This window comes from Roseobacter sp. HKCCD6576-2, from assembly GCF_013179285.1.
Lineage (GTDB): Bacteria > Pseudomonadota > Alphaproteobacteria > Rhodobacterales > Rhodobacteraceae > Rhodophyticola > Rhodophyticola oceani.
This window is the reverse complement of sequence record NZ_WVNW01000001.1, coordinates 568,155-679,059: the sequence shown is the minus strand read 5'-3', so window position 1 is coordinate 679,059 and position 110,905 is coordinate 568,155. Positions and strand designations below refer to the sequence as shown.

Genomic DNA, 110,905 nt, shown 5'->3' with positions numbered 1-110,905 from the left:
GGCGAGGTAAGCCCCGGCCAGGCCCTGACCCTGCGCGGCCTGGGCCGAGAGTTCGGTGTCTCGATGACACCGGCGCGCGAAGCAGTCCGGCGACTGGTCAGTGAAGGCGCGCTGTTTCTCTCCGCTTCGGGCCGGGTTTCGACGCCGGAACTCTCAAATGAGAGAATTGAGGAACTCGCGGCGATTCGCGCCCTCCTGGAGCCAGAACTGTCCGCTCGCGCCTTGCCGCGCGCCCATATGGCGCTCATCGAACGGATGGAGGTGATCAACAGCACGATCGCCTCATCCATCACGAAGCGGGACGCCGTGGGCTATATCCGCAGCAACCTGGAGTTTCACCGCACCTTGTACCTGCGCGCCCAAGCCCCCGCGATGCTGGCCCTGGCAGAAACGGTTTGGTTGCAATTGGGGCCAACGATGCGCGCCCTCTATGGACGCTTGGGGAAAACCGATGCGCCAAGTCACCACAAACTGATCTTGGCGGCCCTACAGGCAGGCGATGAGCCGGGATTGCGGCTCGCCGTGCGCGCGGATGTGACTCAAGGCTTACGTCTTTTGACTGCGTAAGCCATGCCGAACAACGAAGGGGTGTCGGAATGAGGCTATCTAATGCTCTCTGGGAGTTGACCTCTTTATGCCAAACGACCTTCGGAGGTCAGTATCTGGAGTTGACGCGTCTCATCTGAAGTGCAGACATATTTTGGCCAGATTGGCGCACTAAATCCCTAAATTCAGTAACTGACGCAAGAACAACAATCAGTACTGAGGCAAAAAGATGCAGCTTTTACAAGAGATTATTGCAACGATCCTGGACCGCATGGTCGAAGTCCTTCTGTTTCCATTCGATCCTGAAAACAGAATTTACGTGCTTTATATCGTCTCATCTGTAGCGTTCGCCTGGTTTGTCTATCGCGCGATCAAATCTCGTGGCGCCGACAACACTGCCCAAGATTTACAGGATGCCAGTGGGTCCTTTCTGCAATTTCTCTTTCCCCGGCGCGTGTGGCAGAACCCCTCTGCTTGGTTGGATTTGCGCTATATGATGTTCCACAAGGTGGTGTCGTATTTCTTGCTCTTCGGTGTCGGGACCTGGGCTTTGGCCGCCGGGTTTCGGTTCGGCTCTGGCGGTGTTCCATTCGCCGACCTGATCCACTACGCAAATGCCGGTGCCGCAGCAGGGCTCCTGACCTCGGCGCTCTACATGTTTGCCGTATTGCTCGTCGTCGACTTCATCGGTTGGGCCGTCCACTACATCCAGCACAAAGTGCCATTGCTTTGGCAGTTCCATAAAGTCCATCACAGTGCTGAGGTGATGCATCCAATCTCAAACTTCCGCGAACATCCAATCGACAACTTCGGATATGGTCTAATAATTGGGTTGGGTTATGGATTTGTCCACGGCGTCGCATTGCGATTTCTTGGATACGTGCCCAATATGCCCAGCCTGTTGGGCCTCCCGGTTCTGATGTTCCTCTTCAATTTCACGGCATATAACCTGAGGCATTCCCACGTCTGGCTACGCTGGCCAGGAGTCTGGTCGATGGTGTTCCCGTCGCCTGCTCATCACCATGTGCACCACAGCTGTCATCCAGATCATATCGACAAGAACTTCGCCTTCATGTTCCCGGTTTGGGATGTGATTTTCAGAACCTATCATATGCCAGAAGACAATCGAGATGTCGTGTTTGGGATTGACGAAGATGCAAAAGATCTTTCGTCTTGCCTTCGCCTGTATTGGGTACCTTTTCGCGACGCCTATCGGCTGTTTCGAAGACCAACCCGCCCGAAGACAGAGGCAGATTTGCCCGAGTTCCATCAAGTTAAAAAGCCAGAGCTTCCGGCCGAATAGTCTTTCGGCCACGTTTATCATCGAATCTGGGCAAGATGGGCGGCGGGAACCCAGCCCGCCTCTCTGGTCAGTTTCTGGCACCAAATCCAGCCGACCCGCTCAGACAACCCGGTTACTGCCTCTCCTTCAGACACCGTCAATTCCGCTGTATCGAAATCTGCGGCTACGCGAACTCCATCAAGAATCTCAATCGGCACCCAACCGCCCAAACCGCTCTTGTTGACCACCCATTGCCAGCCCGGATACGCGTCGTCCTGTCGGCCAAGTGCAATGACTTCGCCCGGTGTCACTTTCAGCGCCGGGTCATAAGTTGCGCGCCACGCTTTGATGACGCGCAACTGGATGTCAGGCATGGATCGCGCCGTCACCGCAGGCCAGAGCCGCTTCGCGCACCGCCTCCGAATAGGTCGGATGCGCATGACATGTCATCGCTAGGTCCTGAGCTGATGCGCCAAACTCCATTGCGACGCAGATCTCGTGGATCAAATCGCCGGCCATCGGGCCGATGATATGCGCGCCCAAGATCCGGTCGGTATCTTTGTCGGCAAGGATCTTTACGAACCCGTCCCCGGCAAAATTCGCCTTCGCGCGGCCATTGCCCATGAAGCTAAACTTGCCGACCTTATAGGCGCGCCCGGCCGCCTTCAGCGTCTCTTCGGTCTCCCCCACATTCGACACTTCGGGGTGGGTATAGATCACGCCCGGGATAACACTGTAATTCACATGGCCATGCTTGCCCGCAACAACTTCGGCCACGGCCATGCCTTCATCTTCAGCCTTATGTGCTAACATCGGGCCATCAATGGCATCGCCAATCGCGTAAATGCCTTTGATATTCGTTGCCCAATGGGCATCGGTTTTGATCTGCCCACGCTCGCTCATCTCAACGCCAAGCGCCTCTAGACCCAGACCATCGGTATAGGGCTTACGGCCCGTGGCAACGAGCACGACATCGGCGTCGACCACATGCTCGCTTTCGTCTTTGCGGAGTTGATAAGTGACCTTTGCCTTGGTTTTGGTCGCCTCCACCTTCTGAACGGCGGCGCCCATGGTAAAGGTCATCCCTTGTTTCTTCAGGATTCTCTGGAAGGTCTTGGACACCTCCGCATCCATGCCGGGGGTGATATGGTCGAGGAACTCGATCACCGACACCTCGGAACCAAGCCGAGCATAGACCGATCCCAATTCCAGCCCGATAACACCAGCTCCAATAACCACCATCTTCTTCGGCACCTTGCCGAGGCTCAGCGCGCCCTCGGAGGTGACGACAACTTTTTCGTCGACGGGCACATTCGGCAACGCGCTTGGCTCGGACCCGGAGGCAATGATGATGTGCTTGGCCTCGTGAACCTCATCCCCGACTTTGACCTTGCCTGCTTCGGGGATCGAGCCCCACCCTTTCAGCCAGTCGATCTTGTTCTTTTTGAACAGAAATTCGATGCCCTTGGTGTTCTGACCAATTACGTCATCCTTATAGGCCTGCATCTGTTTCCAATCGACGGACGGCGCTTTGCCCTTCAGGCCCATCTTGGCGAAGTTATGTTCCGCCTCGTGCAACTGGTGGCTCGCATGGAGCAGCGCCTTTGACGGGATACAGCCGATATTCAGGCAGGTGCCGCCCAAGGTCTCGCGCCCTTCGACACAGGCCGTCTTCAGCCCCAATTGCGCGCAACGGATGGCGCAGACATAGCCGCCGGGGCCGGAGCCGATTACGATGACGTCATAGCTGGACATGGGGTCTCCTCGTCGAAATGGGGCACGGTCGAACCGGGATATCTCCCGTGTATATCCGAAATATCCGCGCGATGTCTGTTTTGGCTCATGCCATGCCTCCCAACAGGGCGGCGAGCGTCATGGCAATGGTGGCCCCGAAGCCGACGAACCAGATTGCGCTGCGCCAGGGCGACCAGCCGAACGCATAGGCCGGGATATAAAGCACGCGGGCGCCGAGATAGGCCCAGGCGCAAGCGGCGGTGAAAGTTGAGTTGCTGTCTGAGAACTCCACCACGACCACGGCGATGGTGAAGAGGATCAACCCCTCGAAATGATTGTTCAGTGCCCGGTAGAGCCGCGCGGCGCGGGTCGAGAGCTGATCTTCCAGAGACCCGCCCAACCGCTCCCGGTCGCGCGGGCTTACGGTCTTGCCCGCGCCCAGCTCCCGGTTTGCCGGAATCGCCATCAGGCAGAATTGAACCGCTTGCAGGAGGAGCGCCAGGGCAAGGGCTGTGAGTTCGGGGGTCATCTCTTTGCAGCAATCTTCGGCAATACGCCGTGCGGATCATGTTTTTTTGTTTGGACGAATTCACACTCGTCTTGGCTGCACTGCAATCGCCAAGTTTCGACTCCGAAGTCCTTAAGACCAAGCCGAGGTTCGGGTCTTGCCTCAACCAGCATGAGACGCCCTACACGACATCTCGGGCAGATTTCACCGTTTTTCGCCTCATCAAGCTCACCCTCCAGATTTTGTATCCGAGCTTCCATCTCCAGTTGCTCGGTCCTCGCGCCAGCCAATACGACCTGGGCATCAGCGAGCGCTGTCGTTAGTTCCGCTAGTTTAAGCTTGAATGCTGCTTCATCGACGGATTTGTCGATGTCACGAAGATCCTTCGCGAGGTCGAATGCTAGCTTTGCCGCGGTCAGACCGGCAACCAGATCCATAGTAACCTCACAAATCCATCAACAACCGCCGTGGATCTTCCAGCGCCTCTTTCACGCGCACCAGGAAGGTCACGGCACCTTTGCCGTCGACGATCCGATGGTCGTAGGATAGCGCCAGATACATCATCGGGCGGATCACCACCTCACCATTGATCGCCATCGGGCGGTCCTGGATCTTGTGCATCCCTAGAATGCCCGATTGCGGCGGGTTCAGGATCGGCGAGGACATCAGCGAGCCATAAACGCCGCCATTGGAGAGCGTGAAGGTGCCGCCCTGCATCTCCGCCATGGACAGTTTGCCGTCGCGAGCGCGACGCCCCTTCTCGGCAATCGCCTTCTCGATATCGGCGAAGGACATACTGTCCGCATCGCGGATCACCGGCACGACGAGCCCCGTAGGCGTCCCGGCGGCGACGCCCATATGCACGAAGTTCTTATAGACGATATCGGTGCCGTCGATCTCCGCATTCACCTCGGGCACCTCTTTCAGCGCGTGGCAGCAAGCCTTGGTGAAGAAGGACATGAAGCCCAGGCGAACCCCGTGTTTCTTCTCAAACTCATCCTTGTACTGACTGCGCAGCGCCATGACCTCGGTCATGTCCACCTCGTTATAGGTGGTCAGCATCGCGGCCGTATTCTGGCTGTCTTTCAGACGTTTAGCGATGGTTTGGCGCAGACGAGTCATCTTGACCCGCTCCTCACGCGCGGCATCGTCGGCGGGGACCGGGGCACGCGGGGCGGGCGCGGTCGCCGCAGGCGCCGGGGCTGCCGCCGCGCTCACGGCTTTCAGAACATCTTCCTTCATGATGCGCCCATCGCGACCCGACCCTTGGACTTGATCGGCGCTGACGCCGGTCTCGGCCATCATCTTCTTGGCCGAAGGCGCGTCTTCCACATCTTTGCCACTGCTGGCCACAGGGGCCGCTGCTGGCGCGGCGGCGGGTGCAGCGACCACCGCGCCGGCACCACCAATCACCGCCAGTTTTGCGCTTGCATCCACCGTGCTGCCTTCGGCTGCCAGGATCTCCGTCAAAGTCCCGGAGGCCGGGGCGGGCACCTCGACTGAAACCTTGTCAGTCTCCAATTCGCAGAGCATCTCATCCTGCGCCACGCTGTCGCCAACCGCCTTGAACCAAGTCGAAACGGTCGCTTCGGTCACACTTTCCCCAAGCGTCGGCACCATCACATCAACGCTCTCGCCCCCCTTGGCCGCCGGCGCTTCAGCAGCGGCCGCTTTCGGGGCAGGTGCAGGGGCGGCCCCTTCTCCTTCACTGAGCGTTGCAAGCAAAGCGTCGACGCCAACCGTCTCCCCTTCCGCCGCGACGATCTCGGCCAGTGTTCCTGCGGCGGGCGATGGCACTTCCACCGTCACCTTATCGGTTTCCAACTCGCAGAGCATTTCATCGACGGCCACAGCTTCGCCCGGCTTCTTGAACCAGGTGGCCACCGTCGCCTCGGTCACGCTTTCGCCCAGGGTTGGGACACGCACTTCTACGGACATCGCTTATTTCCCTTCGATGGTCAGCGCTTCGTTCACGAGCGCGGCTTGTTGTGCTTTGTGCTGGCTGGCCAACCCTGTCGCGGGCGAGGCCGATGCGTTCCGACCCACATAGCTGGGCCGGGTGTGTTTGGCTTTCAGACGAGTCAGAACCCATTCCAAATTGGGCTCGACAAAACTCCACCCGCCTTGATTTTTCGGCTCTTCTTGGCACCAACACATCTCGGCGCCTTTGAAGCGTTCCAGCTCTTTCATCAAGGCCAGAGCCGGGAATGGATAGAACTGCTCCAGTCGCAGAAGATAGACATCATTGATGCCGCGCGCGTCCCGTTCTTCGAGCAGATCATAATAGACCTTGCCCGAACACATCACGACGCGTTTGATCTTGTCATCAGCCACCAGCTTGGTGTCGGAATTGCCCTTTTGCGCATCATCCCAGAGCACACGGTGGAAACTCGACCCGGTGGTGAAATCCGCCGTCTCGCTGATCGCCATCTTGTGGCGCAGCAGCGATTTCGGCGTCATCAGAACAAGCGGTTTGCGGAAGCTCCGGTGCAATTGGCGGCGCAAGATGTGGAAGTAGTTCGCCGGCGTCGTGCAATTGGCGACGATCCAGTTGTCTTCCGCGCACATTTGCAGGAAGCGTTCCAAGCGCGCAGAACTGTGTTCCGGCCCCTGCCCTTCGAACCCATGCGGCAGAAGCATGACCAGCCCGGACATCCGCAGCCATTTGCGCTCCCCCGAGGAGATGAACTGGTCAAACATGATCTGGGCGCCATTGGCGAAATCGCCAAACTGCGCCTCCCACATGACCAGCGCGTTGGGTTCGGCGAGGCTGTAGCCATACTCGAAGCCCAGAACCGCGTATTCCGAGAGCATCGAGTCGATGACCTCATAACGGGACTGTCCTTCGCGAACGTGGTTGAGCGGATAATAGCGCTCCTCCGTCTCCTGATCGATCAGCCCTGAATGGCGTTGGCTAAACGTGCCGCGGGTCGAATCTTGCCCCGAGAGCCGAACCGGATAGCCCTCCGTCAGCAAAGACCCGAACGCCAATGCCTCGGCCGTCGCCCAATCAAAACCTTTACCGGATTTGAACATCTCGGTCTTGGTGTCCAACAGACGTCCAACGGTTTTATGCAGCTTGAAGCCCTCGGGTGCACGGGTCAGGGCCGCACCGACTTGATCAAAGGTCTCGGGACTGATCGCCGTCTCGCCCCGCTGGTATTCCTCACCCTGGCGATCCAGATGCGACCAGCGCCCGTCGAGCCAATCCGCCTTGTTGGGCTTGTAATCTTTCCCGGCCTCGAACTCTTCGTTCAGATATGCCTGGAAGGCCGCTTTCATATCCTCGACTTCGCCCTCGGGGATCAACCCGTCCTTGACCAGACGTTCCGTATAGAGGCTCAGCGTGGTCTTCTGCTTCTTGATCTTCTTATACATGATCGGGTTGGTGAACATGGGCTCATCGCCCTCGTTATGGCCAAACCGGCGGTAGCAGAAGATGTCAATCACCACGTCTTTGCTGAATTTCTGGCGGAACTCGGTCGCCACTTTCGCAGCATGGACCACAGCTTCCGGATCATCGCCATTCACATGGAAGATCGGTGCCTCGACCATCAATGCGATATCGGTCGGATAGGGGCTGGAGCGCGAGAAATGCGGCGCGGTGGTGAAGCCGATCTGGTTGTTGACAACGATATGCATGGTGCCGCCGGTCTTGTGCCCGCGCAGACCGCTCAGACCGAAACCTTCGGCGACGACGCCCTGACCGGCAAATGCCGCATCCCCATGCAACAGGATCGGCAGAACGCTGGTACGGTCGGTGTCGTTGTTTTGATCCTGCTTGGCTCGGGCTTTGCCGAGCACAACCGGGTTCACCGCCTCCAAATGCGACGGGTTCGCCGTTAGCGACAAATGCACGGAGTTGCCGTCGAACTCGCGGTCTGAGGAGGCGCCCAGATGGTATTTCACATCGCCGGAGCCATCCACATCTTCGGGCTTGAACGACCCGCCCTGGAACTCGTTAAAGATCGCCCGATACGGCTTGGCCATCACATTGGCGAGCACCGAAAGACGACCCCGATGCGGCATGCCAATGATGATGTCCCGGACGCCTAACGCGCCACCGCGCTTGATGATCTGCTCCATCGCGGGGATCAGGCTTTCGCCGCCATCCAAGCCAAAGCGTTTGGTGCCCATGTATTTGACATGGAGGAATTTTTCGAAGCCTTCTGCCTCGACCATCTTGTTCAGGATCGCCTTCCGGCCCTCGCGGGTGAAGGCGATCTCTTTACCATAGCCTTCGATCCGCTCTTTCAGCCAAGCGGCTTCTTCGGGGTTTGAGATATGCATGTATTGCAGCGCAAAAGTGCCGCAATAAGTGCGCTTCACGATATCGATAATCTGCCGGATCGAGGCCATTTGCAGGCCCAGGACATTGTCGATGAAAATCGGCCGGTCCATATCGGCCTCGGCGAAGCCATAGGATTTCGGGTCCAGCTCCGGATGCGGCGTCTGATCGCGCATGCCCAGCGGGTCGAGATCGGCCACCAGATGACCCCGGATCCGATAGGCCCGGATCAACATCAGCGCCCGGATCGAGTCGAGCACGGCGCGCTGCACCATGTCATCGCTGATCTCGACGCCTTTTTCCTGCGCTTTCGCTTTGATCTTATCGCCCGCGCCTTTGGCCTCTTCGACGGCCACCGGCCACTCACCAGTCAGCGCGGAGGTCATCTCATCTGCCGGCTGCGGCGGCCAGTCGGCCCGCGCCCAAGAGGGGCCATGCGCCTCGGCTTTTACGTCTAGCTCGGCATCGCCCAGCGCCCGGAAAAACTCCTGCCACGCAGCATCGACCGCATTGGGATCATTGGCATATTGCGCATAAAGCTGTTCGAGATACTCGGCATTATGCCCCTGCATGAAGCTGGAGGCGTGGAACTGATCGTTGGGGGATTGGTCGGTCATGGGTCAAGTCCTCCCGGAAGTGAATTTGCAGCAGCCTTTGGGGGCATCATTGCGTCCCTCTACGGTCAAGCGAGATCGTCATGGTCGTGCCGTAGGTGAGCATGACAGGGAAACGACTCAAGGCCTCGGCGTCCAATGAATAGGCCGTGAGCTGCGCCGCAGGCGGGCGGCCTTGCACCTGAAGCCGCGCACCAATGCGCCGCACCGGCAAGCGCGTGTCGATCGTTGCCGCGGCATCGCTCAGGTCTTGCGGCGGTCCGACATAGAGACAGGTGTGCAGGCCCGTCCGCGTCGGCTCGACAACCACGGCATGGGTATCGGACAGAAACAACTGTACTTCGTCATACCCTCGACCTTCGCGCAAACGCGCGGCAACGTTGTTGGCGCGCTCCTGACCCTCGGCCCAACTCTCCGGCTGAAGAGGGTCGAGTCCGGAGATCAAAAGCGCGTGGGCCAGCACGTCGTCCGCGGTCTCTTGGCTCTCTGAGCGGCTCCACCCAGCAGTCTCAAAGGCAAGCCCGCGCGCCTCAAGCGTCAGCGTGTTATCGAGGCACAGTTCTAGGGATGCGACGAACCCCGCCTCGGCGCGCGAGGGAGCCGCAAGCGCCACCACCGCGAAGATCGCGACGGCGGCGGAAAGCAGCATCTGATCTGTGACAGATGTCACAGCCGGGCTGCATCCCTTTGCACATGTCGCAATCTTCAACGTCATCTCCCTAAGGCCAAGAGCAGTAACTCAGCCAATCGCCTTCAGCACTGCCTCGCCCAGCCCCGCCGGGCTTTCGGCAACCACGATGCCCGCACTTTGCATCGCTTCGATCTTGTCCTCGGCGCCACCTTTGCCGCCGGCAACAATTGCGCCCGCATGGCCCATCCGGCGGCCCGGAGGTGCCGTGCGGCCCGCGATGAAGCCAGCAGTCGGTTTCCAACGGCCTTTCTTCTTCTCATCAGCGAGGAACTGTGCGGCCTCTTCCTCGGCCGATCCGCCGATTTCGCCGATCATGATGATGCTTTCGGTCTCATCATCAGCCAGGAACCATTCCAGCACGTCGATATGTTCGGTGCCCTTGATCGGGTCACCGCCGATGCCGACGCAGGTCGACTGACCCAGACCCACATCGGTGGTCTGCTTCACGGCCTCATAGGTCAGAGTGCCGGAGCGCGACACAACGCCGACCGACCCGCGCTTGTGGATATGGCCGGGCATAATGCCGATTTTGCAGGCGTCGGGTGTGATGATGCCTGGGCAGTTCGGGCCGATCAGGATCGAAGACGACCCTTCGAGCGCGCGCTTCACCTTCATCATGTCGAGCACCGGGATGCCCTCGGTGATGCAGCAGATCAGCTCCATCTCCGCATCAATGGCTTCCAGGATCGAGTCAGCAGCGAAGGGCGGCGGCACATAGATCACCGAGGCGTTCGCCTCGGTCACAGCTTTCGCCTCATGCACCGAGTTGAAGACTGGCAGGTCCAGATGGGTCATGCCGCCTTTGCCAGGGGTGACGCCACCGACCATCTTGGTGCCATAGGCGATGGCCTGTTCGGAGTGGAATGTGCCCTGCGAGCCGGTAAAGCCCTGACAGATCACTTTGGTGTTTTCGTCTACGAGTACGGCCATTCTTCCCTCATGTCTTTTGCGCTGAAGCGCCGGGTTCGTTTTTGGAGTTCTCATGTCGCGCAACGGCGTCCGCGACCTGTTCGCGGGTCCAAAGACCCATTGAGCGCTGCCCACCCTGCCCTGCAACAAGCTGTGTTCTTCCGTCTTCGTCACGGACAACAGTCTCGTGCACGACCTCGATCGGGGGGGCGAAGTTGAACGGCGGCAAGGTGGGGTCAAACTTGCGGAACCGCCCATTGTTGCGCAGCGGCTTGTTCTCCGCGATGTGGTGAAAAGTTGTCAGCAGCAATGGCGTGCCTGACGCGAGAAAGCCTTTGAAAAACTCCCATCTAAGCCAAAATTTCAGATGAAACAGGCAGTCGCGGCACATCATCATATCGACCTTCGGGAGAGGGTCAGATGTGACATCGGCCACGTCAAACTGTACGCCCTTGCGGGTATGCGCGGCCCGGTTCGCTTCGATCAGAGAGGTCGCGATATCGAATCCGATATAGTCGATACCGGTCAGATCCACATGCGACATCCAATGCCAATCGCCGCAAGGTGCATCAAGAAAGCTCTTGACGTCATGCCGCTCAAAGAGACCTGGCAAAGCTGCCCGGATTTCAGCCGTACTATCGAGCGAGGAGCCAGCGCCCGACCGGGGCGATGCACCTCCATTCGACCAGTCCATCTCCTCGAAAACTGCTTTGAGGCTCTCCCGCATCGGCCTAGAATCCTTCGCCCAGCGCGGCCACAGTAGTCATCGGTGTGTCTTCACCGATTTTTACCTTGGTCTGATGGACCAATTCGAACACCTGCGGGTCCAGATAGATCATGCCATCTTCGCAGGGAATGGCCCCACCAATCATCTTGGAGCCATAAGCGATGGCCTGTTCGGAATGGAACGTGCCCTGCAAGCCGGTGAGTCCATTAGAGATGACTTTAGTGTTTTCGTCTACGAGGACGGCCATGTTTGGAGTCTCCTAGATTTGCCCATGGGTTCGCATCACCAATAAGAGTTCGTCCACAGATAGCTGGCTTTCAGCAAAGTTGAGGTCCGTGATGCGCCCAAGACGACGACCAGGATTCTGCGAAGACTGTGCAACTGCGACAAGATATGTGCGATTGTTGCGCGTATAGATTCCGGTCATTTCGGCCAAACTGAACCGAGTTGCATTATGCCTGATGTAGTCGTTGTCAGAGAGCGGGGCGGCATACTGAAATCCTGCTTCTTCAAGATAAGCTTGTATCGTCGTACTCGTCGGCGCGGCCCAGAGACCGTGGAGCCAGACGGAACATGATCTCAGGAAAGGAAAAGGGCCTGTTCCAGGCCTATCTGGTTGGCCGCCCGTCCGAACCCGGAGTTCGCCCGCTGGAAGTGAACCCTCTCTAACGAAAAGCGGGCGACCGAATGCAACTCCATTCCGTTCGAAGGCCGCTCGAACAGCGGTCTGAGAGAAGTTGCCCGAAATACAACCTTCTAGAAAACCGCTAACGGCCCGGTTTACATCAGGTGCGGCGCGGCTAGTAGCAGAGTCAGTTTGTGTTTCAACACAGGCCGACAGCAGCAGAGATGACACAAGAGAAATAGCTAATAGGCGCATCAGAGTTCTTACCCCTTCACCGCCGCCACGATCTTTTCAGCGCCGTCTTTCAAGTCATCGGCCGCGATCACGTTGAGGCCGGACGATTTGATGATCTCCTTGCCCTTTTCCACATTCGTGCCTTCAAGACGGACAACAAGTGGAACCTCAAGCCCGACTTCCTTCACCGCCGCGATGACGCCTTCCGCGATGATATCGCAGCGCATGATGCCGCCGAAGATGTTGACCAGAATGCCCTTCACCTGCGGATCGCTGGTAATGATCTTGAAGGCCTCGGTGACTTTCTCCTTCGTTGCACCACCGCCAACATCGAGGAAGTTGGCCGGCTCGGAGCCGTAGAGTTTGATGATATCCATCGTTGCCATGGCCAGACCCGCGCCGTTCACCATGCAGCCGATCTCGCCGTCGAGGGCGATATAGTTCAGGTCATATTTCGACGCGGCCAGTTCCTTCGGGTCTTCTTCCGTCTCGTCACGGAGCGCCGCGATATCGGCATGGCGGTAGACAGCGTTGCCGTCGAAGCCGACTTTGGCATCGAGCACTTTCAGATCGCCGCCATCGGTCACGATCAGCGGGTTGATCTCCAGCATCTCCATGTCCTTCTCAGTGAAGGCTTGGTAAAGCAGGCCCATCAGGCGCACGCATTGCTTGACCTGCTGACCTTCGAGGCCGAGCGCAAAGGCGACGCGGCGACCGTGGAAGCCTTGATACCCAGTGGCGGGGTCAACGCTGAAGGACAGGATCTTCTCGGGCGTGGCGGCAGCAACCTCTTCGATGTCCATGCCGCCCTCGGTGGAACAGACGAATGAGATCCGCGAGGTCTGCCGGTCAACGAGGAGGGCCAGATACATCTCGGTCTCGATGCCGGAGCCATCTTCGATATAGATCCGGTTGACCTGCTTGCCTGCGGGACCAGTCTGATGGGTCACCAGGGTGCGGCCCAGCATCTTTTTGGCTTCTTCGGCGGCTTCTTCGACCGATTTGGCCAGGCGCACGCCACCCTTCTCACCGGCGTCAGCCTCTTTGAAAGAGCCTTTGCCGCGACCACCGGCGTGAATCTGCGCCTTCACGACCCAAAGCGGGCCATCCATTTCACCCGCTGCCGTCTTGGCATCTTCCGCTTTCAAAACCACGCGGCCATCACTGACCGGGGCGCCGTAGTCGCGAAGCAATGCCTTCGCCTGGTATTCATGAATGTTCATGAAACTGTCCCATCATTGGTGTTGTCCCCACCGACTAAGCACAGGTTTCGCCAGCAATAAAACGTCATTCTGACGCACACGCGCGGAATTGAACAAAAAAGCGACATTTGTGATCACAGCTAGAAAAAGTGTGATCACAAAATGGCAAGACGGCAAGAATAAACGGTTTTTGACACCGAATCGTCCGCCCGAGCCTCACAGGGCGAAATCGCGCGCCTTATAAGGGCAGTCGTCTTTCAGATGAGACCGCACCCAACACCGCCGACAGAACTGCGAGAAAGCGAAGACCAATATGGGTGATCCGCTGCGTCGGAACGTGGTCGTGGCAGAAACGCAAAAGGCCGGAGCTTGGCCCCGGCCTCTTTTAGATTTTGTGCGAATGGGCTTAGGCCAGGCTCTCGTCGATGCCCTTGCAAGCTTCGACCAAGCCTTTGACGGCATTGACCGAGTTATCAAACATCGCCTGCTCATCCTTGGTCATCTTGATGTCGACAACCCGCTCGATGCCGCCAGCGCCGATCACCGTGGGCACGCCCACATACATGCCTTTCAGACCAAGCGCGCCGTCCACATATGCCGCGCAGGGCAAGACGCGTTTCTGGTCTTTCAGATAGGCCTCCGCCATCTCGATGGCGCTCGTCGCAGGGGCATAAAATGCGGACCCGGTCTTCAGCAGGCCAACGATTTCCGCGCCGCCGTCGCGCGTCCGCTGCACAATCGCGTCGAGCTTTTCTTGCGTGGTCCAGCCCATCGCGACCAGATCCGGCAGAGGAATGCCTGCAACGGTCGAATAACGGGTCAGCGGCACCATTGTGTCGCCGTGACCACCCAAAACGAAGGCGGTGACGTCTTTCATCGACACGTCGAATTCTTCGGCCAGGAAATGGCGGAAGCGCGCGCTGTCAAGCACACCGGCCATACCGCAAACTTTCTCGTGCGGCAGGCCCGAGAATTCACGCAGCGCCCACACCATCGCGTCAAGCGGGTTGGTGATGCAGATCACGAACGCGTCGGGGGCATTCGCGGCAATGCCTTCGCCGACGGATTTCATAACTTTCAGGTTGATACCCAGAAGGTCGTCGCGGCTCATCCCCGGTTTCCGCGGCACACCGGCGGTCACGATGCAGACATCAGCACCCGCAATATCGGCGTAGTCATTGGTGCCTTTCATCTTGGCGTCGAATTTCTCCGACGGGCCGGATTCGGCAATATCCAGCGCCTTGCCTTGTGGAATGCCCTCGGCGATGTCGAACAGGATGACGTCACCCAGTTCTTTCAACGCTGCAAGATGGGCAAGCGTGCCCCCGATTTGTCCCGCGCCGATAAGCGCAATCTTGGGTCTGGCCATGTGAGTGATCTCCACGTCCCTTGTTGATGTTGGCGCGAGGGGTAGCCCCACACCCCGCCCGGCGCAAGCCTAGGCACGCGCGGCGGAAAGCCCCATAGAAGCATTGGGCGGTGCTAACAGCATAAAAAAAGCGGGAAATCTCGGAAACGGAAGGGCGAGATCACAGGGTCGTGGCACCGCGCCGAGCGTCGAAAGCCTGACACATATACGACAGGGTCGCTCCAAGAATCCTCCGAAGGAGGCGCACGATTCTTTATCTCTCTGCGATCTGCGAGCGCCGCAAAGCTGCGGCAAAACCAATTAAAGCGGTTCGCCGGGTGCGGGTTGGATCAGCGTCTCATAAGATGCGCCGGAGGCCATCAGACATGTCAGACCATCGGCGCTGGTGACTGTGATCGTCCAGGTGCCGGTCTCATCCGAGGCATAGACCTCGACAATCCGGTTGCCGGGGCCCATTCCGATGGACCGCGCCGTCTCGCCATAGCGGCTGGACAGCGTGTTGATGATGGCATCGCGCTGGCCACAAATTGCTTGCCCGTTTGATTGCGCGATCGCCGGTGGAGTTAATGGAGCCAGGGCCAGCACAGCCCCGACAAGTGCCAGTTTAGAGGTCATCGTCCTGCCTTTCATCTGTGAGGAGCCAGAATGAAACGGCAGTCCGCAAAAGGTTGAGCGCAAGACCGCCAGGCTCCCCCTCTGCTGTAGGTTCGTATGCCCGGTTTGTCCGGGACGCATGGATGCCTGTATGGCCAAAGATGACAAAAAATTCGTTAATTCTCAAGAAAACTGTCGTGAAACCGCTACAAAAGCGTGGGTGCCGGGCATCGGCGCAACATTTTTGTGCGACATAAAATTTCGCTACGCTGCGGCATATCGGAACTTGCGTTCGCAGCGTGAGCGTGGTCCATCGCCGGTATCACGACCCAAAAGGACCTCGCTCATGGATCATCGCGCGCACCCTTACCGTTCGGTTCTCTACATCCCCGGTTCCAAAGATCGGGCTCTAGAGAAGGCCAAGACCTTGCCGGTTGATGCGATCATCTTCGATCTCGAAGATGCCGTGGCGATGGACGAGAAAGCCAGCGCCCGGACGCTCTTGGCGGACACCCTAAGCGACGGTGGCTATGGACCGCGGGCGCAAATCGTGCGGATCAATGGGTTCGATACGGCGTGGGGCGCAGAGGATCTGGATGTCATCGCAGCCGCGAAACCGCAGGCGATCTTGCTGCCCAAAGTGAATAGCGCGGCGGATATTGGCGCGCTGGCCGACAGGCTCGACGCCCGACCGGAGACGGCTGACACAACCATTTGGGCGATGATGGAAACGCCGCTTGGGATTATGAACGCGCTCGAGATCGCCGCCGCGCCGCGGATGGCTGGTTTCGTGATGGGCACCAATGATCTGGCGAAGGATTTGGGGACGCGCAGCCGCGCCGATCGCGAACCGCTTTTGACCTCGCTCCAGCTTTGCCTGCTCGCCGCGCGCGCCCACGGGTTGGTCTGCGTCGATGGCGTTTATAACGCGTTCAAGGATGACGATGGGTTGCAACGCGAATGCGACCAGGGTCGCGATATGGGTTTTGACGGCAAAACGCTGATCCACCCGGCGCAGGTGGCCATCGCAAATGCAGCGTTCGCCCCGTCAGAGGCCGAAATCGATCTAGCGCGTCGACAGATCGCGGCTTTCGATGACGCCACCGCCGCCGGTCAGGGGGTGGCTGTGGTGGACGGTCGCATCGTCGAGAACTTGCATGTGGAAACAGCACGCGCCACCTTGGCCAAGGCGGCCGCCATTTCCAAGCTGGAGTCTCTATAAATGGGTTACCTACTTCTGATCCTCGGCCTGGCGCTTTTCGCCGGGTCACATTGGTTCAAGCGCCTCGCACCGGCGCGCCGCGCCGCGATGGGAGACCCTGGCAAGGGCCTTGTCACGCTCGGTATTGTCGCGGGCATTGTCCTGATGGTGATCGGCTATCGCAGTGCGGGCTTCGTGAATGTCTGGTTCCCGCCCGCATTCTTGATCCATCTCGCAAATCTGTTGATCCTGATCGGCTTCTGGTTCTTCGCCTTGAGCATGATACAGGGGCGGCTGTCTGCCAGGGTGCGCCATAAACAGCTGACGGCGATGAAGTCCTGGGCCATCGGGCATTTGCTGGTGAATGGCGATCTGGCGTCGATCCTGCTGTTTGGTGGCCTCCTGGGCTGGGCCGTCGGCAGCGTGATTATGATCAACAAAGCTGAGCCGACATGGGAGCGGCCCGCGAATGCGTCGCTCAAGAATGACGGGATCGCATTTGTCGCGGGCTTGGTCGCCTATCTGATTGTCGCCTTCGTCCACACATGGCTCGGCTATTACCCGTTCCCGACCTGATGCAGATTTATCGGTTCCTCAGCGAAGACGACACCTCGGCCTTCTGCCACAAGGTCAGCGAAGCGCTCAGCAGGGGCTGGGTCCTCTATGGCCCACCGACCTATGCGTTTGACAGCGCCCGCGGCGTGATGCGCTGCGGGCAGGCCGTGACCAAAGAGATTGAGGAGCCCTATTCCCCAGAAATGAAGCTTGGAGCGCAATAGATGGCCAAAACCAATGCGGGCAATTTCTTTGAGGATTATACACTTGGCCAAGTGCTCGAGCACGCCACACCGCGCACGGTCGCCGGCGGCGAGCGGGCGCTTTACACAGCGCTCTATCCGGCGCGGCACGCGCTCTATTCCTCAGATAAATTTGCCCAGGCGTCGGGTCTGCATGCCAGCCCGCTGGATGATCTGATTGCGTTTCACACAGTCTTTGGCAAAACGGTTCCGGATATCTCGCTCAATGCGGTGGCCAATCTTGGCTATGCGGAGGGGCGGTTTCATGTCCCGGTTTGGCCGGGAGACACACTGCGCAGCCGGTCAGAAGTCATTGGGTTGAAACAAAACTCCAATGGCAAATCCGGCGTGGTCTATGTCCGTACTGAGGGGCTGAACCAGCATGGAACGGTCGTGCTGGATTACGTCCGTTGGGTGATGGTGCGCAAAGGGAAGCTGGATGCGCCTGCGCCAGAAACGACGATCCCGGAGCTGGCGACTGTCGTCGACCCCGAAACGCTTTTTGTGCCCGAAGGGCTGGATTTCTCGCATTACGACTTCGGCCAGGCCGGGGAGCCGCATCGGTGGGGCGACTATGAGATCGGCGAGGTGATTGACCATGTGGATGGTGTGACCCTCGAAGAGGCGGAACACATGATGGCGACCCGTCTCTGGCAGAACACTGCCAAGGTGCATTTCGACGCCACCTTCCGCCCCGATGGCCAACGCCTGATCTATGGCGGCCATATCATCAGCCTTGCCCGCGCGCTCAGCTTCAATGGTCTGGCCAATGCGCAGATGATTGCCGGGATCAATTCCGGCGCCCATGCCAACCCCGCCTTTGCGGGCGATACGGTAAAGGCTTGGAGCGAAGTGCTGGACAAAGCGAAAACGGTTGCGCCGGGCGTCGGCGCCCTTCGTCTACGCTTGGTCGCGACCAAGGGTAGCCCTGCCGGCGCTCTGCGCGGGGACGATGGCCGGTATCTACCGGAGGTTCTGTTGGATCTCGACTATTGGGCGTTGATGCCGCTGTGACACGCGGCCTCCTTAATGGAGCACGTAGCCGCTCGCCTGTTGCCGTGCGGAATCGAGCGCCGAGATATGCGTCACGCTGCTTTCATCAACAATGTATTCTCGCATCGGAAGCGCCTTGTCGAAATCACCTGAAAGCAGGTTGATCGGAATCGGCAGATAGGTTTGCTCTCGCGCCAAACCCTTGAGTTCGCAGAACGCATAGATGTGCTGCAACATCACTTTCGGGGTGAACCGCAACCGGCTCCGGTCCCATCCGATCAGGTTACGGTGATATCCCTCCGCTTCGGACCGGTTGCAAATCACCTTGGCGATTTCGAAAATGCGGGGGTCGGCATAGGTTTTGTTTTCGAGCGGCACGATCACATATTCCCATGCCTCCAGTCGGATCAAGGCGGCGGCGGCCGTTGCCATGTCGCAGTCCGGCTGCTGCACGATCCAAAGTGCGGAGTCGAGCCCTAGGCCAGTTGTCAGGTCCAATCCGACAACCAACTCGTGCCAAAGATTGGGATCGGGGCACTCTACCATCCACGCCATCAATTGCACATGGTCATGATCCAGTGCGAAGGTCAGTTTCTCGCCCATCGTGTCGTCCTTAAAAATCTCACAATACGATCCACCGATGGCGGGTACGCAGGCAATGAGGCCGTTCTATGGCAAACCCATGGTAATAACGCTTCATTCACCTTTTGAAATTTGTGATCACACTTTACAATTCAGTGATCACAATTGGCTTCTCTGCGGCGTTAGGACCCAGAATTCGGCGTTTTTTCAACGTGGCAGGACGTGACAGTCCGCAAAAACTCGCTATTCATAGTCACCAGGATTAAAGAGACCAAGCTCAACCTGAAAGGGTGACCGCCATGGCAGATGTGAACCGGGGCAATCGGCCCCTGTCCCCTCACCTGACGATTTACAGGCCACAATTGAACTCCATGACGTCGATCATGGTGCGGATCAGCGGCAACGCCTTGTTGTTGGGCGCCGTCTTGATCGTCTGGTGGCTTTTAGCAGCCGCAACCGGCCCGGCATACTTCGCGACGGTCGATGGGCTCATCACGTCGCTTCTGGGCGATCTGGTGATGACCGCGTCGGTCTTGGCGCTTTGGTATCACGCGCTTGGCGGTCTGCGCCATCTGATCTGGGATGCGGGCTATGGGCTTGAGGTCGAGACCGCTGATCGAATGGGTTGGGGCATGATCATCGGCTCGGTGGCCCTCACCTTCCTCACCATAATTGCGATCTAAGGGGCGAGAAACATGGCATTTCTAACCGACCGCAAACGCGTGGAGGGGCTAGGATCGGCGAAAACCGGCACCGAACATCATTGGTCGATGACCATCAGCTCGGTCGCGCTTCTGATCCTGACGCCGATGTTCCTTTTCGCCGTTGGCCCGCTTCTGGGCGAACCTCATGCCGACGCCGTCGCGGGTCTCTCACGCCCCTACCCGGCGCTGGTGACAGCACTCATGCTGATCGTGGGCTTCCATCATTTCCGCATGGGCGTACAGACGCTGATTGAAGATTACGTTCGCGGCATGACCCGCAAAATCGCGATCATCGCGATGACCATCATCAGCTATGGCCTGGCCGCAACCGGGCTTGTCGCGCTTGCACAAATCGCGCTCTGAGCAGATAGGAGCATTTTCCAACATGACGGCTTCGTACGACATCACTCACCATACCTATGACGTTGTTGTTATCGGCGCGGGCGGCGCGGGCCTGCGCGCAACGCTCGGGATGGCCGAACAAGGGCTGAAAACGGCCTGTATATCCAAAGTGTTCCCGACTCGCTCACACACGGTCGCCGCCCAAGGCGGCATCGCGGCCAGTTTGAGCAACATGGGCCCCGATCATTGGCAATGGCATATGTATGACACGGTCAAAGGCTCCGATTGGCTGGGTGACACCGACGCGATGGAATACCTGGCCCGTGAGGCGCCCAAGGCTGTTTACGAACTCGAACATTATGGCGTGCCGTTTTCCCGCACCGAGGAGGGCAAGATTTATCAGCGTCCCTTCGGCGGCCACACCACGGAATTTGGCGAAGGCCCGCCCGTGCAGCGCACCTGCGCCGCGGCGGACCGGACCGGTCATGCCATTCTGCACACGCTTTACGGCCAGTCGCTGAAGCATAACGCAGAATTCTATATCGAGTATTTCGCCACCGACCTTCTGATGTCGGAGGATGGTTCCTGCCAAGGCGTCGTGGCCTGGAAACTCGACGATGGCACGATGCATGTGTTCAACGCCAAGACCACCGTTTTAGCGACCGGCGGCTATGGCCGCGCCTATTTCTCGGCCACCTCGGCCCATACCTGCACCGGCGATGGCGGCGGGATGGTCGCACGCCAAGGGCTCCCGCTGCAGGATATGGAATTCGTGCAGTTCCACCCCACGGGCATCTATGGCTCGGGCTGTCTGATCACCGAAGGGGCGCGCGGCGAAGGTGGTTATCTGACCAATTCCGAAGGTGAGAGGTTCATGGAGCGCTATGCGCCGACCTATAAAGACCTTGCCTCCCGCGATGTGGTCTCGCGCTGCATGACGATGGAAATCCGTGAAGGTCGCGGCGTCGGGGCGGATGGGGATCACATTCACCTGCACCTGAACCACCTGCCACCGGAAACCCTGGCAGAACGCCTGCCAGGCATCTCCGAATCCGCCCGCATCTTTGCCGGCGTCGATCTGACGAAAGAGCCGATCCCGGTTCTGCCCACCGTACATTACAATATGGGCGGGATTCCGACGAATTATTGGGGCGAAGTATTGAACCCAACCGCGAAGGACCCTGATGCGATTGTGCCGGGCCTGATGGCTGTCGGCGAAGCGGGGTGTGCCTCGGTTCATGGGGCAAACCGGTTGGGCTCGAACAGCCTGATCGACCTGGTGGTCTTTGGCCGGGCGGCGGCGATCAAGGCGGGCGAAGTGGTGGACGCGAACGCGCCAAACCCGACACTGAACCAAGCATCGCTTGATCAGGCCTTGGCCCGGTTCGACGACATCCGCCATGCAGATGGCGACACCTCCACGGCTGAGCTTCGTCTTGAGATGCAGAAGAACATGCAGGCCGATGCCGCCGTCTTCCGCACCGACAAGACGCTGGCCGAAGGCGTGAAGAAGATGGAAGGCGTTGCCGCGAAAATGGATGATCTCAAGGTCACCGATCGCAGCTTGATCTGGAACTCCGATCTGATGGAAACGCTAGAGCTGACCAACCTGATGCCGAATGCGCTTGCCACGATTGTGGGCGCGGAGGCGCGGAAAGAAAGTCGCGGGGCCCATGCCCATGAGGACTATCCAGATCGGGATGACAAAGAGTGGCGCAAGCATAGCCTCGCCGTGGTTGATGGCACCAAAACCACGCTCAGCTATCGCCCGGTGCATCTGGACCCGCTGACCGAGTCCAAAGATGGCGGCATCGACCTGAAGAAGATCGCCCCCAAGGCGCGGGTTTATTGATCCGCGCTGCACTCATATCTTTGAGCCTCGTGGCGCTCGCCTCTTGCAATGTGGCGCAAGAGGCAGCGGATGTGATTGCGCGTGATCAAGCCCGTGGCGTGGTAAATGGCATCGTTGCGGAGCGGTTCCCAGGCATCAATGCGGCGCCCGTCACCGATTGCGTCATCGACAATGCCAGCGCGCAGGAGATTTTGAGCGTCGCACAAGCCGCAGTACTGGGCGTCAACGACCAGACCGTCAATACCGTCACATCCATCCTACAGCGCCCCGATACGATCCGTTGCATCGCACAAAACGCACTGATCTCGCTCGAGGATTTCGCATGAGAATGCTGGCGCTTCCCCTCGTGGCAAGCCTTGCGGCGTGCGGCCCGACCTCGCCAGAGCGCGCCTATGAGATTTGCGCCGACCGGGCGCGGGCCGCCGCCGGACCAACGGGGAGCATTGGAATTGGCGTGGGCAGCGATGGGCCAAGCACGAGCCTCGAGATCGGGATCAGCACCGATTATCTCAGAGGCCGCGACCCGGCCGATGTGTATGACAGCTGCTTTCGTCAACTGACCGGCGCGGGGCCAACCCGACCGTTGCTCTTGTGAGACGACATGATGACTGAGACACCACGCCTGATCGCCGTTGGAACGCATCACAAAACCGGGACGGTTTGGATGCGACGCGTGTTCAACATCGGCTCTGACACGTTGGAGATTCCGCGCATCCGGGTTCAAGGCACGCGCAACGAAGACCAGATACCGGACAAAGGGCGCGCGGTGATCGTGAACTGGGACTCCGCCTTTTCAGATGGGCTGCTGGACCGGACCGATCTGCGGGGGTTGCATATGATCCGCGACCCGCGCGACGTCTTGATCTCGGGGATGCGTTATCACCAGATCGCGCCGGAAGCTGGCGAAAAGGCGCTGCATGTTCCGCGCAAAGAGTTTGGCGGCGACACCTATCAACAACATCTGAATGGCCTGCCGGCCCTGCATGATAAGATGCTGTTCGAAATGGAGAATATGCATCTCAGGACGCTTAATCAGATGACGGCTTGGCGCTATGACCGACCAAATATCCGGGAGGTGCGCTACGAGACCCTGATGCAGGATCACGACATGGCGATGTTCGCCGATATCCTGGATTTCCTGGGCTTCGAGGGTCGCGACAAGGACACAATCCTTGAGATCTATTGGGCCAACAGCCTGTTTGGCGGGATGAAAGAAAAATCCGACCGGCCACGCCGAGTCGCGCTGCACATCCAGTCGGGCGAAGCCGCGCAGTGGGTCACCAAACTGCCGCGTTCGGTCGCTGAGATTTATGCCGACCGCCATGGCCAAGCCTTGATTGATCTTGGCTATGAAACCGACACATCTTGGGTCAACCGCTGCCCTGACAGCGTCGAGCTGACCCCAACGACATCCTGAGATCGAGGACCGGAGACAGACATGGTTGAACTGACGCTTCCCAAAAACTCCCGCATCCGCACCGGCAAGACCTGGCCAAAACCCGAAGGCGCCACAAATGTACGCAAGTTCAGCATCTATCGCTGGAACCCTGATGACGGCAAAAATCCCCAGGTCGATACCTATTTCGTCGATATGGATACCTGCGGGCCGATGGTTCTGGACGCACTGATCAAGATCAAGAACGAGATCGATCCGACGCTGACCTTCCGTCGCTCCTGCCGCGAGGGGATTTGCGGCTCCTGCGCGATGAATATCGATGGGATCAACACGTTGGCCTGTATCTACGGCATGGATGAGATCAAGGGTGACGTGAAAATCTATCCCCTCCCCCACATGCCGGTGGTGAAGGATCTGATCCCCGATCTGACGCATTTCTACGCGCAACATGCGGCCGTCATGCCCTGGTTGGAAACCAAGACCCAAAACCCGGAGCATGAGTGGCGCCAATCCATCGACGACCGAAAAAAGCTCGATGGGTTGTATGAATGTGTGATGTGCGCCTGCTGCTCGACGTCTTGCCCGTCTTATTGGTGGAATGGTGACCGCTATCTCGGCCCTGCCGCACTGCTCCACGCCTATCGCTGGATCATCGACAGCCGCGATGAGGCGACGGGTGAGCGTTTGGACGATCTCGAAGACCCGTTCAAACTCTATCGCTGCCACACCATCATGAACTGCACCAAGACCTGCCCCAAAGGCCTGAACCCCGCCAAGGCCATCGCATCGATCAAGAAGATGATGGTCGAGCGGCAACTCTGACATGCCGGAAAAAGAGCTTCCGGTCGCCTTTACGTCACCGGAGGAGTTCCACGAGGTGATGCGCTATCTCTCTGCGCGGATGGGGTACATCAACCGCGTGGCGGGCGATGAGAAGGTGTTTCTGGTTGAGATCAGCCGGATCCTGACCAGACTTGGCCGCCTTTTCGAGGACGGCTGTAAGGATCAGGAACTCCTTGCGCAATTCGGGAGCGGGTGGGCCATGGGCACAGCGACCGAGGAAGAGCGGCGTATGATCTTGGCGGACGCTTTGCTGCCGAAGGGCCCTCCCAAAGATTGAAGGTTCCACATTGTGCGATGCGTAAGCTGGCCATTGGGCGCGGCGGCGCCCCTTTGTTGTGAAGACGTTTGTTCAGGACTCACGGCGGCTCTGTCGATGAAGCAGGGTGTGGGCCGGGAGCCGATGGCGTGGTCTGTACGCAAAGGAGGATGGGCCGGCGTGAACAAAGAGCGGTTCCGCTCCGCCTCCGGTCGATAGGGAAAATCGGCCACGCATGTTATCCTCTCCGTCATGAGCGGAGGGGACATGATGGCATCTGATCTCAATCTTCTTGTTGGCACCACCAAGGGCGCCTTCATCCTTACGGGGGATACGGCGCGGCAGGTCTGGCATATCTCCGGCCCGCATTGTGACGGTTGGCCGATCAATCATGTGAATGGCGATCCCGCGAACGGTCTGATCTGGGCCGGAGGCGGCAATGACTTCCTTGGCGCGGGCATCTGGCGCTCCGGCGATGGCGGGGGCACTTGGACGCTCTCCAAACTCTCCAAAGGGGAAATCGATGATTGGGCTGCGAATGACCCGGAAACCGCGCGGTTCTTGAACTGGGAACCCGTGGAAACCGGGTTCGATGGCGAGGTTTCGGCAATCTGGTCCGTCGCGAAGGTCCATGACACGCTCTATGCAGGCGGTAAGCCCGGCATGCTATTTGCGAGCACCGATGACGGCGCAACTTGGGAGAAGGTGACCACCCTGTCGGACCACCCGGACAAGGATCAGTGGAACCCCGGCGCAGCCGGGCTTGTGCTTCACACCATCGTCTCGGACCCTGATCAGCCGGGCAAACTCTGGGCCGGCATCTCAGCTGCGGGCGTTTTCGCCACCGAAGATGGCGGACAGAGTTGGGAGCGGCGCAACCGCCTATCAAATGCCGAGTCCTGTTCCGGGCACGATCATCCCGCCGCGCCCCATAATGGGCAGACGGGGCTCTGTGTGCATAACATCGTGCGCGCGCAGGGCGATGTGCTCTACCAGCAAAACCACCATGGCGTCTTCCGCAGCCCCGATGGCGGACGGAATTGGCACGATATCACCGCAGGCCTGCCCTCGACCTTCGGCTTCCCCATCGCCCTGCATCCGACGGATCCGTACACGATCTGGGTCCTACCTCTGAACGGCGATAACGAAGGGCGCTACCCGCCACAGGCCCGTGCAGCCGTTTGGAAATCCAGCGATGGCGGCGAAAGTTGGCAGGCCAAACGCCACGGCCTGCCTCGCGAGAACTGCTTCTTCACCGTGCTGCGCCAAGCCATGGCCACCGACCGCCAAAGCCCCGCAGGGGTGTATTTCGGCACAAACACCGGCTCGATCTTTGCCAGCCGCGATGAAGGCGAGACTTGGGACGAAATAGCCAGCCATCTGCCCACCGTCCTTTCTGTCGAGGTTTTGGAGCGTGCCGCGGAGTGACCCGCCGATGTCGCGCTGGTGAGCCTTGCACCACACACATAGCGCGCCTGCGGAAAGATGAGATGTGCCCTGCCCGGCCAGCGCATAGTCTCTCTGTCAAAGGGAGGCCATTTGACTGCAAAGAGGCCAAGATGCCAAACACCGTGACATTTCGCAAACCGACGCCCGCCATTGATCCAGACGTCGCCCTGCAGATTTTGGAAGAGGCTTGGGCCTATTACACGCCCAACCCGACAGAGGTCGACGAGACCCCGGAATACCCGGAGCTGACCGAGGCGGCCTAACGTTAGGTCCGGTTCGACAAGAACCAAATCTCAATGCTAGCCTCCTCCGCTCAAGGAGGGAGCTGGCATGGGACAGGCAGACATCATCGTCATCGGCGGCGGGCTGTCCGGCCTTGTTGCCGCGCTTCATGCCGCTGAGCGTGGGCGCAGGGTGCTGCTCTTAGATCAAGAAGGCCCACAATCGCTTGGTGGGCAAGCTTGGTGGTCGCTTGGCGGGTTGTTCATGATCGACACGCCGGAACAGCGGCGCCTGGGTTTGAAAGACAGCCGAGACCTCGCCGCCACGGATTGGTTTGGCGCGGCTCAATTTGACCGACCGGAAGATGCGAACCCACGGAAATGGGCCGACGCCTATTTAGATTTCGCGGCAGGCCCGATGCGCAGCTATCTCCACGGGCTCGGCATGCGGTGGTTTCCCGTGGTGGGGTGGGCCGAACGCGGCGGTGCATTGGCAGACGGTCACGGCAATGCAATCCCCCGGTTTCACGTGACATGGGGCACGGGCACCGGCGTCGTGAAACCTTATGCCGACAGGGTCACCCAACATCCCAATATCACTTTGAAATATCGGCACCGCGTCCGGGGGCTAACCGTCGATGGCGGCGTATTGACCGGCGTGCACGGCGATATTCTGGCCGATGACAGCGCCATCCGTGGCGGCGCGACCAATCGAGAGGTCACCGGCGATTTCACCTATGACGCCGAGGCGGTGATTGTCACCACTGGCGGGATTGGCGGCAACCACGACCTGGTGCGAGAATACTGGCCGCGCGATCGGTTGGGCAGCCCGCCGATCAAGATGGTGGCGGGCGTGCCGGATTATGTCGACGGCCAGATGCAGTTGGCGACCGAGGCCGCTGGTGCGGCTGTGATCAACAAAGACCGCATGTGGCACTACTGCGAAGGGCTAACCAATTGGGATCCGATCTGGCCCAATCACGGTATCCGCATTCTGCCCGGCCCGTCATCAATGTGGTTCGATGCACTTGGCGACCGGATGGAGGCGCCCTGTTTCCCCGGCTTCGACACCCTCTCGACGCTCAAACGCATCCTGGCCACGGGGCAAGAGCATTCTTGGTTCATCCTCACCCAGAAAATCATCGAAAAGGAGTTCGCCCTTTCAGGCTCCGAGCAAAACCCCGATCTCACCTCCGGCAAGTGGCGTTCGGTGATCAAGGAACGGTTGGGCAAAGGCGCGACGCGGGCGGTTGAAGCGTTCAAGACACATGGTGAAGACTTCGTGGTGGCGGATGATCTGCCGACGCTTGTTGAGGGGATGAACAAGATCACCCCGCAAATGCCCGTCGATCTCGCCCATATTCGGACTCAGATTGAGGCGCGCGATGCCCAACTTACGAACAAAGTCTCCAAAGATGCGCAGATCACCGCGATCCGGGGCGCGCGGGCGTATCTGGGGGATAGATTGATCCGCACCGCAAAACCCCATGCGATCTTGGATCCGGCAAACGGCCCCTTGATCGCTGTCCGGCTGAACATCCTAACCCGGAAATCCCTTGGCGGGCTTCACACCAATCTCAACGGACAGGTGCTTCGCCCCGATGGGAGTGTCTTTGACGGTCTCTTCGCGGCTGGCGAAGTCGCGGGTTTCGGTGGTGGTGGCTTTCACGGCTACAATGCCCTGGAAGGGACATTCCTGGGCGGCTGTATTTTTTCAGGTAAGATCGCGGGTGAAGCTGTTTAGCTTCACCGCAGGTCTTTTATGAAAACGCGGCTTCCAACGCGATTTCGACCATATCCGAGAAGCTCGACTGCCGATCTTCCGAGGGCAATGCCTCACCCGTCACCAGATGATCCGAAATCGTCAGGACTGCCAATGCCCGCCGCCCATATCGCGCAGCAAGAGTATAGAGCTCCGCCGCTTCCATTTCGACGGCAAGGATACCGTGCCGGGTCATTTGTTCGTTGAGGTCAGGGCGCTCGTCATAAAATACATCGGACGAATAAATTCCGCCGACATGGGTGTCACAGCCCTTGGACGCCGCCGCCACATGAGCCGCCTGCAACAAACTCCAATCGGCGCAAGGCGCATAATTGAGTTCTTTGAAAAACCCCCGCGATGGGGTCGAGAGCGTTGACGATGTCATCGCCAGAACCACATCGCGGAGCTTAATCTGCGGCTGCATCGCGCCAGCAGAGCCAATCCGAATGAGCGTTTGCGCACCATAGTCCCGGATTAGCTCATTGGCATAAATCGAAAGGCTGGGCATGCCCATGCCCGAACCATGAATTGTGACAGGATGACCGCGCCAAGTGCCGGTAAAACCCAACATGCCCCGGACCTCATTGACACACACAAGATCGTCCAGAAACCGCTCAGCAGCCCATTTCGCGCGCAACGGGTCTCCAGGCATAAGAACAGTTTCGGCAATATCGCCGGGCTTCGCACCAATATGCACAGTCATCGCTTTGCCTCAGATCGCCATATCGTCAAGCGACTTGCCAGCGGCAAGCGCGTCTTTGATCCATCCAGGTTGCCGGCCGCGACCCGTCCAAGTCTGACTTGCATCTGCCGGGTTGGCGTATTTCGGCAAAGATTTGGGCCCTGATCCACTTTTTCCGCCAAGAACTTCCTCTAAAGAAAACCCGTGCTCAAGCGCTGCCTTTTGGGCTGCGGCGAGAGCCTCTTTTTTCTTCCTCTTATCGACATCTTTAAGAGCAGCGTCCACATCCCGCCGCAACTCCAAAAGCTCATCACGCGACATTTCGTTTAAGTTTTTTGCCATTTTAATGGTCCCTATTGTTGACTCGGGTTTGCTATGCCGCCTTTTGACGCCATGCAATAGGACCTATTTATGGACATGTCTTTTTAGGCAGGTTTACACTTATGAAGTTTTGGGTATCGACGCATCATTCTGCGGCGATGGGCTGCGCGTCGACAAGGTGAACAATGTCCATCATGATGCGATTTAGCTCGAAATCCTTGGGTGTATAGACTTTCGCAACCCCATAGCTCAGCAGAATCTCCACATCTTCATCGGGGATGATTCCCCCAACCATCACGGGAACGTGAGACATGCCTTCTGAATGCAGTCTTTCCATAACTTCTTTTATTAGCGGCACATGGCTGCCCGAAAGAATCGATAATCCAATAACATGGGCATCCTCTATTTTTGCGGCTGCAACGATTTCTTCTGGTGTTAGCCGTATGCCTTCATAGGAGATATCCATTCCGCAATCCCGCGCGCGGAACGCGATTTGTTCAGCGCCATTGGAATGGCCATCGAGCCCCGGCTTGCCAACCAAGAATTTCAGACGCCGCCCAAGTCTGTCGCTGACCATATCTACGGCGTCGCGAATATCGTCCAGCCCTTCGGTTTTATTCGATGGGCTCCGGGCAACGCCGGTCGGACCCCGGTATTCGCCAAACACGGCCCGCATTACGCCGGCCCATTCGCCCGTGGTCACGCCCGCTTTGGCGGCGGCAATTGAGGGCGGCATGACATTTGCACCGCTCTTGGCAGCATCGCGAAGCGCTGCGAGCGCTTCGGCGACGGCATTGGCGTCTCGTTCCGCCCGCCAGGCCTCCAATCTCGAAATCTGTTCGGCCTCTACAGCGGGATCGACGACCATGATGCCCCCATCGGCTTCGGTCAAAGGCGATGGCTCGGTGGCGGTGTATTTGTTCACACCGACAACCACAGTTTCGCCTTGCTCAATCCCGTGAACACGGTCGGCATTTGACTCAACCAGGCGGCCCTTCATGTAGTCGATCGCGGCAATTGCACCGCCCATCGACTCCAGATTAGCCAATTCTGCCCGCGCGCCGTTTTTCAGCGTCTCCACTTTGCCGGCCACAGCGGGGTTCCCATCAAACAGATCTCCATGTTCCAGAAGATCGGTCTCAAACGCCATGATCTGCTGCATCCGCATCGACCATTGCTGATCCCACGGCCGCGGCAAACCAAGCGCCTCATTCCAAGCCGGCAATTGCACCGCACGCGCGCGGGCGTTTTTGCTGAGTGTCACGGCAAGCATTTCGATCAAAATGCGATAGACATTGTTTTCCGGCTGCTGCTCGGTCAGCCCAAGGGAATTGACCTGCACGCCATAGCGGAACCGGCGGTATTTCGGGTCTTCAACGCCGTAACGCTCCTTACAGATCTCATCCCACAGCTCCACAAAGGCCCGCATTTTGCACATCTCGGTGACAAATCGGATACCCGCATTCACAAAAAACGAAATCCGCCCGACCAAAGCGGGAAAGTCCGCCGGATCGACTCGGGGCCGCAACGCATCCAGAACCGCCGTCGCGGTTGCCAAGGCAAAGGCCAATTCCTGCTCCGGCGTCGCGCCGGCCTCTTGCAGATGATAGGAACACACATTCATCGGATTCCATTTCGGCACGTTGGAATAGCAATACTCCGCGACATCCGCGATCATTTTCAGCGACGGTTTCGGCGGACAGATATAGGTGCCGCGCGATAGATACTCTTTGATCAGATCATTCTGCACAGTGCCTTGAAGCTTCGAAACATCCGCCCCCTGCTCTTCGGCCACCGCGATATAGAGCGCGAGAAGCCACGGCGCGGTCGCGTTGATCGTCATCGAGGTGTTCATTTGCTCTAACGGGATCTGATCAAACAGTGCCCGCATATCGCCCAGATGAGACACCGGAACACCGACCTTGCCGACCTCGCCGCGCGCCAATTCATGATCGCTGTCATACCCGGTCTGCGTCGGCAGATCGAAGGCAACGGACAGGCCGGTCTGCCCCTTTGCGAGGTTCCCGCGATAGAGTGCATTGGAGGCTTTGGCCGTCGAATGACCAGCATAGGTGCGGATGAGCCAAGGGCGGTCTTTGTCTGCGGTCACGGGCGGCGCTCCTCAAATCAGGTTTCGGCAACTTTATTCCACTCGGAGGGGTATATTGGGAATAATATGTCGATGTCAATTCGCTGCGTCGCGGCATTTCGATCCTTCTGACCTGGATGCGGCTCTCCTTTGTCTCCGACCGCGCCATCGCAAACGATTGTGTGCGCCTCGGTTTCCTGCCAGGGTCGCCTGCGATGACGACCACGGTGGAACTGCCGCTTTGGGCTTTGCTCTTGATCCTCGCTTTTGCGGCGGTCGCGGCGTTGAATAATGTACTGGTGCCCTCGGTGCGCTGGTATTTGCGGCGACGGCTCGAGCGCGCCGTTGGCCGCTTGAACGAGCGGCTCGCCCGACCGATTCAACCGTTCAAACTTGCGCGCCGGAACGATACCGTCCTGCGCCTTGTGTATGACCCCGAGGTGGCGCAGGCGATCGTTGATCATGCGCGCAGCACCGGCATCCGCGAAGACGTCGCCGCGCAAACCGCCGAGCGCTATGCCCGAGAGATCGTGCCGGGGTTCTCGGCGCTGACCTATTTCGGTTTCGCGATCCGGGCGGCCAAGTTTCTCAGCAAATCGCTCTATCGCGTGCGCCTCGCGCAAGCTAATGACGCCGCGCTTGAGGCGATCGACCCGGATGCCACGGTGATCTTCGTGATGAATCACCGATCAAATATGGACTATGTCTTGGTCACCTGGCTCGCCGCCGAACGCTCGGCCTTGGCCTATGCGGTTGGTGAATGGGCACGTGTCTGGCCACTCCGCCAATTGGTGCGGGCTATGGGCGGATATTTCATCCGGCGGCGGCATAACAACCCGCTCTATCGCAAGGTGCTGGCGCGCTATGTTCAGATGGCGACAGAGGCTGGCGTCACACAAGCTGTCTTCCCCGAAGGGGGGTTGAGCCAGACCGGCGCGCTTGGCACCCCGAAGCTCGGCTTGATCTCTTACATTCTCGATGGGTTTCGGCCAGGCAAATCCCGCGATGTCGTCTTTGTGCCCGTTGCATTGAACTACGACCGGGTCATGGAAGATCGCAACCTGATCGAGGCGCATGAGAAGGGCACAAGGCGGTTCCGCTTCAGCCTTTGGCCGATCTATCGCTATCTGCGGCGGCAAATCTGGCTGAGACTAACGCGGCGCTTCCACCGTTATGGGTATGCCGCCGTCAGCTTTGGGGCCCCTTTGAGCCTGACCGAGTTTTTGAAAGAGCCTGCCGACGACGTCCCGGCACTCCTCGGTGCCGAGTTGATGCAGCGGATCGGAGCGGTCATGCCGGTCGTGCCCGTGCCCCTCGTGTCCTATGCTCTGCGCGCCGGTGTGCGGGATCGCGCGGAACTGCGTGCCAGAGTTGGTGACCTGGTTGAGGGCGCACGCCGCCGAGGTGCGGAAGTCCACATCCCCCGTGATGATCTCGATTACACAACCGAAGCTGGCCTGCGGGCATTGATCGAGCGGCGGATGCTCTCTGAAACACCGGACGGGTTTGTTCTGAGTGAAGACGGGGAGGCCATTGTTGCCTTCTATGCGCGCTCCGTGGAACATCTTCTGGGCGATCAACCCAACCGCTAAAGCAACCTCAGGTTGATAATCTCGACCCTTGCGACATATTATTTCTCAAAACATCGATTTCATGTTTGCATTGTTGCGTGACCATCTTTATGTCTCGCTGCACCAGCACGGAATCGTTCCGCGCCGCAGCAATTCTAGATGAGGCAGTAGGAGGCCCAATGGCTTTGGATATCAGTCCCGCACCCGCCGTTTACGACGCGCCGAAAAAGGACCTCTATGAGATGGGCGAAATGCCCCCTATGGGCCATGTCCCGGCGCAGATGTATGCCTGGGCGATCCGTCGTGAGCGCCACGGCGATCCTGACACCGCGATGCAAGTCGAAGTGGTGGACACGCCCGCGCTCGACAGCCACGAAGTGCTGGTTCTCGTGATGGCCGCCGGTGTGAACTATAACGGCGTTTGGGCCGCGCTTGGCCAACCGATCAGCCCGTTTGACGGCCATGAGCAGCCCTATCACATCGCCGGTTCCGATGCGGCGGGCATCGTTTGGGCCGTGGGCGACAAAGTCAAACGCTGGAAAGTCGGCGACGAGGTTGTGGTCCATTGCAACCAAGACGATGGCGATGACGAGGAATGCAACGGTGGCGATCCGATGTATTCGCCAAGCCAGCGGATCTGGGGTTATGAGACGCCGGATGGGTCGTTCAGCCAGTTCACTCGGGTGCAGGCGCAGCAATTGATGCCGCGCCCCAAGCATCTGACTTGGGAAGAATCCGCCTGCTACACCCTGACGCTGGCCACTGCTTACCGGATGCTGTTTGGTCATGAGCCGCATGACCTGAAGCCAGGTCAAAACGTGCTGGTCTGGGGCGCATCAGGTGGTTTGGGCTCTTATGCGATCCAGTTGATCAACACGGCGGGCGCCAATGCGATTGCAGTGATCTCCGATGAAGATAAGCGTGATTTTGTGCTGGGCCTCGGCGCCAAGGGCGTCATCAACCGCAAGGATTTCAAATGCTGGGGTCAACTGCCAACGGTGAACACGCCGGAATATAAGGAATGGTTCGCGGAGGCGCGGAAGTTCGGCAAGGCGATCTGGGACATCACCGGCAAGGGTGTGAATGTCGATATGGTCTTCGAGCATCCGGGCGAGGCGACCTTCCCGGTCTCTACACTGGTCTGCAAAAAGGGCGGTATGGTCGTGATCTGCGCCGGGACCACCGGGTTCAACTGCACCTTTGACGTGCGTTACATGTGGATGCACCAGAAGCGCCTGCAGGGCTCGCATTTCGCGCATCTGAAACAGGCCTCTGCCGCAAATAACTTGATGCTAGAGCGACGGCTTGACCCCTGCATGTCTGAGGTTTTCCCCTGGGCGGAACTGCCCGAGGCGCATATGAAAATGCTGCGTAATGAGCATAAGCCGGGGAACATGTCCGTCTTGGTTCAGGCACCCCGCACGGGCCTAAGAACCTTGGAAGATGTGCTTGAGGCCGGGCCCTCCGCCATCTGACAAACAACAAACGTACACTCTATCAACGCGCGGTCGGATCCCCGACCGCGCGTTTACTTTGTTGCGGGTCATCAATGACTTGGCAGCAGGGCCAAGCCTGCTAGGGTCGTGCGGCGCAAACGTCTGGAGACCGCGATGCCCGATACTGACTCCCCCGAATTTGGGACCACCCCCTGGGATCTTTGTATCATTGGCGCGGGGATTGCCGGACTGAATGCGCTTTTTGTGGCGTGTGAACATCTGCCGTCAACGGCCCGGGTTCTTTTGGTGGATCGGAATGACCGCTGCGGCGGGATGTGGACCAAGACCTACCCGTATGCGCATCTCCACCAACCGCATCCGATGTTCACCGTCGGCGACATCCCCTGGAATTGGACGAAGCCAGCGCATTACCTAGCAACCGGCGCAGAAGTTGCCGCCCATCTCTCGGCCTGTCTCGATCAGATGCGCAGCAAGCTTCATTTAACCGAGGCTTACGGCCAAACCTGTAATGGGATTTGCGAGGGTGTCGAGGAGGGCGAGAGTTTTGCCCAAGTTCAACTGCGCGCCGTTGACGGCGGCAGCCAACAAACCGTCCGCGCCAAACGTCTGATTGATGCCCGTGGTCTCGACATTCCGAAGATCAAGCCGCTTGCCCTATCCTCAGACCAAGTGACCTCTACGACGCCTCATGCCCTCGACATTGCCGGCACGGCCCCAGTTTATGTCATCGGTGGTGGCAAGACCGGCATGGATACGGCCCATGCGCTGGTTAAAAACGCGCCCAGCCGTTCCGTGACGATGCTCACTGGCGAAGGCACGATCTTTGCCAATCGCGATTTCACCTTGCCAACGGGGATGGCACGCTATTGGCGCGGCAAGCTGGTCGTGCCCACCTTTCGCGAACTGGCCATGCGATTTGACGGCACAAATCATGACGCGGTTTTCGCGCATTACCGCGACACCTATACGATCAGCCCAAGCGGAACGGGGGAACAATTCCTCTTCGGCATTCTGTCAGAGGCCGAAAGCCAGACGATCGCCAATGGGGTGGACGGGTTCATCGGCGATTACTTGACCGATGTGCGCGACACCGACACGGGGCCGGAGATGATCTTGCGCTCCGGCGCGCGTCACGCGGTGCCCGCCGGTTCCGTCTTCGTCAATTGCACCGGGCATCTGCTGCGCCAAGAGCGCCCTTACACGCCATACCTGTCGCCAGGCGGAGCGATCCTGACCATCACCTCACGCTCTGCGGCGTATTTCCTCAGCAGTGTGGCGGGGTATTTCTTGCCGCATCTGTTCCTGACGGACAAACTCCGCGACGCGGGCCTCTATGAGATCGATTTTGACGCGCTCCGTCAGATCGATCGCAAATTAATGCATATCGTCGGCGTGACGCACACATTCTTAAACACGATCATCATCATGGACGCCCTGCCATTCCGGGTGCTCGACCGTTGCGGCTTGGACCTAGACCGATGGTTCCCGCTGCATCGAAGGCTGGCGGCTCTGATCGACGTAAAACTCAATCGCCGCCGCTACCTTGATCACACCCGCCGCGCCCTCGACCGGGTCCGGGAAGAGCATGGCATTGCCTGCGGACCCCTTCCGGCGGCCTAACTGGCTGCGGCGCGGATCGCCCGGATATTGTCTCCATACACATGCGGCGTATCGACTGAACCGCCTTTAAATACGGCGGAGCCCGCAACAAGCACATCTGCCCCGGCCTTCGCGACGAGCGGGGCCGTGGTCGGATCAATGCCGCCATCCACCTCGATATGGATCGGGCGATCGCCCACCAGAGCGCGGGTTTGAGCCACTTTTTCCACCATCGAATGGGTGAACTTCTGCCCGCCGAAGCCCGGATTGATTGTCATCACCAGGATCAGGTCAATGGCATCAAGGATATGCTCAATATGGCTAAGCGGCGTCGTCATGTTCAGCGCCACGCCGGCCTTCGCGCCATGATCGCGGATCGTCTGAAGCGTGCGATGCAAATGGGGGCCAGCTTCGGCATGAACGGTGATCATATCCGACCCCGCCTTGGCAAAGGCCGCAATATACGGGTCTGCCGGGGCGATCATCAGATGCACATCCATGAAGGTCGTCACATGAGGACGGATCGCCGCCACCACATTCGGTCCGATTGTCAGGTTGGGCACGAAATGCCCATCCATCGGATCGACATGAATCCAATCCGCTCCTTCGGCCTCAACCGCCCGGATTTCGGCACCAAGATTGGCGAAATCCGCGCTGAGAATGGAGGGCGCGATTTTAATCGAACGGTCGAAAGGCATGGGCGGAAGATCCTTATCTCTGGCAGCGCCTCCTGTTACCCCGCGCACCCGGGGCTGTCACGCCCCCTTGCGGAGGTCCGGTCCGCGCGCCAGGGTGCGCCGACCCGCGGAAAGGACAGATCATGACACCTGCCATCTGGCTCGCCCTCATCGCCGTTGCCATCGGAGGGGCGGCAATTGCCGTGCAGGCCCCGATCAACAGCCGCTTGGCCACACATGTCGCCGACCCAGTCGTCGCGGCGGCGATCTCGTTCGGCGTTGGGTTCGTAGCGCTCAGCGTCGTGGCGGTGATGCGTGGCGCGGTGCCAAACGCGGTCGCAGGCATGGGTGACGTGCCTTGGTGGGCATGGACCGGTGGGGCGCTTGGGGCCATCTATGTCTGGGCGTCGATCTGGTCCGTCTCGACCCTGGGGGTGGTGACCTTGGTGGCCGCGCTGATCTTCGGCCAGCTCACCGCCGCCCTGGCGCTGGATGCACTCGGGGCGTTTGGCATGACAGTACGGGAGATCAGTTGGACCCGGATCGCGGCGGTGGGGTTCGTCGGCGTCGGATTGGTTCTGTCGCGCCTCTAAACTCAAAATTTGACCAAATGGTCAAGCTTGCCTTGGCAGGGCGGACATGAGACGCTAAACCGGCTTGTCCCATTTTGATTGGCTGTTCCTCCGTGACCCACGCTCCAGACCCAACCGCAACATCGCTTTCCGAGACACAGCTGCCGCAGGTGCATGAACCGCGCAATGACGGCATGGCGCTTGACCTAGATTGGGTCGCACGGGTGCAGGCCAACACATCGGCCATTGAACGCCGGGCATCGAGCTTGCCAGGCCGCCGCACCGTGAAAAAGGCCTATCAGGCGGCTTGGCTGGCCAAAGCCATCACGTTGATCGACCTCACCACTCTCTCGGGCGATGATACGGCCGGGCGGGTGAAACGTCTTTGCGCCAAGGCCCGGCAGCCCGTCCGCGCCGACCTGCTTGAGGCGCTTGGCCTGCCGCCGATCACCACCGGCGCGGTTTGCGTCTATCACGATATGATCGAAACCGCGGTCGAGGCGCTGGACGGCAGCGGCATTCCCGTTGCGGCCGTTTCGACCGGGTTTCCCGCCGGGTTGTCGCCATTTCACCTCCGCGTGGCCGAGATTGAAGAGAGCGTCAAAGCTGGCGCTGCGGAAATCGATATCGTGATCTCGCGCCGCCATGTGCTGACCGGCGATTGGCAGGCGCTTTATGATGAAATGAAAACCTTCCGCGCGGCTTGCGGCGAGGCCCATGTGAAGGCGATCCTAGCCACGGGGGAACTCGGCACGCTCCGCAATGTCGCCCGGGCCTCGCTGGTCTGCATGATGGCAGGGGCCGATTTCATCAAAACCTCCACCGGCAAAGAAAGCGTCAATGCCACGCTGCCAGTATCGCTGACCATGATCCGCGCGATCCGCGCCTATGAGGCCGCGACCGGCATGAAGGTCGGCTACAAACCGGCTGGCGGGATTTCCAAAGCCAAAGACGCGCTGGTCTATCTCAGCTTGATGAAGGAAGAGCTGGGTGATCGCTGGCTTCAGCCCGACCTCTTCCGTTTCGGCGCATCATCGCTGCTTGGCGATATCGAGCGGCAATTGGAACACCACGTGACGGGGGATTACTCCGCCGCATATCGGCATGCGATTGGGTGATGTCTTTGCACTCCACACATATCCCGGAAGCGCTCAGATGAGAGTGTTCATTGCAGCAACTATTTGCGTGATCTCTTATTGGACGCCTAATCTAACACTGAGTGACACGGTCATGAACGCTCGCACCTTGCTGGATGCCTGCACCAGAGTGGATATCGATTGGGTAAACTTCTGTAACGGGTTTATGCAAGCTGCTCATGATCAGGCAGTTGGCTTGGGCCTTATTTGTGTGCCATCGGGGACGACCCGGTTGGAATTAGTCGAGACATTCGATGTGTTGGCAAGCCGCTTAATCGCATTGGAACCAACCCTTGGCGAAGAGGCTGGGATGGATGTAGCCATCATCGTCTTGAGCGACGCCTACCCATGCAACTGACGTTTAGTTGGAGTAAATCGACATGAGCACCCGCGAGATCTTCGACTCAATGGACTACGGGCCCGCACCCGAGGGGGATGCCGAAGCCCGTGACTGGATTGCCGACAAAGGCCCGGCCTTTGGCCATTTCATCGATGGGGCTTTCACGGAACCCGGCGAGACCTTTGCCTCGAACAATCCGGCCAACGGCGAGACCTTGGCCGAGATCAGCCAAGGCAGCGCGGCCGATGTGGATATGGCCGTGGCCGCCGCACGTCGCGCCTTCCCGAAATGGGCCAAGCTGACCAGACATCAACGGGCGCGGCATCTCTATGCGCTGGCCCGGCTCTTGCAAAAACACAGCCGCCTCTTCGCCGTGCTGGAGACGATGGATAACGGCAAACCGATCCGCGAAAGCCGGGACATCGACATCCCGCTGGCGCAGCGGCATTTCTACTATCACGCCGGGCTCGCGCAGCTTCTGGAAGATGAAATGCCCGGCCATGCCCCGCTTGGCGTCTGCGGCCAGGTGATCCCGTGGAACTTCCCGCTTCTGATGTTGTCGTGGAAAATCGCACCGGCCCTGGCGGCGGGTAACACGGTTGTCCTAAAGCCGGCCGAGTATACCTCTCTGACGGCGCTCCTTTTCGCCGATATCTGCCGCGAGGCGGGCTTGCCCAAGGGCGTGGTGAACATCGTCACCGGCGATGGCCGGACGGGCGAAGCGATCACGACACATCCCGACATCAACAAAGTGGCCTTCACCGGCTCGACCGAGGTTGGCCGCCGCATTCGGCAGGCCACGGCCGGATCTGGCAAATCCCTCACGCTCGAGCTTGGGGGCAAATCGCCCTATATCGTCTTTGACGATGCCGATATCGACAGCGCGATTGAGGGGCTGGTCGATGCGATCTGGTTCAACCAAGGTCAGGTCTGCTGCGCTGGCTCGCGGCTCCTGGTGCAGGAAGGCATTGCCGAGGATTTCCACGCGCGGCTGAAAGCGCGGATGGACAAGCTCCGCATCGGCGACCCGCTTGATAAATGCATCGATGTCGGCGCGGTGGTGGACCCGGTGCAGCACGCCACGATCACTAGGCTGGTTGACGAAAATACCGAAGGGCAGACCTATCGCGCCGCCGTGCCTTTGCCTGAGACGGGGTGTTTCTATCCGCCGACTTTGATCACGGGGCTCTCAACCGCCGCTCCGCTCATGCAGGAAGAGATTTTTGGCCCGGTTTTGGTGTCGACCACCTTCCGCACGCCAGCGGAGGCGGTGCAGATCGCCAACAACACGCGATATGGGCTGGCCGCGACGCTTTGGACCGAGAACCTGAACCTGGCGCTCGATATCGGGCCGAAACTGGCCGCCGGTGTGGTCTGGGTGAATGCCACCAACCTTTTTGACGCTGCAGCCCCCTTCGGCGGCGTGCGGGAAAGCGGATTTGGCCGTGAAGGCGGATGGGAAGGGCTTCTGGCCTATCTGAAACCCATCGTGAAGACCAAGGCGTTGACAGCGAAAGCACCGATCCCGGCACCCGATGCACCTGACGCGCCCGGTCTCGACCGGACCGCGAAGATGTATATCGGCGGCAAGCAGACCCGCCCCGATGGGGGCTATTCCGAACCGGTCTGGTCAGCCAAAGGCAAACTGCTTGGCCATATGGGCCTGGGCAATCGCAAAGACATCCGCAACGCCGTGGAAGCCGCCCAAGGCGCGGCAGGCTGGTCGAAGACCACTGGCCACCTGCGCGCGCAAATCCTGTATTATATTGGCGAGAACCTCTCGGCCCGGGCCGATGAGTTCGCAAGCCGCATCCGCGATCTGACCGGTGTGACCGCGAAACAGGCCGAGGCGGAAGTCGAAACCGCGATTGACCGGCTCTTCACCTATGCCGCTTGGGCCGACAAATTCGACGGCACGGCGAAATCGGTCCCGATCCGCGGCGTGGCGCTGGCAATGACCGAGCCGGTCGGGGTGATCGGAGCGCTGGCACCAGATGATGCGCCGCTGCTTGGTGCGATCTCGCTCATCGCGCCCGCCATCGCGATGGGCAACCGGATCGTTCTGGTGCCCAGCTATGCCGCGCCACTCGCCGCAACCGATCTTTACCAGGTGCTGGACACCTCCGATGTTCCCGCCGGTGTCGTGAACATTGTCACGGGCGACCCGGCTGAACTGACCAAACCCTTGGCCGGTCACATGAATCTCGACGCCATTTGGGCCTTCACCGCCCATGCTGGCGCGGATGTGGTCGAAACCGCCTCAGCCTCGAACCTGAAACGGACTTGGGTGCATGATGGCCAAGGCATTGATTGGATGAGCAAAGCAGGCGAGGGCAAACGTTTCCTTCAGGCCGCGACCGAGGTGAAAACGATCTGGGTACCCTATGGCGAATAGGACCGGCTAACGCCGCCGTCCTGCCATCCAATCGCGGAGTTTCGCCCACCGAACGGCTGTGCGATCGACAAGCGGGTCGATCACGCGGTCCTCGAACCGTTCCCACATGCGCCACATAAAAAAGAGTATCAATGCCAGGAACGCAAGGATGACGATGTTCAACCATGGGAACAGGGTCACATCCGACCCCGCCACAGGACGGATGCTTACGGCGTTAGGATAGGCGGTCGGGAAATGCATCCGCCAGCCGTAATGTGTGATCGCCACCCATTGCGGATCCGCTTCGGAACTCACCAGGTTGGTGGCCTCAGCCTGCAAATCCGCCGTGTCGAGCTTGAAGTAAGGCGGCCAGCCAAACCCGGTATCCTCATTGCGATAGACCATGACCCGCCCTGGGGAGACGACCTCACCGGTATCCGAGAGCCGGTCGGGAAATACGGCGTTGATGAAGCGGATATCCCGACTCCCTGTGGCGGACGCGCCGTCCTCGGCATTGGAAAAGAACCAGCGGCTGAGATTGGTGAAATCCTCCCGGACAACCTCGGTCCCGGTAATTCGCACGATGTCGCGTTGCGGTAGCGTGTAGTGGAAGAACGCCCCGACGATCAGAAGCAGAACAAGCAAAAAGATGATCCGTGGCCAGCGCATGGGCAGGACCCTTTCCTAATTCGTGACGTAGACGAAGACGCTAAGCGCAGTGATCGGCAGGACATAGACCAGGATCAATAACCAACGGCTCACCCGGCGGAGTTTTGGCCCCTCCTGCTCCCGGACCCAATCGCCACGATCACCGGGACGGCCCTCCATGACCCAATCTTCCTCCAAACGCGCGCGGATACCGGCGCGCCAGTAAAGGAAAACGCAGACATAGACCAAGGTCAGCACAACAATGAGGATGATCGCCATCCGGCCGATATTTAGCATGGGAGCTCCCTGGGTTCGCGATGTGTCATAAACCCTTATATGGGGCACGAAAAGAGCTTTGGCAGGGCTTGAAGCCGCGCGCGCTCGGGCGCAATCTGCGGATATGACGGAAATCTCACGCCTTTATGCCGAAATCACCGCCCGCCGCGACGACTTGGTCGCGTTGACGCAAGATCTGATCCGCATACCGACATTGAACCCCCCTGGGCGCAATTATCGCGAGATCTGCGACTATCTGGCGGCCCGGCTGAGTGACAAGGGTTTTGAGGTCGAAATGATCCGCGCCTTTGGTGCGCCCGCCGACAGCGAGACCTATCCACGTTGGAACCTCGTCGCCAGGCGAGAAGGCGGCGCGGCTGGCGATTGCGTCCATTTCAACTCCCATCATGATGTGGTCGAGGTTGGCCATGGCTGGACCACCGAACCGTTCGGCGGCGAAGTCAAAGACGGGCGGGTCTATGGCCGGGGCGCGTGCGATATGAAGGGCGGGCTTGCCGCCTCGATCATCGCCGCCGAGGCCTTCCTGGCGGTCCATCCCAATTTCAAAGGCGCGATTGAGATCAGCGCGACGGCAGATGAAGAATCAGGCGGCTATGGTGGTGTCGCCTATCTGGCCGAGCAGGGGTATTTCGATCCTTCGCGGGTGCAGCATGTGATCATCCCGGAACCGCTCAACAAAGACCGGATCTGCCTTGGCCATCGCGGTGTCTGGTGGGCGGAGATCGAAACGCATGGCCGGATTGCCCATGGCTCGATGCCATTTCTCGGCGATTGTGCCGTGCGCCATATGGGGGCTGTCCTGGAAGAAATGGAGCGGTATCTGTTCCCGCTTCTGGCGACGAAACACACCGCAATGCCCGTCGTCCCCGACGGGGCAAAGCAATCCACGCTCAACATCAATGCGATCCACGGCGGTGAACCGGTGCAAGATCCGGATTACACCGGCTTCCCATCAGCCTGCGTGCCAGACCGGTGCCAGATCACCATTGACCGGCGTTTTCTCATAGAAGAAGGCATTGACGAGGTGAAAGCCGAAATCATCGGCATGTTGGAGAAGATTAAGGCCGAGCGTCCGAATTTCACCTATGAACTGCGGGATCTTTTTGAGGTGCAACCATCGATGACCGATGAGGACGCACCGGTGGTCAAAACGGTCCAAGCGGCGATCGAGAAAGTCCTTTCAAAACAGGCGGAGTTTGTCGTCTCACCCGGCACCTATGATCAAAAGCATATCGACCGGATCGGGCGTTTGAAGAACTGTATCGCCTACGGGCCGGGCATTTTGGATTTGGCGCACCAGCCCGACGAATGGGTTGGCATCGACGATATGATCGACAGCGCCAAGGTCATGGCGCTGACGCTGGAAGAGCTGTTGCTGTAGGGTTGGGGTTTAGGCGTATTCCGGAAAACCCAGACGCTCAATCGCATCTCGGGCGGCGGCACGCACAGCCTCATCCGCGGATAGAAGCTGCGCGTTGAGGTCTTTCATCAAAATACTCAACGTTCGTGAACTGGCTTGCTCGGCGATAAAACTCGCGACCTGATCGGTCGACAGATTGAGAATGTCTGTAGCGCTTGGCAAGGCCATCGAGCAACTCCGCTATGGTTTGATATCGCGTTCCCCACAGCGAACTCTAATACAAGGTCTCGATTCGAGCGACTCCTAAGTAACGGTTTTGCGACAGCGCGCCGCAGTGCAGCATGACGCATCCGATCATCGCTTGCATGGCGACCCCTTCGGCTCCTACGATCATGCCAAAGTCAAAAAGGGAGACCCTCATGTTTCATCGCTTGAAGACAAGCGCCGCGATCCTTGCCGTGACCGCAAGCGGCGCGCTCGCCCAGCAAACCGACATCACAATCGGCATGCAGCTGGAGCCGCCCAATCTGGATCCGACCGGTGGTGCCGCCGCAGCGATTGACGAAGTGGTTTATGCCAATGTCTTCGAAGGGCTAACGCGCTTCGCTTCGGACGGCTCGGTGATGCCCGGCCTGGCAGAGAGTTGGGAGATTTCCGAGGATGGGCTGACCTATACCTTCATGCTTCGTGATGGTGTGATGTTCCATGACGGAACCAGCTTCACCGCCGAGGATGTCGTATTCTCGCTCGACCGCGCGCGGGCTGAAGACACGACCAATGCCCAAGCCGCGCTGTTTGCCGGTATCGACAGTGTCGCGGCGGTGGATGACACCACGGTGACCATAACGCTCTCGGCGCCGAATGGTGCATTCCTCTTCAATCTCGCCTGGGGTGACGCCGTGATGGTCGCCCCCGAAAGTGCGGAAACCAACGCGACCAATCCGGTCGGCACCGGCCCCTTTGTCTTTGCCGATTGGGTCCAAGGTGACCGGGTCGAGCTAACCCGCAATGCCGAGTATTGGGGCGAGATGCCCGCCCTGGAAGCCGCAACCTTCCGCTTCATCTCCGACCCGAATGCCGCTTTCGCCGCGCTGATGGCCGGCGATGTGGATGCCTTCCCGGTCTTCCCGGCGCCGGAGACGCTCAGCCAATTCGAGGCCGATCCACGTTTCAACGTGATCGTCGGCTCGACCGAGGGCGAAACGATCCTGTCGATGAACAACATGTCGCCGCCCTTGGATGATGTGCGTGTGCGTCAAGCGATTGCCCATGCGATCAACCGGCAAGACATCATCGATGGCGCGATGTTCGGCTATGGCACGCCGATTGGTACGCATTTCGCGCCGCACAACCCTGACTATGTCGACCTGACGGGCAATTCGGCCTACGATCCTGATGCTGCCCGTGCGCTTCTGGCCGAGGCGGGTGTCAGCGACCTCACTTTGCGTCTGGCCCTGCCGCCGCCGTCTTACGCGCGGCGCGGTGGCGAGATCATCGCAGCCCAGCTTCGCGAGGTCGGGATCGAGACCGAGATCAGCAATCTGGAATGGGCACAATGGCTAGAGCAGGTGTTCCGCGGCAAGGATTTCGACCTGACCATCGTCAGCCATACGGAACCGGCGGATATCAATATCTATGCCCGGCCAGACTATTACTTCCAGTATGACAATCCGGATTTCCAGCAATTGATGACGGATCTGACCGCCGCGACCGACCCGGCAGAACGTTCGAGCCTGAACCAACAGGCGCAGGAGATGATCGCGGGCGACTACGTCAACGGCTTCTTGTTCCAACTTGCCAAAACCGGGGTCGCCAATGCGAATATCCAAGGCCTTTGGGAAAACGCACCGACCCAAGCGAATGACCTGACCGGCGTCAGTTGGACTCAATAACGGTCGCAACTCTCTGAGGAGACCCCAGGGCGCCCGCCGCGTGTCTATTGTGGTCTGATCGATCTGGCGCGCTCGCCCTGCGCAGGGCGAGCGCTGTGACTCGATTGCAAAGGCGCGGGTGATTCATGATGCGGAACATCGGGGTTAACGTCTCCACTCAACGAAATTGCCCCCGCGGATCGCTCCGCGAGGGCATCGCCGTCATAGAAAGGGCTGCTTAAAAACCAGAGGGGTCACATTGGCGGCAAGGCGAAGAACATGGTCTCGCCCGAATGGTCGTCCACGCCGTCATTATCGGTGGACACCCACATGGTCCCGTCGTCCATGATCGCCAGACCTTCGACCTTATCGAGGACAAAGCCGCCGGTGGAGGTCAGGTAGGGCAGCAGGTCGACCACCAGCTCCGGTTCCACAACCGGCAGGTCGCCGCCCAATTCGCCCGGCACCATCTGCGCCAGTGGGATACGGGTGATCTGTTTGGTCACGGCTGCGGCTCCGATCTGATTGTCACGCTCAATGACGTAGACATAATCGCCATGGGCCACGATCTCCGAGAGGCCAACCCACCCAGTCGCTGGTTCGGTCAGTGGGTAATGCACGGCACCCCAGGCTTCGGTTTCCAAGTTGTAAGAGACCAGTTTAGTGTGGTTCTCCGGGTCATCATCCCAGGGCCGCTGAACCGCCATCCAGAGCGTGTCGCCAACCATGGTGATACCTTCGAAGCCAAAGCGACGTTCGACCGCCTGAAGCTCCGCAGGCAGCGGGACGTAGTCTTCGATCTCTCCATCTGCGCCAACATGATAAAGCGCATGCGGCACCAAACGGTCGGTGCGGCCTTCGGAGGCGATCCAGAAACCGCCTTCGCCATCAAGCGTGATGCCCTCCATGTCGAGCAGTTGCGCCGGCTGCCCGGCGCGGGTGACACGGATCGCGTCGACAATCTGGGCCGGGGTTTGCGACGGGTCGATGACAAAGATCGTCGGCTGCATGGCATAGAAGCTGTCATTGACCGCATAGATCATGCCATCCGCGTCGGCTACTTGGCCGGAAATCGCGCCCCAGCCGGTGAGGGCCTCCATGCTGGCAGAGGTTAGATGCGGATAGCTGGCCGCCGCCTCTTGATACTCAAAAAGCATCACATGGGCCCGTGCGGCACCGTCTTCCAAACCGTCCACTTCATTGGCGGAAACCAGGAGGTTGCGCGACGGGATTGTCACATAGCCTTCGGGCCCGATGCCCGAGGGCAAAAGTTGCAAAAGGGCTGGGTTCGCGGGATCGGTGACATCATAGACACCCACGACGCTCGCCCGCTCCGCCCCGACAAAGACCATCGGCGTGCCGCCGAACTCCGCAAAGGTCACTGATTCCGGTTCAACGCCTTTGTTGCCCGACCGGCGCTCAGGATAATGGCCGATCTGGATAATCGCCTCCTCAAACGAGGTGCCGCTCTCGTAAACGACCGTGCCGTCCTGGTGGAAGATCGTCCAGCCGCGGGAACCGCCATCCATATCGCCCTCGTTGGCTGTGGCGAAATGCGTGTCGTCGATCCACGTCACCGCGTCGGGTTCGCGAACACGGCCCGGCTGACTGCCGTTGTAAACGAATGCACGTTCCTCATCGACATCGATGCCTTCGAGATCGACAGCTCCGGCGGAGAAGTGGCTCTGCACCTCTCCGGCAGAGTTCAGCACAACCATATGGTTGTTTTCCTGCAAGGTGACGACCACCTCACCCTCGCCATTGATATGTACATATTCCGGCTCGGGATCTTCCGGCGCCACATCGGCCAAGCCGGTGACATCGGCCACACGGAGCGTGTCGCAATCAATCAGGCCTTCGGGGGTCAGGTCCACCATGACGACGGAGCCGCCCGGCAATTGGCCCACGCGGCCATCGCCCAGGTCTTCATCCCGTTCGTTTTCGATCGCAACCGCAAGGAAAGACGCATCCGGCGCGATCGCAACCGAATCCGGTTGCCCCGGCAGATCACAACGATCCACTTCGCTCTGATCGGCAATGTTGATCTCAACCAGATAGCCCGAGGGATTGGTGTAGCTTTCCGAGGTATTCACGCCCGCCAGCGCATAGTTGCCCGCAACCGCGACGGAGGTCGGTTCCCCTTCCAACTCCATGATCCCCGCAGGGGCTGGATTGGTCGGATCGGTGATGTCGATAAAACCAAGCGCTTCCAGCGGGCTGTCGGTATAGACCAGCGTCATCCCATCGCCGGTCACCGCGATGATTTCAGCGGAGGTTTCTTCGGCCTCGGGCGCGTTTTCGGCAATGGCAAAGGATGCAATACGGTTAAAATTCATATCCGCAAATGCGGGGCCTGCCATCAGCGCGATGGCCGAGGTCAGGGTCAAAAAACGGGGGGTCATTCAGCTCTCCCAGGTTGCAAGCGTGACGGGTTGTCCTCGCGCGAGCCGGTGACGCTGACGTAACGGAAATGTTTCAGTTTTATGAAATGGTGAACAATCACCGGCTTACGGCCATCGAGCCCAGGCATCGACACGCCTGATCGCCAACCAAACTGCCCGCCAAGGCAAATCTGTTTTTGCCAAGCCGATGGGAGCTTCCGATATGCCAACGCGATCTCTTCGCATTTCTGGCTCCCGATCCTGGAGCGAAAGAGCCGACCCGTCGGTTTTCATGCCCTCGGTGCCCATGCTAGGCAGGCGCGACACATCCGCAAGCAAAGGAACACGGAGATATGCAGCTCAAGGGAAAGACGGCGATTGTCACCGGCGGAAGTGACGGCATCGGGCGGCATATCGTGCTCAAACTCGCCGCGGAGGGGTGCCGCTTGGCGATCTTGGGCCGGAATGCCGAGCGGCTGGACCGTGTTGTCGCAGAGGCCATTGCCGCCGGGGCCAAAGAGGCTCGCGCCTATGCCTTCGACCTGACCGACAGCGCCGCACTGGACGCGACCGCCACGACGATTTTGGCGGATTTCGATGCAGTCGACATCCTGATCAACAATGCCGGGATTTGGCATAAGGCTGGTCCGCTCGACAGTATCTCACCCGATCTTCTTGTGGCCACGGTGCAGACCAACCTGACCGCGTTGATGCAATTGACCCGGCACATACTGCCGCATCTACGGGCGCGCGACGAGGCGGCCATTCTCAACATCGCGTCCAAATCCGGTGTCATCGCGCAGGCCGGTCAATCGGTCTATTCCGCCACAAAATATGGCGTGCGCGGCTTCACTGATGTGCTGAAAGAAGATGAGGCGGAAACCGGCGTGCGCGTGGCCGGGCTTTATCAAAGCGGCACCAACACGCAGATGTTTGCAAAGGCTGGCGAGGAAGTGCCAAACCAGATATTCACGGAGCCAGAGGATTTGGCGGATGTCGTCGTCTTTATGTTGTCGCGCCCGCCGAAAATCTGGCTGCATGAGGTGCGGGTAGAGCTATAGACGCAGCCCTCTCCACACTAATCCGGCTCGGAAAGCGCTCGTATCTGCCGCGTGATAGCATCGGTCAGGTCAATCACATCACCCGGCGTGAGACCCGCACGAAGTGCATCGCCCGACACCGCATCCATCGCCCCGGCTTGCACGCCGATGGTGCGTCCGGGCCCGATCATCTCGCCGATATACGTCCATGTTGTTCCCAGGGATTGGGGGATGATCGCGACACTCGCAGCCCGCTGCTGTGCTATCTGGCCCGCTTCTGGCACGATCAGCGACGCTTGATCAGCTGTCACAAGCAAAACACTGTCGCTCGCCGGTCCGCTCAGCTCGAGACCCGTATAAAACTCAATCGTTTCGATCTCCGTGAGGCAAGCTGCGCTCGCTCCGGACGCATCGATGATCGTCCGCAACGCCATGAGCCGGTTCGCTGACGCCTCATCCGTGCCCACGTTCTCAAGCAAATCCAAACGCCACGCGCAGGGCCAACCAGATTGATCCAAAGGCGGTGACCAGAGCCACATTCGCGAACAGCATAGTGCAGAGCAGATTGGCCAACATCACGACAAAAAAGAGGCCCCGCCACGCCGGAGTCGCTCTCAAATGACCGACATTCAGGATCAAGATCAGCATCGCCGCGACATAAACCGCGATCACTGAAACTGCGGCGCTCAGCGTCACCCCCGCCAGAACCGCCGCAATCCCCCACGGCAACACTCCGTTGATCAGGCCAAACCGCGCCCAAACCGGCAATCGCATCATCTCATCGTCCCCCTTCTGTTACTCCGCCGCAGAAGCGCCCCTTCTGTCAACTCTGCTCTGGCACCTCCCCTTGGGCGCGTCTAACCTCCGCATCATGCTGCGCTTTATTCTCAGCCGGTTTATCTCTCTTGGCCTCAGCTTGGCTGCGGCCAGCTTGGTGATCTTTCTGGTGATCGAAGTCATTCCCGGCGATCCCGCAGCCTTCATGTTGGGACTGAACGCGACCGAAGCCAATGTGGCAGCTTTGCGAGAAGAGTTGGGCTTGGGCGGCACATTGGCGGAGCGCTATTGGGGCTGGGTGAGCGGCATGCTGACCGGCGATTTCGGGACGTCTTATACCTATCGCGTGCCGGTTTCGGAGCTGATCTTGGATCGGCTCTGGGTATCCCTCCCGCTGGCCGGATACGCCCTGGCGCTCTCAACGCTCCTGGCCTTTCCCATCGGATTGATTGCAGCCTCCCGGCGGGGGACCGTCACGGACTATGGCATTATGGGCGGAACGCAACTCGGCATCGCGGTGCCGAATTTCTGGTTCGCGATGCTGCTCGTCTTGGTCTTTGCGGTGAACCTGCAATGGTTCTCAGCAGGCGGCTTTCCCGGCTGGCAAGATCCAATGGCCGCGATCAAAGCGCTGACCTTACCCGCAATTGCCTTGGCCTTGCCGCAAGCCTCAATCTTGGCGCGCGTCATGCGCTCGGCGTTGTTGGACACGTTGGGCCAAGACTACATCCGCACGGCCCGCGCGAAAGGCCTCTCCCGGCGGCAAGCGGTGCTGCGCCATGCGCTCCGCAATGCGCTGATCCCGGTGCTGACCATCATCGGGCTGCAATTCTCGTTTCTGCTGGCCGGGGCGATCATCATCGAGAATGTGTTCTTCCTGCCTGGGCTGGGTCGGTTGATCTTCCAAGGCATCACCCAACGCGATCTGGTCGTCGTTGAAAGTGTCACCATGCTTCTGGTCTTCGCCGTGATCCTGGTCACGTTTCTGGTCGACATCGCATATGCCGCCGTTGATCCGAGGTTGCGCCGAAAATGAGCCGTTTGCCTGCCTCCTTGATCTTTGGCGCAGCGGTGTCAGCCGTGTTTCTGCTCGCGGCCTTGGTCAGTTTCCTCTGGGTCCCGCATGACGTGACCAATCTGGTCATCGCCAACCGGCTACAACCCGCGGGCGGCGCATTTGTGTTGGGCACGGACCAATTCGGTCGGGATATCCTTTCGATGCTCATGGTCGGCGCCCGCACCTCGATCGCGGTCGCGCTGGTCGCTGTCGGCATCGGCATTGTGCTTGGCGTGCCACTTGGCCTCGCCGCCGCTGCAACGCGCGGCAGCCTCTTGGATGAGGTCATCATGCGCGGCAACGACCTGATCTTTGCCTTCCCTAGCCTTGTCATCGCGATCCTGATTACGGCGGTGTTCGGCCCCTCGGCGCTCAACGCAATCCTGGCCATCGGGATTTTCAACATCCCTGTTTTCGCCCGAGTCGCACGCGGTGGTGCACTGTCGCTCTGGACCCTCGATTACATCCTTGCGGCGCGGACTGCCGGCAAGGGCAAGCTCAGGATCAGCGCCGAACATATTCGGCCCAATATCGCCAATCTGTTGATCGTGCAGGCGACGATCCAGTTTTCGCTCGGTATCTTGGCCGAGGCCGCGCTCTCCTATGTCGGCCTGGGTGCGCAGCCGCCGACGCCATCTTGGGGGCGCATGTTGGCCGAAGCACAGACGATGATCTACACCCACCCGATGTTGGCTGTGCTCCCCGGTCTGGCGATTGTCCTGATGGTGTTGGGGTTGAATCTCATGGGGGACGGCTTGCGCGACTTGCTTGATCCGCGATTGAGAAGGGGGCGCGGATGATCGAGATTGAACGCCTCAACCTTACGATCCATGGCACGCCCATCCTGTCGGACGTGTCGCTGCAAATTGGCAAAGGCGAGATTTTCGGCCTTGTGGGCGAAAGCGGCTCCGGCAAATCGATGACCGCTTTGGGGCTGATGCAACTTTTGCCGGATGGCGCAGAACTCGCGGGACAAGCGCGCCTGGATGAAATCGACCTATTGACCCAATCCGAAGCTCAAATGTGTGCCCTGCGCGGCAATGAGTTGAGCATGATCTTTCAAGAACCGATGACCGCCCTGAACCCGGTGCAGACCATTGGCGATCAGGTGGCCGAGACGCTTCTGATCCACCAGGCCGCGAGACCGTCGGAGGCGCGACGCATTGCCCGGGATCGGCTAGACCGCGTCGGGCTCTCTCATATCGGGATGGACAGCTACCCGCATGAGCTCTCGGGCGGGCAGCGGCAGCGGGTCTGCATCGCCGCAGCGATCGCGCTTCATCCCCGGCTCCTGATTGCAGATGAGCCCACAACGGCACTGGATGTCACAACCCAGGCCCAAATCCTCGATCTCCTGAAAGAGCTGGTCGCGGAGGAGGACATGTCACTCCTGCTGATCACCCATGATCTGGCCGTCGTGGCCGATATGGCCGATCGGATCGCGGTGATGCAAACCGGTCAGATTGTGGAGCAAGGACCGACGGCCGACGTGCTGCGGGAGCAACGGCATCCCTATACGCGCGCGCTTTTCGAGGCGTCGTCGCACCAGCCAGAACGGCAGGATCAGGCCGCACCCGAGCCGCTTTTGCAGGTGCGGGATGTGGTGCGAACGTATCCAGGACGGCGCAACGGACTCATTCAGCGCGGCGCACCCGTGCGCGCCGTGGATGGCGTGAGTTTCGACCTCCATGCGGGGGAAAGCCTCGGGCTGGTGGGCGAAAGCGGCTGCGGGAAGTCAACGCTGACCCGCGCGATCCTGGGTTTGGAGCCGGTGCAAGGCGGGGCCATCACTGCCTTTGGCAAAGAGGTCGGCCCCGAGATGCCAAACGCGCTCCGCTCTGGCATTCAGGTGGTGTTTCAGGATCCCTATGGCAGCTTCAATCCGCGCTGGCGGGTGGAGCGATTGGTGGCCGAACCCTTCCATTTGATGCCGACGCCACCAAGGGGGGCCGAACGGCGGGATCGGGTCGCCGAGGCGCTCAGCGCGGTGCAGCTTTCGCCCGATGATATGACGAAATATCCACATGAGTTTTCCGGTGGGCAGCGGCAGCGGATCGCAATTGCCCGCGCCTTGATCACCCATCCCGATATCATTGTGCTGGATGAGGCGGTCTCGGCCCTCGATGTCTCGGTCCGGGCGCGGATACTCGACCTGTTGGCCGACCTTCAGGAACGGCTGAAGCTGAGCTACCTTTTCATCAGCCACGATCTGACCGTGGTCCGCGCGATCACTGATCGGGTATTGGTGATGCAAGCCGGAAAAATCGTGGAAGAGGGCGACACCGAAACCGTGTTCAGCGCGCCCCGCCACTCATACACCCAGAAGCTATTGGCCGCCGCGCCAGTGCTCGACATCGCAAAGGAGACGCCTCGTGACGCTTTGGTTTGACACCGCAAAGGTGTTTATCGGGGGCGCCTGGCGCAGCCCCGCCAATGGTGGGACGTTGCCGGTGGAAGACCCCTCAACGGGTGAAACCATCGGCCAAATCGCACGCGGTACCAAGGCCGATATCGACGCCGCGGTGGACGCCGCGCAAGCCGCGCTCGACGGCGAATGGGGCCGCATGCCTGCCTTTGAACGGGGTCGTATCCTGGCACGCCTTGGCGCTCTGGTGCAGGAAAAAACCGAGGCGCTCGCGGCAATGGAGGCGCAAGATGTCGGCAAACCACTGACCCAGGCTCGAAATGATGCCATCGCCCTGGCACGCTATATGGAATTCTACGCCGGTGCCGCCGACAAGGTGATGGGGCAGACGATCCCGTTTCAGGATGGATTCACCGTCTATAGTTTGCGCGAACCGCACGGCGTCACCGGCCATATCGTGCCGTGGAACTACCCAATGCAAATCATCGGCCGCTCGGTTGGCGCGGCGCTGGCCATGGGCAATGCCTGCGTCTTGAAGCCGGCGGAAGAAGCGTGTTTGACAGCGCTGGCTTTCGCCGATTTGGCCCATCAAGCAGGACTCCCTGCAGGTGCCCTCAATGTTGTGCCCGGTCTGGGCGCGGAAGCTGGCGCGGCACTGTCGGCACATCCCGGTGTGCAGCATATCTCCTTCACCGGGTCGGTCGGCACCGGTCGACTGATCCAGACGGCTGCGGCGGAAAACGTGGTGCCCGTCACCCTGGAGTTGGGCGGCAAATCTCCACAACTGGTCTTTGCCGACGCCGATCTGGACCGCGCCCTGCCGTTCCTGGTCAACGCGGGCATTCAGAACGCCGGGCAGACCTGTTCGGCCTCGTCGCGCATTTTGGTGGAAGAACCGCTCTATGACGAGGTTTGCGCCCGGATGGCCGCCGCCTATCAAGCGCTCACCGTAGGACCCGCCAGCGCGGATTTGCACGTCGGCCCGTTGATCTCAGAGCGTCAGAAAGAGATCGTGCAATCCTATCTCGCACGGGCAGACGCCAGCCAGATTCTGGCCCAGGGCAGTATCGCGGAAGACGCCCCCGCAAGTGGTCATTACCTCCGCCCAACCCTCCTCACCGGCCTCGCGCCGGATCATCCTCTGGCGCAGGAAGAGATCTTTGGCCCGGTTCAGGTTATCCTGCCCTTCCGAGACGAGGACCACGCTATCGAGATCGCCAATGGCACGGATTACGGTCTGGTCGCCTCGGTCTGGTCTGCGGATGGCGGTCGGCAGATGCGGCTGGCAAAGCAACTCCGCGCGGGCCAAGTTTTCTTGAACAACTATGGGGCCGCGGGCGGCGTCGAACTGCCCTTTGGCGGGGTCGGCAAATCCGGCCATGGTCGCGAGAAGGGCTTCGAGGCGCTGTATGGGTTTTCCACGTTGAAGACCGTGGCGGCGTGGCATGGGTAAGGGATGGAGATGAGTATGAGGCTTGAGGGCAAAACCGCGATCATAACGGGCGCTGGCTCCGGCTTTGGGGCAGGTATCGCGCAAGCCTTTGCCCGTGAAGGGGCCGCGGTCATGGTGGCCGATATCAATGGCAAAGCGGCGGAGAGCGTCGCCTCGCAGATCGGTGGGATCGCCAAGGTTGTGGATGTCTCCGACGGCGCATCGGTCGCTACGATGTCCAAGGCCGCGATGGACACCTGGGGGCAGATCGACATCCTGGTGAACAATGCGGGAGTGACCCATCTGCCGACCCCTTTGGAGGAGGTCAGCGAGGCGGACTTCGACCGGGTTTTGGCGGTGAACGCGAAATCGGTCTATCTGACCGCGCGCGAGATCGTGCCAGCGATGAAACAGGCCGGAAAGGGTGCGATCTTGAACATTGCCTCGACCGCTGGCGTCTCGCCCCGCCCCCGGCTCAACTGGTACAATGCATCCAAAGGCTGGATGATCACCGCGACCAAAGCCATGGCCGTGGAGCTGGCGCCCTCGGGCATTCGGGTGAACGCCTTGAACCCCGTCGCGGGGGAAACGCCGCTTCTAAAAAGCTTCATGGGCGAGGACACGCCCGAAATCCGCGCGAAGTTCCTGGCGACAATCCCGCTTGGTCGATTTTCAACGCCCGAGGATATGGGCAATGCCGCGCTCTATCTCTGCTCGGATGAAGCGAGCATGATCACCGGCGTTGCAATGGAAGTGGATGGCGGGCGCTGCATCTGAACCGCAGCAAAACCGGAGAGACCTTGATGCGACCTGGAGCCAAGAACCTGATCACGGATGTACCTGGCCTGCGCGTCGGCAACGCGCAGGATGACGGCATCAAGACCGGCACCACGGTGATGGTCGGCGAGGCTCCGTTCACCGCTGCGGTGCATGTGATGGGCGGCGCGCCTGGGACGCGGGAGACTGATCTGCTCGCACCGGACAAGACGGTGCAGGAGGTCGACGCTCTGGTGCTCTCCGGCGGCTCGGCCTTTGGGTTGGATGCAGCCTCGGGCGTGGCCGATGCGCTTCGGGCGCAAGGCCGCGGCTTCCCCGTCGGCGATCAACGGGTGCCGATTGTGCCCGGTGCGATCCTCTTCGATCTGATCAATGGCGGGAACAAAGACTGGCCCGAGAACCCATATAAGCGTCTTGGCGCGGAGGCGCTCTCTGCCGCGTCGCGCGACTTCGAACTAGGCAGTGTTGGCGCGGGCACAGGCGCTTTGATCGCAGATCTGAAAGGCGGGCTTGGCTCCGCCTCCTTGCAGCATGGCCCCTATACGGTTGGCGCTTTGGTTGCGGTCAACGCGCTTGGCCGGGTGACAGTTGGCGAGGGGCCACAGTTCTGGGCCGCGCCGTTTGAGTTTGATGCGGAGTTCGGCGAGTTCGGCCCGGCCCCGAGTTTTGATCCCGCCGCGCCCGCACCGATCAAAGGCGGTGGTCAGGCGACGACAATCGCGATTGTCGCCACCAACGCCGCCCTGACCCAAGCGCAGGCCAAACGCATGGCGGTGGCCGCCCATGACGGAATGGCCCGCGCGATCTACCCCAGCCACACGCCGATGGATGGCGATCTCGTCTTTACCGCCGCCACCGGTGCGCAACCCCTAGAAGAAGCAGAGGCCGATCTGCTTCGCTTGGGCCATGCCGCCGCGCTCTGTTTGTCGCGCGCGATCGCGCGGGGCGTCTATCACGCCCGCCCGGCGCCGGGCGATGTGATGCCGTGCTGGTCCGACAAGTTCGGCACCTGACCCGCAAAAGCAAAGGCCCCGGCGATCTGCCAGGGCCTCTGCATATCAAATTCGGTCAGTGCCGCTTAGTGCAGCTTCGCCTCGACATCCGCAATCGCGCTGTCGATCAGTTTGTTGGCCTGCGCCGCAGTGGTCTGCGCCGCGATCACCTGCGCCGCTGCGGCAATCGCCACTTCCACGGCCCGATCCCGGACATCGCGAACAGCCGACTGCTCGGCGCTGGCGATTTGCTCTTCCGCGGCTTGCAAGCGGCGCGCGATCGAGGCTTTCAAATCCTCTTTCGCCTGCTCCGCAGCCGCCGCCGCATCTTCACGCGCGGCCGCCACGATCCGCTCCGATTGCTCGGCCACTTCCCGTTGCTTACGCTCGTAAGACGCCAGAATCGTCTGCGCTTCTTCACGCAGGGCACGGGCCTCATCGATATCGGCTTTGATCTGCTCCGCGCGTTTGTCCAACAACCCGCCCAACAGAGACGGCACGTTGAAATAGAACAGGATCGCGAGGAACAGCAGGAAGCCGATCAGCACCACGAAGTCGGTGTTGAAAAGCGAGGTGAACCCATAGCCGCCATATTCGTCAGCAGCCAAGGCAGGACCGGCCAGAAGGACCGCCACGAGAGTCACAAGACGCATCATTGGGTGCCTCCTCTCATCCGTTCGGCCACCGCCGCTTCAACGGCGGATGCGTCCGCCGCACCCGAAGACAGAGCCCCGACGATCTCAACCGCCGTGTCGCGCGCCACTTCTTCAACGCTTTGCAGCGCACCGGCACGGATTTCACCGATCCGGGCTTCACTTTCGCTGGCCTTCGCGGCGATCTCGGCATCCGCATGCGCGGTCGCCTCATCCAACTCGGCCTGGATCTCGACGCGCGTCGCGGCGATGATCTCTTGCGCCTCGGCGCGGGCATCGGCAAGCGCCTTGTTATAAGCCTCTTCCGCTTCGGTGGCCTGGCGTTTCAGGTCCTCGGCGGCGGCCAAATCATTGGTAATGGTTCCCTGCCTCTCGGCCAGAACCGCGCTGATCCGGGGCAGCGCGATGCGCGACAGGACCAGGTAAATCACGACAAGCGTGACCACGAGCCAGAAGATCTGGTTCGGGAAAGTCGAAAAATCGAGCTGTGGCATGCCGGGCGCGGCGTCAGCAGCTCCGTGCGCTTCGTCGGCCATCTTATCCTCCTGGAACCGGGATTACACCGGGCCACCCGCCATTGCGGATGACCCGGGCGTAAGGAAGGTTCGGGTGGCTTAGACGGCGAACATCAGCAGCAGAGCGACGAGGAATGCGAAGATCCCGAGCGCTTCTGCGAATGCGATGCCGATGAAGAGCGTCGCGGTCTGACCAGCGGCAGCCGACGGATTGCGCAGCGCGCCCGCCAGGAAGTTACCGGCCACGTGGCCCACACCGATAGCAGCGGCGCCCGAACCGATCGCGGCCAGACCTGCACCGATGAATTGACCCATGTTTGCGATATCGCCTTCCATATTCGTTTCTCCTTACGTTGGAATTGGCTGAGATTTCTGAACCCTGACCAGACCCGCGTTAGTGATGCGGGTGAAGCGCGTCTTTCAGATAGACGCAGGTCAGAATGGTGAACACATAGGCCTGGATCGCGCTCACAAGCACCTCCAGCCCGTAGATTGCAACAACGCCGATGATCGGCGCCACGGCACCGGCGCCAAGCGCACCGGCAAACCCGGCAAACACTTTCAAAACCGCGTGGCCCGCCATGACGTTGCCGGCCAAACGAATGGAGTGGCTCACGGGGCGCACGAAGTAAGAGATCAACTCGATCACAGCGAGGATCGGGCGCAGCACCAGCGGCGCGGAGGAGACCCAGAACAGGCTGAGGAACCCAGCGCCGTTTTTGATGAAGCCCAGCAGCGTCACGGTGATGAAGACGGCGGCGGCCATTACGGCAGTCACCGCGATATGCGATGTCGAGGTAAAGCTGCCGGGGATCAGGCCCAGGAAGTTGGCGCAGAGGATGAAGAGGAACAGCGTGAAGATATACGGGAAATACGGCAGCGCGTCCTTGCCCGCCACGTCTTCCACCATCTTGCGGACGAAACCATAGGCCAGCTCGGCGATCGACTGCGCCCGGCTTGGGATCACAGCACGCCCGCGGGTGCCGACCACCATCAGCAGGACAACCGCCAAGATCGCTAGACCCATCCAGACCGTCGTGTTGCTCACCGTGTACCAATGCACGGTGTCGCCGCCAAAGAAGGGCGCGACGATGAACTGATCCATCGGGTGGATCGAAAGACCACTCTCATAGTCGTCCATCAGGCCGAGGATAAACAGAACCGCAGCTACCGCGATCAGACCATAGGCGATGATCTTACCCGACCCGCCAGAAGCTGGTTTGGTTTCTGCCGATGCGTTCGTATCCGCTGCCACGTCTTATTCCCCTTTGTCTTTCGCCTCTGCCCCGCGCTGCATTTCCTGCGCGGAGCGGATCATCGTCTTCACCCCGGCGATGAAGCCGAGAAGCGTAAACACCACCATCAACCAAGGTTGGGTGCCCAAGAGAACGTCCAACCCGTAGCCGATGCCAAATCCGATCCCGAGACCGGCCACCAACTCTATCACCATCCGCCAGGCCATCTGCGCCTGAGAATAATGTTCCTCCATATGGGGCTTCGGCTCCTGCGTGCCTTTTGCTTTGGCCAGCCGCTCCTCGAGTGCCTTGAGGCGGTCGGGATCAGGCTGGTCAGGCATCGGCAGGACACCCCTTTGAGGTTCGGGCGGAAGCTAGGCCGCGCAGGGATCAGAGTCAACGCGCGAAAGACGCTCTCACGTAGTCCATAAGATATTGATATTACTCAATATAATATCCGTGCGACAAAGGCGACCCCTCACACAGCAACCAAGACCATATTCAACCAAATGGTTGACGATTGGGCCTTGCCTGCGTTTAAGCGACGTCATGTCTGACCGTCTCGACACCACATTCGCCGCGCTGGCCGATCCAACCCGGCGGCAGATTCTATCGATGCTCTTGGAGGACGATATGGCGGTGACCGACGTGGCCGAGCCTTTTGAGATGTCGCTCGCGGCGATTTCCAAACATCTGACGATCCTGACCCGCGCGGGCCTGATCACGCAGGAGAAGCGCGGCCGGGTAAAGTGGTGCAAGCTCGATCCAGACGCGATGAAAGATGCCTCCGTCTGGATGCAAGGGTTCGGACAGTTCGAACCGGTGAACCTGGATGCGTTTGAAGCCTTTCTGGAGCGCGAATTGGGCACTGATTGAACGCAGGCGACAGGATCCGCGTCTTATGTAAGACTGATCTAAGACCTGAAAGGATGCCCATGCGCGCGCTCATTCCCGCGATCCTCGCCGCCACTTTGGCCAGCCCGGCACTTACCCAAACCTGTGAAGGCCCCGTAGGTCCGATCGAAACATGTGTGGTCGGCGCTTGGGTTGGCTCCAGCACGATCCCCGAGGCCATGGAACGGATGTTACGCTCCATGCCCAACAATGTGCGCGCCAATTTCAGTGATTTCGGGCGCCCCGTGGCGATGATCATCTACGAAGACGGGTTTTTCGAAACCTTCCCGATGGGCGCAGATGGCAATGCGGTCTTCCAGGATGAGCACGGGCATGTGACGCATATGGAGATGAATGCCCAGACCATCAGCAGCGCCGGTTACCTCTCCGCAATGGGTGGCATGCTCGACATCTGCCATCTGCCGGGCGGTGAAGGCGGTCTGACGGGGCAGATGACGGTGACATCCGAAGGCGGGAGCGCAACCGCGCCCCTTGCCCCGCCGCCTGGCCCGCAAACCTTCAATCCGGTGATCACCTATACCTGTGCGGGCGATAGCCTGCAGCAGATGGTGGCCCTGCCCGCCCCGCTTGGCACGATCATCTATGATCTAACCCGTGTGCCGCTCTCGGCCTTCCCCGAAGAGATGCGCGCTCGGGTGCGAGATTTACCGGCCGAGTGACGCTTCATCCGGCCTTCTTCAAACACGCGCGGATGAATTTCGCCGCAGATCGGTAGTGGCTGGGCCCGCTTGCCTCGGCATAGCGCCCCGTGGTCCAGCCCGACGTGGTGGGAAAAGGCCCGCCATAAAGGCTCTCATCTGTGCCCGCCTCCATGAAGGCCAGCAACCTTTCATGTTCCCGCGCCAGCCAGCCCCTGGCGTCGTCCCACGACAGATCGGCATAGCGTTCCCGCAGATCGGCGTTGTAAGGCTTGAGCTGGTTCCACTTCACACCCTCATCGGGCATATGCACCGGCCCGCCGGCCGCAGCCTGATCGATCCATTTGAAGAACAGCCCGCCCCAATGGGCGCGATGGCAAATCACATCCTTGATCGACGTGTCGTCCTCAAGCTTCCGCTCCGCCAAACCGGCGGGGATATCGGCGATCAGCTTCTCAAGCTTGGCGTAGTCTTTGACAGTGACGGCGATCAGCGCATCGCGGGTGGTTGCTGCAGGCATCGCAAAGCCCTCCTTTCAACCGCAAGTTTAATGGCAGATTGCGCGCGCCTTTCCTTGACCCACGTCAAGCGGTGGCGTCGTCTTTCAAGAGCATCAGCAAAGCCATGACTGTCAACGCGATGCCGCCCAGCACCAAAACCGGTGGCACCGGCTGCCCAAGTGCGATCTCCCACAGGATCACCCAGCTTGGCGTTAGATAGGTGTAGGCCATGACCTTCGCGGCTGGCAGGCGTAGGGTGGCGAATTGCACCAGGAAGAAAGACAGCGCGCTGGCGAACACCGCAACATAGATCAATGTGATCCAAACCAATGGGCGCAGGCCGCTCCAATCGGTCGCCACAACATCACGCCAACCCCAGATCAAGACCAGCGCCGAACAGGCCACCAAAGTGCCGAAGGTGAAGACCAAGACCGGCTCACCACGGTTCAAGAGCCGCACGGCGGGTGTATAGGCCGCGTGACACACACAGCCCCAGAAATAGATCCACTCGCCCCGCCCGATCTCAAACGCCCATAGGGCCGAGAGATCGGCGCGAAAGATCACCCAAAGTGCCCCAGCCGCGCCGATGCTGAGCGCCAGAGCGATGCGCGGCGTCGTAATTTGGCGCAACATGAGCCAGCCAAACCCGGCCGCCATCACCGGCGTCAGGGTGAAGACCGCCGCCGCCGAGATCGGCGGCGCGGTTTTCAACCCTTCAAACATGGTCACGAAATAGATTGCAAAGAGTCCGCCCAAGATCAGATACCGCCACGGCGCGACGGCGACGGTTCGAAACCCGCCGCCCCGCGCCGCGATCACGGCCCCGATCACCGCCGCAGCCAGCGCAAATCGGACCCCGTTCAGCGCTGTTGGCGCAATCTCATTTGCAATCTGTCCACCGAGCGAGAAGGATCCGGCAACCAGAGCCGAAAACGCCAGCATCGCCAAATGCCCTTGCCTTGCGGCAGAAATCGCATGCGGCACGGGCTACTCCACCGGCCAGGTTTTCACCTCTTCCTTCAAGAAGCGCAGGAAGGTCTGAACCTTGGCGGTCCGGTGCAAATCCATATGGGTCACCAGCCAGAGCTTGGCCGACCATTCCTCCAAGGGCGGCAACATATCGACTAGATCCTCCACACCATCGCGATCCCAACCGGGCAGAAACCCGATGCCGATCCCCGCCATGACGGCATCTTTCACCGCCCGCATCTCGCTGGTGCGGAAATAGATGCTCTCATCGGGTACCATCTGCGTCATCCAGCGCAGAAAAGGTGCGCGCGGCGTGTCGACGACCGAGCCGATAAACCGGTGCTGATCCAGATTGGTATCGTCGAGCATCCCGTATTTTTCGACATAGGCCTTATGCGCCATCAGCCGGATCGTCTGGGTAAAAAACGGCTGCACGATATTGTCAGGCTGGTCCGGCAGCGTGCCCGCCCGGATCGCCACATGCGCCTCGCCGTATTCCAAGCGGAACAGGCGGCTATCGGTGACCAAACGGACGCGGAGTTCGGGGTGTTCCTCCTGAAACTTGCCGATTGCCGGGATGAAAAGCGGTGAGAGCGACTCCAGCGAGGTCACGATCAACTCGCCCGTCACTTCATCGCCCCGACCCTTGATCCGCCCCGCAAGCTGCGAGAATTGATCATCGGCCCCGGCGGCGACTTGCAGCAGGTCTTGCCCGGCCTCCGTCGCGGTATAACCACGCGCGTGGCGCTGAAAGAGCTTTGCGCCCAGGCGCCCCTCCAGCGCATCGATATGGCGGATCACCGTCGCGTGGTGGACACCCAAGACTTCCGCCGCACCGCTCACCGTACCCATCCGCGCAACTTGATACGCGGTGCGAATCTCATCCCAATGGTCAAAGGACATATCTGTGCACTCCCACACATAAGAACGTATATTTGGGCATATTGTGTTCATTCTCGCAAGGGCCAAATTTCTTCCCACCACGATATCCCATTTCCGAGAGGACCCGACACCATGACCCATTCCATTCTCCGCATCGATGCATCCGCCCGCCGCGACGGCTCGGTGTCGCGCGATTTATCCGATCGAATTATCGCCCGGTTCGCAGAGGCCGATGTCACCGCACGCGATCTCGCCGAGGGCCTGCCCCTGATTGATGAGGACTGGGTTGGCGCGAACTTTACCCCCGCCGAGCAGCGGACCGACGAACAAAAGGCCAAGCTCGCCCTCTCGGACACGCTAATTGAGGAGATCAAAGCCGCCGACACGCTGATCATTGGCCTGCCAATCTACAATTTCGGTGTGCCCGCAGCTTTGAAAGCCTGGGTCGATCTGGTCGCCCGTGCTGGCGTGACCTTCCAATATACAGAACAAGGCCCGAAAGGCCTGCTTGAGGGCAAACGCGCCGTTGTGGCCGTGGCCTCCGGCGGCACCGAAGCCGGTAGCGCGATCGACTTCGCAACGGGCTATATCCGCCATGTGCTGGGTTTCATCGGCATTCATGATGTGGAATTTGTCACCGCCGACCGGCTTATGGTCGATGCCGATGCTTCTATGCAGACAGCCCTAGCACAGCTCGACGCGCTGCAAATTGCGGCCTGACGCCCCGCGAATTGCGTTTTGATCCAACGATGATAGGCTTCCCTCCATGTGGAAGCCTATTCTCGCGTCATGCCTCTGCCTGTTCCCAGGCCTTGCGCTGGCGCAGACCTGTTCTCTCGATTTTACCATCGAGGTGACCCAGGGCGTTGGCGAAATTCGCCCGGGCACGCTTTTGAACGGGTCTGCCGAATACACCACCGTCGGACAGAGCTTCCGACAAGAGGGCGGCTCGACCGCGCATTTGGCCTCGGGCGAGATGGTATTGGGCGACAGTATCTCGGGCCCGATTTGGACCTTGATCACCACCTCACGTGGCAATGCCGCCGATTTGGTCGGCGTTTATGCGCATCACGTCGAAGGGTTGAGCGTGGCGGGTGTGTCTTTCGACGGCCCGATGGCGCTGACGCTGTTTGGGCCGCCCGGATCGCGCGAGAATGTTGCCCCGCCCCAGACTCAGGAAGACTGGGACCGGATGGACCTGCGCCGGGCCTTCTCACTTCATGCCAGTGGCGCCGATATGCTGGCGGGGGATGTCACGATGCTGACGGTGCAGTGCACTTGACTCCACCTACCGCGCGCGCGTAAACGCCCACCCAACATATCCGGACGCATCAACGCTCCGGTCCTGGGTGTTTCAGGATCGCCCCCCGTCAGCGAGGTTTCGCCCACGGGGGCCTTGGTGCATTCGATCCTGTCCCTTACCTGAGAAGGGACAATCGCAGTTGAGAAGAAGGGGCCCGCGCCCATGTTTGAAAATCTCTCCGAACGCCTGTCTGGCGTCTTCGACCGCCTCACCAAACAGGGCGCTTTGTCGGAGGATGACGTCCGCACAGCGATGCGTGAGGTGCGTGTTGCGCTGCTCGAGGCCGATGTCTCGCTGCCCGTCGCCCGCGCCTTCATCAAGTCGGTTGAGAAAAAGGCAACTGGGGCGGCCGTTACGAAATCGGTTACGCCTGGTCAGCAGGTCATTAAAATCGTTCATGATGAGTTGATCGCGACCCTGACCGGTGAAGGTGACCCTGGCGCGCTGAAGATCGACAACCCACCCGCTCCGGTCTTGATGGTCGGTCTGCAGGGTTCTGGTAAAACCACCACCACCGCGAAACTCGCTAAGCGCTTGAAAGAGCGCGAGGGCAAGAAGGTGCTGATGGCCTCGCTCGACACCAACCGCCCGGCGGCGATGGAGCAGCTTGCGATCCTCGGCGGACAGATTGGTGTCGATACCCTACCCATCGTGAAAGGTGAGGACCCGGTTGCCATCGCAAAGCGCGCCAAGACGCAGGCAAGCCTTGGTGGCTATGACGTCTATATGCTCGACACGGCGGGCCGGTTGCATATCGATCAAGAGTTGATCGCGCAGGCCGCCGCTGTCCGCGATGTGGCCAACCCGCGCGAGACGCTTTTGGTTGTGGACGGCTTGACCGGCCAAGACGCAGTCAATGTCGCGCAAGAGTTTGACGAGAAGATCGGCGTCTCCGGCGTGGTTCTGACCCGGATGGACGGCGACGGGCGCGGCGGCGCGGCGCTCTCGATGCGGGCGGTCACCGGCAAACCGATCCGCTTTGTCGGCCTCGGCGAGAAGATGGACGCCATCGAGACCTTCGAACCTGAGCGGATCGCGGGCCGTATTCTTGGCATGGGCGACATCGTCGCCCTGGTCGAAAAGGCGCAGGAAACGCTCGAGGCCGAACAGGCCGAGCGGATGATGAAGCGCTTCCAAAAAGGTCAGTTCAACATGAACGACCTGCGCTCCCAACTCGACCAGATGCTAAAAATGGGCGGCATGGAAGGCATGATGTCGATGATGCCCGGCATGGCGAAGATGCAAAAGCAGCTCGACGATGCAGGCATGGATGACAAGGTGATCCGCCGTCAGATCGCCCTGATCGACTCGATGACCAAACGCGAACGGGCCAATCCAGGCCTTCTGCAAGCCTCCCGCAAAAAACGCATCGCCGCGGGTGCAGGGCAGGATGTGAGCGATCTCAACAAGCTTCTGAAGATGCACCGGCAGATGTCGGACGCGATGAAGAAACTTGGCAAGATGGGAAAAAAGGGCCTGATGCGCGGTGGCCTCGGTGCCCTTATGGGCAAAGGCGCGCCGCAAGCGCTGAAAGATATGGACCCGGCCAATATGGACCCTAAAGCACTCGAAGCCGCTGCAAAGCAGTTGGGCCAGCCCGGCGGGTTGCCCGGCCTCGGCGGCGGTGCAGCGCTACCTCCTGGTCTCAGCGGGTTCGGCAAGAAGAAGTAAGATGATGCAGTCCACCTCTCTCCAGACCGAGCGATTGCTGCTCCGCGCCCCGACGGCGGCGGATACGCAAGCCATGCTCGATTTTCTGGGGTCGAAACGGGCGGAGTTCTATGGCGGGCCGATGACGGTGTTTGCGGCTTGGCACAAGTTTGCGGCCTATGTCGGGCAATGGGCGCTGCGCGGCTATGGTCTTTATGCGATCAGGCTGAAAGACACAGGCGAGACAGTTGGTATGGCTGGCCCTTATCACCCCGAAAGCTTCGCCGAACCCGAGATGTCGTGGCTTTTGACCGATGCGCGACATGAGGGCAAAGGCTACGCCTATGAAGCCTGCCACGCCATTCTGGCCGAGCTGTTCAAACGTCAGGGGTGGACCTGCTTGGTCAGCTTCATCGACACCAAGAACGCCGCCTCTCGGGCGCTGGCGCTTCGTCTGGGCGCGACCCTCGACCCCGAGACCGAAAGCCCGTTCCCGGGCTGCGACAGCTATCGCCACGATGCCAAACGTTGGTCAGGAGCGGCTGCATGACTGTTGCGCTCTCGAACCTGCCCATGCTGGAAACCGAGCGGCTGATCCTCCGCGCGCCCCGCGCGTCGGATTTCCCTGCACTGGCACCCTTCATCATGTCTGATCGGTCCAAATATGTCGGCGGCGGCGCGGACAAGGACGAAACCCACGCGTGGCGGGTTCTCGCGATTCTGACCGGCCACTGGCCGCTGCGGGGTTTCGGCACATTTGTGTTGGAAGATCGCAAGACCGGCGCGCCGATTGGCTCGGCTGGTCCGTGGTATCCTGCAGGCTGGCCCGAAAGAGAACTGGGCTGGACCATTTGGACCGAAGAGGCTGAGGGCAAGGGTTTTGCTTATGAAGCGGTGCTGGAGCTGCGGCGTCATACGTATGAAGACCTCGGCTGGACCACCGCCGTCAGCTATATCGACCCGAAAAACACGCGCTCAATCGCACTGGCCGAACGGCTTGGTTGCACGCTCGACCCCGACGCCGCTGGTCCAGATCCAGACGAGCCGCTTCTTGTCTATCGTCATCCATCGCCGGAGGCGCTGGCATGACCATTCCCACCGTGACCACCGAACGCCTCATACTGCGCGCGCCGCAACTGTCGGATTTCGACGCCTATGCCGATTTCCGGGGTTCGGATCGGGCGGCCTTCGTCGGCGGTCCCAACACACCCGGACAAGCCTGGCAACAGCTCTGCGCGCTAATCGGCCAGTGGCAGCTCCGGGGCTATGGCCGCTGGATGATTGCGGACAAGGACACCGACGAACCTTTGGGCGTCACCGGGCTGCACCATCCCCTTGAATGGCCCGAAGCGGAAGTCGCCTGGTCACTATTCGCGGCAGGCGAAGGACGCGGCATCGCCTATGAAGCGGCGCTGGCCGTGCGCACCTATGCCTATGAGACGCTTGGCTGGTCCACAGTGATCAGCTGCGTGGACAGCAAAAATGCCCGCTCTCTGGCGCTGGCGAAACGCTTGGGCTGCACACAAGATGGGCAATTCACCCACGAGGTTTTTGGGACAATGAATGTCTGGCGCCACCCATCGCGCGAGGCCTTGGCATGACACAGACCCTTGTCACAAATCGGCTGACGCTTCGTCGCCCGGCGGCGCAAGATGCAGAGGCCACGACGGCGTTCTACATGTCCGAACGTTCGAATATGGCAGGCGGCCATGTTCCGCGCCCGGCTGCATGGCGGCATTTTGCGTCGACGCTCGGCCATTGGGAGGTTCGGGGGTACGGGTTGTGGGCTGTCACGCGGCGCGGTGAAGATGCAATCATCGGCCTTGTCGGTCCCTATTATCCTGACGGCTGGCCGGAAGCCGAGATCGGGTGGCTGATATTCGATGGGGCGGAAGGCGCGGGCTATGCGTTTGAGGCGGCTGAGGCGGCCCGCCTCCACTGCTATGACACGCTCGGCTGGACAACCGCGGTCAGCTATATCGCGCCAGGGAATACGCGCTCCATCGCCTTGGCCGAACGGCTTGGCTGCACGCTGGATGAAACAGCGATCGAACCCAAACCCGGCACCCTTGTCTATCGCCACCCTGCCCCATCGGAGATTGCCGTATGAGTGACGCCACCACCCGCGCCGCCGCGCTTCTGAAAGAGCACCGCGAGAGCATCGACCGGCTCGACGCGATCCTCGTCTACACGCTTGGCGAGCGGTTTAAACACACCCAAGCGGTTGGCAAACTGAAAGCCGATCACGACCTTCCCCCGTCCGACCCCGCGCGCGAAGCCGCGCAGATCGGGCGGCTTGAAGACCTGGCGCGCCGCGCCGACCTGGACCCGGAATTCGCTAAGAATTTCCTCAACTTCATCATCGCTGAAGTCATTCAGCACCACAAGAAACACCAAGAATAACAGGCACCTGCCTGTCCACGCCATCAAAGGAGATCAACCCATGGCTATGAAAATCCGGCTCGCACGTGGCGGTTCGAAAAAACGTCCCTTCTATCGCATTGTGGCCGCTGACAGCCGCATGCCGCGCGACGGGCGCTATATCGAGAAACTCGGCACCTATAACCCGCTCTTGCCAAAAGACAGCGAAGAACGCGTGAAAATGGATATGGAGCGTGTGCAGCATTGGCTGAACGAAGGCGCACAGCCCACCGACCGCGTCTCGCGCTTCCTCGAAGCGGCTGGCGTTCTGGAGAAAAAAGAGCGTGCCAATCTGAAAAAGGGCGAGCCGGGCAAGAAAGCTGTTGAGCGTGCTGAGGAGAAGGCCAGCAAAGCAGCCGCCGCAGCGGAAGCCCCTGCTGAAGAAGAAGCGCCGGCAGAAGAAGCTGCCGTTGAAGAAGCACCCGCTGAGGACGCAGCAACCGAAGAGGCCAGCTGATCTCAGAATCGGTGGGCTGCTTGATCGTCAGTGGCCCACCTGCACAACCTTGACCCGGGTGTTGCCCAATGTTTCGCCTGATCCGTCTTGTCGTCTTCATGATCCTCGCCTTCGTGGCGGGCATGATCTTTGAACGGACGCATCAACAAGGGCTGTGTGACCAATCTGGTGGGCAATGGATGCGCGCCGGATTCTGCGCGGAGGGGTAAAGATGAGTGATCGGATTTGCGTCGGCGCGATCACCGGCTCATTCGGGGTGAAAGGCGAGGCGCGGGTGAAATCCTTCTGCGCTGAGCCAGACGCGATGGGCGATTATGGCCCCCTTAGCACGGAGGATGGTAGCCGCAACTTTACGTTGAAGATCACCCGAGCTGTCAAAAACGGTTTTGCCGCGCGGCTCTCTGGCGTCACGACTAAGGAACAAGCCGACGCGTTGAAAGGCACGCGGCTCTATGCACCGCGCGACGCCCTGCCTGCCCTGCCGGATGATGAATTCTATCACACCGATCTGATCGGCCTCGCGGTTGTCGACACTGGCGGGCAAGATCGTGGCCGGGTGCATGCGGTGCATAATCACGGCGCTTCTGACCTGCTCGAAGTTCGTGCGAAGGAGCAGAAGAACACGGTTTTGGTGCCGTTCACCCAAGAGGTTGTGCCGACAGTGGACCTCACTGCCAAACGGATCATCATCGACCCGCCCGAGGGGCTCTTCGATGGCGGATAAACCCAAATCCCATGGGCGTCTGTCGATCTCTGCCAGCCTCACTCCGCGCGATCTAATGACCCCAACGCCGCGCCTCAAAGGCGCCTGGACTGCGAAGATCGTCACGCTCTTCCCCGAGGCCTTTCCCGGTGTCTTAGGTCAATCTCTGACTGGTAAAGCCCTACAAGAGGGGCTTTGGGCACTAGAAACCATTGATCTCCGCCCGTTTGGCGCTGGCAAGCACCGCAATGTCGATGACACGCCTGCAGGCGGTGGTGCCGGATTGGTGATGCGCCCCGATGTCCTGGGCCGCGCCCTCGATCAAGCCGCCAATGGCACGCCAGACGATGCGACACGCTGGCCGCGTGTCTACCTGTCGCCGCGCGGGAAACCCTTTACGCAGGCCGATGCAGCGCGTTTTTCGAAAGCAGAGGGCATGACGCTGCTCTGCGGCCGCTTCGAAGGGGTCGATCAACGGGTGATCGACCATTTTGCGCTGGAAGAAATCTCGATCGGGGATTTTGTGCTCACCGGCGGTGAGATCGCGGCTCAGGCGCTGGTCGATGCCACCGTGCGGCTGATCCCGAATGTGTTGGGCAATCAAGCCTCCACCGAAGAAGAAAGCTTTTCCGACGGGCTGCTCGAGCATCCGCAATACACAAAACCCGCAACTTGGCGCGGTCACGATATCCCAGAGGTGTTGATGTCCGGGCACCATCAGCGCATTGCGGAGTGGCGCCGCGCCGAGGCGGAGCGGCTGACCCAAGAGCGACGCCCTGATCTCTGGGCCCGGCGGCAACAGGATGGCGAGGGTTAGGGTTTTAAGAAGCTCTGGCCAGAGGATGCCTCAGCTCCGAATTGAGCCTTGATCGTAAGGGCGATCAGACATATACACCGCCCGTTCCGGTCGGGATTTCCGACTCACGGAACAGGTTTGTTATTGGCGATGACTTTCTTGGGCGGCTTTCTTCGGCTTCTCCCTTTGGTCAGACCCTGATGACACGTCGACGAAAGTAAAGCTGACCTGATCTCTGGCGGGCGCATCTGCGGACCCGGAAGAAGACCAAGAGCTCTGAGGCGCACACACATTCGCGGGCAAACCGTGATCATATATGGAGAGTTGCGATGGACCTGATCGCACAGATCGAGGCGGAACAAGTTGCCGCCCTCGGGGCCAAGATCCCCGATTTCAAAGCCGGTGACACCATTCGTGTCGGCTATAAAGTAACCGAGGGCACCCGCTCTCGTGTTCAGAATTACGAAGGCGTCTGCATCGCCCGCAAAAACGGCGACGGCATTGCCGGATCCTTCACCGTCCGCAAAATCAGCTTTGGCGAAGGTGTGGAACGTGTATTCCCACTTCATTCGACCAATATCGATAGCATCACCGTGGTGCGTCGCGGTCGTGTCCGTCGTGCGAAGCTGTACTATCTGCGCTCGCGTCGGGGCAAATCAGCCCGGATCGCCGAAGTCACCAACTACAAGCCCAAATCTGGCGCTGAAGCGTAAGGAGCGGCGAGATGAAAAAAGACATCCATCCCGAATATCACGTCATCGACGTCAAAATGACGAACGGCGATATCGTGCAGATGAAATCGACCTGGGGCGCCGAAGGCGACACCCTTGCGCTGGACATCGACCCGACCGTTCACCCGGCCTGGACCGGCGGCAACTCCCGCCTGATGGACACGGGCGGTCGCGTGTCGAAGTTCAAGAAGAAATACGAAGGCCTGGGGTTCTAAAACCTACGCCTTGGAGACTGAGAAACGCCATCCCGGATTGGGGTGGCGTTTTTTGTTTTGCGGGTCGAGAGCCGTTTCGCGGACGAAAAGGGGATTGGTCACGTCGGTTCCGACGTCAGCTTCCGCATCGTCTGGCAACGACTGTAAACGAATGAGCCTCTGTGTCAGTCGCATCAAGTTTGCTACTTATGTCGTCAATTTCAAAGCCGCTTGATTTCAACTCAGCCTCGAGGGTGCTTTGGGAAAAGTGCTGCAACCAATTATAAACACGCCATGTTTCTTGCTCTTCCACGATAGTGAAGAGATCTAGGGAAACAGCCGCAGGTTCGTACTTCCAGGTGCTATGAAAGACGTAGCATTCATCAGCCGTCCAGAACCGACCCATGTAGTTGCGCGCAAAGACAACTCCCTCAGAGACCGTCTCAAAAGCCTTCATTGAAGGCACATCGAAGACAAAAGCGCCTTCAGAATTGAGCGAGCGGCGCACCTTGTCCAACAAGGTCCTGCGTTGAGAGGGGGAAAGGACGCAGAAATCGCAATATATGAGTGTTATCAAATCCTGCTGTGCTGGAAGTGCGTCGGTAAGGTAATTGGCTTGTCGAAATACAACTGAACCGCAGCCTGGATTGGAGTTGAAGGTGGCATATTCGATGGAACTGGCGGAAAAATCCACGCCCTCAACTTGCGCTCCACGTTGCGCGTATCGTTCTGCGTACAAACCCGGACCGCAGCCCAAATCGCAAACTTTTTTGCCGCTCAGGCCAAATTCCTCATCAAGCCACTGCACTGCTTGATCGATACTATGCAGGGGACGCGATGCCAGCGGCGTCGTCTGGTCCAGATGCGTCTTGAGCATTTGCTGAGCCAAGTGTGGCTTCGTCCACAATGTCTCCGCCGTGTAGACGGAAAACAAACCCGGTTTTCGGTGGATTTCGGATAGTTCTTCAAACATCGGGGTCATTTCCACAATCAGGATTCGGAACCGCTTCGATATCATACCAAGCCCAGATCGTGCGTGAGGGGATGACTGATCATCGTTCTGAGACATTTAGCCTGCGCACGAACTCTCGTACACCGGCCTTGGAAGCAGCCGTTCGCATTCGCCGCAGCATTTGACGCATTAGGCTCCAGGCTGACATTTATAGAGCCACACCTCATTGCCAGCCACAGGGACACCAAATTATCACGCCAATCAAGATTGGACCGGTTTCGCGCTTAACAGCTCCGGCTCCCTCCCGTATATTGCGCCGAAATATGGCGACCCCACGAAATGAGGGCCGCTCGGCAGCGAACTCCGGGGGATCGGGCATGGCGCATATCATCGTTTTGGGCAATGAGAAGGGCGGGTCGGGCAAGTCGACCACCGCGATGCATATCGCGACCGCCCTTGCGCGGATGGGCCATACGGTCGGGGCGTTGGATTTGGATCTGCGACAGCGCAGTTTCCATCGCTATATCGAGAACCGGCAAAACACGATCGCCGCCCGCGACATGGATATCGCCTGCCCCCTTCTGATGGAACTACCGCAGATCAACCCCGAGCAACTTGGGCCCGAGGAAAACATCTATGACCGCCGTCTCTCGGCGGCAGTGGGCGAGTTGGAGGGTAATTGCGATTTCATCGTGATCGACTGCCCCGGCTCGCATACGCGGTTGAGCCAGGTGGCGCATTCGCTGGCTGACACGTTGGTTACGCCGATGAATGACAGTTTTGTCGATTTCGACCTGCTGGCGCGCGTTGATCCAGAGACCTACGACATTCGTGGCCCATCGGTCTATTCCGAGATGGTTTGGCATGCGCGGCAGCTTCGCGCGAAGGCAGGGCTGAGTCCGATTGATTGGATCGTCGTCCGCAACCGGGTTGGCGCGCAGCAGATGCATAACAAGCGCAAGGTGGGCGGCGCGCTCGACCGGCTGGCGCAGCGGATCGGGTTCCGCGTCGGCACCGGGTTTTCCGAACGGGTGATTTTTCGGGAGCTGTTCCCGACCGGTATGACGCTGCTGGATCTGCGCGAGATGGGGGTGGAACGGCTGAACATCTCGAACGTGGCCGCACGGCAAGAGGTACGCGATCTGATGTCGGGATTGAACTTGCCCGGCGTGACCATCGATTTCTAAGTCACCCCGCCTCGAGAACGGAAAACGGCCCCGCGCGTTGCGAGGCCGTTTGTTTTTGAGCAGAGAAGATCAGACAGCGATCTGACCGCCCCCGTCTTTGGTCACAACCACGACCGATGGACGCGGCGGCATACCTTCGGCGAAATCAGGCCAGCGAGTGGCCGGATCTTCGAAAGTCGAGTTCCGCTCAAAGCCGGCGAAATCGCGGGTGCCATCAGTCCCCGGATGCTGCACCGCGAGGAACAAGGTCTCCGAATTGTCGGCGAAATACGGGCCGCAAAGCTCCCCACCGACAGGGCAGCGGAAGAACAGCTTGGAATGGCCGCGCAGGTCGCCTTCGGTCTCAAGGCTGTAAAGACCATCGGATTTCCCGGTCCGGCCCCAGCCAGAACCTTGGTCGGTGGAAATCCAAAGACGACCATTATCGTCCAGCGCACAGTTATCCGGCGAGCCGAACCAGCCATTTTCCGAGGTCTCCGGATTCCATACCGCGCCGACCTCGGCGATGCTCGGGTCACCACACTGCACCAAGATGTCCCAGGTGCCGCTGGTCGCCGCGTGATCGCCGCCATCTTCGTTCATCTGCAGAATATGACCGAAGTTGCTTTCCGGGCGCGGGTTCACCGCATCCACCTGCTCGGCCGTCCGGCGCGAGTTGTTGGTCAGCATCACGAACACAGCGCCATCGCCGCGCGGCTCGATATCCTCCGGGCGATCCATTGGCGTGGCACCCAGAAGGTCAGCCGCCAGACGGGTGTCGATCATGACATCCGCTTGACTGTCGAACCCGTTCTCCGCGGTCAGCGGGCCTTCGCCATGAACAAGCGGCATCCACTCATAGGTGCCGTCGTCATTGTAGCGCGCCACGTAAAGCGTGCCTTCGGAGAAGAGCTGCATATTGGCCGCTTTGTCATCCGACACCGTGTCCGCAGTGACGAACTTATAGACATAGTCGAAGCGGTTGTCGTCGCCTGAGTAGAGCACGACACGACCGTCGCCCGCCACGGTGGACTCGGCGCCCTCGTGACGGAACCGGCCCATCGCGGTGTGTTTGACAGGGGTCGAGGTCGGGTCCGTCGGATCGACTTCGACGATCCAGCCGAAGCGGTTTGGCTCGTTCGGCTCCACATCGATATTGAAGCGGTCATGATACTGCCCCCAAGCATACCAGCGGCCCGGCGTGCCATAGCGGCGCATGGACGCGGCTTCCGCCTGAGCGGAGACGTCGGGATCGCCGTCGCCATCGACGACATCGGTCCAGAAATAGCCGTGGAAGTTCTCTTCGGCCATCAGATAGGTACCCCAGGGCGTCATGCCGCCAGCGCAGTTATTGATGGTGCCGATGACGTTCATGCCAGCGGGGTCGGCCGAAGTCTGCATACGCGCGTGACCGGCGGCAGGGCCCGAGAAGGTCATTTGGGTGTCGTCGGCCGTGATCCGGCGGTTGTATGGGCTATCGAGCACAACGCTCCACTTGCCGTCATCGCCTTTGACAATCTCAAAGATCGAACCGCCATGGGCCGCCATTTCGATGTTCACCAACTCTTCGGTCATACCCTGGAAGCCGTCCCGGTCCTGACGACCAAGGCCCGGGAACATCACCTCTTCATTGGTGTATTCGTGGTTCACGCAGAGGATACCGCGGCCCGGCTCCAGCTCGTGGAAGCCAACATAATCGTTGTTGTAGCCAAAGCGCATTTTCTGATCTTCGGCTGACTGATTCTGCGGGTCGAATTCCGGTACGTTCGCGAAGATCGGATCGCCCCAACGGATCAGGATATCGGCGTTGTAGCCATCGGCGATGTGGTGGTTCACATCGTTGCCCCAGGTCAGCTCGTCAAAGACATAGCGGCTGTCTTCGGCATTGCCCATCGCAGCGGCCTGCTTGGGCGCGATCACGGCAGTGGTGCCAAAAAGCGCCGTCGTGGCGGAGACGGCCAGCGCGCCGCGCATGATGTCGCGGCGGCCATAGCGACGGTTGATCACGTCGCCAATAGTGTTGCCGAGATTGGGGTTGGTGGGAATGTCGTCAAAGGCTTCGAAGGCTTCCGCCTTGTTGCCATGTTCATCGCTTTTGATGATCTCGTCACGCTTCATGAAGGGCCTCCCTGTGGCGCTGAAAGCATAGCTGCATGGGAAACGGCACCGGAGCAGCCCGGACCGCGTGGCCCCTTTAGATAGCGCGAATGTAACGGCTATATGGCAGCGTCGTCTGTTTCATGCGGGTCGTAAGGCGCAGCCATTTGATGGGCGCGATCCGCGCTGCGCCGATCCATCCAATGCGAATCCTGCGGCCCGACCGCTCCCGATCACGGCGCTGCGCACACGCGATCGAGCCAGTCGGTCACAATCTGGACCTCAGGTTCGATCTCTCGCCCGGCGGCGACCCGACGCGTATAGGCCCAGTCTTGATCAATCGCGACATCGGAGAGCGGAACCAACCGGCCCGACCGGATCGCGCGCCCGATGGTTGCCTTTCGACAGATGGCGATGCCAATCCCGTGTTCTGCCGCCTTCTGCAGCAAAAACGACCCCTCCAGATAGATCGTTCTGGCCATATCGCCGGGTGTCCATTCGTCGCCTACCTGTGGCAGCCAGCGGGTCCACATCCGTGAGTCCTCATCTGTCAGCAATGGACCCAAGCGCACTGCGGAGGCCGGATCTTGCCCCGATGTTGCAAGCAGCTCGGGCGCGCAGACCGGAACCGCATCGCCGGGCAATAAAACAACCTCTCCCGGCAAGAGCCGATCCTTCTGCCGAAACAGAATCTCTACATCCGGGGCCGGTGTTTTCGGGCGGTCGGTCTGGGCCAAAGAGATGTGCAAACTGATATTGGGAAAGGCGCTGCGAAACTGATCGAGATTGGGCAAGAGAATCTCTTCGGCAATCACCGGCAGCGCTGAGATCGAGACGGCACGCGCAAAGCGGAGCGGCAGGAGATCGATCTCATGCCGGATCGCGTCGAAGGAATCGTGCACCACGCGGGCCAGGCTTTCGCCTGCCTCGGTCAAGGCCACGCTCCGACCCCGGCGCACGGTGATGGGGCGGCCAATCCACGCCTCTAACTGCTTGATTTGATGGCTAACTGCGGAATGCGACACGCTGAGCCTGCGCGCCGCCCCCGACACGGATCCGGTTTCGCGAACCGCTTCTAAAGCGCGCAGCGCATTCAGGGATGGGAGGCGCCTTGTCGAGTGCATGGCCGATGGAATGTTAGAAAATCAGACGGGTTGCAACTATTTTGCGCTTTTTTCTCGCATTTTTGCCGCTCTATGGTCGGGAAGCAGGACAACGCAAGGGGCGGACATGACCGAAATGCTACGTGTGTCGATGGTTCAGATGACATCGCACAATACTCACGCCGAAAATGTGAAAAGCCTGCGCGCCGCCGCCGAACAAGCCGCAGCAGATGGCGCTGAGATGCTGGCCCTCCCTGAAGCCGCAGGCCTTATGGACAAAGACAAAGACCACGCCCGCGCGCAAATCACCGAGGAAGGCGATGACCCCTATATCGCAGCCTGCCGGGAAGAGGCCGCGCGGCATGGAATTTGGGTGCACTCCGGTTCGTCGCCGATCAAGGCACCCGATGGCCGGTATCTCAACCACACCGTTCTGATCGACCCGGCGGGCGAGATTGTAGCGCGCTACGACAAGATTCATCTGTTCGATGTGTTCCTGGATGGCCGCACCCCGACAGGTGAATCCAATCGCTATGCCCCGGGTCAAGAGGCCGTGGTTGCTCAGAGCCCCTATGGTCCGCTCGGGCTGTCGATCTGTTACGATCTGCGCTTTCCACATCTCTACCGCGATTATGCCCTGGCCGGGTCTACGGTCCTGTTCATCCCCTCGGCGTTCACCGTTCCAACTGGACGCGCCCATTGGGAGGTGTTGCTACGCGCCCGGGCGATTGAGAACGGCGCCTATGTGATCGCGGCGGCGCAAGTCGGAAATCACGCCGATGGGCGTGTTACTTGGGGCCATTCCATAATCGTCTCCCCCTGGGGCGAGGTGCTTGCCGATCTGGGCGGCGAGGCTCCGGGCCAAGTCACGTTGGACTTGCCGCTCGACGCCGTCGCAGCCGCACGACGCCAAATCCCCAACCTGCAGAATGCGCGCGATTACATCCTCCGTGATCTACGCGCAGAGGGAACAACCAAAAACTCACAGATAGACCAAAAATCATCAACGGGAGCTATGACATGACCTTTCGGAACCTGATGGCCACAACACTTCTGGCCAGCGCCGTGGCGATGCCCGCCATGGCACAAGACCGCCCCGATCTGGTGATCGCGGTTGATAATCTTTGGCCCACGATGGACCCTGTGGTCGGCATCTCGACGACCGGTGCCCGGGTGCATTCTAATGTGTTCGACACTTTGGTGCGCCGAAACCGGTGGGAAGACCCCGATGGCACCGAACTGGTGCCTTGGCTCGCCGAAAGCTGGCAACAGCTCTCGCCCTATGTTTGGGAATTCACCCTGCGCGAGGGCGTGCCATTCCATGATGGGCACATCATGGATGCAGAAGATGTCGCGTTTTCTTTGTCGGCTGAACGGCTTTGGGGCGAAGAGCCAATGGCGCCCCGCGGCACGCGCTATACGCGCGGGTTTGTCCGGGTCGAGGCCACTGGACCGCTGACCATTGAGGTCGAAACCAGCTTCCCCGATCCGAACCTGCCGTTCCGCATGGTCACACCGATCGGGTTTGTTTTACCGCACCATTATTATGAAGAAGTCGGCACCGAGGCTTTCGGGCAGATGCCGATGGGCACTGGACCCTATCGGATGACCTCCTTTGACCCGTCCGTGGCCGTCGAGGCCGTCGCGTTTGACGACTATTGGGCGGGTGAGCCGCCCGCCGCCTCGCTCCGCTTTGAGATCGTGCCGGAATTCTCGACCCGGTTCGCGGGGCTGGTCGCTGGCGAGTACGATGTCGTGGTCAGCGTGCCGGCCGATCAGGTGGAGTCCCTGGAGGGCACCGAAGGCGTGACGGTGATGGAGAAGGGGATCGAAAACTACCCGATGTTCGCCTTCAACATGCTGGAGACCGAAGCGCTGCCCGACAATCCGCTGACGGATGTGAACCTGCGTCGGGCCATTGTCGCAGGCGTGGATCGGGAGGCGATTGCGGCCGCGATCTGGGATGATGCGACCTTTGTGCCAACACCGTTTAATTTCCCGGAATATGGCGATTATTTCGATCCCGACCGGGAGCGCGCCGTGCCGTTCGACCCAGAGCAAGCCGCCGCCTATCTGGCCGAGAGCGACTATGATGGCGAAGAGCTGATCTGGCACATCACCCGCGGCTTCTATCCGAATTACGAGATCGCGGCGGAATTCATGGTGGAGCAATGGGCCGAGCTTGGCATCAATGTGCGGATCGAGTTGAAAGACAATTTCTCGCTGGCCTATGAACGCCCGTTCCACTTCCTCAACATGTCGATGAGTTCGGAATTCTCCGGCGACCCCTACCGGCCGCTTTGGATGGATTGGGGCCCACAATCGAGCCGGTTTCGGGCCTCCCATCGCACTTGGGACATGACCGAAGATTTTGTTCGTCTCGGTGAGGCCTTCGAACAGAGCCAGGATTTCGAGACCCGCTATCAGGCCTATCTTGATCTGGTCGCGGAATGGGAGCGAGTGACGCCGGGCATGTATATGTGGCGCAACGTCGTGAACTACGCGATTGACCAAGACTTGGCCTGGGATCCGGGCAATTCGGCCGTCACGATTTTCGACCATCTTTATATGACGGGCCACAATGAGTGAGCCAAACCCCGAGGAGACGGCGCCGCCTGCGCCGCTCCTCTCCATTGATGGATTGACGGTCGCCTTGCCCGCAGACGGCGATCGCCCCGAAGCCGTGCGTGAGATCCGCTTTGAGATCAATCGGGGCGAAACGCTCTGCCTGGTTGGGGAAAGCGGCTCGGGCAAATCGGTGATCGGGCAAGCCATCCTTGGCATGCTCCCCCATGCGCTGCCCGTGACCGCCGGTGGCATCCGGTTCTCGGGCCAGCTCATGCCGCCGCAGCGCGACGCCGCCTTTGGCGCAATTCGGTCGGCCCAGATCGCAATGATCTTCCAAGATGCGGGTGCCAGCTTGAACCCGGTCCGCACCATTGGCGCGCAGCTGGCGGAAATTCTCGCCGTGCATGGCGTGTCAAAACCGGCGCGCCTACCGCGCGTGCTCGACGTCTTGCGCGACGTGGCCTTACCGGACCCGGAGCGCTTCGCCCGGTCTTATCCGCATCAACTCTCCGGCGGGCAGGCGCAGCGCGCCGTGATCGCGGCGGCGCTTCTCTTGGAACCCAAGCTGTTGATCGCCGACGAACCGACCACCGCGCTTGATGTAACGACCCAGGCCGAGATCCTGGCTCTGATTGCCCGCCTGAAGGTGGAACATGATCTCTCGGTCCTATTTGTGACCCATGATTTTGGCGTCGTCGCCGAGATTGCGGATCGAGTGGCCGTGATGCAGGACGGCGTGCTGGTCGAAACAGGCGACGCGCAGGATGTTCTGCGCAACCCGCAGCATCCCTACACGCAAAAACTCATCGCTGCGGTCAACCCTACACCACGCCAGCTCGGTAGCGATGATGAAGCGCCGATCCTTGAGGCGACCGATGTGAACCTGATCTATCGCAGCGGATTTTTGGGCAATCGCAAGGCGCTTCATGCTGTTAAAGACGTCTCACTCAGCATTTCGGAGGGCCGCACCGTGGCCGTGGTTGGGGAAAGCGGTTCTGGCAAAAGCTCGCTGGCACGGTGCCTGTTGCGGCTCGAGGATATCGAGAGCGGATCGATCCGCTTCAAAGGTGCGGAGATTGCCGATGTCACCGGCGCACCGCTCCGCAAACTGCGACAATCGATCCAAGTCGTGTTGCAAGATCCGTTTTCCGCCCTAAACCCGCGCCAGACGATCCTGTCTGCAATCGCCGAAGGGCCCATCATCCATGGCATGGCGCCCGATGCGGCGCGGGCCAAGGCGATGGAGTTGATTGAACTGGTCGGCCTCTCGGCGCAAGCCGCTGGCCGCTATCCGCAGGAATTTTCGGGCGGGCAGCGGCAGCGTATTTGCATCGCCCGCGCCCTCGCCTTGGAGCCTGAGCTGTTGATCGCTGACGAGGCCGTTTCTGCCCTCGATGTTTCGATCCAGACCCAGATCTTGGATCTCTTCGCCGATATGCAACGGCGGTTTGGTTTTGCGATCCTATTCATCACGCATGACCTCGCCGTGGCCCGCGCCATTGCGGACGACATCCTGGTCATGAAATCCGGTGAAATCGTCGAACGCGGCCCTGCCGATCGTGTCTTTGGGGCGCCGGAACATCCCTATACCGCGGGCCTGTTAGAGGCCGCCCCCGGGCTCGAACTCTTTCAGCAGGGGAGCGCGGCATGACCGGCTACATCCTCTCCCGATTACTGCGCGCGGCGCTGACCATGTTGGTCACGGTAACGTTGGTTTTCCTGTTCATCCGGCTCTCCGGCGATCCGGCGGCGGCCCTGGTCCCGCCTGACGCACCGCAAGAGGTGATTGATCAATACACCCGGGCCCTCGGCCTCGATCAACCGCTCTGGCAGCAATACTTGGGCTATGTCGGCGGCATCTTGCAGGGGAATTTCGGCTTTTCGATCCATACCGGCATTGCGGTGGAAGAAACATTCCTGGATCGTCTGCCCTTCACCTTGCATCTGGGGTTAACGGCACTCTGTATGGCCATTGCCATCGGCATTCCCATCGGGGCGGTGGCCGCCATCCGGCGTGGCACGGCACTTGATCGCTTCGTTATGGGGTTCTCTGTTTTCGCCTTCGCGATGCCGAACTTCCTGTTCGGTCTGGTCATGATCCTGGTCGCCGCCCTCGCATTCAGCACATTTTTGGGCGGTGAAAATGCCAGCGTCATCTGGCCCGCGCTGACCCTTGGTCTGGCCGCGATGGGCAGTTTCGCGCGGTTTACCCGTTCTTCTGTTCTGGAAACGATCAACGCGCCTTATATGCGCGCAGCAGAGGCACGTGGCATCCCCTTTGGGATGCGGCTTGTGCGCCACGCCGCGCCCAATGCCGCGATCCCGCTGGTGACGCTGATTGGCCTCTCTCTCGGCGCTTTGGTGGCTGGCTCGGTTGTGACGGAGCAGGTTTTCGCCTGGCCTGGGGTCGGGCAGCTTCTGGTGCGGTCGGTCGCAACGCGGGACCTGGCGCAGGTGCAATTTCTGGTCCTCGTCGTCGCCTTCACCATGGTCATCGCGAACTTGATCGTCGATTTCCTCTATCTGATCATCGACCCGAGGATCCGCGCAAAATGAGCGACGCAACCGCACCAGTCGCGCCGCAGCGGACGCGCGCGCCAATCCCGTTTAGCGTGAAGCTTGCGCTCAGTTTCGTGACGCTTTTCGTCATGTTCGCCCTTTTCGGCCATCTGTTGACGCCGCACGGGTTCCGCGAAACCTCTCTGTTTCATCGACTGGAGCCGCCCGGCACCGAGGGCTACCTTCTCGGGACGGATGCGCGCGGCAGGGACCTTTTTGCGCGGCTTGTCACCGGCGCGCAAATCACGCTGGTCGTGGCGATCGTTGGCACGGTGATCGGCGCGGTTTTGGGCTCGCTTCTCGGCATTCTTGCCGCCGCCAAACGCGGCAAGACCGAAGCGGTCATCGTCGCCGCCATCGATGTGCAGGCTTCTTTGCCGATCATCATCGTGGCCCTGTTCATGCTGGCGATGTTCGACAACTCCTTCACGCTTTTTCTGCTGCTCGTCGGGTTAAACGGATGGGAGGTTTATGCCCGCCTGATGCGCGGCGCGACCTTGCAAGCCAAAGAGTCCGGCTATGTCACCGCCGTTCGCGCGCTTGGGGCGTCCCCCGCCCGGATCTATCTGCGCCATGTCTTGCCCAATATCCTGAATGTCGCGTTAGTTCAGTTCACCGTGAATCTGCCACTCACGGTGCTCTTGGAAACGGCGCTCTCGTTCTTGGGGCTTGGCGTGCAACCGCCACTCACAAGCCTAGGGCAAATCATGTCCGAAGGGCGCGACCGCTTGATGACGGCTTGGTGGCTGACCCTTTTGCCTGGCGCGATCATCTTCTGCCTCGCGCTGTCTGTTTCAATGATTGGTGACTGGTTGCGCGACCGGCTCGACCCGACTTTGCGGAGTGAACGATGAACAGCCCCCTTCCCTCGCCAGCCAAATACATGATCGGGCCCGAACCACCGGCCCTCGACCCGGCCACGGTGGAGACCCTTCAGCAATGCGAGACAACGATGCTGGGGCATATTCTTTATTGGGGAGCGCTCGACCCAGGCATTCGCGCCAATCAGGGCTTTGGCCCGCGCATTGCCGGGCGAGCCCTGACCGTCCAAATCCCGGGGCCGTGTTCGGTTATGCTGCACCATGCCATCGGTTTGGCCGCCCCTGGGGATATCCTGGTGATCGACCGGCTTGGCGACCAACGCCATGCCTGCCTCGGCGACGGTGTTGCGGCGGCGGCAATGCGGCAAGGGATTGCGGCCGCCATCATCGATGGTCCCTGCACCGACAGCGTGGAACTGGCCGAACTGGGGTTCCCTGTCTGGTGTCGCGGCGTCTCGCCAATGACAACGCGGATGGCCAATCTCGGCGGGCGGGCGCATGTGCCGGTTTCCGTTGGCGGCACGGCCGTGCTGCCGGGTGATGCAATCTTGGCCGATATCGACGGCGTCTATGTCATGCAACCAGAAGACGCCGCAGATGTGAGCCGGATCGCGCTCACCAGAGGTCAGATTGTGGCCGATCGCCGCCGCGCGCGGGGCAACGACCCACTGCCGCTTGGGCAGCTATCGGGTGCCAGTCACATGGTGGCCGCGGCCATGGGTGACGGTCCGCGCGACTAAGGTCAAAGCCGTCGCCGCGCCGACGACCCCGTTTCGTCAATCAGCAATTGACATCTAGCCCCCGGTCTCTTTACCGATTGAGGCGATGGTTCCCAGACCGTTTCGGCGGCGGGATTTAAAGGGAATGCGGTGCGACTGGTACACGCCAGCCAATGCCGCAACTGCCCCCGCAACTGTAGGCGGTGAGCCGATCCGAGGAACACCACTGGGCATAGGGTCCGGGAAGGTTCGGAACCGGCCAAGACCCGCAAGTCAGGAGACCTGCCATCGCACTTCAACTCAACCCCGGGCGGGGTGCCTGGCAAGGAGCATTGTGATGACGGACCGGCCCCGCCGAGACATTTCAGATTGCCTGCGTCAGACCCGCCCCCTGCGCGGAGGGCGCTATGGTACTCAATCATGTTTTGAACAGACTTCAAACTCACCCTGCCGACCAACTTCGAGCCGTTGAGCTTGGCCAACTCGGTTTTATGGAATGGCTCGGGTCCCTGCCCGGCGATAGCGACTTCGACCGCCAGGCACGGGCGGCCTATGCGCGCGCCTTGCCATTTCAGCGGGTATCGCCCGCGATTGGCGTGTTTTGCGCATTGCTGCTTGCAGCACGGCGCATGCCGCCGGAACCGTTGAACCTCTGCCTTCCGAGACCCCATCGCCGCGGCGGGTCGAAAGCGCGGCGGCAGGTTCAATGATGCCAAAGGATGCGTGGCCTCTGACCCACACCTGACGTCGGCCACCGCCGGCCATACTGTCGCGCGGCATGGAAACGACCGATCAGAGACCATCTGGCTTCGTCATCTGGCACGTGACCTCTGCCCAGGACGACCGCAAAGGCAGTTTCGAACGCTTCGTTAGGTTGCCAAGCTGATCTATAGGGTGAACGCCGGGTCATAAAAAAGGCCCCGCTGCTCAGCGGGGCCTTCTGTTTTCCTAAGCCGACTGGCCTTACTTGTCGTCGTCGCCTTTCAGCGCCGCGCCAAGAATGTCGCCAAGCGATGCGCCGGAGTCGGAGGAGCCATACTGCTCAACCGCTTCTTTCTCTTCGGCGATCTCACGGGCTTTGATCGACAGACCCAAACGGCGGGTCTTCGCATCCACGTTGGTCACGCGGGCATCGACCTTATCACCGATCTGGAAGCGCTCAGGGCGCTGTTCGGCGCGATCACGGGAGAGGTCGGAGCGGCGGATGAAGGATTTCATGCCCTCATATTCCACTTCGATCCCACCATCTTCGATCGCGGTCACGGCCACGGTCACAACCGAGCCGCGCTTGACGCCATCGACAACCTCGGCGAACGGGTCGCCTTCAACGGCTTTGATCGACAGGCTGATACGCTCTTTGTCGGTGTCGACTTCCGAGACAACCGCTTGAACCACATCGCCTTTACGGTAGTTGCCGATCACATCTTCGCCGCGACCTTCCCAGGTCAGATCGGAGAGGTGGACCATGCCGTCGATGTCGTTGTCGAGCCCCACGAACAGACCGAATTCGGTGATGTTCTTGACCTCGCCCTCGACCTGCGTGCCGACCGGATACTGCTCTTCGAACACTTCCCACGGGTTGCGCATGGTCTGTTTGAGGCCAAGCGAGACGCGGCGTTTGGTGGTGTCGATCTCGAGCACCATGACTTCCACTTCCTGCGAGGTGGAGACAATCTTGCCCGGATGCACGTTCTTCTTGGTCCAGGACATCTCGGAGACGTGCACGAGACCCTCAACACCTGGCTCAAGCTCAACAAACGCACCGTAATCGGTGATGTTGGTGACGCGACCGGTATGGGTCGAATCGAGCGGGTACTTGGTCTCGACCGAATCCCACGGATCGTCCTGCAGCTGCTTCATGCCGAGGCTGATACGGTGGGTCTCTTTGTTGACCTTGATGACCTGCACCTTGACGGTCTCGCCAATGGTCAGAACCTCTTTCGGGTCGTTCACACGACGCCAGGCCATGTCGGTGACGTGCAACAGGCCGTCGACACCGCCGAGATCCACAAAGGCCCCGTATTCGGTGATGTTTTTGACCACACCGTCGACCACATCGCCTTCGGCCAGCTTGCCGATAACCTCGGCGCGCTGCTCGGCGCGGGACTCTTCGAGGATCGCCCGACGCGATACCACGATATTGCCACGGCGACGGTCCATTTTCAGGATTTGGAACGGCTGTTTCAGACCCATCAGAGGGCCAGCGTCGCGCACGGGGCGGACATCGACCTGGCTGCCAGGCAAGAACGCAACTGCGCCACCCAGATCGACCGTGAAGCCGCCTTTGACCCGGCCAAAGATCGCGCCTTCGACGCGGTTCTCATCGGCATAGGCCTTCTCCAGACGATCCCAAGCGGCCTCACGACGGGCCATTTCATGGGACAGAACCGCCTCACCGCGGGCGTTTTCGACATTGCGGAGGTAGACCTCCACTTCGTCGCCAACCGCGATCTCGGGGGCTTCGCCAGGATTTGCGAATTCTTTCAGCTCGACACGGCCTTCCATTTTGTAGCCGACGTCGATGATGGCTTGGCCCGCCTCGATGGCGATAACCTTACCTTTGACAACGGAGCCCTCTTCGGGCGTGTCAATTTCGAAGCTTTCGTTCAGGAGGGCTTCGAATTCCTCCATGGTTGCTTTAGCGCACATGCGTTTTTCAGTTCCTTATCAGGGTTTTATCTGGCCGTGCGGTTGTCTCCGCCGGTCTTTGGGGTTGGTCTTTGACGGGGTGGCCGCAAAACAATCAGGGCCGGGAGAAACCCGACCCTGCTCTGCCGCGACGTTGACCGCCTGCTTGACGGAGCGCCGTATAGCGCGGCTTGGCCTTATGTGCAAGGGGCAGTGGCGCTCAGAGCGCCTCGCCACGCTCCAACAACTCTTCGATCAGATCGCTATAGATCCCACCGCTGTCGCCCTGGCCGAATATCTGCGCGCCACTTGTGTAAAGCGTGCCATAGCTTTGGGCGAGGTTTACGGTTTGCCCGATCCCAAGGATCAACTGCTCCCGGGTCAACTCGGCCAGCGGATGCACGAAGACCGACCAAAGCCGCCCCTGTGCAATCGCATAGCGGGCATCTAGCGCGGTGTCGAAATTGGCCTGCAACACCCGGGTCAGATCTTCCGGGCTTAGAGCCTCGGCCGAGGCCACCGGCACCATGACCCGCATCCGATTGGCCCCTTCGTCGAGAAACACTGTCACCGGAACATCACCGAGGGTCATCTCGGCGCGCGCGCCTACCGCCCGCGCGTCAGGGTCAAGGGCAAGCAAGATTTGCGCCACCCGTTCAGGCGTCATCGGGTCTCGCGCGTCATGCGCAAACACGGGTGATACCGTTAGAAGCAAGACAATTAGCAGGGCACGCAACATGAGGTCTCCTCTCAGATGGGTGACCTCAGCCTAGCGCGACCTGAGCCACACGCCCAATGCACGCTTTGGTGATGGCGTTTCGACACACTCAACAGATATGCGCGATCGGGCGCGCGCCTCTCTCGACGCTAAGCACTCTGACGCGCGGCCCCGACAACCGCGACGGCGCGCGCGACAGCGGCTTCAATACTGAGGTCCGATGTGTCGAGCGCCACAGCATCCGCGGCGGCGACCATCGGCGCGGTGGCGCGTTCCGCGTCTCGCGCATCGCGGGCGCGGACATCTTCCAAGACGCCTTCGAACGTCACATCTAAGCCTTTGGCAGCCAGCTCCGCAAAGCGCCGTTCGGCCCGAACCTCCGCGCTTGCGGTAACAAACAGCTTCACCTGCGCCTCCGGGCAGATCACCGTGCCTATGTCGCGCCCGTCGAGCACCGCGCCCCCCGCGCGGGTCGCAAAAGCGCGCTGGAAATCGACCAAAGCCGCCCGCACCTCGGGGATCACCGCCACCTTGCTTGCGGCCTGCGCCACCTCGGGGCCACGCAGATCATCGCCCTGCAAGTCTTCTGCGCGCAGCGACTGCGCCGCCGCGACCGGGTCTTCGCCCCGCAGCATGCGTCGCCCGACAGCGCGATAGAGCAACCCGGTATCCAGATGCGCGAACCCAAAATGCGCCGCCACAGCTTTAGAGATTGTGCCCTTCCCCGCCGCAGCCGGCCCATCGATCGCGACCGTAAAACTCATAACGTCACCTGTGTCGTCAATTCCGGATCATCCTGCGCAGCCTGCGGCAATCCATCGGCAATCTCATAATAAGCGCCCTTATCCGCGCAGAAGATATGCCCAGCGAGGCGCACGCCCGGATCGCCATCAAGCGTCCCCGCGAAGATCGACAGATGGCTGCCCGGCCCATCCCAGAAGAGGTTGCTACCGCAGATGCCGCAAAATCCCCGCCGCGCGATGTCTGAGGAGGCATACCAGGTCACATCTCCGCTCACCTCAACCGCCTCGCGCGGCGCAGATGTCGCCGCCACATGATGGCCGGAGGTCTTGCGACATTGGGCGCAATGACACGCGATCACCGGGCGCAATGCGGCGGAAACACTGTAGCGGATCGCGCCGCAAAGACAGGAACCGGTGGTCATGGGCAAATCTCCATCCCGAGCAACGGTATTGCCAGACCAAAGGGCAGACAAGGGGCAGACGACCGTCCCAGATAGGCCATTTCCTCAATCAGCGCGCTACCGGTTGCTCCGCTCGATCCGCGCGCCCAAGCCCGCCATAAGAGGTTCGAAGATCGGGAAGCTCGTGGCAATCGGGCCTGCGTCATCCACCCGGACCGGTTCCTTCGTCGCCATCCCGAGACACAGGAAGGACATCGCAATCCGGTGATCCAAGTGGCTCTCGGTGAGCCCGCCGCCCGGCACCCCGCCGGGCCCCATGCCGGTGACGCTCCACCAATCGGGCCCATCCTCAACACTGACCCCATTGGCCCGCAACCCTGTCGCCATCGCGGCAATCCGGTCGCTCTCTTTCACACGCAGTTCTTTCACACCGCGCATCATCGTCAGCCCTTCGGCGAAAGACGCCACCACCGATAAGATCGGATATTCATCGATCATGCTGGCCGCCCGCTCCGGTGGCACCTCAATGCCTTTCATGTTGGGCGAAAACCGCGCTCTGAGATCGGCGACAGGCTCGCCGCCTTCCTCGCGCATATTCTCATAGGTCAGGTCTGCCCCCATATCGCGCAGCGTCTCGAACAGGCCCGCGCGGGTGGGGTTCAGCCCAATGCCCGGCACCAACACGTCCGAGCCTTCCACAATCAACGCGGCACAGACCGGAAAGGCCGCACTCGACGGATCGCGTGGCACGGTGATGTCTTGCGGGGTCAGGTCCGGCTGCCCGGTCAACGTGATCACCCGGCCGTCTTCGGTCACCTCGGTTGTGATCTCGGCGCCGAAGCCCGCCAACATCCGTTCTGTATGATCCCGCGTCGCTTCCTGCTCAATCACCACCGTCTGCCCGGGCGCGTTCAATCCCGCCAGTAGAACCGCCGATTTCACCTGCGCCGAGGGAACCGGAACCGTGTAGCGCACCGGCAATGGCGCCTCGGCGCCAACCAATGTCATCGGCAGCCGCCCCCCCGCGCGGCCCACGGCCACGGCCCCGAACAGCGAAAGCGGATCTGTCACCCGTGCCATCGGTCGCCCGTTCAAGCTCGCATCGCCGGTAAAGGTGGCGGTGATCGGCGTGGTCGCCATCGCCCCCATGATCAACCGCACGCCCGTCCCCGAATTGCCGCAATCGATCACCTGATCCGGTTCGGCAAAGCCACCAACACCGACGCCATGAACCGTCCACTCGCCTGGCCCATGTCGCGTGACCTCCGCCCCGAAGGCGCGCATCGCGCGGCCCGTATCGACCACATCTTGGCCTTCCAGCAATCCGCTGATCCGCGTCTCGCCGACCGCCATTGCGCCTAAAATCAGCGACCGGTGCGAAATCGACTTGTCGCCCGGCACCTCCGCCACACCTTTCAACGGCGCGGCGCGGCGCGAGGTCATTGGAATTGGCTCACCATGGCCGGACATAGAACAGATCCCTCGTTTGATCGTCGCATCCGCCTGATAGACCGCACCAGCATGGCAGTCCACACCCCTTCTCTGCTTCGCAAATATCCCGGGGGAGGCGCACTCGCGCCAGGGGGCAGCGCCCCCGCAGTACTGCGCGCGTCAGCGCGCGTGGATCGGCTTGCCCAAGGGGCAAGACGACATCCCTCACAGCTTCCGAAATGTCAGATAATGTGGCACCCGCCCTTCGCGCAGCGCCTTCTGTTCATATCGGGTCGACAGCCAATCACCCCATGGCACGCGCCAATCAGATGCCCCCCCGGCCAACCATTCAAACCCGGCGCGCGGCACTTCGATCAAGGTCTGCCGCACATAATCGGGAATATCGGTCGCCACGCGCAACACAGCCCCCGGCTTCAGCACACGGGCCAAGGGCTCCAAATGCTCCGGTGTCACAAAACGCCGCCGGTGATGGCGCGCCTTCGGCCACGGATCGGGGTAGAGCAAAAAGGCCTTGCTGATCGAGGCGTCCGGCAAAACATCGAACAGGTCGCGCGCATCGCCGGGATAAACGCGGAGGTTCTCCACGCCTGCAGACCGGATCTTGCCCAAGAGCATCGCGACGCCATTGATATACGGCTCGCACCCGATGATGCCGACATCGGAATGCGTCGCCGCTTGGTGCACCAGATGCTCGCCACCGCCAAACCCGATCTCCAGCCATGTCTCTCGACCCTGAAACAGCGCCGCCAAATCCAATGGCACCCTGTCAGGGTTCACGTCCCAATCCACTGGACCCGGCGACAGCGCCGCCAAATCCTCCGCCAGATATCGCTCCTGGCTTGCCTTCAAATGCTGCCCTTTGCGGCGGCCATAGAAGTTGCGGAATGGGCGATCAGACGACATTGGAGACCTCTTGGGCAAAGACCTAGCGCACCCTGCGCCGGGCTGCCCCTCGCGCGGCGCCTTTGAAACCAGAGGTGATCATAAGCCAATTGATCGGCACCATCAAAAGCACCGGCAAAGCCAAGCTAGACCCGATGATCTGCCCCTGCTCGTTTGGCGATAGAGTTGAAAGGCCAAGGGATTTGGGGAAGCCGAACGCAAACGCGACAACCGCGAAAAGCATCGCCACACATAGAGCAATCAGAGCGAACCGCCACGCATAGCCCCAGCGCTGCGCAGATGGCAGGGCACCCCCTTCACCCGCAAAATGGTCCTTTGCGAAAGCCGCTGCCGGCCAGAGAAGCGCGCCGATGGCACCCCCCGTCACAGCACCGCGGCCAATCGCCCCCGACATCAGGCCCGGCGCATAGGCCAGAATGGCCCAAACCACTCCGCTCACCACCAAGGCCGAGCCGACGAACCGGATCGCATAGGTTCTCAGATGCCGTCCGCGCGCCATGCCGACTGTTTCCAACCGTGCCCTAGACCGCCGCTTTCAGCGCCTCGACCAGATCGGTCCGTTCCCAGCTAAACCCACCATCCGCGTCCGGCGCACGACCGAAATGACCATACGCCGCGGTCCGCTGATAGATCGGCTTGTTCAGCCCGAGATGGGTCCGAATACCCCGCGGGGTCAGGTCCATGAGCTGTTCAACCGCCGCTTCGATCTTGCTCTCATGCACCTCACCCGAGCCGTGGGTGTTGGCATAGATCGAGAGCGGCTTTGCCACACCAATGGCATAGCTCAGCTGAATCGTGCAGCGATGGGCGAGCCCGGCCGCAACGACATTTTTCGCCAGATAACGCGCGGCATAAGCCGCCGAGCGGTCCACCTTGGTCGGGTCTTTGCCGGAAAACGCGCCGCCGCCATGAGGTGCGGCACCGCCATAGGTATCCACGATGATCTTCCGCCCGGTCAGGCCCGCATCGCCATCCGGCCCACCAATGACGAATTTGCCGGTCGGGTTCACCCACCATTTCGTGGCATCCGTTACCCAAGCCTCAGGCAGTTCTTCGCGAATGTACGGCTCGACAATGGCGCGCACATCATCGCTTGTGAGGCTTTCATCGAGGTGCTGGGTCGAAAGCACGATCGAGGCCACCTCGACCGGCTTGCCGTCGACATAGCGCATGGTCAGCTGGCTTTTCGCATCGGGGCCAAGGGCAGGCTCGGCGCCGGATTTCCGCACCTCGGCCAAGCGACGCAGGATGTTGTGGGCATAGCAAATCGGCGCTGGCATCAACTCCGGCGTTTCATTGACCGCGTGGCCAAACATGATCCCCTGGTCGCCCGCGCCTTCGTCTTTGTTGCCGGAGGCGTCGACACCTTGCGCGATATGGGCGGACTGTTCATGCAGGAGGTTGGTGATCTCGACCGTCTTATGATGGAACTTGTCCTGCTCATACCCAATATCGCGGATGCAATCGCGGGCGATCTGATCAATCTGACCCATGTAGGATTGCAGCTTGTCCTGATCCGACAGGCCGACCTCACCACCGATTACCACCCGATTGGTTGTGGCAAAGGTTTCGCATGCCACGCGCGCCTCGGGTTCTTCGGCAAGTAACGCGTCGAGAACCGCGTCCGAAATCCGGTCACAGACCTTATCGGGATGGCCTTCCGAAACGGATTCAGAGGTAAACATGAAATTCTGTCTTGCCATGGGAATGCTCCATTGGTGTTTTCTCTCCACGCCAGGAAGCCGTTGTGGAGCTTTGATCGGCCCGGCTTACGCCCAAGCGCAGGCGGGTTCAATGCCTGTTGCGGCGATGGGCTAGAACCAGCCCCAAAAACGTTGCGAGAATCACGAGATAGACCGGCAAATCGCCAAATCTCGCATAGACTGTCGGCGGCAGAGGCGGTGGCAAAACAACATCCAACGCACCCGCCACGCCAAGCGGCAAATGGCTGACGACCCGGCCCCGCGCATCAATTGCGCCGGACACGCCAGTATTGGCCGCCCGGATCACCGGGATCCCTTGCTCCGCCGCCCTCAGACGGGCGAGCGCCAAGTGTTGATAGGGGCCAGAGAATTGCCCAAACCACGCATCATTCGTGATGTGGATCATCCAGTCCGGCCTGTCTACCTGACGGATATAGCTTGGGAAAATCGCCTCGTAACAGATCATTAGAAAGGCATCACCCAAATCACCCAGATCAAGGACCGTCGGCCCCACCCCGGGCCGATATCCCGTTTGGAGCGCGGCGGCGAGGCCACGAATGCCCGCCTGTGCCATCAGATCGCCCAAGGGCACATATTCCCCAAAGGGCACCAAATGATGCTTGTCATAGATCGCGGAGATGGCCCCGGTCTCATCCAAAAGGGCCAATGAATTGCGGGCTGTGACCCCCTCCAACCGTTGCGCGCCCAGGATCACCGGCACCGGACCCGCCGCATCTGAGATCACAGCGCGCCAGTCTTCGGATTGGTTCAACAAAGCGGCCAGAGAGGTTTCGGGCCAGATCACCATCGCGGGCGGACGATCTTCAATCTGCGGCAGCGCTGCTGTGAGGTTTATCGCGCGCTCGAAGAAGATGGGGATCATCTCGGGCTGCCATTTCAGGTGTTGCGCGGCATTGGGTTGAACCAGTCGGACCACCGCCGCGTCAGCCGCTGGTAGAGGCGCTGGCGGCATTGCCAAGGCGAGCCCAATCATCGCCACGTGAACAAGCGGGACCCCGAGCGCGACCCTACTGCGCTGGATCACCAAGGCGGCAAGGACAGCGGCCATGAAGGTTGTATAAAGGGTCAGACCATGGGGCCCCACAAGGCTTGCCAGCGGCAACAGCGCCGTATCAATCCAGATATGTCCCGGATGGGCCCAAGGGAATCCTGTCAGAACGCTCGCGCGGGCCAGTTCCGCAACTGTCATCAGCACCGCCCAAGCCAATGCGCGCGGCCAGCCGGGCTTGGCCAAGCGCACAGCCAGACCCGCCGCCAACGCCCAGAACAACGCCAAGCCGAATGACATCAACGCAATCGCGAAGGGCGCCATCCAACCGTGGCGGACCGGGTCCACAAAAAATGGTTCGACAATCCAGTGGAGCGATACCGTGAAGTATCCGGCCCCACCCCACATCCCGAGCCAAAACCCGCGTCGAGCCGTGCCGACCTGCATCAACAAGCCAATCAATGCCGCAAAGCCCAAAACGGAGACCAGGGGCAAATCAAAGGGCGCCTGACCAAGACCAGCGACAGTCCCGACGGCGAAACTCAAGACGAGACGTTGCCGGAAACTGCGCGCGGCCAACCAGGCGCTGGCCTTGTCAGCCAGCGGCAACCTTCGCCCCCTCCGGCAAGCGGACACGCAGCCGTTTGATCCGGCGTGGATCAGCGTCCACCACTTCAAACTCCGCCCCAGACGGGTGCGGGACAACTTCGCCCCGCGCCGGGACACGCCCGGTCAGCAGAAACACCACCCCGCCAAGCGTATCGATTTCGTCGTCATCCTCGGCATCAACCAGTTTCAAACCGGTCTCAGCCTCGAACTCCTCCAAGGGCGCACGCGCCAATGCCAAGTAGGAACCGGAGCTTTCGCGGGTCCAGGGTTGATCCTCTTCGACGTCATGTTCGTCTTCGATCTCGCCGATAACCTGTTCGATCAGGTCCTCGATCGTGACCAAGCCATCGACACCGCCATATTCATCGATCACAAGTGCCATATGGGTCCGGTCCGTCTGCATCTTCTGCAGCAAGACGCCAATCGGCATCGAGGGCGGCGCATAAAGCAGCGGGCGCAACATCGTGCGCAGCGAGAAGCCATTGCCGCCGCCATTAAACCCATAGCGCAGAGAGACATCCTTCAAATGCACCAGGCCAATCGGGGTGTCCAAGGTGCCATCATAGACCGGCAAGCGGGTCAGCCCGCTCTCCCGGAACACGGCGACCAAATCGTCCAACTCGATATCGCAGGCGACCGAGATGATCTCCACACGCGGAATGGCCACATCTTCCACGCGCAACCGGCGCAGGTTGGACATGCCTGTGCCAGGCACCGGGCCCGGCACGCCATCCTCAGCGGGCAGCGTATCGGCACCATAGGCAATGTGGATATCGGGTGTACGATCTGCACCAAAGAGCCGGGCAAACAAGCCGGGTTTTCTCTCTAGCGTCTCATCGGCCTCGGGCGCGCTCTGCGCCGCGCTAGACGACGGGTCAGGGGTTGAGCTCATGGCTCCTTTCCAAACTATGCCGGACCAACGGCGGCCCGTTTGATTAATATGGGTCAGGCAGACCCAGTCTTGCAAGGATGCGGGTCTCTAAACCTTCCATCAAAGCGGCATCGGGGTCGGATATGTGGTCAAAACCCAACAGATGGAGCGTGCCATGCACCAAAAGATGGCTGACATGATGCTCAATCGGCTTGCCCTGCGCTGCGGCTTCGGTCGCACAAACTCCATAGGCGATTGCGATATCGCCCAACTCATGTGGTGGGCCATTGGGATCTGGCATCGGCAAAGTTGGCATTTCTCCTGGAGCCGTCTCTCGCGATTCTGTCGGCCAACTCAAAACATTGGTTGGCTGAGGCTTGCCGCGAAACTCGGTGTTGAGCGTCGCAATCCGATCATCGTCGCAGCCAAGCAGGCTAATCTCAAACTGATCCGGGTCCAAACCGATCTCTGCCAGCGCGGCCGCGCAAGCGGTAGCGGCTAGGGCCTCAAGCCCAACCGCCTCCCATTCCGATGCCTCGATGAGAATGTCGATCTCCATGCGGCCATCCATCCCAAGTGAGACCAATTGTCCAGCCTGCAGCTTCGCATCAGTTAGAGTGGAACCTGCGCTCGTTACTGGCAACGCGGGTGGCGGTGTGATGGGTTATTTCGCCGGATCATCCGCGTCATAGGCTTCGATGATCTTCGCAACCATGGGATGACGCACGACATCCTTGGCGGTGAAATAGTTGAAACTGATCCCGTCGATGCGTCCCAAAATCCGTTCGGCTTCGGCCAAACCGCTTGAGACACCACGCGGCAAATCCACCTGACTGCGGTCACCGGTGATCACCATCCGGCTGCCTTGGCCGAGCCGGGTGAGGAACATCTTCATCTGCATCGCGGTTGCGTTTTGGGCCTCGTCCAGAACCACATAAGCATTCGATAGCGTGCGCCCCCGCATGAAGGCTAAGGGCGCGATCTCGATCTGCTTCTCTTCGATCAGCTTGGCCAGTTGCTTGCCCGGCAGAAAGTCGTTCAACGCGTCGTAAAGCGGCTGCATGTAAGGATCGACTTTGTCCTTCATATCGCCCGGCAAGAAACCCAGGCGCTCGCCCGCCTCAACCGCGGGGCGGCTGAGGATGATCTTGTCCACATGACCGTTGATCATCTGGTTCACGGCGACAGCAACCGCCAAATAGGTCTTGCCGGTCCCGGCGGGCCCGATCCCGAAGGCCAGTTCGTGATCATAGAGGGCCCGCACATAGGCCTGCTGTGCTTGGGTGCGCGGCTCGACGGTTTTCTTGCGCGTGCGGATCTCGATATGATCCTCGGCGCTTCCTTTGAACATCTCGATCTGATCGCCGTCGCGGGCCCCTGTGCCTTCGGCGGAATCGCCCAAGCGGACGACCGCGTCGATATCTCCAGGTTCCAGACCTTTGCCAGACTCGACCCGCTCATAAAGCTTTCGCAGCGCCTCACCCGCCTCGGCGCGCGCCTCTCCCAAAACCGCCAGCATATTGCCGCGACGCAGAATCTGAACGCTCATCAGATGTTCAATTTGTGCGAGGTTGCGGTCGAACTCGCCGCATAGCTCGATCAACAAACGATTGTCTGGAAATTCTAACAGCAGTTCCACAGGCGGGTCGGCGGGGTGCGCAGTCAGCGTGGACAAGTCCAATGGGAACTCCCAAATCACATGGCTTGCCTCCAGTGTGGCAACCTTGGCGACGCAAAGCAACATCTTGTGGCCAATAGCGGACAAAAAGGCGGGTCTTGGGCCATGCAGCATAGAAAACGGGCAGCCCCCAATGGGACCGCCCGCTCAACTTACCAAATAATCTGAGACCGGGGACTATCGCCGTGGAACGCGGTCGCGGATGCCAGGGCTCGCGCTGATTTCGCCAACAACGGAGTTGGGCGGGGCAACCGGCGTGCAAACCGGCAGACCACTGCGCGGATCGCGGCGACGGGACCAATATCCTTCCAACCCATCATCAATCATCCAGATGTGGCAACCATCGGGATCAATATAAATGCCGGCTTCAAGCTGGGTTAGCGAACCAGAGTCGCGGCCACGATCCTCTCCAATCGCAATCAGCGGCGGGCCATCGCCCCGCGGTGGACCCACACCCTCAAAGGATTCGACGCATCCAGCCAAAGCCAAAGTACAAGCGACAAGGACGGCTGGGGTCTTCATGTTTTCAAGACGGATCATAGCGGTCACCTGTAGCAAACGATTTCAACGCGACGGTTCAACTGCATATTCGCAGCCGAATTGTTTGGCGCGACCGGCTGGCGCTCGCCAAAACCGATCTCGCGCGCCACCTGCGCCCCAACGGAGCGGGCGACACTGGCCACCGAGGCGGCACGGCGCTGCGACAGGCGGATGTTGTATTCATCCGATGCGCGGCTATCGGTGTGGCCATAAATCGCGTAGGCGAAGGCCCCGGCACCGCGGAAGAAATCCTCAAGCGCGCGGCGGCCTGCATGGCTGATCCGGGAGCTATCAGTGGCGAAGAGCACATCCGAATTCATCACCGCGCAGGTGTTGAACTCCATACACACCGGCATCCCATTTTGCGGGTTCACCCGGCCTTCCATATAGCCTTCGATCCCACCATCGGCGACCCAATGGTGGCAGCCATCCGGATCAATCCAGATCGTTGGCGCCACCGTGCCCGTAATCGTCGCGCTTTGTTGCGCCTGTGCGGCGCCGGTCGGCAGAAACAGCGCAACCGCCCCCAGCGCGGCGCCATACAAAGTTGTTCGGACTATCGACCCCACAGCCGATGAGAGTTGTGTAACCACGTCAGCATCCCCCAATTCTCTGTGCTAAAAGCGCGCCTGGCAGAGCGCAGCGCAAAACACCATTTATTCGCAGGAGGATAGCAAGTTTTGTGATCTTGTGAAGCCAATTTTACTAAATATAGTTCCCCAGACGGAAACACTGCACCACCGCTTGGGGCCATTGTTCGGAAAACGTTGGCTAACCGCGCACCTCTGCCGGGCCGACGTCAATCAACGCGGCGGCGTCAAAGGAGCACGCCCGCCAAAGAGTTAGCCGCAGAGTTCGTGATTCTGACGCGCGCGATCTCTCCTCGTTGGGCCTCCGGCGCGTCGACATGGACAGCATGCAGATACTCGGATTTGCCGACCATCTGCCCCGGCAACCGTCCAGGCTTTTCAAACAAGACCGAAACCTCGCGGCCCACCATGCCATCTTGGGCGGCACGTTGCTGCTGGCCCAGAAGCGCTTGAAGCCGTTGGAGCCGCTCACTTGCCTCATCCGGGTCCACGGGCGCGCGCTCGGCGGCGGGCGTCCCGGGTCGAGATGAGTATTTGAAAGAGTAAGCTTGGCCATAACCCACCGCGGCAACCAGATCGAGCGTCGCCTGGAAATCCGCCTCGGTCTCCCCTGGAAAGCCCACGATGAAATCGCCGGAGAGCAGCAGATCAGGGCGCGCCGCACGGATGCGCTCGATCAGGCGAATATAGTGCTCGGCCGTGTGCTTCCGGTTCATCGCCTTCAAGATACGGTCTGACCCTGACTGCACCGGCAAATGCAGATACGGCATCAACTTGGCGCAATCTCCATGGGCGGCGATCAAGTCGTCTTCCATGTCATTGGGGTGCGAGGTGGTGAAGCGGATACGCTCCAACCCGTCGATTTCGGCCAAACGGCGGATCAGCCGCGCCAACCCCCATTCCGCCCCTTCGGGACCTTGCCCGTGATAGGCATTCACGTTCTGACCCAGAAGCGTGATCTCGCGGACACCGCGCTCGACCAGGTCTTGCGCCTCGCCCAACAAGCGCTTAACCGGGCGCGAAACCTCCGCCCCGCGGGTATAGGGCACGACACAGAAGGCGCAAAACTTATCGCAGCCCTCCTGCACGGTCAGAAACGCAGTTGGCCCGCGCGGCGCTTTGCGCCCCTTTGGCAGATGGGCGAATTTGTCCTCTTCCGGGAAATCCGTGTCGAGCGCCTTGCCGCCCTCGGCCAGCGTATCCACCATCGCGGGCAGCCGGTGATAGGTTTGCGGCCCGACAACCAGATCAACCATGGGCTGACGGCGCATGATCTCCTCACCTTCGGCCTGCGCCACACATCCGGCCACGCCAATCTTCAGGTCCGGATTGGCCTCGCGCAGGGGTTTGAACCGGCCCAATTCCGAATAGACCTTCTCCGCCGCCTTCTCACGGATATGGCAGGTGTTGAGCAGGATCATATCCGCATCATCCGGGCGATCGGTCTGCACATAACCCTTTGCGCCCAAAGCCTCGGCCATGCGCTCGCTATCATAGACATTCATCTGACAGCCATAGGTTTTAACAAAGAGCTTCTTGGTCTCGGACATCGGTGCGGCTCCTGCGGGGTGTTGGCCCTGGCCCATATCTCATGGGCGGGCGACCTTCAACGGGCCGAGCCATTGGAATTGCAATCTTACCCATTGCCGGGCACACTGCTTTTCAAAGACCAACCCCGCAGACAGGCATGATTTACCCGACACTTGAGGCGTTCCGCGCCGCCCCAGCTTCCGCGATGGGCAAAGGCCCTTTCGCTGTCATTGTCGCCGAGGATGCGATCGAGGTTGAGGCAAGTGTTATGCACTGCCTTCAGCTTGGCTTTGGTCGGGTGATTCTGCTGGCCCCGGATCAGATTGCACTTCCGGATCACCCGGCAGAGATTTCAGACAAGATTGATGTCATCCGCCATCGCACCCGGCAACAAGGGGCGGCGCAGGATGCGGTCAATGCCTTGATCGACAAAGTGCCGGGGCAGTGGCTGCATTACTGCTACAATGGTGAGTTTCTCTTCTTCCCGTTTTGCGAAGACCGCAGCATTGGCGAGGCTGTCGCCTTCACGATGGAGGAGCGGCGCAACTCGATCCTAACCTATGTGATCGATCTCTATGCCGACGATCTGACAGCATATCCCAACGGTGTCTCTCTCGACACCGCGCATATCGACAGCTCCGGCTACTACGCCGCGACCCGGCGCAATGCCGATGATCAGATCCTTGAGCGTCAATTGAACTTCTATGGCGGCCTGCGCTGGCGGTTCGAGGAACATGTGCCAGAACCAAAGCGCAAGATTGATCGTGTCGGCTTGTTTCAGGCCCGCCCCGGGCTGCGCTTGCGTGAAAATCACACGCTGAATGATGAAGAGATGAACACCTATGAGTGCCCGTGGCATCATTCGCTTTCAGCCACCATCTGTTCCTTTCGGGTGGCCAAGGCGCTCCGCACCAATCCCGGCTCGCGTCATGATGTGCCCGATTTCCGCTGGCACAAATCGACACGCTTCCATTGGTCATCGCAGCAGTTGATGCAATTGGGATTGATGGAACCGGGGCAATGGTTCTGACATCAAATCAGCGGGGCAGGCGATGCGCCTGATCCGCGATCCGGCCATTCTGGCCCTGATGGGGATGCAAATCACCGTCTGGGCCGGATTGTTTTACAGTTTTCCAGCCTTGGTGCTTGAATGGCAGGCCGAGTTCGGCTGGCGCAGTCCGGAGATCATGGGCGCCTTCACGCTGGCCATCGCGATCTACGCCTTGGGGGCACCGCTCTATGGGCGGCTGATTGATCGCGGCGCGGCGCCTCTTAGCCTGCCACTGGGGACGGTGATGGGGGCGGGATTGCTGCTCGGGCTGACGGGGATCGAGACGCTTTGGGCCTTTTATCTAATTTGGGCTGCGATGGGCGTTATCATGGGGCTCTCCCTCTACGAGGCGACCTTTGCGATCGTCACCCGCGCCAAGGGCCCCGCCGCACGCCAAGCGATCACAGCCATTACGCTTGTCGGCGGATTTGCCAGCACCCTGGCGTATCCGTTGAGCCATTGGCTGACCGAGATCGGCGGCTGGCGGTTGGCGCTCTACGCCTTTGCGGCGCTGAATCTGGTTCTTGCGGCGCCCCTCGCGGTATTCGCCGCGACCCGTCTGGAACGGGACGCACGCACAGCCCAACCACAAGAAACAGAAGACGTGGCGACGCCGCCTGCAAGGCTCCTCCGCCGGTCGGAATACTGGCTCGTGGCGATCGGTTTTGCGGCCTCAGCCCTCACCTTAGGCATTTTCGTGAGCCATCTCCTCCCGATCATGGCGGCGCAAGGTGTGCCAGACGATCTGGCGATCTTGGCAGCCGCCTTGATCGGCCCCTCGCAGGTGATCGGCCGGATTGCGATGATGGCGGCTGGCCCGCATATCCCCGCCATCCGCATCGCGCAGCTCGCGATGGGCGCGGTGGCGCTCGGTGCTGTGATGATGGCTGCGGCGGGGTGGGTCGCCGGGGTGGTCTTGCTCTTCGGTTTTCTGCAGGGCGCAGGTCATGGCGTCGTTGGCATCATGCGCCCGGTCGTCGCCCGCGAGGTCTTTGGTCAGCGCGATTTCGGTGCCATCTCGGGCGCGGTCGCAACGCCTTATCTACTGCTTTTCGCGCTGGCGCCGTTTTTGGGCGCGGCCCTTTTTGGATTGGCGGGATATGGCCCCGTCTTGATCCTTTGTGTCCTGGCACCACTGGCCGGCGCGGTTCTCCTAAACCGGCTCCTGCGCAACTGAAAACGCAGCCCGAACGGGCTGCGCTCAAATCATAACAAAGCTAGGGCTTAGGCCTCAACCGGCTCCGCATCAATCGCTTTGGGAGCGGTCGCGTTGATCGCGATCTGCCGCGGCTTGAGCGCCTCCGGCACTTCCCGCACCAGATCCACATGCAGCATACCGGCCTCATTCGAGGCTCCCGTCACACGCACATGGTCCGCCAGTTGGAAGCGCTTTTCAAACGCGCGCGTTGCAATACCGCGGTGCAAATAGGTCCGCTTGGTCTCATCTTTCGCCTTACGCGCTGCAACGACCAACTCGGTTTCGCGCTGTTCAACACTCAACTCTTCATCGGTAAAGCCTGCAACGGCGATCGAGATGCGATAGGCATCTTCATCGGTCTTTTCGATATTGTACGGGGGGTAGGTGCTGCTACCCACATCTTGGGTCATCACCCGGTCCAAAAGGTCGGCCATCCGGTCAAAGCCAACGGTTGCCCGGTAAAGGGGCGACAAATCATAGGTGCGCATAGGGTTATCCTCCATTTGAGCGACAACAATCAGATCGGACGGTCCAGGATCGGACCCGCCCATTGGTGAGTATCCCGGCCCCAATTGGGCACCGCGACAGCCTTCATGTGTGGAAGGATCTTCGACGTTTCAAGACCGGCTCAAGGCCGCACAAACCGCGCGCCCGAGCTTTCGCGCCCATCATTCGCGCCTGAAAGGCTGCGCACCTGCGGCAGAGAGCGGACAAATTGCGCATTCGACCGGTCGAGAAGGTCCAACAGAACCACCAACTCGCCTTGCAACTCGGCTGACAACGCTACGGGATCATTCCGCCAATCCGCCGTGGCCGAGACCACGGAGACGACATTCATCTGCCCATCGCGGTTCACCATCACGGGCGACCCGGAAGACCCCTGCACGACCGAACAAGACAGGACCAAGACGCCAGGATCATCGGCCAAGACCTCGCAATCATCTTCAAGTGACGCGAACTCCTCCCGATCCCGGCCATAGGACACAACCTGCACCACATCACCGGTTTCCACGCTGCCACGTGTGGCCATGGGGCGGATCATCTGCTCAGGTATCTCGCGGTCCAATTGCAGAAGCGCCATATCGACCCGGATACGCCCCAAATCTTCGGGGCTGCCATAGGTGTATTCGGGATGCAGGATCGTCTGCTTCACACCGCGTTGCGCCACAACACGCCCGTTGCGAAGACCCGCGTTGAACGACAAGATTGCGTCCGGGCTCCGTGTCACCGTCCCATCTGTCTCATCGAACAGACAATGCGCCGCCGTCAGAACCAGATCGGGCGCGATCAAGGTTGCTGTGCAAAACCCGGTGCCTGTGTCTAACCGGCCAATGGCCTCCCACCCGCGCAACTCATCCGCCGTTTGCAATGGGCGCAACGTGGTGTCCGGCTCAATAGTGGGCAGTTGCAGCCCTTGCGCCCAAGCGCCTGAGCCAACAATAAAACATAGACCAAATGCCTTAAAAAGACGCGCCATGACCGGCCTCCAAGCAAAACCGACCCGGCGTTTATCGGGATACTGGGGCGAAATTGAGGCCCATATATGCACCCGGCGCGCACCGTTGACCCGGGCGATGCCCGGATCAAAAGGTGTGCGCCCGAGGTGCTCAATTTCGTCAGGGGCGACCGATCAGCGCAATATCGGAACCGCGGGGCCGGACGTCCTCTCGACCGTCAAAGCCGGGGGTTTCGGCCCGCCCGTGGCCCAATCGAGCAGTTCCACGGTATGGACAATCGGAACCTCCGTACCGCCGCCGATCTGCATCATGCAGCCGATATTCCCCGCCGCGATGATGTCGGGATTTTTCGCCTCCAGCGTTTGCACCTTGCGGTCCTTGAGCTGTTTCGAAATCTCCGGCTGCATCAGATTATAGGTCCCCGCCGAGCCGCAGCACAGATGGCTGTCCGCTGGTTCCACGACATTGAACCCCGCCCGCTTCAACAGATCCTTGGGATAGGTCTTAATCTGCTGCCCATGCTGCAAGGAACACGCGGCGTGATAGGCGATGGTCAACTCTTTGTCCGCCCCTTCGGGCAGGTCGAGTTTCATCAACATTTCAGAGACATCCATAGCAATCTCGCTCACCGCCTTGGCCTGCTCCGCCAAAGCCTCGTTGCGGAAGATATGCCCGTAATCCTTGACGGTCGTGCCGCATCCGCTGGTGTTAATGACGACAGCGTCCAGCCCCTCGCCCGTCATCTCCCGGCTCCAGGCCCGAATGTTCTTCGCCGCCGTCGCATGGCTTTCTTTGGTCTTGCCCATGTGGTGGGTCAGTGCCCCGCAGCACCCCTGCCCCTCGGCAATCACCACATCGCAGCCGAGCCGCGTCAGAAGCCGGATCGTCGCGTCATTGATATCGGTATTCAGCGCCCGCTGCGCGCAGCCCGTCATCAGCGCCACCCGCATCTTCCGCTCCCCTTCCGCAGGAAACACTTGCGGGTCGTCATTGCGGCTTACCGGCGGGATCGTTTTCGGCGCCATTTCAAGCATCGCCTTCAACCGCGCATCCGGCATCAAAGACGCAAAGGGCCGCCCGATCTTTGCCCCCAAAAGCGCAAGCCGGAATCGGGTCGGATAGGGCAGAATCCGCGCCAAAATCCAACGCAACGCCCGATCCGTGAAGGGTCGTTTATAGGTTTGCTCGATATACTCACGCGCATGATCGACCAGATGCATGTAATGCACACCGGATGGGCAGGTGGTCATGCAGGCCAGGCAGCTTAGGCAGCGGTCGATATGTTTGACCGTCTTCTCATCCGCTGGCCGGTCATTCTCCAACATATCTTTTATAAGATATATCCGCCCCCTGGGGCTATCCAACTCGTCGCCCAAAACCTGATAGGTCGGGCAGGTCGCGGTGCAAAATCCGCAATGCACACAAGAACGCAGAATCTCATTTGATCGCGCCGTGGCCGGGTCCAGCAGCTGTTCGGGTGTGAAGGTTGTCTGCATTAGATCATCTGCCTATCTCTACGGCCCAGCCGTTTCGCATTGGTCGCCCCATGGCATGAGCCGCCGTTTGGCGTCGGGTGAAAGCACATCCTCGATCTGCGGCCGCTCATGACATCAACCCTTGGTTCAAGATGCCGCGCGGGTCGAACTTCTCGCGCAATCCCGCTGACAAAGCCGCAATTGGCGCTGCCTCCGGCTGGAACACGGGCAGTCGCGCCTTGGTGTCCTCTGCCGCGCGGATCAATGTCGCATGACCTGGCACATCGCCGAGCTTGGCCCGCAAATCGGTCCCCGGAGGCATCAACGCCCAGACCAAACCGCCGCCCCAATCATAGAGTACGTCCAGCGCCCCCATCCGCGAGACCAGTTCTGGCGCATCCGACGGCTTGACCGACACCCGCCAGACATCCCCGGCTTGCTCGGCCAGACCCGTCACATCGCGCACCCAGGCCCAGCCCGCATCGGTGCCAAATCCGCCACTGTCACCCGCCAAGCCCGTTTCGACGTCAGCCTCGCCGAACCGCGCCAAGATCTTCTGCAGCTCCGCCGCCCGATAGGCCACCGAGGCCTCAAAGCCTTCAATCCGGATCATCGTAACCGGCGAGCCATCAAGGCCCTTGGGCGTATGCGCCGCGCCGGACACTTCAAATGGGGACCCAAGCGCCACCGCCATCGCCGACACCGCCGCCGTGTCGTCCAACCCTTTCAAAAGCAGACAAGCGGTCGCCGCGACCCCCGGCAACACTTTGAAACTCACCTCGGTCAACACCCCAAGCGTGCCATAGCTCCCAGCCATCAGCTTGACCAAATCATAGCCGGTGACGTTCTTCATCACCCGACCGCCATTTTTCACGATCCGGCCCGTGCCATCCACGAACCGCACACCGATCAAGCTGTCACGACACGCCCCGGCCTGGATCCGTCGCGGCCCGGATATATTGGCCGCCACCATCCCGCCAACAGTCGGCGTGCCGCTGGTTCCAAGCAGGGCCCGATGATCCATCGGTTCAAAGGGCAGCCGTTGGTTTTCCGCCGCCAAGGCCGCCTCAACCTCGGCCAGCGGGGTTCCAGCTTTCACAACGATGGTCAACGCACCCGGTTCATAAAGCTCGATCCCGCTCAGACCCGCCGTCGAGAGGCCTTCTCCGATCACCGGCTTACCAATCGGCCGCGTCCCGCCGCCTTGCACGCGCAGCGGCCCGGTCGCGCCCGAAATCATCTCGGACAACTCAATTTCAATTTTCGGGGTCAGCACCGGGCCTGTCCTTCTTCTGGTGATAAATATCCGTCGGGCCTGGGGTCAGCGGCCCCCAGCGGGTCGCCGCCGTCAGGCGGCGACATCCCTACGGCTTTGGGAGGCATCAAGCGGGAAGACTTTCGCCGGATTCAACAACCAGGCTGGATCAAACACATCCTTCACTTGCATCTGAAGCTCCAGATCGTCCGGGTTGAACTGCGCATTCATCAAATCACGCTTTTCAATGCCCACGCCATGCTCGCCGGTCAAACACCCACCCACCTCAACGCAGAGCTTCAAAATCTCCGCACCGAAGGCTTCGCAGGTTTCCAAATCTCCAGGCTTATTCGCATCGAACAAGATCAGCGGATGCATATTGCCATCGCCCGCATGGAAGACATTGCCAACCTGAAGCCCGTATTCTTCGCTCATCTCACCAATGCGACGCAGAACATACGGCAGGCTGGAGACGGGGATCGTGCCGTCGAGACACATGTAATCATTGATCTGCCCAATCGCGCCAAAGGCGGATTTCCGGCCCAGCCAAATCTTGGCACTCTCTTCAGCCGACTTGCTCTCGCGCAGCTCTACCGGGTCGTATTTGCGCGCGATCTGCAGGATTACGCCAAGCTGTTCGTCGATTTCGGCGTCCGATCCCTCGACCTCGACAATCAACAACGCATTACAGTCGGGGTACCCTGCATTGGCGAATTTCTCGGTGGTTTCGATGCAAAGCCGATCCATGAATTCAATCGCAACCGGCAGAACGCCCGCCTTAATGATGTCGGCAACGCACGCGCCTGCGACCTCATTGTCATCAAACCCAATCAGCACCGGACGCGCGCCCTCGGGCTTTGGCAAGATCCGAAGCGTCGCCTCGGTGACCACACCCAATTGCCCTTCCGAGCCGCAGATCAAGCCCAAAAGGTCATACCCGCCCGCATCCATATGCGCGCCGCCAATCTCCATCACCTGACCATCCATAGTGACCATGGTGACACCCAACAGGTTATTGGTCGTCACCCCATACTTCAGGCAATGTGCCCCGCCAGAGTTCATCGCCACATTGCCCGCAATGGCGCAGGCCAACTGGCTTGACGGGTCCGGCGCATAGAAAAACCCGTCTTCTTCGACGGCGCCTGTGACGCTCAGATTGGTCCGACCGGACTGCACGCGGATGAACCGATTGTCGTAATCGGTCTCCAAAACCTCGTTCAACCGGGCAACGCCCAGGATAACACTATCAGCAGTGGGCAGGGCCCCACCGGCAAGCGAGGTGCCCGAACCACGCGGCACCACCGGGACGCCCATTTCATGGCAAATCTTCAGAATCGCCGCGACCTCTTCGGTCGATGACGGAAGGACGGCGGCCAGCGGCGGACATTTATAGGCCGTGAGCGCGTCACATTCATAGGCACGCGTCTCCGCCTCTTCATGGATCACCGCCTCCCTCGGCAAAACCGATAGAAGCCGCGCAACCAGCGCCGATTTCTTCTCCAGAACGACTGGATCCGGTGTTGGCATCTCCATGATATCGGTCCTCCCATCCGGTATTGGTAAATAAATATAACCAATTTCACCGGATGGCAACTGGAATCTCAATCGCTAAGGTTCAGAGGATGGATTTCTTCTCGGTCATAACCTCTCTCAGCTGGCTTGATGCACTGGCGGTCGGGCTCCTGCTCGCCGCATGGGGCGGGCTTGGCGCTTGGATTGAATCGGATCGGGTCCGCCATCCATCGGTCACCGTGCTGATGTCGCATTATCGGCGCGCCTGGATGGACGAGCTGGTGCAGCGAGAGATGCGGATCTTCGACGCGACGATCCTGACCAATCTGCGCCAAAGCACCGCGTTCTTTGCCTCTGGCGCAATGCTGGCACTTGGCGGGCTGCTCACCTTGATCAGCAACTCCGATCAACTCTTGGTCGTCGCCCGCGACCTGACCCTGGAAGAAGAAACCGCCCTTCTGTGGCAGATCAAACTTCTGCTCACCGTTGGCCTTCTTGCCCAATCGGTGCTGCGCTTCGTCTGGTCGAACCGGCTCTTCGGCTACTGCGCTGTCATGATGGCCGCCATCCCGAACAAGCCGGATGATCCGCATGCCGCCTCACGGGCCGCAAAAGCTGCCGTGATCAACATTCGCGCATCCTATAATTTCAACCGCGGCATGCGAGCGATCTATTTCTCGCTCGGCTCCTTGGCGTGGCTGTTTGGCCCCTTGCCGCTTCTGGCCGCGACCGCCATTATCTCCTACGGAATCTGGAGCCGGGATTTCGCCTCGACATCCCGTGAAGTTATCCTAACCGATGATGGAGAGATGCCATGAGACTGGCCTTGATTGCCGCGACCTTGCTTTTCCCTGCCCTGGCCTTGGCCGAGCCCCCCGAAATTCTGGCTGCCGAACAACGGGGGGACACGATCCATGTGACGCTGGCCCATCCGGATACAGGTTGGGATCACTACGCCGATGGGTGGCAAGTCGAACTTGAAGACGGCACCGTGCTTGGTACGCGAACCCTGTTTCACCCACATGTTGAGGAACAACCCTTCACCCGCTCACTCGGCAATGTCACGATCCCCGAGGGTGTCACGCAGGTCTTCATCCGCGCCCGCTGCAATGTCACTGGCTGGGGCGCCGAGAGGTTCGTGTTACAGGTTGAGTGACACACCGACCGGCTCATGCGGATTGGGTCGCCGCACACTCGATGTCAGATGCTCGGGACAAACCGCCGGTCGTATAGACGGCGCTGATGAAAGATGTGCCGGGATCGCACCCAAAGATGCGTCAGGTCGCGGTGCCGAACTTATCCAACATCACGCCTCAGTTGTCAGCGCCTGCACCCGACGCACCAACCACTCCATGTCCGGATCGGCCAAGTTCAGCTCCGCCAGATGGGCGGCGGTGTTGTAGAGATACTGGTCATTTGGGCCCCGCCCGCCAGTGGCGCGCGCGATGATCCTCGCCTGTGTCTCCAGACTGAGCGCCCCCATATATTGCCGGTGCTGGCGGTTGATCACATAGGTCAGCGCCTCGGCCTGCCCCGTGCAGTGGAAATCGACAACGAGGCGAGTCTCCAGATAGGCCGAGGAGATCAGCTCCCGCTCCCGCAGATAGGCGAGCACCGCCTCTTCCTGCCCCCCCACAACCCGCAGCGCCACACCGTCGCAATGCGCCCCCACGGCCGCATCAAGCGCCAAGACCAGCCCCGGGTTCTCTTCGGTTCCGCGATGGTGGATCGACGACATGCAAAAGCTGCGATGCCAGCCATCAAGCCGGGCCAGCCGCCGTTCTGCCACATCGAAGCCCGGATCCCAAAGAAGCGAGCCATATCCAAAGACCCAAAGCGCATCAGACATCGAAGATGGTCCTTTCCTGAACCCTTGCCTATATGCAGGGGGCAGACGAATTTGAAGGGGAGATCGCGCCGATGCGCGTTTGGTTTTGGGTCTTGGGCATCATCGCGGTGCTCTGGTCGGGCATTTGGTTTGCCGGGGCTTATGGGACCGAGCGGGTGATGGGCGCCTGGCTGGACGCGCGCGCGTCCGAAGGCTGGCTGGTAAATTACGAGAGCCTTGAAACCGGTGGTTATCCGATCCGGTTTCGGACGGAGCTGCGTGAAGTCGAACTCGCCGATCCTGAGACCGGATGGGCCTGGATCGCGCCCGAGTTTCAGATCACACAGCCGAGCTATCAACCGCAACGGATCGAGGCGATTTGGCCGCCTGAGCAAAGCCTGGCATCCCCCTTCGAGCGGCTGACGATCACCAATTCCGAGATGGGCGCGGTGGTGGAAGTGCGCCCGGGCGGCGACCTGGCCTTGGATGAATCTGAGATGACCCTGGCCAATGTCGCGGTCCGCAGCACCGAGGGGTGGCAGATGGCGCTTGAAGCGGCGGAGCTTCAGGTCGCGCGGCTGCCCGAAACCAACGCGACTTATGACATTCTCTTTGAGGCCAATGCGTTGACTCCGGCGGAGCCCGTACAAGCCGTGCTGAACCCTGCGGGCATTTTGCCCGAAGCGATTGAATTGGTTCGGTTTGAAGCGGTCATGGGCTTTGATCGGCCCTGGGACCTGACGGCGCTGGAACAGTCGCGGCCCGGCATCACGTCGATTGATCTCGCCGATCTGAGCGCCAATTGGGGGGAGTTGTCCCTGCGTCTCGCGGGGGAGATGGCCGTCGATGCCGACGGCTACCCAAACGGCGAGATTTCGGTCCGCGCGCAGAACTGGCGCGAGATGGTCGAGATGGGGGTGAATGCCGGCGCCATTCCGGTTGAAGCGCGTGGCGGGATCGAGCGTATTTTGGGACTGGTCGCGGGCCTCTCGGGGCGCGACACCGATATCGATGCACCTCTTAGCTTCCGGGATCAGCGGGTGTTTTTCGGCCCAATTCCCGTGGGAGACGCCCCGCGCCTGGTGCTGCGGTAGCGCGCCCTAGCGGCAATAGGGCCCCGAGCGATAGCTCGCCACGTCGAAATGGAAATGATCCTGGTGGAACCGGTCCGAATTCGGGCCGAGCACAGTGCCAAATGGCCCGCAGGCCTCGCTGTGCAAACGGCGCATAAGGTTGCGCGTGTTACCGCGCCTCCAATCGCTGAGCACGCTGAGCTCTTGGCCATTCACCAGGCCAATCGCCGCCACATCGATCGCATTGCCGCGGGCGTGTTCGCTGAGCCGTGCGCCCGGGCGGCTGTTTCGCGTGCGACAAGAGTAAGACGCCACCACGCGCAATGAGGCGATGCCGCCGCCGGTACGGCCAACCGCAGGGATCGCGCCGTCATTGAGCCATGTTTGCAAGGCCCGCGCCGCGTCGCAGTTGATTGTCGCAGGCTGGCTGAGCGTGACGCCATCGATCTCGCGCACACGCACCGGCTCGGCAATCCCGCAGCCGCTGATCCGACCGGTGATTGGCGACAAACGCTCGCCGACGATCCCGGGCCGACCGCAGAGCGCGCCGCGCCGCCCAGGCTGCGCCACACGCGACGGCGTGGTGCGGGTCGCGGCGGCCCGCACGGTTTGTTCCAACCCGTCGGGGCGGATCTCAGGTCTCAAAGATCGCACAACGGCCAGCCGTGTCGCCCCGTTGATCGCCCGCACTTCCACCACACGCCGGTTCATCCCAAACAAACCGCTGCGTTCGATGATCTGAACAGTTTCGCCGGTGGCGGCGGGCACGGGCCCGGTCGGTTGCGCGGCTGCCGTCTGGGAAGGCGACCCACCGGGGCGGAGTATTGGGCGGAGCGACCGGCGCGGTGCGTTGGCACTGGCGCGGATCACGACACGCGCGGGCGTCGCGGCGGAGGCCTGACGCACCTCTGTTGTCGGTGCAGCGGTTGTCCCGCCCGGGCGCGGTGTGGGGAAAGGCGACCGATCTGGTGCCTGGGCAAGCGCCGGCCAAGCCAGCACAACGCTCAAAGCCCAGACGGCCAGCCTCATTCCGCTGCATCCTCTTTGCGCGGGCTGGCACGCCCAAAATTCGGCGCATCGGTATCTTAACCTGCTTCGATGATCCCGCGTCGGATCGCCCGCGTGCGCGTAAAGTAATCGTGCAGATGGTCCCCATCACCAGTGCGAATCGCGCGCTGCAGCGCAAAGAGTTCTTCGGTGAAGCGGCCGAGAATCTCCAGCGTCGCATCCTTGTTCGACAGAAACACATCACGCCACATGGTAGGATCACTCGCCGCAATCCGGGTAAAATCGCGGAAACCCGCAGCGGAGTATTTGATCACCTCGCTATCGGTCACTCGGCGCAGATCATCGGCCACACCCACCATCGTGTAGGCAATCAAATGCGGTGTGTGCGAGGTGACGGCCAGCACCAGATCATGGCGATCGGCGTCCATTTCCTCGACATTCGCGCCGCAGCCTTCCCAGAGCGCGCGCAGCTTGGCGACCGCTTGCGGGTCGGCGCCCTCGAGCGGGGTCAATAGCGTGTAGCGATTGTCGAACAGCTCGGCAAAACCGGAATTCGGCCCGGAATGCTCGGTCCCGGCCAGCGGATGCCCGGGCACAAAATGCACATCCTCGGGCAGATACGGCTCGACCTGGGCGATCACATCGCGTTTGACCGACCCCACATCGGTGATCGTCGCACCCGGCGTCAGATGTGGGCCAATCTCTTCGGCCACCGCAGCCATGACCCCGACCGGCACGCAGAGGACGACGAGGTCCGCGCCTTTCACAGCCTCGGCCGCCGTCTCAGCGATCTGATCGCAAAGGCCAATCTCCGCCGCGATCCGCCGTGTTTCGGCCGAGCGGGCCGTGCCGATGATCTCGCCCGCCAACCCGCCGCGGCGCATGGCATGGGCCATCGACCCGGCGATCAGGCCCAAGCCGATCAGCGCAACTTTTTTGTATAAGATGCTCATGACACGCCTCTGAACTCCGCCATGGCATCCAACACCCGCGTGACGTCTTCGGGCCGCCCGACAGTGATCCGAAGCGCCTCGGGGAAGCCATAGCCCTTCACCAGCCGGACCAAAATCCCGCGTGACTTCAGATGCGTATCTGCCGCAACGGCTTCGGCCTCATCGGCAAGCCGCGCCATGATGAAATTCGCGTGGCTCTCATCGGACGGAATACCAAGCTGCGCCAATCCCCCCGCTAGCCGGGCGCGTTGCTCGATATTCACCTGACGGCAGTGATCGACAAAGGCTTGATCCCGCACCGCCGCTTCGGCCCCGGCCAGCGCGAGGCTCGACATATTGAACGGCCCGCGAATGCGGTTCAGCACATCGATCACATGCTGCGGAGCATAGCCCCAGCCCACACGCAGCCCACCAAGCCCATAAATCTTCGAAAAGGTCCGGGTCATCACCACATTCTCGCGGGTTTTGACCAGAGACGCGCCGCCGTCATAGCCCGGCACAAAATCCGCGTAAGCGCCGTCGAGCACCAAAAGACATTCCGCGGGCAGGCCATCTGCCAGCCGGGTCAGATCCGTATTGTTCAGCAGCGTCCCGGTCGGATTGGCGGGGTTAGCGAGATAGACAAGCCGCGTGGCCG

Annotated in this window: 120 protein-coding genes and 2 riboswitches (2 of these 122 only partly in view); of the genes, 62 read left to right on the top strand and 58 right to left on the bottom strand. The window is 60.3% G+C overall.

Going from position 1 to position 110,905, the window contains the following annotated elements:
- Both GTF44_RS03355 and GTF44_RS03350 read left to right on the top strand, forming a co-directional pair.
- Positions 1-567, top strand: the 3' portion of a protein-coding gene (locus GTF44_RS03355) for a GntR family transcriptional regulator (protein WP_171557513.1). 87 nt of this gene lie to the left of the window's left edge; the window shows 567 of its 654 coding nt (coding positions 88-654); its start codon lies beyond the left edge, outside the window; its stop codon occupies positions 565-567.
- A 208-nt stretch (positions 568-775) separates the two neighbouring features.
- Positions 776-1,849 carry a sterol desaturase family protein gene (locus GTF44_RS03350; RefSeq protein WP_171557511.1) on the top strand — a complete coding sequence of 358 codons (1,074 nt, stop codon included), beginning with the start codon at positions 776-778 and terminating at the stop codon, positions 1,847-1,849.
- A 17-nt stretch (positions 1,850-1,866) separates the two neighbouring features.
- Here GTF44_RS03350 and GTF44_RS03345 read toward each other — a convergent pair whose 3' ends face one another.
- From GTF44_RS03345 to GTF44_RS03285, 13 genes are all read right to left on the bottom strand, one after another.
- A complete protein-coding gene (locus GTF44_RS03345; protein ID WP_171557510.1) occupies positions 1,867-2,202 on the bottom strand; it encodes an SH3 domain-containing protein in 336 nt (111 codons plus the stop codon).
- On the bottom strand, positions 2,195-3,583 hold the full coding sequence (lpdA, locus tag GTF44_RS03340; RefSeq protein ID WP_171557508.1) for a dihydrolipoyl dehydrogenase: 1,389 nt from the start codon (positions 3,581-3,583) through the stop codon (positions 2,195-2,197). The genes GTF44_RS03345 and lpdA overlap by 8 nt, the downstream gene beginning before the upstream one ends.
- An 85-nt stretch (positions 3,584-3,668) precedes the next feature.
- The gene (locus GTF44_RS03335; protein WP_171557506.1) at positions 3,669-4,091 is read right to left on the bottom strand and encodes an MAPEG family protein; all 423 of its coding nucleotides are present in this window, start codon (positions 4,089-4,091) and stop codon (positions 3,669-3,671) included.
- Entirely contained in the window at positions 4,088-4,507 is a 420-nt protein-coding gene (locus GTF44_RS03330) for a hypothetical protein (protein ID WP_171557504.1), read from the bottom strand. Before GTF44_RS03330 ends, GTF44_RS03335 begins: the two co-directional genes overlap by 4 nt.
- Before the next feature lie 7 nt (positions 4,508-4,514).
- Positions 4,515-6,008, bottom strand: coding sequence for a 2-oxoglutarate dehydrogenase complex dihydrolipoyllysine-residue succinyltransferase (gene odhB, locus GTF44_RS03325; protein ID WP_171557502.1), 1,494 nt, complete (start codon positions 6,006-6,008; stop codon positions 4,515-4,517).
- Between the two features lie 3 nt (positions 6,009-6,011).
- Entirely contained in the window at positions 6,012-8,975 is a 2,964-nt protein-coding gene (locus tag GTF44_RS03320) for a 2-oxoglutarate dehydrogenase E1 component (RefSeq protein WP_171557501.1), read from the bottom strand.
- A 46-nt stretch (positions 8,976-9,021) separates the two neighbouring features.
- Positions 9,022-9,642 carry a hypothetical protein gene (locus GTF44_RS03315; RefSeq protein ID WP_171557499.1) on the bottom strand — a complete coding sequence of 207 codons (621 nt, stop codon included), beginning with the start codon at positions 9,640-9,642 and terminating at the stop codon, positions 9,022-9,024.
- A gap of 69 nt (positions 9,643-9,711) precedes the next feature.
- Positions 9,712-10,593 (bottom strand): succinate--CoA ligase subunit alpha, encoded by an 882-nt coding sequence (gene sucD, locus GTF44_RS03310; protein ID WP_145212044.1) that lies wholly within the window; start codon positions 10,591-10,593, stop codon positions 9,712-9,714.
- Positions 10,594-10,600: 7 nt separating this feature from the next.
- Positions 10,601-11,299 carry a methyltransferase domain-containing protein gene (locus GTF44_RS03305; RefSeq protein ID WP_171557497.1) on the bottom strand — a complete coding sequence of 233 codons (699 nt, stop codon included), beginning with the start codon at positions 11,297-11,299 and terminating at the stop codon, positions 10,601-10,603.
- Positions 11,300-11,303: 4 nt separating this feature from the next.
- Complete coding sequence (locus GTF44_RS03300; RefSeq protein WP_171557495.1) at positions 11,304-11,546, bottom strand: hypothetical protein; 243 nt, start codon at positions 11,544-11,546, stop codon at positions 11,304-11,306.
- 641 nt (positions 11,547-12,187) lie between these two features.
- The gene (gene sucC, locus GTF44_RS03295; protein WP_171557494.1) at positions 12,188-13,381 is read right to left on the bottom strand and encodes an ADP-forming succinate--CoA ligase subunit beta; all 1,194 of its coding nucleotides are present in this window, start codon (positions 13,379-13,381) and stop codon (positions 12,188-12,190) included.
- Positions 13,382-13,766: 385 nt separating this feature from the next.
- Positions 13,767-14,729, bottom strand: a complete 963-nt coding sequence (mdh, locus tag GTF44_RS03290; RefSeq protein WP_171557492.1) for a malate dehydrogenase — start codon at positions 14,727-14,729, stop codon at positions 13,767-13,769.
- A 300-nt stretch (positions 14,730-15,029) separates the two neighbouring features.
- Positions 15,030-15,344 (bottom strand): hypothetical protein, encoded by a 315-nt coding sequence (locus tag GTF44_RS03285; RefSeq protein WP_145212063.1) that lies wholly within the window; start codon positions 15,342-15,344, stop codon positions 15,030-15,032.
- 325 nt (positions 15,345-15,669) lie between these two features.
- Here GTF44_RS03285 and GTF44_RS03280 point away from each other — a divergent pair, with 325 nt between their 5' ends.
- The 4 genes from GTF44_RS03280 to GTF44_RS03265 are packed head-to-tail and all read left to right on the top strand — an operon-like array spanning position 15,670 to position 18,335.
- On the top strand, positions 15,670-16,545 hold the full coding sequence (locus GTF44_RS03280) for a CoA ester lyase (RefSeq protein ID WP_171557490.1): 876 nt from the start codon (positions 15,670-15,672) through the stop codon (positions 16,543-16,545).
- Positions 16,546-17,100 carry an NnrU family protein gene (locus GTF44_RS03275; RefSeq protein WP_171557489.1) on the top strand — a complete coding sequence of 185 codons (555 nt, stop codon included), beginning with the start codon at positions 16,546-16,548 and terminating at the stop codon, positions 17,098-17,100.
- Entirely contained in the window at positions 17,100-17,303 is a 204-nt protein-coding gene (locus GTF44_RS03270) for a DUF1737 domain-containing protein (protein WP_171557487.1), read from the top strand. The genes GTF44_RS03275 and GTF44_RS03270 overlap by 1 nt, the downstream gene beginning before the upstream one ends.
- Positions 17,304-18,335, top strand: coding sequence for a MaoC family dehydratase (locus GTF44_RS03265; RefSeq protein ID WP_171557485.1), 1,032 nt, complete (start codon positions 17,304-17,306; stop codon positions 18,333-18,335). It begins immediately after the preceding gene.
- Between the two features lie 12 nt (positions 18,336-18,347).
- On the opposite strand, the gene GTF44_RS03260 is transcribed toward GTF44_RS03265, so the two are convergent.
- Positions 18,348-18,917 (bottom strand): hypothetical protein, encoded by a 570-nt coding sequence (locus GTF44_RS03260; RefSeq protein WP_171557484.1) that lies wholly within the window; start codon positions 18,915-18,917, stop codon positions 18,348-18,350.
- 278 nt (positions 18,918-19,195) lie between these two features.
- On the opposite strand from GTF44_RS03260, the gene sdhC reads away from it, so the two are divergent.
- From sdhC to GTF44_RS03205, 11 genes are all read left to right on the top strand, one after another.
- On the top strand, positions 19,196-19,579 hold the full coding sequence (gene sdhC / locus GTF44_RS03255; protein WP_171557482.1) for a succinate dehydrogenase, cytochrome b556 subunit: 384 nt from the start codon (positions 19,196-19,198) through the stop codon (positions 19,577-19,579).
- A 12-nt stretch (positions 19,580-19,591) separates the two neighbouring features.
- Entirely contained in the window at positions 19,592-19,963 is a 372-nt protein-coding gene (gene sdhD / locus GTF44_RS03250) for a succinate dehydrogenase, hydrophobic membrane anchor protein (protein ID WP_171557481.1), read from the top strand.
- A 22-nt stretch (positions 19,964-19,985) separates the two neighbouring features.
- On the top strand, positions 19,986-21,794 hold the full coding sequence (gene sdhA / locus GTF44_RS03245) for a succinate dehydrogenase flavoprotein subunit (protein WP_171557479.1): 1,809 nt from the start codon (positions 19,986-19,988) through the stop codon (positions 21,792-21,794).
- Positions 21,791-22,120 (top strand): succinate dehydrogenase, encoded by a 330-nt coding sequence (locus GTF44_RS03240; RefSeq protein WP_253261141.1) that lies wholly within the window; start codon positions 21,791-21,793, stop codon positions 22,118-22,120. Before sdhA ends, GTF44_RS03240 begins: the two co-directional genes overlap by 4 nt.
- A gap of 2 nt (positions 22,121-22,122) precedes the next feature.
- The gene (locus GTF44_RS03235) at positions 22,123-22,389 is read left to right on the top strand and encodes a hypothetical protein (RefSeq protein WP_367383357.1); all 267 of its coding nucleotides are present in this window, start codon (positions 22,123-22,125) and stop codon (positions 22,387-22,389) included.
- A gap of 6 nt (positions 22,390-22,395) precedes the next feature.
- Positions 22,396-23,211: a sulfotransferase domain-containing protein gene (locus GTF44_RS03230; RefSeq protein ID WP_171559548.1), complete on the top strand. Its 816-nt coding sequence runs from the start codon at positions 22,396-22,398 to the stop codon at positions 23,209-23,211.
- Between the two features lie 21 nt (positions 23,212-23,232).
- A complete protein-coding gene (locus tag GTF44_RS03225) occupies positions 23,233-24,012 on the top strand; it encodes a succinate dehydrogenase iron-sulfur subunit (protein WP_145212104.1) in 780 nt (259 codons plus the stop codon).
- A gap of 1 nt (position 24,013) precedes the next feature.
- Positions 24,014-24,310: a hypothetical protein gene (locus GTF44_RS03220; protein WP_171557474.1), complete on the top strand. Its 297-nt coding sequence runs from the start codon at positions 24,014-24,016 to the stop codon at positions 24,308-24,310.
- Positions 24,311-24,559: 249 nt separating this feature from the next.
- Positions 24,560-25,717, top strand: coding sequence for a sialidase family protein (locus tag GTF44_RS03215; RefSeq protein ID WP_171558583.1), 1,158 nt, complete (start codon positions 24,560-24,562; stop codon positions 25,715-25,717).
- A gap of 131 nt (positions 25,718-25,848) precedes the next feature.
- A complete protein-coding gene (locus GTF44_RS03210; protein WP_171557472.1) occupies positions 25,849-26,001 on the top strand; it encodes a hypothetical protein in 153 nt (50 codons plus the stop codon).
- Positions 26,002-26,068: 67 nt separating this feature from the next.
- The gene (locus GTF44_RS03205) at positions 26,069-27,703 is read left to right on the top strand and encodes an FAD-binding dehydrogenase (protein WP_171557470.1); all 1,635 of its coding nucleotides are present in this window, start codon (positions 26,069-26,071) and stop codon (positions 27,701-27,703) included.
- A 16-nt stretch (positions 27,704-27,719) separates the two neighbouring features.
- Here the strand turns inward: GTF44_RS03205 and deoD are convergent, their stop codons facing one another.
- The 3 genes from deoD to GTF44_RS03190 all read right to left on the bottom strand — a co-directional run bounded on the left by deoD (position 27,720) and on the right by GTF44_RS03190 (position 30,834).
- Positions 27,720-28,424: a purine-nucleoside phosphorylase gene (deoD, locus tag GTF44_RS03200; RefSeq protein WP_171557469.1), complete on the bottom strand. Its 705-nt coding sequence runs from the start codon at positions 28,422-28,424 to the stop codon at positions 27,720-27,722.
- A 9-nt stretch (positions 28,425-28,433) separates the two neighbouring features.
- Positions 28,434-28,745 (bottom strand): H-NS family nucleoid-associated regulatory protein, encoded by a 312-nt coding sequence (locus tag GTF44_RS03195; RefSeq protein WP_171557467.1) that lies wholly within the window; start codon positions 28,743-28,745, stop codon positions 28,434-28,436.
- Positions 28,746-28,869: 124 nt separating this feature from the next.
- Positions 28,870-30,834, bottom strand: coding sequence for a protein meaA (locus tag GTF44_RS03190; RefSeq protein ID WP_171559545.1), 1,965 nt, complete (start codon positions 30,832-30,834; stop codon positions 28,870-28,872).
- Between the two features lie 194 nt (positions 30,835-31,028).
- Between GTF44_RS03190 and GTF44_RS03185 the strand changes: the two genes are divergently transcribed.
- The 3 genes from GTF44_RS03185 to GTF44_RS03175 all read left to right on the top strand — a co-directional run bounded on the left by GTF44_RS03185 (position 31,029) and on the right by GTF44_RS03175 (position 35,461).
- Positions 31,029-32,405 carry a 1-acyl-sn-glycerol-3-phosphate acyltransferase gene (locus GTF44_RS03185; RefSeq protein ID WP_171557465.1) on the top strand — a complete coding sequence of 459 codons (1,377 nt, stop codon included), beginning with the start codon at positions 31,029-31,031 and terminating at the stop codon, positions 32,403-32,405.
- Positions 32,406-32,563: 158 nt separating this feature from the next.
- A complete protein-coding gene (gene ccrA / locus GTF44_RS03180; protein WP_171557464.1) occupies positions 32,564-33,859 on the top strand; it encodes a crotonyl-CoA carboxylase/reductase in 1,296 nt (431 codons plus the stop codon).
- A 135-nt stretch (positions 33,860-33,994) separates the two neighbouring features.
- Entirely contained in the window at positions 33,995-35,461 is a 1,467-nt protein-coding gene (locus tag GTF44_RS03175) for an FAD-dependent oxidoreductase (protein WP_171557463.1), read from the top strand.
- On the opposite strand, the gene rpe is transcribed toward GTF44_RS03175, so the two are convergent.
- Entirely contained in the window at positions 35,458-36,138 is a 681-nt protein-coding gene (gene rpe / locus GTF44_RS03170; protein WP_171557462.1) for a ribulose-phosphate 3-epimerase, read from the bottom strand. The two genes, GTF44_RS03175 and rpe, sit on opposite strands and share 4 nt — an antisense overlap.
- 122 nt (positions 36,139-36,260) lie before the next feature.
- Between rpe and GTF44_RS03165 the strand changes: the two genes are divergently transcribed.
- From GTF44_RS03165 to GTF44_RS03150, 4 genes are all read left to right on the top strand, one after another.
- Positions 36,261-36,710 carry a DMT family transporter gene (locus tag GTF44_RS03165; RefSeq protein WP_145212133.1) on the top strand — a complete coding sequence of 150 codons (450 nt, stop codon included), beginning with the start codon at positions 36,261-36,263 and terminating at the stop codon, positions 36,708-36,710.
- A gap of 173 nt (positions 36,711-36,883) precedes the next feature.
- Positions 36,884-37,807, top strand: coding sequence for a deoxyribose-phosphate aldolase (gene deoC, locus GTF44_RS03160; RefSeq protein ID WP_171558581.1), 924 nt, complete (start codon positions 36,884-36,886; stop codon positions 37,805-37,807).
- A gap of 112 nt (positions 37,808-37,919) precedes the next feature.
- The gene (locus tag GTF44_RS03155) at positions 37,920-38,183 is read left to right on the top strand and encodes a Rap1a/Tai family immunity protein (RefSeq protein WP_171557461.1); all 264 of its coding nucleotides are present in this window, start codon (positions 37,920-37,922) and stop codon (positions 38,181-38,183) included.
- Between the two features lie 22 nt (positions 38,184-38,205).
- Complete coding sequence (locus GTF44_RS03150) at positions 38,206-40,560, top strand: aldehyde dehydrogenase family protein (protein WP_171557460.1); 2,355 nt, start codon at positions 38,206-38,208, stop codon at positions 40,558-40,560.
- A gap of 6 nt (positions 40,561-40,566) precedes the next feature.
- Here the strand turns inward: GTF44_RS03150 and GTF44_RS03145 are convergent, their stop codons facing one another.
- Both GTF44_RS03145 and GTF44_RS03140 read right to left on the bottom strand, forming a co-directional pair.
- Positions 40,567-41,208: a DUF1523 family protein gene (locus tag GTF44_RS03145; protein ID WP_171557459.1), complete on the bottom strand. Its 642-nt coding sequence runs from the start codon at positions 41,206-41,208 to the stop codon at positions 40,567-40,569.
- Positions 41,209-41,223: 15 nt separating this feature from the next.
- Positions 41,224-41,484: a hypothetical protein gene (locus tag GTF44_RS03140; protein WP_171557458.1), complete on the bottom strand. Its 261-nt coding sequence runs from the start codon at positions 41,482-41,484 to the stop codon at positions 41,224-41,226.
- Between the two features lie 103 nt (positions 41,485-41,587).
- Here GTF44_RS03140 and GTF44_RS03135 point away from each other — a divergent pair, with 103 nt between their 5' ends.
- Positions 41,588-42,865, top strand: a complete 1,278-nt coding sequence (locus GTF44_RS03135) for an acetylornithine deacetylase/succinyl-diaminopimelate desuccinylase family protein (RefSeq protein WP_171557456.1) — start codon at positions 41,588-41,590, stop codon at positions 42,863-42,865.
- A gap of 9 nt (positions 42,866-42,874) precedes the next feature.
- Here the strand turns inward: GTF44_RS03135 and GTF44_RS03130 are convergent, their stop codons facing one another.
- On the bottom strand, positions 42,875-43,072 hold the full coding sequence (locus tag GTF44_RS03130) for a hypothetical protein (protein WP_171557454.1): 198 nt from the start codon (positions 43,070-43,072) through the stop codon (positions 42,875-42,877).
- Between the two features lie 191 nt (positions 43,073-43,263).
- Between GTF44_RS03130 and GTF44_RS03125 the strand changes: the two genes are divergently transcribed.
- A complete protein-coding gene (locus GTF44_RS03125) occupies positions 43,264-44,736 on the top strand; it encodes an ABC transporter substrate-binding protein (protein ID WP_171557451.1) in 1,473 nt (490 codons plus the stop codon).
- Between the two features lie 233 nt (positions 44,737-44,969).
- Here the strand turns inward: GTF44_RS03125 and GTF44_RS03120 are convergent, their stop codons facing one another.
- A complete protein-coding gene (locus GTF44_RS03120) occupies positions 44,970-47,117 on the bottom strand; it encodes an esterase-like activity of phytase family protein (RefSeq protein WP_171557450.1) in 2,148 nt (715 codons plus the stop codon).
- A 332-nt stretch (positions 47,118-47,449) separates the two neighbouring features.
- Between GTF44_RS03120 and GTF44_RS03115 the strand changes: the two genes are divergently transcribed.
- The gene (locus tag GTF44_RS03115) at positions 47,450-48,157 is read left to right on the top strand and encodes an SDR family oxidoreductase (protein WP_171557448.1); all 708 of its coding nucleotides are present in this window, start codon (positions 47,450-47,452) and stop codon (positions 48,155-48,157) included.
- A gap of 17 nt (positions 48,158-48,174) precedes the next feature.
- Here GTF44_RS03115 and GTF44_RS03110 read toward each other — a convergent pair whose 3' ends face one another.
- Positions 48,175-48,615, bottom strand: a complete 441-nt coding sequence (locus GTF44_RS03110; protein WP_171557447.1) for an aminopeptidase P family N-terminal domain-containing protein — start codon at positions 48,613-48,615, stop codon at positions 48,175-48,177.
- The gene (locus GTF44_RS03105; RefSeq protein WP_171557445.1) at positions 48,608-48,913 is read right to left on the bottom strand and encodes a hypothetical protein; all 306 of its coding nucleotides are present in this window, start codon (positions 48,911-48,913) and stop codon (positions 48,608-48,610) included. Before GTF44_RS03105 ends, GTF44_RS03110 begins: the two co-directional genes overlap by 8 nt.
- Before the next feature lie 94 nt (positions 48,914-49,007).
- Between GTF44_RS03105 and GTF44_RS03100 the strand changes: the two genes are divergently transcribed.
- Genes GTF44_RS03100 through GTF44_RS03075 form a run of 6 tightly spaced genes read left to right on the top strand, consistent with a single transcriptional unit; the run spans position 49,008 to position 55,557 of the window.
- The gene (locus GTF44_RS03100; RefSeq protein ID WP_171557443.1) at positions 49,008-49,949 is read left to right on the top strand and encodes an ABC transporter permease; all 942 of its coding nucleotides are present in this window, start codon (positions 49,008-49,010) and stop codon (positions 49,947-49,949) included.
- Complete coding sequence (locus GTF44_RS03095) at positions 49,946-50,770, top strand: ABC transporter permease (protein ID WP_171557442.1); 825 nt, start codon at positions 49,946-49,948, stop codon at positions 50,768-50,770. The genes GTF44_RS03100 and GTF44_RS03095 overlap by 4 nt, the downstream gene beginning before the upstream one ends.
- Complete coding sequence (locus tag GTF44_RS03090) at positions 50,767-52,359, top strand: ABC transporter ATP-binding protein (protein WP_171557440.1); 1,593 nt, start codon at positions 50,767-50,769, stop codon at positions 52,357-52,359. The genes GTF44_RS03095 and GTF44_RS03090 overlap by 4 nt, the downstream gene beginning before the upstream one ends.
- Complete coding sequence (locus GTF44_RS03085; RefSeq protein WP_171557438.1) at positions 52,343-53,788, top strand: aldehyde dehydrogenase family protein; 1,446 nt, start codon at positions 52,343-52,345, stop codon at positions 53,786-53,788. Before GTF44_RS03090 ends, GTF44_RS03085 begins: the two co-directional genes overlap by 17 nt.
- A gap of 15 nt (positions 53,789-53,803) precedes the next feature.
- Positions 53,804-54,544: an SDR family oxidoreductase gene (locus GTF44_RS03080; RefSeq protein WP_171558580.1), complete on the top strand. Its 741-nt coding sequence runs from the start codon at positions 53,804-53,806 to the stop codon at positions 54,542-54,544.
- 26 nt (positions 54,545-54,570) lie between these two features.
- Positions 54,571-55,557 carry a P1 family peptidase gene (locus tag GTF44_RS03075; RefSeq protein WP_171557437.1) on the top strand — a complete coding sequence of 329 codons (987 nt, stop codon included), beginning with the start codon at positions 54,571-54,573 and terminating at the stop codon, positions 55,555-55,557.
- Between the two features lie 65 nt (positions 55,558-55,622).
- On the opposite strand, the gene GTF44_RS03070 is transcribed toward GTF44_RS03075, so the two are convergent.
- The 5 genes from GTF44_RS03070 to GTF44_RS03050 all read right to left on the bottom strand — a co-directional run bounded on the left by GTF44_RS03070 (position 55,623) and on the right by GTF44_RS03050 (position 58,280).
- Positions 55,623-56,189, bottom strand: coding sequence for a F0F1 ATP synthase subunit B (locus tag GTF44_RS03070; RefSeq protein ID WP_171558578.1), 567 nt, complete (start codon positions 56,187-56,189; stop codon positions 55,623-55,625).
- Positions 56,189-56,725: a F0F1 ATP synthase subunit B' gene (locus GTF44_RS03065; RefSeq protein WP_171557435.1), complete on the bottom strand. Its 537-nt coding sequence runs from the start codon at positions 56,723-56,725 to the stop codon at positions 56,189-56,191. The genes GTF44_RS03070 and GTF44_RS03065 overlap by 1 nt, the downstream gene beginning before the upstream one ends.
- 78 nt (positions 56,726-56,803) lie before the next feature.
- Positions 56,804-57,040: a F0F1 ATP synthase subunit C gene (locus GTF44_RS03060; RefSeq protein WP_018302205.1), complete on the bottom strand. Its 237-nt coding sequence runs from the start codon at positions 57,038-57,040 to the stop codon at positions 56,804-56,806.
- Between the two features lie 58 nt (positions 57,041-57,098).
- Entirely contained in the window at positions 57,099-57,845 is a 747-nt protein-coding gene (locus GTF44_RS03055) for a F0F1 ATP synthase subunit A (protein ID WP_145217321.1), read from the bottom strand.
- A gap of 117 nt (positions 57,846-57,962) precedes the next feature.
- Positions 57,963-58,280, bottom strand: coding sequence for an AtpZ/AtpI family protein (locus GTF44_RS03050; protein ID WP_171557433.1), 318 nt, complete (start codon positions 58,278-58,280; stop codon positions 57,963-57,965).
- Between the two features lie 208 nt (positions 58,281-58,488).
- On the opposite strand from GTF44_RS03050, the gene GTF44_RS03045 reads away from it, so the two are divergent.
- Both GTF44_RS03045 and GTF44_RS03040 read left to right on the top strand, forming a co-directional pair.
- Positions 58,489-58,815, top strand: coding sequence for a metalloregulator ArsR/SmtB family transcription factor (locus GTF44_RS03045; protein WP_171557432.1), 327 nt, complete (start codon positions 58,489-58,491; stop codon positions 58,813-58,815).
- A 59-nt stretch (positions 58,816-58,874) separates the two neighbouring features.
- On the top strand, positions 58,875-59,513 hold the full coding sequence (locus GTF44_RS03040) for a hypothetical protein (RefSeq protein WP_171557430.1): 639 nt from the start codon (positions 58,875-58,877) through the stop codon (positions 59,511-59,513).
- Between the two features lie 4 nt (positions 59,514-59,517).
- Here GTF44_RS03040 and GTF44_RS03035 read toward each other — a convergent pair whose 3' ends face one another.
- The 3 genes from GTF44_RS03035 to GTF44_RS03025 all read right to left on the bottom strand — a co-directional run bounded on the left by GTF44_RS03035 (position 59,518) and on the right by GTF44_RS03025 (position 61,864).
- On the bottom strand, positions 59,518-60,012 hold the full coding sequence (locus tag GTF44_RS03035) for a ClbS/DfsB family four-helix bundle protein (protein ID WP_171557428.1): 495 nt from the start codon (positions 60,010-60,012) through the stop codon (positions 59,518-59,520).
- 64 nt (positions 60,013-60,076) lie between these two features.
- Positions 60,077-60,934 (bottom strand): DMT family transporter, encoded by an 858-nt coding sequence (locus tag GTF44_RS03030; protein WP_171558577.1) that lies wholly within the window; start codon positions 60,932-60,934, stop codon positions 60,077-60,079.
- 45 nt (positions 60,935-60,979) lie between these two features.
- Complete coding sequence (locus GTF44_RS03025; protein ID WP_171557426.1) at positions 60,980-61,864, bottom strand: LysR family transcriptional regulator; 885 nt, start codon at positions 61,862-61,864, stop codon at positions 60,980-60,982.
- Between the two features lie 111 nt (positions 61,865-61,975).
- Here GTF44_RS03025 and GTF44_RS03020 point away from each other — a divergent pair, with 111 nt between their 5' ends.
- The 14 genes from GTF44_RS03020 (at position 61,976) to rpmE (ending at position 70,119) form a co-directional block, all read left to right on the top strand.
- On the top strand, positions 61,976-62,563 hold the full coding sequence (locus tag GTF44_RS03020) for an FMN-dependent NADH-azoreductase (protein WP_171557424.1): 588 nt from the start codon (positions 61,976-61,978) through the stop codon (positions 62,561-62,563).
- A 46-nt stretch (positions 62,564-62,609) separates the two neighbouring features.
- Positions 62,610-63,125, top strand: a complete 516-nt coding sequence (locus GTF44_RS03015; protein WP_171557419.1) for a hypothetical protein — start codon at positions 62,610-62,612, stop codon at positions 63,123-63,125.
- A gap of 183 nt (positions 63,126-63,308) precedes the next feature.
- Positions 63,309-64,817, top strand: coding sequence for a signal recognition particle protein (ffh, locus tag GTF44_RS03010; RefSeq protein WP_171557417.1), 1,509 nt, complete (start codon positions 63,309-63,311; stop codon positions 64,815-64,817).
- Position 64,818: 1 nt separating this feature from the next.
- Positions 64,819-65,346, top strand: a complete 528-nt coding sequence (locus GTF44_RS03005) for a GNAT family N-acetyltransferase (protein WP_171557415.1) — start codon at positions 64,819-64,821, stop codon at positions 65,344-65,346.
- A complete protein-coding gene (locus GTF44_RS03000) occupies positions 65,343-65,885 on the top strand; it encodes a GNAT family N-acetyltransferase (protein WP_171557413.1) in 543 nt (180 codons plus the stop codon). The genes GTF44_RS03005 and GTF44_RS03000 overlap by 4 nt, the downstream gene beginning before the upstream one ends.
- Positions 65,882-66,397, top strand: a complete 516-nt coding sequence (locus GTF44_RS02995; protein ID WP_171557412.1) for a GNAT family N-acetyltransferase — start codon at positions 65,882-65,884, stop codon at positions 66,395-66,397. Before GTF44_RS03000 ends, GTF44_RS02995 begins: the two co-directional genes overlap by 4 nt.
- The gene (locus GTF44_RS02990) at positions 66,394-66,906 is read left to right on the top strand and encodes a GNAT family N-acetyltransferase (RefSeq protein ID WP_171557410.1); all 513 of its coding nucleotides are present in this window, start codon (positions 66,394-66,396) and stop codon (positions 66,904-66,906) included. Before GTF44_RS02995 ends, GTF44_RS02990 begins: the two co-directional genes overlap by 4 nt.
- Positions 66,903-67,199 carry a chorismate mutase gene (locus GTF44_RS02985; RefSeq protein WP_145212227.1) on the top strand — a complete coding sequence of 99 codons (297 nt, stop codon included), beginning with the start codon at positions 66,903-66,905 and terminating at the stop codon, positions 67,197-67,199. Before GTF44_RS02990 ends, GTF44_RS02985 begins: the two co-directional genes overlap by 4 nt.
- A gap of 40 nt (positions 67,200-67,239) precedes the next feature.
- Positions 67,240-67,674 carry a 30S ribosomal protein S16 gene (gene rpsP / locus GTF44_RS02980; RefSeq protein WP_171557408.1) on the top strand — a complete coding sequence of 145 codons (435 nt, stop codon included), beginning with the start codon at positions 67,240-67,242 and terminating at the stop codon, positions 67,672-67,674.
- A gap of 68 nt (positions 67,675-67,742) precedes the next feature.
- A complete protein-coding gene (locus tag GTF44_RS02975; RefSeq protein WP_171557407.1) occupies positions 67,743-67,883 on the top strand; it encodes a hypothetical protein in 141 nt (46 codons plus the stop codon).
- 2 nt (positions 67,884-67,885) lie between these two features.
- Positions 67,886-68,398 (top strand): ribosome maturation factor RimM, encoded by a 513-nt coding sequence (rimM, locus tag GTF44_RS02970; RefSeq protein ID WP_171557405.1) that lies wholly within the window; start codon positions 67,886-67,888, stop codon positions 68,396-68,398.
- Positions 68,388-69,194, top strand: coding sequence for a tRNA (guanosine(37)-N1)-methyltransferase TrmD (gene trmD / locus GTF44_RS02965; protein ID WP_171557404.1), 807 nt, complete (start codon positions 68,388-68,390; stop codon positions 69,192-69,194). The genes rimM and trmD overlap by 11 nt, the downstream gene beginning before the upstream one ends.
- Before the next feature lie 308 nt (positions 69,195-69,502).
- A complete protein-coding gene (gene rplS / locus GTF44_RS02960) occupies positions 69,503-69,886 on the top strand; it encodes a 50S ribosomal protein L19 (RefSeq protein WP_171557402.1) in 384 nt (127 codons plus the stop codon).
- Positions 69,887-69,897: 11 nt separating this feature from the next.
- Positions 69,898-70,119, top strand: a complete 222-nt coding sequence (gene rpmE, locus GTF44_RS02955) for a 50S ribosomal protein L31 (RefSeq protein WP_145212243.1) — start codon at positions 69,898-69,900, stop codon at positions 70,117-70,119.
- A 115-nt stretch (positions 70,120-70,234) separates the two neighbouring features.
- Here the strand turns inward: rpmE and GTF44_RS02950 are convergent, their stop codons facing one another.
- On the bottom strand, positions 70,235-71,071 hold the full coding sequence (locus tag GTF44_RS02950) for a bifunctional 2-polyprenyl-6-hydroxyphenol methylase/3-demethylubiquinol 3-O-methyltransferase UbiG (protein ID WP_171557400.1): 837 nt from the start codon (positions 71,069-71,071) through the stop codon (positions 70,235-70,237).
- Positions 71,072-71,427: 356 nt separating this feature from the next.
- Here GTF44_RS02950 and GTF44_RS02945 point away from each other — a divergent pair, with 356 nt between their 5' ends.
- The gene (locus tag GTF44_RS02945) at positions 71,428-72,237 is read left to right on the top strand and encodes a division plane positioning ATPase MipZ (RefSeq protein WP_171557399.1); all 810 of its coding nucleotides are present in this window, start codon (positions 71,428-71,430) and stop codon (positions 72,235-72,237) included.
- 69 nt (positions 72,238-72,306) lie between these two features.
- Here the strand turns inward: GTF44_RS02945 and GTF44_RS02940 are convergent, their stop codons facing one another.
- On the bottom strand, positions 72,307-74,334 hold the full coding sequence (locus tag GTF44_RS02940; RefSeq protein WP_171557397.1) for a PhoX family phosphatase: 2,028 nt from the start codon (positions 74,332-74,334) through the stop codon (positions 72,307-72,309).
- A 212-nt stretch (positions 74,335-74,546) separates the two neighbouring features.
- Complete coding sequence (locus tag GTF44_RS02935; RefSeq protein ID WP_171557395.1) at positions 74,547-75,437, bottom strand: LysR family transcriptional regulator; 891 nt, start codon at positions 75,435-75,437, stop codon at positions 74,547-74,549.
- 106 nt (positions 75,438-75,543) lie between these two features.
- Between GTF44_RS02935 and GTF44_RS02930 the strand changes: the two genes are divergently transcribed.
- The 7 genes from GTF44_RS02930 (at position 75,544) to GTF44_RS02900 (ending at position 82,793) form a co-directional block, all read left to right on the top strand.
- Positions 75,544-76,440, top strand: coding sequence for a carbon-nitrogen hydrolase family protein (locus GTF44_RS02930; protein WP_171557393.1), 897 nt, complete (start codon positions 75,544-75,546; stop codon positions 76,438-76,440).
- Positions 76,437-78,005: an ABC transporter substrate-binding protein gene (locus GTF44_RS02925; protein ID WP_171557392.1), complete on the top strand. Its 1,569-nt coding sequence runs from the start codon at positions 76,437-76,439 to the stop codon at positions 78,003-78,005. Before GTF44_RS02930 ends, GTF44_RS02925 begins: the two co-directional genes overlap by 4 nt.
- Positions 77,998-79,635 (top strand): ABC transporter ATP-binding protein, encoded by a 1,638-nt coding sequence (locus GTF44_RS02920; RefSeq protein ID WP_171557390.1) that lies wholly within the window; start codon positions 77,998-78,000, stop codon positions 79,633-79,635. The genes GTF44_RS02925 and GTF44_RS02920 overlap by 8 nt, the downstream gene beginning before the upstream one ends.
- A complete protein-coding gene (locus GTF44_RS02915) occupies positions 79,632-80,540 on the top strand; it encodes an ABC transporter permease (RefSeq protein WP_145212263.1) in 909 nt (302 codons plus the stop codon). Before GTF44_RS02920 ends, GTF44_RS02915 begins: the two co-directional genes overlap by 4 nt.
- Complete coding sequence (locus GTF44_RS02910) at positions 80,537-81,397, top strand: ABC transporter permease (protein WP_171557388.1); 861 nt, start codon at positions 80,537-80,539, stop codon at positions 81,395-81,397. Before GTF44_RS02915 ends, GTF44_RS02910 begins: the two co-directional genes overlap by 4 nt.
- Positions 81,394-82,104, top strand: coding sequence for an RraA family protein (locus GTF44_RS02905; RefSeq protein ID WP_216364848.1), 711 nt, complete (start codon positions 81,394-81,396; stop codon positions 82,102-82,104). Before GTF44_RS02910 ends, GTF44_RS02905 begins: the two co-directional genes overlap by 4 nt.
- Before the next feature lie 69 nt (positions 82,105-82,173).
- A riboswitch (cobalamin riboswitch) is annotated at positions 82,174-82,388 on the top strand.
- A 102-nt stretch (positions 82,389-82,490) separates the two neighbouring features.
- The gene (locus GTF44_RS02900) at positions 82,491-82,793 is read left to right on the top strand and encodes a hypothetical protein (RefSeq protein WP_171557387.1); all 303 of its coding nucleotides are present in this window, start codon (positions 82,491-82,493) and stop codon (positions 82,791-82,793) included.
- A 253-nt stretch (positions 82,794-83,046) separates the two neighbouring features.
- Here GTF44_RS02900 and rpsA read toward each other — a convergent pair whose 3' ends face one another.
- From rpsA to miaB, 14 genes are all read right to left on the bottom strand, one after another.
- Positions 83,047-84,732, bottom strand: coding sequence for a 30S ribosomal protein S1 (rpsA, locus tag GTF44_RS02895; protein ID WP_145212271.1), 1,686 nt, complete (start codon positions 84,730-84,732; stop codon positions 83,047-83,049).
- 199 nt (positions 84,733-84,931) lie between these two features.
- A complete protein-coding gene (locus GTF44_RS02890) occupies positions 84,932-85,450 on the bottom strand; it encodes a hypothetical protein (protein WP_171557385.1) in 519 nt (172 codons plus the stop codon).
- 128 nt (positions 85,451-85,578) lie between these two features.
- On the bottom strand, positions 85,579-86,193 hold the full coding sequence (locus tag GTF44_RS02885) for a d(CMP) kinase (RefSeq protein ID WP_171557384.1): 615 nt from the start codon (positions 86,191-86,193) through the stop codon (positions 85,579-85,581).
- Positions 86,190-86,594 (bottom strand): GFA family protein, encoded by a 405-nt coding sequence (locus tag GTF44_RS02880; protein ID WP_171557382.1) that lies wholly within the window; start codon positions 86,592-86,594, stop codon positions 86,190-86,192. The genes GTF44_RS02885 and GTF44_RS02880 overlap by 4 nt, the downstream gene beginning before the upstream one ends.
- Positions 86,595-86,690: 96 nt before the next feature.
- A complete protein-coding gene (gene aroA / locus GTF44_RS02875; protein ID WP_171558573.1) occupies positions 86,691-88,043 on the bottom strand; it encodes a 3-phosphoshikimate 1-carboxyvinyltransferase in 1,353 nt (450 codons plus the stop codon).
- Between the two features lie 186 nt (positions 88,044-88,229).
- Positions 88,230-88,928 (bottom strand): tRNA (guanosine(46)-N(7))-methyltransferase TrmB, encoded by a 699-nt coding sequence (locus GTF44_RS02870; protein ID WP_171557381.1) that lies wholly within the window; start codon positions 88,926-88,928, stop codon positions 88,230-88,232.
- Positions 88,929-88,950: 22 nt separating this feature from the next.
- Positions 88,951-89,427 carry an ABZJ_00895 family protein gene (locus tag GTF44_RS02865; protein WP_171557379.1) on the bottom strand — a complete coding sequence of 159 codons (477 nt, stop codon included), beginning with the start codon at positions 89,425-89,427 and terminating at the stop codon, positions 88,951-88,953.
- 22 nt (positions 89,428-89,449) lie between these two features.
- Positions 89,450-90,631, bottom strand: coding sequence for a methionine adenosyltransferase (gene metK / locus GTF44_RS02860; protein ID WP_171557378.1), 1,182 nt, complete (start codon positions 90,629-90,631; stop codon positions 89,450-89,452).
- Between the two features lie 5 nt (positions 90,632-90,636).
- Positions 90,637-90,685, bottom strand: a riboswitch (SAM-SAH riboswitch).
- Positions 90,686-90,719: 34 nt separating this feature from the next.
- Complete coding sequence (gene lnt, locus GTF44_RS02855) at positions 90,720-92,249, bottom strand: apolipoprotein N-acyltransferase (RefSeq protein ID WP_171557376.1); 1,530 nt, start codon at positions 92,247-92,249, stop codon at positions 90,720-90,722.
- Entirely contained in the window at positions 92,236-93,141 is a 906-nt protein-coding gene (locus GTF44_RS02850; RefSeq protein ID WP_171557374.1) for a hemolysin family protein, read from the bottom strand. The genes lnt and GTF44_RS02850 overlap by 14 nt, the downstream gene beginning before the upstream one ends.
- A 43-nt stretch (positions 93,142-93,184) precedes the next feature.
- The gene (ybeY, locus tag GTF44_RS02845) at positions 93,185-93,679 is read right to left on the bottom strand and encodes an rRNA maturation RNase YbeY (protein ID WP_171557372.1); all 495 of its coding nucleotides are present in this window, start codon (positions 93,677-93,679) and stop codon (positions 93,185-93,187) included.
- Positions 93,680-93,784: 105 nt separating this feature from the next.
- Positions 93,785-94,864 (bottom strand): PhoH family protein, encoded by a 1,080-nt coding sequence (locus GTF44_RS02840; protein ID WP_171557370.1) that lies wholly within the window; start codon positions 94,862-94,864, stop codon positions 93,785-93,787.
- A gap of 479 nt (positions 94,865-95,343) precedes the next feature.
- Positions 95,344-95,847 (bottom strand): OmpA family protein, encoded by a 504-nt coding sequence (locus GTF44_RS02835; RefSeq protein WP_253261167.1) that lies wholly within the window; start codon positions 95,845-95,847, stop codon positions 95,344-95,346.
- 308 nt (positions 95,848-96,155) lie between these two features.
- A complete protein-coding gene (miaB, locus tag GTF44_RS02830; protein WP_171557369.1) occupies positions 96,156-97,478 on the bottom strand; it encodes a tRNA (N6-isopentenyl adenosine(37)-C2)-methylthiotransferase MiaB in 1,323 nt (440 codons plus the stop codon).
- 137 nt (positions 97,479-97,615) lie between these two features.
- Between miaB and GTF44_RS02825 the strand changes: the two genes are divergently transcribed.
- On the top strand, positions 97,616-98,488 hold the full coding sequence (locus GTF44_RS02825; protein WP_171557367.1) for a hypothetical protein: 873 nt from the start codon (positions 97,616-97,618) through the stop codon (positions 98,486-98,488).
- A gap of 22 nt (positions 98,489-98,510) precedes the next feature.
- Positions 98,511-99,686 (top strand): MFS transporter, encoded by a 1,176-nt coding sequence (locus GTF44_RS02820; protein ID WP_171557365.1) that lies wholly within the window; start codon positions 98,511-98,513, stop codon positions 99,684-99,686.
- A 47-nt stretch (positions 99,687-99,733) separates the two neighbouring features.
- Here the strand turns inward: GTF44_RS02820 and GTF44_RS02815 are convergent, their stop codons facing one another.
- From GTF44_RS02815 to GTF44_RS02795, 5 genes are all read right to left on the bottom strand, one after another.
- Positions 99,734-100,195 (bottom strand): Hsp20 family protein, encoded by a 462-nt coding sequence (locus tag GTF44_RS02815; RefSeq protein WP_171557364.1) that lies wholly within the window; start codon positions 100,193-100,195, stop codon positions 99,734-99,736.
- A 140-nt stretch (positions 100,196-100,335) separates the two neighbouring features.
- Complete coding sequence (locus GTF44_RS02810) at positions 100,336-101,184, bottom strand: serine protease (protein WP_171557362.1); 849 nt, start codon at positions 101,182-101,184, stop codon at positions 100,336-100,338.
- Between the two features lie 153 nt (positions 101,185-101,337).
- Positions 101,338-102,660, bottom strand: a complete 1,323-nt coding sequence (glcF, locus tag GTF44_RS02805; protein ID WP_171557360.1) for a glycolate oxidase subunit GlcF — start codon at positions 102,658-102,660, stop codon at positions 101,338-101,340.
- 106 nt (positions 102,661-102,766) lie between these two features.
- Positions 102,767-103,912: an FAD-binding protein gene (locus GTF44_RS02800; protein WP_171558570.1), complete on the bottom strand. Its 1,146-nt coding sequence runs from the start codon at positions 103,910-103,912 to the stop codon at positions 102,767-102,769.
- Positions 103,913-103,987: 75 nt separating this feature from the next.
- The gene (locus tag GTF44_RS02795) at positions 103,988-105,427 is read right to left on the bottom strand and encodes an FAD-linked oxidase C-terminal domain-containing protein (protein WP_171557359.1); all 1,440 of its coding nucleotides are present in this window, start codon (positions 105,425-105,427) and stop codon (positions 103,988-103,990) included.
- A gap of 89 nt (positions 105,428-105,516) precedes the next feature.
- On the opposite strand from GTF44_RS02795, the gene GTF44_RS02790 reads away from it, so the two are divergent.
- Positions 105,517-106,224: a DUF599 domain-containing protein gene (locus GTF44_RS02790; protein WP_171557357.1), complete on the top strand. Its 708-nt coding sequence runs from the start codon at positions 105,517-105,519 to the stop codon at positions 106,222-106,224.
- Positions 106,221-106,562, top strand: coding sequence for a hypothetical protein (locus GTF44_RS02785; protein ID WP_171557355.1), 342 nt, complete (start codon positions 106,221-106,223; stop codon positions 106,560-106,562). The genes GTF44_RS02790 and GTF44_RS02785 overlap by 4 nt, the downstream gene beginning before the upstream one ends.
- Before the next feature lie 150 nt (positions 106,563-106,712).
- Here the strand turns inward: GTF44_RS02785 and GTF44_RS02780 are convergent, their stop codons facing one another.
- Positions 106,713-107,255, bottom strand: a complete 543-nt coding sequence (locus tag GTF44_RS02780; RefSeq protein ID WP_171557353.1) for a gamma-glutamylcyclotransferase — start codon at positions 107,253-107,255, stop codon at positions 106,713-106,715.
- Between the two features lie 71 nt (positions 107,256-107,326).
- On the opposite strand from GTF44_RS02780, the gene GTF44_RS02775 reads away from it, so the two are divergent.
- Positions 107,327-108,328, top strand: a complete 1,002-nt coding sequence (locus GTF44_RS02775; RefSeq protein ID WP_171557352.1) for a DUF2125 domain-containing protein — start codon at positions 107,327-107,329, stop codon at positions 108,326-108,328.
- A 6-nt stretch (positions 108,329-108,334) separates the two neighbouring features.
- On the opposite strand, the gene GTF44_RS02770 is transcribed toward GTF44_RS02775, so the two are convergent.
- The 3 genes in view from GTF44_RS02770 to hisC are tightly spaced (at most 56 nt apart) and all read right to left on the bottom strand, a layout consistent with a single transcriptional unit that may run on beyond the window.
- Positions 108,335-109,336, bottom strand: a complete 1,002-nt coding sequence (locus GTF44_RS02770) for an extensin family protein (protein WP_171557350.1) — start codon at positions 109,334-109,336, stop codon at positions 108,335-108,337.
- A gap of 56 nt (positions 109,337-109,392) precedes the next feature.
- Positions 109,393-110,268 carry a prephenate/arogenate dehydrogenase family protein gene (locus tag GTF44_RS02765; protein WP_172135675.1) on the bottom strand — a complete coding sequence of 292 codons (876 nt, stop codon included), beginning with the start codon at positions 110,266-110,268 and terminating at the stop codon, positions 109,393-109,395.
- Positions 110,265-110,905, bottom strand: the 3' portion of a protein-coding gene (gene hisC / locus GTF44_RS02760; RefSeq protein ID WP_171557348.1) for a histidinol-phosphate transaminase. The gene runs 445 nt beyond the window's last position; only the last 641 of its 1,086 coding nucleotides appear in the window; the start codon falls outside the window, past its right edge; the stop codon is at positions 110,265-110,267. Before hisC ends, GTF44_RS02765 begins: the two co-directional genes overlap by 4 nt.

Excerpts from the sequence above, each read along its gene's own strand:
- GTF44_RS03350 (WP_171557511.1), top strand. The coding sequence starts at position 776 with ATGCAGCTTTTACAAGAGATTATTGCAACGATCCTGGACCGCATGGTC.
- GTF44_RS03345 (WP_171557510.1), bottom strand. The coding sequence starts at position 2,202 with ATGCCTGACATCCAGTTGCGCGTCATCAAAGCGTGGCGCGCAACTTAT.
- lpdA (WP_171557508.1), bottom strand. The coding sequence starts at position 3,583 with ATGTCCAGCTATGACGTCATCGTAATCGGCTCCGGCCCCGGCGGCTAT.
- GTF44_RS03335 (WP_171557506.1), bottom strand. The coding sequence starts at position 4,091 with ATGACCCCCGAACTCACAGCCCTTGCCCTGGCGCTCCTCCTGCAAGCG.
- GTF44_RS03330 (WP_171557504.1), bottom strand. The coding sequence starts at position 4,507 with ATGGATCTGGTTGCCGGTCTGACCGCGGCAAAGCTAGCATTCGACCTC.
- odhB (WP_171557502.1), bottom strand. The coding sequence starts at position 6,008 with ATGTCCGTAGAAGTGCGTGTCCCAACCCTGGGCGAAAGCGTGACCGAG.
- GTF44_RS03320 (WP_171557501.1), bottom strand. The coding sequence starts at position 8,975 with ATGACCGACCAATCCCCCAACGATCAGTTCCACGCCTCCAGCTTCATG.
- sucD (WP_145212044.1), bottom strand. The coding sequence starts at position 10,593 with ATGGCCGTACTCGTAGACGAAAACACCAAAGTGATCTGTCAGGGCTTT.
- GTF44_RS03305 (WP_171557497.1), bottom strand. The coding sequence starts at position 11,299 with ATGCGGGAGAGCCTCAAAGCAGTTTTCGAGGAGATGGACTGGTCGAAT.
- GTF44_RS03300 (WP_171557495.1), bottom strand. The coding sequence starts at position 11,546 with ATGGCCGTCCTCGTAGACGAAAACACTAAAGTCATCTCTAATGGACTC.
- sucC (WP_171557494.1), bottom strand. The coding sequence starts at position 13,381 with ATGAACATTCATGAATACCAGGCGAAGGCATTGCTTCGCGACTACGGC.
- mdh (WP_171557492.1), bottom strand. The coding sequence starts at position 14,729 with ATGGCCAGACCCAAGATTGCGCTTATCGGCGCGGGACAAATCGGGGGC.
- GTF44_RS03285 (WP_145212063.1), bottom strand. The coding sequence starts at position 15,344 with ATGACCTCTAAACTGGCACTTGTCGGGGCTGTGCTGGCCCTGGCTCCA.
- GTF44_RS03280 (WP_171557490.1), top strand. The coding sequence starts at position 15,670 with ATGGATCATCGCGCGCACCCTTACCGTTCGGTTCTCTACATCCCCGGT.
- GTF44_RS03275 (WP_171557489.1), top strand. The coding sequence starts at position 16,546 with ATGGGTTACCTACTTCTGATCCTCGGCCTGGCGCTTTTCGCCGGGTCA.
- GTF44_RS03270 (WP_171557487.1), top strand. The coding sequence starts at position 17,100 with ATGCAGATTTATCGGTTCCTCAGCGAAGACGACACCTCGGCCTTCTGC.
- GTF44_RS03265 (WP_171557485.1), top strand. The coding sequence starts at position 17,304 with ATGGCCAAAACCAATGCGGGCAATTTCTTTGAGGATTATACACTTGGC.
- GTF44_RS03260 (WP_171557484.1), bottom strand. The coding sequence starts at position 18,917 with ATGGGCGAGAAACTGACCTTCGCACTGGATCATGACCATGTGCAATTG.
- sdhC (WP_171557482.1), top strand. The coding sequence starts at position 19,196 with ATGGCAGATGTGAACCGGGGCAATCGGCCCCTGTCCCCTCACCTGACG.
- sdhD (WP_171557481.1), top strand. The coding sequence starts at position 19,592 with ATGGCATTTCTAACCGACCGCAAACGCGTGGAGGGGCTAGGATCGGCG.
- sdhA (WP_171557479.1), top strand. The coding sequence starts at position 19,986 with ATGACGGCTTCGTACGACATCACTCACCATACCTATGACGTTGTTGTT.
- GTF44_RS03235 (WP_367383357.1), top strand. The coding sequence starts at position 22,123 with ATGCTGGCGCTTCCCCTCGTGGCAAGCCTTGCGGCGTGCGGCCCGACC.
- GTF44_RS03230 (WP_171559548.1), top strand. The coding sequence starts at position 22,396 with ATGATGACTGAGACACCACGCCTGATCGCCGTTGGAACGCATCACAAA.
- GTF44_RS03225 (WP_145212104.1), top strand. The coding sequence starts at position 23,233 with ATGGTTGAACTGACGCTTCCCAAAAACTCCCGCATCCGCACCGGCAAG.
- GTF44_RS03220 (WP_171557474.1), top strand. The coding sequence starts at position 24,014 with ATGCCGGAAAAAGAGCTTCCGGTCGCCTTTACGTCACCGGAGGAGTTC.
- GTF44_RS03215 (WP_171558583.1), top strand. The coding sequence starts at position 24,560 with ATGGCATCTGATCTCAATCTTCTTGTTGGCACCACCAAGGGCGCCTTC.
- GTF44_RS03210 (WP_171557472.1), top strand. The coding sequence starts at position 25,849 with ATGCCAAACACCGTGACATTTCGCAAACCGACGCCCGCCATTGATCCA.
- GTF44_RS03205 (WP_171557470.1), top strand. The coding sequence starts at position 26,069 with ATGGGACAGGCAGACATCATCGTCATCGGCGGCGGGCTGTCCGGCCTT.
- deoD (WP_171557469.1), bottom strand. The coding sequence starts at position 28,424 with ATGACTGTGCATATTGGTGCGAAGCCCGGCGATATTGCCGAAACTGTT.
- GTF44_RS03195 (WP_171557467.1), bottom strand. The coding sequence starts at position 28,745 with ATGGCAAAAAACTTAAACGAAATGTCGCGTGATGAGCTTTTGGAGTTG.
- GTF44_RS03185 (WP_171557465.1), top strand. The coding sequence starts at position 31,029 with ATGACGACCACGGTGGAACTGCCGCTTTGGGCTTTGCTCTTGATCCTC.
- ccrA (WP_171557464.1), top strand. The coding sequence starts at position 32,564 with ATGGCTTTGGATATCAGTCCCGCACCCGCCGTTTACGACGCGCCGAAA.
- GTF44_RS03175 (WP_171557463.1), top strand. The coding sequence starts at position 33,995 with ATGCCCGATACTGACTCCCCCGAATTTGGGACCACCCCCTGGGATCTT.
- rpe (WP_171557462.1), bottom strand. The coding sequence starts at position 36,138 with ATGCCTTTCGACCGTTCGATTAAAATCGCGCCCTCCATTCTCAGCGCG.
- GTF44_RS03165 (WP_145212133.1), top strand. The coding sequence starts at position 36,261 with ATGACACCTGCCATCTGGCTCGCCCTCATCGCCGTTGCCATCGGAGGG.
- deoC (WP_171558581.1), top strand. The coding sequence starts at position 36,884 with ATGGCGCTTGACCTAGATTGGGTCGCACGGGTGCAGGCCAACACATCG.
- GTF44_RS03155 (WP_171557461.1), top strand. The coding sequence starts at position 37,920 with ATGAACGCTCGCACCTTGCTGGATGCCTGCACCAGAGTGGATATCGAT.
- GTF44_RS03150 (WP_171557460.1), top strand. The coding sequence starts at position 38,206 with ATGAGCACCCGCGAGATCTTCGACTCAATGGACTACGGGCCCGCACCC.
- GTF44_RS03145 (WP_171557459.1), bottom strand. The coding sequence starts at position 41,208 with ATGCGCTGGCCACGGATCATCTTTTTGCTTGTTCTGCTTCTGATCGTC.
- GTF44_RS03140 (WP_171557458.1), bottom strand. The coding sequence starts at position 41,484 with ATGCTAAATATCGGCCGGATGGCGATCATCCTCATTGTTGTGCTGACC.
- GTF44_RS03135 (WP_171557456.1), top strand. The coding sequence starts at position 41,588 with ATGACGGAAATCTCACGCCTTTATGCCGAAATCACCGCCCGCCGCGAC.
- GTF44_RS03130 (WP_171557454.1), bottom strand. The coding sequence starts at position 43,072 with ATGGCCTTGCCAAGCGCTACAGACATTCTCAATCTGTCGACCGATCAG.
- GTF44_RS03125 (WP_171557451.1), top strand. The coding sequence starts at position 43,264 with ATGTTTCATCGCTTGAAGACAAGCGCCGCGATCCTTGCCGTGACCGCA.
- GTF44_RS03120 (WP_171557450.1), bottom strand. The coding sequence starts at position 47,117 with ATGACCCCCCGTTTTTTGACCCTGACCTCGGCCATCGCGCTGATGGCA.
- GTF44_RS03115 (WP_171557448.1), top strand. The coding sequence starts at position 47,450 with ATGCAGCTCAAGGGAAAGACGGCGATTGTCACCGGCGGAAGTGACGGC.
- GTF44_RS03105 (WP_171557445.1), bottom strand. The coding sequence starts at position 48,913 with ATGATGCGATTGCCGGTTTGGGCGCGGTTTGGCCTGATCAACGGAGTG.
- GTF44_RS03100 (WP_171557443.1), top strand. The coding sequence starts at position 49,008 with ATGCTGCGCTTTATTCTCAGCCGGTTTATCTCTCTTGGCCTCAGCTTG.
- GTF44_RS03095 (WP_171557442.1), top strand. The coding sequence starts at position 49,946 with ATGAGCCGTTTGCCTGCCTCCTTGATCTTTGGCGCAGCGGTGTCAGCC.
- GTF44_RS03090 (WP_171557440.1), top strand. The coding sequence starts at position 50,767 with ATGATCGAGATTGAACGCCTCAACCTTACGATCCATGGCACGCCCATC.
- GTF44_RS03080 (WP_171558580.1), top strand. The coding sequence starts at position 53,804 with ATGAGGCTTGAGGGCAAAACCGCGATCATAACGGGCGCTGGCTCCGGC.
- GTF44_RS03075 (WP_171557437.1), top strand. The coding sequence starts at position 54,571 with ATGCGACCTGGAGCCAAGAACCTGATCACGGATGTACCTGGCCTGCGC.
- GTF44_RS03070 (WP_171558578.1), bottom strand. The coding sequence starts at position 56,189 with ATGCGTCTTGTGACTCTCGTGGCGGTCCTTCTGGCCGGTCCTGCCTTG.
- GTF44_RS03065 (WP_171557435.1), bottom strand. The coding sequence starts at position 56,725 with ATGGCCGACGAAGCGCACGGAGCTGCTGACGCCGCGCCCGGCATGCCA.
- GTF44_RS03060 (WP_018302205.1), bottom strand. The coding sequence starts at position 57,040 with ATGGAAGGCGATATCGCAAACATGGGTCAATTCATCGGTGCAGGTCTG.
- GTF44_RS03055 (WP_145217321.1), bottom strand. The coding sequence starts at position 57,845 with ATGGACGACTATGAGAGTGGTCTTTCGATCCACCCGATGGATCAGTTC.
- GTF44_RS03050 (WP_171557433.1), bottom strand. The coding sequence starts at position 58,280 with ATGCCTGACCAGCCTGATCCCGACCGCCTCAAGGCACTCGAGGAGCGG.
- GTF44_RS03045 (WP_171557432.1), top strand. The coding sequence starts at position 58,489 with ATGTCTGACCGTCTCGACACCACATTCGCCGCGCTGGCCGATCCAACC.
- GTF44_RS03040 (WP_171557430.1), top strand. The coding sequence starts at position 58,875 with ATGCGCGCGCTCATTCCCGCGATCCTCGCCGCCACTTTGGCCAGCCCG.
- GTF44_RS03035 (WP_171557428.1), bottom strand. The coding sequence starts at position 60,012 with ATGCCTGCAGCAACCACCCGCGATGCGCTGATCGCCGTCACTGTCAAA.
- GTF44_RS03030 (WP_171558577.1), bottom strand. The coding sequence starts at position 60,934 with ATGCTGGCGTTTTCGGCTCTGGTTGCCGGATCCTTCTCGCTCGGTGGA.
- GTF44_RS03025 (WP_171557426.1), bottom strand. The coding sequence starts at position 61,864 with ATGTCCTTTGACCATTGGGATGAGATTCGCACCGCGTATCAAGTTGCG.
- GTF44_RS03020 (WP_171557424.1), top strand. The coding sequence starts at position 61,976 with ATGACCCATTCCATTCTCCGCATCGATGCATCCGCCCGCCGCGACGGC.
- GTF44_RS03015 (WP_171557419.1), top strand. The coding sequence starts at position 62,610 with ATGTGGAAGCCTATTCTCGCGTCATGCCTCTGCCTGTTCCCAGGCCTT.
- ffh (WP_171557417.1), top strand. The coding sequence starts at position 63,309 with ATGTTTGAAAATCTCTCCGAACGCCTGTCTGGCGTCTTCGACCGCCTC.
- GTF44_RS03005 (WP_171557415.1), top strand. The coding sequence starts at position 64,819 with ATGATGCAGTCCACCTCTCTCCAGACCGAGCGATTGCTGCTCCGCGCC.
- GTF44_RS03000 (WP_171557413.1), top strand. The coding sequence starts at position 65,343 with ATGACTGTTGCGCTCTCGAACCTGCCCATGCTGGAAACCGAGCGGCTG.
- GTF44_RS02995 (WP_171557412.1), top strand. The coding sequence starts at position 65,882 with ATGACCATTCCCACCGTGACCACCGAACGCCTCATACTGCGCGCGCCG.
- GTF44_RS02990 (WP_171557410.1), top strand. The coding sequence starts at position 66,394 with ATGACACAGACCCTTGTCACAAATCGGCTGACGCTTCGTCGCCCGGCG.
- GTF44_RS02985 (WP_145212227.1), top strand. The coding sequence starts at position 66,903 with ATGAGTGACGCCACCACCCGCGCCGCCGCGCTTCTGAAAGAGCACCGC.
- rpsP (WP_171557408.1), top strand. The coding sequence starts at position 67,240 with ATGGCTATGAAAATCCGGCTCGCACGTGGCGGTTCGAAAAAACGTCCC.
- GTF44_RS02975 (WP_171557407.1), top strand. The coding sequence starts at position 67,743 with ATGTTTCGCCTGATCCGTCTTGTCGTCTTCATGATCCTCGCCTTCGTG.
- rimM (WP_171557405.1), top strand. The coding sequence starts at position 67,886 with ATGAGTGATCGGATTTGCGTCGGCGCGATCACCGGCTCATTCGGGGTG.
- trmD (WP_171557404.1), top strand. The coding sequence starts at position 68,388 with ATGGCGGATAAACCCAAATCCCATGGGCGTCTGTCGATCTCTGCCAGC.
- rplS (WP_171557402.1), top strand. The coding sequence starts at position 69,503 with ATGGACCTGATCGCACAGATCGAGGCGGAACAAGTTGCCGCCCTCGGG.
- rpmE (WP_145212243.1), top strand. The coding sequence starts at position 69,898 with ATGAAAAAAGACATCCATCCCGAATATCACGTCATCGACGTCAAAATG.
- GTF44_RS02950 (WP_171557400.1), bottom strand. The coding sequence starts at position 71,071 with ATGTTTGAAGAACTATCCGAAATCCACCGAAAACCGGGTTTGTTTTCC.
- GTF44_RS02945 (WP_171557399.1), top strand. The coding sequence starts at position 71,428 with ATGGCGCATATCATCGTTTTGGGCAATGAGAAGGGCGGGTCGGGCAAG.
- GTF44_RS02940 (WP_171557397.1), bottom strand. The coding sequence starts at position 74,334 with ATGAAGCGTGACGAGATCATCAAAAGCGATGAACATGGCAACAAGGCG.
- GTF44_RS02935 (WP_171557395.1), bottom strand. The coding sequence starts at position 75,437 with ATGCACTCGACAAGGCGCCTCCCATCCCTGAATGCGCTGCGCGCTTTA.
- GTF44_RS02930 (WP_171557393.1), top strand. The coding sequence starts at position 75,544 with ATGACCGAAATGCTACGTGTGTCGATGGTTCAGATGACATCGCACAAT.
- GTF44_RS02925 (WP_171557392.1), top strand. The coding sequence starts at position 76,437 with ATGACCTTTCGGAACCTGATGGCCACAACACTTCTGGCCAGCGCCGTG.
- GTF44_RS02920 (WP_171557390.1), top strand. The coding sequence starts at position 77,998 with ATGAGTGAGCCAAACCCCGAGGAGACGGCGCCGCCTGCGCCGCTCCTC.
- GTF44_RS02915 (WP_145212263.1), top strand. The coding sequence starts at position 79,632 with ATGACCGGCTACATCCTCTCCCGATTACTGCGCGCGGCGCTGACCATG.
- GTF44_RS02910 (WP_171557388.1), top strand. The coding sequence starts at position 80,537 with ATGAGCGACGCAACCGCACCAGTCGCGCCGCAGCGGACGCGCGCGCCA.
- GTF44_RS02905 (WP_216364848.1), top strand. The coding sequence starts at position 81,394 with ATGAACAGCCCCCTTCCCTCGCCAGCCAAATACATGATCGGGCCCGAA.
- GTF44_RS02900 (WP_171557387.1), top strand. The coding sequence starts at position 82,491 with ATGGTACTCAATCATGTTTTGAACAGACTTCAAACTCACCCTGCCGAC.
- rpsA (WP_145212271.1), bottom strand. The coding sequence starts at position 84,732 with ATGTGCGCTAAAGCAACCATGGAGGAATTCGAAGCCCTCCTGAACGAA.
- GTF44_RS02890 (WP_171557385.1), bottom strand. The coding sequence starts at position 85,450 with ATGTTGCGTGCCCTGCTAATTGTCTTGCTTCTAACGGTATCACCCGTG.
- GTF44_RS02885 (WP_171557384.1), bottom strand. The coding sequence starts at position 86,193 with ATGAGTTTTACGGTCGCGATCGATGGGCCGGCTGCGGCGGGGAAGGGC.
- GTF44_RS02880 (WP_171557382.1), bottom strand. The coding sequence starts at position 86,594 with ATGACCACCGGTTCCTGTCTTTGCGGCGCGATCCGCTACAGTGTTTCC.
- aroA (WP_171558573.1), bottom strand. The coding sequence starts at position 88,043 with ATGTCCGGCCATGGTGAGCCAATTCCAATGACCTCGCGCCGCGCCGCG.
- GTF44_RS02870 (WP_171557381.1), bottom strand. The coding sequence starts at position 88,928 with ATGTCGTCTGATCGCCCATTCCGCAACTTCTATGGCCGCCGCAAAGGG.
- GTF44_RS02865 (WP_171557379.1), bottom strand. The coding sequence starts at position 89,427 with ATGGCGCGCGGACGGCATCTGAGAACCTATGCGATCCGGTTCGTCGGC.
- metK (WP_171557378.1), bottom strand. The coding sequence starts at position 90,631 with ATGGCAAGACAGAATTTCATGTTTACCTCTGAATCCGTTTCGGAAGGC.
- GTF44_RS02850 (WP_171557374.1), bottom strand. The coding sequence starts at position 93,141 with ATGAGCTCAACCCCTGACCCGTCGTCTAGCGCGGCGCAGAGCGCGCCC.
- ybeY (WP_171557372.1), bottom strand. The coding sequence starts at position 93,679 with ATGGAGATCGACATTCTCATCGAGGCATCGGAATGGGAGGCGGTTGGG.
- GTF44_RS02840 (WP_171557370.1), bottom strand. The coding sequence starts at position 94,864 with ATGTTGCTTTGCGTCGCCAAGGTTGCCACACTGGAGGCAAGCCATGTG.
- miaB (WP_171557369.1), bottom strand. The coding sequence starts at position 97,478 with ATGTCCGAGACCAAGAAGCTCTTTGTTAAAACCTATGGCTGTCAGATG.
- GTF44_RS02825 (WP_171557367.1), top strand. The coding sequence starts at position 97,616 with ATGATTTACCCGACACTTGAGGCGTTCCGCGCCGCCCCAGCTTCCGCG.
- GTF44_RS02820 (WP_171557365.1), top strand. The coding sequence starts at position 98,511 with ATGCGCCTGATCCGCGATCCGGCCATTCTGGCCCTGATGGGGATGCAA.
- GTF44_RS02815 (WP_171557364.1), bottom strand. The coding sequence starts at position 100,195 with ATGCGCACCTATGATTTGTCGCCCCTTTACCGGGCAACCGTTGGCTTT.
- GTF44_RS02810 (WP_171557362.1), bottom strand. The coding sequence starts at position 101,184 with ATGGCGCGTCTTTTTAAGGCATTTGGTCTATGTTTTATTGTTGGCTCA.
- glcF (WP_171557360.1), bottom strand. The coding sequence starts at position 102,660 with ATGCAGACAACCTTCACACCCGAACAGCTGCTGGACCCGGCCACGGCG.
- GTF44_RS02795 (WP_171557359.1), bottom strand. The coding sequence starts at position 105,427 with ATGGAGATGCCAACACCGGATCCAGTCGTTCTGGAGAAGAAATCGGCG.
- GTF44_RS02790 (WP_171557357.1), top strand. The coding sequence starts at position 105,517 with ATGGATTTCTTCTCGGTCATAACCTCTCTCAGCTGGCTTGATGCACTG.
- GTF44_RS02785 (WP_171557355.1), top strand. The coding sequence starts at position 106,221 with ATGAGACTGGCCTTGATTGCCGCGACCTTGCTTTTCCCTGCCCTGGCC.
- GTF44_RS02780 (WP_171557353.1), bottom strand. The coding sequence starts at position 107,255 with ATGTCTGATGCGCTTTGGGTCTTTGGATATGGCTCGCTTCTTTGGGAT.
- GTF44_RS02775 (WP_171557352.1), top strand. The coding sequence starts at position 107,327 with ATGCGCGTTTGGTTTTGGGTCTTGGGCATCATCGCGGTGCTCTGGTCG.
- GTF44_RS02770 (WP_171557350.1), bottom strand. The coding sequence starts at position 109,336 with ATGAGGCTGGCCGTCTGGGCTTTGAGCGTTGTGCTGGCTTGGCCGGCG.
- GTF44_RS02765 (WP_172135675.1), bottom strand. The coding sequence starts at position 110,268 with ATGAGCATCTTATACAAAAAAGTTGCGCTGATCGGCTTGGGCCTGATC.